This window comes from Curvibacter microcysteis (genome assembly GCF_028649455.1).
In the GTDB taxonomy this organism is placed as follows: Bacteria; Pseudomonadota; Gammaproteobacteria; order Burkholderiales; family Burkholderiaceae_C; genus Curvibacter; species Curvibacter microcysteis.
This window is the reverse complement of record NZ_JAQSIO010000003.1, coordinates 453638-568980: the sequence shown is the minus strand read 5'-3', so window position 1 is coordinate 568980 and position 115343 is coordinate 453638. Positions and strand designations below refer to the sequence as shown.

Here is a 115343-nt window from a genome sequence, read left to right as displayed (position 1 = left end):
GCTCTGCGCTATGAGACCCTGCAGTGGCTGATGTTCCAAATGGGGGGCGTGGGCCCGATGTTTGGGCAACTCGGCTTCTTTCACAAATTTGCTGGCAAAGACTACGAAGACAAGCGCCCGCGCGACCGCTATGTGGCCGAGTCGCGCCGTCTGCTGGGCGTGCTGGAGCAGCGCGTGAGCGGGCGGGACTGGATCATGGGCGACACCTACACCGTGGCCGACATCGCCATCTGGCCCTGGGTGCGCAATCTGTTTGGCTTCTACGAAGCGGGCGATCTGGTCGGCCAGGCCGACTTCCCCCAGGTGGAACGCGTTTTGGCCGCCTTCGTGGCCCGACCGGCGGTGCAGCGCGGGCTCAACATCCCGGCCCGGGACTGAACGCCCCTTCTCAGCGCTTTTTCTCAGCGCTTTCTCTCAGCGCTTTCTCTCAGCGCCTGGCGGGCGCGCCCGCCACGAGGCGGCCCAGAGGCGCCCGGCCATGAGCGCGGGGCACTTTGGCCCCACCGCCCTCAGTCCCGGGCGAGTCGCAGCGCGTGGCTGTCGAGCTTGAATAAGGCCACCGCGCGCACCAGGTCATCGGCCTGCCCCCGCAGGCTGCCAGCCGCGGCGGCCATCTCTTCGACCAAGGCGGCGTTTTGTTGGGTGGCGTGGTCCATCTGGCTCACGGCCTCACCGACCTGAGCCACACCAGCGCTTTGTTCGCCGCTGGCCAGGCTGATCTCACCCACCACCGCGCTCACACGTTGAATGGCCTGCACCACCTCTTGCATGGTGCGCCCCGCCTGATCAACCAGCACACCGCCTTTTTCCACCCGGGTCACGCTGTCGTCGATCAAGGTCTTGATTTCCTTGGCCGCCTCGGCACTGCGTCGGGCCAGCAATCGCACCTCGCTGGCCACCACCGCAAAACCTCGACCCTGCTCACCCGCGCGGGCAGCCTCCACCGCGGCATTGAGGGCCAGGATGTTGGTCTGGAAGGCTATGCCGTCGATCACCCCGATGATGTCGGCGATGCGGCGTGAGCTGTCATTGATGCCTCGCATGGTGTCCACCACCTCGCCCACCACCACCCCGCCCTGGGCGGCCACCGAGCTGGCCTGCACCGCCAACTGATTGGCCGTGCGGGCATGTTCGGCGTTTTGCTTCACGGTGCTGCCCAGCTGCTCCATGGAGGCCGCGGTCTGCTCCAGCGCGCTGGCCTGGGCCTCGGTGCGCCCGCTCAAGTCCTGGTTGCCCTGCGCGATCTCGGCGCTGGCCGTGGCCACGTTTTGCGAGTTGTCGCGCACCGAGCGCACCACGCCCGCCAGCCCCTGGCCGATGCGGTTCATCGAGGCCTGCAGCAGACCCACCTCATCACGCCGATCCACGGGCAGCTGCACAGTCAAATCGCCTTGCGCAATCTGCTCCGCGGCCAGCCCCACCTCAGCCAACGGCAGCACCACCAGACGACGGAACAGGTACCACCACAAGAGCGAAATCACCAGCACGATCAGCAAGCCCAGCCCAGCGTAGAGGTTGCGCAGGTGGGTGACCTGGGCGGAATATTCGTCCGCATAAGTGCCCCCGGCAATCACCCAGTTCCATTCCTTGAAATAAGCGAAGGAAATGACCTTCTCCCGCGCCCGGGTCTCACCCAGCTCCGCATTGATCCAGGGATAGCGCAGCACGCCGTTTTGGCGCTCCAGCATCTCGCGGGCAAAGTAGTTGCCGTTGGCATCCTTGGTGTCCAGCATGTCCTGGCCCTCTTTGACCGGGTGGATCACCAACTTGCCGAGGTGGGGGCCCGGCTGGGCGTCCAGCACATAGAAATAGCCGCTCTCCCCAATCTTCAGACTCCGAACGGTCTTTTTGAGGATCGCCAGGTACTCCGTGAACTCCTGGGCCACCAAGGTCAGGCCCACCACCTTGCCGTCGACGCTCTTGAGCGGGTCGTAGCGGGTCATGTATTGGCGGCCAAACAGGTTCACCAGCCCCACAAACGGCTGGCCCTGCAAGGCCATGGGGTAAGCCGGGTGTTTGCGGTCCAGCGTGGTGCCGGTGGCGCGCTGGCCCTGTTCGTTCTTCAACGAGGTGGTGATGCGGACAAAGTCCTCGCCCGAGCGAACAAAGACGGTCGTCGAGCTTTTGGTGAGTTGCGAAAACTCATCCACCACGCTGCCATCCAGGTTGACGGGCTTGCCATGCCAAAGCATCACCGGCACCGGCTTGCCCGCCATCTCCATCGTTTCCCCATTGAGGCTGACCTGGCCATCCAAACGGCGGTTGAAGGCTTGCGCCAATGAGGTGGTGCGCAGGCGCAGGTCATCGTCGGTGGCCTTGATCAACTGCACCAGCAGCTGGGTCTTGTCACTCACCTCGGCCGTGGCACGCTCTTCGGTGCTTTGCGAGACCGACCAAGAAATGGCGCCGATCAGCAGCGTCAACACGCAAAAGACCAGCAGGAAGTTACTCAACGAGAGCTTGGTGCCCAAGCTCATGTCACGCCAGTTGGCGCGGATATCGCTCATGGTGAAAAGTCCCTGAAGGCAAATGGGGGCGATCGGTTTCGATGCCAAGCCATGCCCCCGCAGCGGAGCACAGCGCTTGTAGCCCGAACAGTATCCCGGCAGTTGGGGCCCGGTCAGCCCAGCCCCCTGCCAGCATCTGCAGAGCACTTGATCCAAGTCAAGCGATTGGCCGGCTCGCAACGCAACAGGCCCACCAGAACGAGTCTGGCGGGCCTGTCAGGGGCTCCGTGATCAAGCCCTCAGCCGCATCAGGCTCCGGGCTTCAGTGGCCTCAGGCCACCCACTTGCGGGCATTGCGCCACAGGCGCATCCAGGGGCTGAATTCGCCCTTGTCACCCGAAGTCCAGCTCATCTGCACATTGCGGAACACGCGTTCCGGGTGCGGCATCATGGCCGTGAAGCGGCCGTCGGCCGTGGTCACCGCCGTCAGGCCCCCCGGGCTGCCGTTGGGGTTGAAGGGATAGGCCTCGGTGGCAGCACCGAAGTGGTCCACAAAGCGCATGGCCGCGATCGCCTCGGCGGGCTTGCCCCGGTACTTGAAGTTGGCGTAACCCTCGCCGTGCGCCACCGCGATGGGCAGGCGGCTGCCGGCCATGCCTTGCAGGAACAGGCTGGGCGACTCCAGCACCTCGACCATGGACAGGCGGGCCTCAAAACGCTCGCTCTGGTTGGTGGTGAAGCGCGGCCAGGCCTCGGCACCCGGGATGATGTCGGCCAGTTCGGCAAACATCTGGCAGCCGTTGCAAACGCCCAGGCCAAAGGTGTCCGTGCGGCCAAAGAAGCCCTTGAACTGCTCGGCCAGCACCGGGTTGAAGGTGATCGAGCGGGCCCAGCCAATGCCGGCCCCCAGGGTGTCGCCGTAGCTGAAGCCACCGCAGGCCACCACGCCCTTGAAGTCTTCCAGACGGGCCCGACCGCTTTGCAAGTCGGTCATGTGCACGTCGTAGGCTTCAAAGCCCGCTTCGGTGAAGGCGTAGGCCATCTCGACGTGCGAGTTCACCCCCTGCTCGCGCAGGATGGCAACCTTGGGGCGGCTCAGGTTCAGGTACGGCGCGGCCACGTTGTCGCTCGGGTCAAAGCTCAGGCTGACGTGGGCACCCGGGTCACTGGGCACGCCGGCAGCGGCGTGCTCGGCATCAGCGCAGGCCGGGTTGTCGCGTCGCTGGCAGATCTTCCAGCTGACCGCGTCCCAGACCTGGTGCAGGTCCGACAGGCTGGCACTGAACACGTTCTTGGTGTCGCGCCAGACTTGGATCTCGCCCTTGCCACCATCCAGGGCCGCCGCCGCCGGGCGGGTTTTGCCGATGAAATGGCTGTGCTTGCTCAGGCCGTGCTCGCGCAGGGTCTGCATGACCTCGTTGCGCTCGCTGGTGCGCACCTGCAGCACCACGCCCAGCTCTTCGCTGAACAAGGCCTTCAGGGTGAGTTCTTCGCGGCGGGCGCTGACCTGTTGCGCCCAGTTCTTGCTGTCGCCGTACTCGGCGCGGCTGTCGCTGATGCCGTCGCCTTCGGTGACCAGCATGTCCACGTTCAGGGCCACGCCCACATGGCCGGCAAAAGCCATTTCGCAAACGCTGGCGAACAGGCCGCCGTCGCTGCGGTCGTGGTAGGCCAGGATCTTGCCCTGGGCGCGCAAGGTGTTGACCACATTGACCAGGTTCTTCAGGTCTTGGGCGTCGTCCACGTCGGGCACGCTGTCGCCCACTTGGTCCAGCACCTGGGCCAGCACCGAGCCGCCCATGCGGTTTTGGCCCTTGCCCAGGTCGATCAACACCAGGGTGCTGTCAGCTTCGCTGGCATCGAGCTGCGGGGTCAGGGTGCCACGCACGTCGCCAAGGCTGGCAAAGGCGCTGACGATCAGGCTGACCGGCGAGGTGACCTTCTTGGCGGCACCGGATTCGTCCTTCCACTGGGTGCGCATGGACAGGCTGTCCTTGCCCACCGGGATGGAAATGCCCAGCGCCGGGCACAGGTCCAGGCCCACGGCTTTGACGGTTTCGTACAGCGCGGCGTCTTCACCGGCTTCGCCGCAAGCGGCCATCCAGTTGGCGGACAGTTTGACGCGTGGCAGCTCGATGGGCGCGGCCAGCAGGTTGGTGATGGCTTCCGCCACGGCCATGCGGCCCGACGCCGGGGCGTCGATGGCGGCCAGCGGCGTGCGCTCGCCCATGCTCATGGCCTCGCCGGCAAAGCCCTTGTAGTCGGCCAGGGTGACGGCGCAGTCCGCCACCGGCACCTGCCAGGGGCCGACCATCTGGTCGCGGTGGCTCATGCCGCCCACGGTGCGGTCACCGATGGTGATCAGGAAGCGCTTGCTGGCCACGGTGGGGTGGGCCAGCACTTCGATGGCGGCCTGCTGCAGGCTGACCCCGGTCAGGTCCACCGGCTTGAACTGGCGCGCCACGGTCTTGACGTCGCGGTGCATCTTGGGCGGCTTGCCCAACAGCACGTCCATCGGCATGTCGACGGGGGTGGGTTGGCCTTCATCGGACAGCACCAGTTGGCGCTCTTCGGTGGCCACGCCGACCACGGCGAACGGGCAGCGCTCGCGCTCGCAGAAGGCAGTGAACTGGGCCAGCGACTCGGGCGCGATGGCCATCACATAGCGTTCCTGGCTCTCGTTGCTCCAGATTTCCTTGGGCGCCAGGCCAGACTCTTCGAGCGGCACCTTGCGCAGGTCAAAGCGGGCGCCACGGCCGGCGTCGTTGGTCAGCTCAGGGAAGGCATTGGACAAACCACCCGCGCCCACGTCGTGGATGGCCAGGATGGGGTTGGCTGCGCCCTGGGCCCAGCAGTGGTTGATCACCTCCTGCGCACGGCGCTCGATTTCAGGGTTGCCGCGCTGCACCGAGTCAAAGTCCAACTCGGCAGCGTTGGCGCCTGTGGCCATGGAGCTGGCAGCGCCGCCGCCCATGCCGATGCGCATGCCCGGGCCGCCCAGCTGGATCAGCAGGGTACCGGCGGGGAACTCGATCTTGTGCGTCAGGCCGGCGTCGATCACGCCCAGGCCACCGGCGATCATGATGGGCTTGTGGTAGCCACGGCGCACGCTGTCCACGTCCGAGGGGATGGTCTGCTCGTACTCGCGGAAGTAGCCCACCAGGTTGGGTCGGCCGAATTCGTTGTTGAAGGCGGCGCCACCCAGCGGGCCTTCGACCATGATCTGCAGCGGGCTGGCGATGTGCTCAGGCTTGCCGAAGTCGGTGGTCTGGCTGTCGTCGAACACCAGGCGCGACACGGTGAAACCGGTCATGCCCGCTTTGGGCTTGGAGCCACGGCCGGTGGCGCCTTCGTCGCGGATTTCACCACCTGCGCCGGTCGAGGCGCCCGGGAAGGGCGAAATGGCCGTCGGGTGGTTGTGCGTTTCCACCTTCATCAGCACATGGTTTGTGGCGTCTGTCTTGGCATAGGCCACCGATTGGCCCTCGGCCGAAGCGGCCATGAAGCGCTCCACCGCATGGCCCTCCATCACCGAGGCGTTGTCCGAGTAGGCCACCACCGTGTGCTGGGGAGCCAGCTGGTGCGTGTTGCGGATCATGCCGAACATGCTCTTGTCCTGCGCCACACCGTCGATGGTGAACTGCGCGTTGAAGATCTTGTGACGGCAGTGCTCGCTGTTGGCCTGGGCGAACATCATCAACTCCACGTCGGTGGGGTTGCGTTGCAGGCCCGTGAAGGCCTTCACCAGGTAATCGATTTCGTCGTCGGCCAGGGCCAGGCCGAACTGGGTGTTGGCGGTTTCCAGCGCCGCGCGGCCACCGCCCAGCACATCCACGTAGGCCATGGCCTGGGCTTGCAATTCGGTGAACAGGCCGGCGGCCTGGGTGCGATCGAACATCACCGATTCGGTCATGCGGTCGTGCAGCAAGGCCGCCACGGCCAAGCGTTGTTCGTCACTCAGCGTGGCCTTGCCCAGCAGGGGCTGCTTGAAGCTGATGCGGTATTCGGTCACGCGCTCCACACGCTTCAAGGCCAGGCCGCAGTTGCGGGCGATGTCGGTGGCCTTGGAGGCCCAGGGCGACACCGTGCCAAAACGCGGGCTGACCAACAGAACGTCGCCTTCGCTCGGGCCGGTGTAGGGGTCGCCATAGGTCAGCAAGGCGGCCAGGCGCTCGCGCGTGGCGGCATCGGGCTGGGCTTCGGAGACCACCAGGTGCACAAAGCGGGCCGAAATGCCGCTGATGCGTTCGTGGATCGCCTGCAGGCGGGGCAGCAATTGCTGCACCCGGAACGCGCTGAGGGCGTTGCCGCCTTCAAAAGTGCTGATGTGTTGGGCGTGCGAAGGGTGCATCTGGGGCGATGTGGGCAAGGTCACTTTGGCGGCCTGTTGGGGGTAAGACGGCTGGGGCCCGGGACCAGAATCACCGTTCGCTGAATGGGAACGGCGCGCACTGGCCAAGGCAACACATGGAAAAGCCAGCTATTTTAGCCGCCCCGCGCGACCTTGCGCCCAGCGGCTTGGCGCAAGGCCGCCGAGGCGCTGCGCCAAGCCGGCCCCAAGCCACGCCACAGGCGCTCAGCAAGCCCCCGGCACAGATGGGATAATCGCGGGATGAGCATCACCTACAAAACCGCCGAAGAGATCGAAGGCATGCGCGTCGCCTGCCGACTGGCTTCGGAAGTGCTGGATTACTTGACCCCCTTCGTGAAGCCCGGCGTGACGACCCTGGAAATCGACCGCCTGGCCCATGAGTACATGGTCAATGTCCAAGGCACCAAGTCGGCCACCATTGGCTACCAGCCCCCGGGCTACCCGCCCTACCCGGCTTCGCTGTGCACCTCGTTGAACCATGTCGTCTGCCACGGCATTCCCAACGACAAGCCCCTCAAAAAGACCGACATCATGAACATCGATGTCACCGTGATCACGCCGGATGGCTGGTTTGGTGACAACAGCCGCATGTACGTGATGCCGGACGCCTCGATCGCGGCCAAGCGCCTGAGCGCCCTGACCTTTGACGCCATGTGGCTGGGCATCCAGCAGGTCAAGCCCGGCGCCCGCCTGGGCGACATCGGCCACGCGATCCAGAAATTTGCCGAAGGCCATGGCTTCTCGGTGGTGCGTGAGTTTTGCGGCCATGGCATCGGCCAGCGCTTCCACGAAGAGCCGCAAGTCCTGCACTACGGCCGCCCCGGCACGCTGGAAGAGCTCAAGCCCGGCATGACCTTCACCATCGAGCCCATGATCAACGCGGGCAAGCGCGAGGTCAAAGAGTTTGGCAACGACGGCTGGACCATCGTCACCAAGGACCGCAGCCTGTCGGCCCAGTGGGAACACACCATCCTGGTCACCGAGACTGGCTACGACGTTCTGACCCTGTCGGCTGGCAGCCCACCGCTGCCCGCCTTCATCAGCGCGACCAAGACCTGAGCCCTCGCTCAATCTCTGCCCTTTCCCAGCACTGCCGCGCGTTCGGCCTCAGCTTGCCACCGTTCTTATGACCGAAACCCAGGCCCTGCGCGAGCAGTACCGCGAACAAAAAGCGGCGCTGCTGCAGCAACTGCAAACCACCAGCGCCTCCACGCGTGGCATCCACGGCGTGCTGGTCAAGTTCGCCCAGCAAGTGGACCAGGTGCTGGCCGAGCTTTGGGCGCGCGCCGGCTTTCCGGCGCACTTTGCCCTGTTGGCCGTGGGCGGCTATGGGCGTGGCGAGCTGTTTCCGCACTCGGATGTGGACGTGCTGGTGCTGCTGCCCGACGGCGTGGTGCCCGACCAGAACAGCGAACTCAAACAGCAACTCGAGTCCTTCATTGGCGACTGCTGGGACGTGGGCCTGGAAATCGGCTCCAGCGTGCGCACCATCAGCGAATGCGTGGCTGAATCGGCCAAGGACGTGACCGTGCAGACCTCGCTGCTGGAGGCGCGCCTGCTGGTGGGTTCGGCCGAGCTGTTTGCCGACTTCGGTAAGCGCTACCGCCAGCACCTGGACCCGGCGGCGTTTTTCGTGGCCAAGTCGCTGGAGCTGCGCCAACGCCACAACAAGTTTGAGAACACGCCCTATTCGCTGGAACCCAACTGCAAGGAATCGCCCGGTGGCCTGCGCGACCTGCAGACCCTGCTGTGGGTGGCCAAGGCGGCGGGCTACGGCCAGTCCTGGGACGAATTGGCGGCCAATGGCCTGGCCACCGAGTTCGAGGTGCGCCAAATCAAAACCAATGAGGCCTTGCTGAGCCTGATTCGTGCCCGCTTGCACCTGGTGGCCAAGCGACGCGAAGACCGCCTGGTGTTTGACCTGCAGACCGCCGTGGCCGAGACCTTTGGCTACCGCACCCACGCGCCTGACGGCACCCGCCTGGCCGTGCGCGCCAGCGAGGCCTTGATGCGGCGCTACTACTGGGCGGCCAAGGCCGTGACCCAGTTGCATCAGATTCTGATGCTCAACATCGAAGAGCGCCTGCACCCCGCAGGTCAGCCGCTGAGCCGGGTCAATGAGCGCTTCTTCGACAAGGGGGGCCTGATCGAGGTCGCCAGCGACGACCTGTACCAGCGCGAACCCCACGCCATCCTGGAAACCTTTTTGCTTTACCAGACCACGGTGGGGCTCAAAGGGCTGTCGGCGCGCACCTTGCGCGCGCTGTACAACGCCCGCCATGTGATGGACGGCGCCTTCCGCCGCGACCCGGTCAACCGCGAGACCTTCCGCCAGATCCTGCAGCAGCCCGAGGGCATCACCCACGCCATGCGGCTGATGAACCAGACCTCGGTGCTGGGCCGCTACCTGTGGGTGTTCCGCCGCATCGTGGGCCAGATGCAGCACGACCTGTTCCACGTCTACACGGTGGACCAGCACATCCTGATGGTGCTGCGCAATGTGCGCCGCTTCTTCATGGCCGAGCACGCGCACGAGTACCCGTTTTGCTCGCAATTGGCCGCTGGCTGGGACAAGCCCTGGATTCTGTACACCGCCGCCCTGTTCCACGACATCGCCAAAGGCCGAGGCGGCGACCACTCTGAACTGGGCATGGCCGAGGTGCAGCGCTTTTGCCGTGACCACGAGATCGCGCAGGAAGACGCCGACCTGATCGCCTTCCTGGTCGGTGAACACCTGACCATGAGCCGCATCGCGCAAAAGGAAGACCTGAGCGACCCTGAAGTCATCGGCCATTTTGCGAAGCGTGTGGGCAATGAACGCCAGCTCACCGCGCTCTACCTGCTGACCGTGGCCGACATCCGGGGCACCAGCCCCAAAGTCTGGAACGCCTGGAAGGGCAAGCTGCTGGAAGACCTGTACCGCTACACCCTGCGCGTGCTGGGTGGCCGCGCGCCCGACCCCAGCGCCGAAATCGAGGCCCGCAAGCGCGAGGCCCTGGTGCAGTTGGCCTTGTACGCCCTGCCCTACGAGGCGCAAAAAGGCCTGTGGGACACCTTGGACGTCAGCTACTTCATGCGCCACGACGCCAGCGACATCGCCTGGCACACCCGGCAGCTGTCGCGCCATGTGGGCTCGGCCGAGACCCTGGTGCGCGCGCGCCAGTCGCCCGTGGGCGAAGGCATGCAGGTGCTGGTCTACACGCCCGACCAGCCTGATCTGTTTGCCCGCATCTGCGGCTACTTTGACCAGGCCGGCTTCAGCATTTTGGATGCCAAGATCCACACCGCCTCGAACGGCTACGCGCTGGACACCTTCCAAGTCGTCACGCAAATGCTGCCCGAGCACTACCGCGAGCTGACCAGCCTGGTTCAGTGCGACCTGACCCGCACCATCGTCGAGGCCGGTCCCCTGCCCCCGCCCAGCCGAGGCCGGGTGTCGCGCCGGGTGAAGAGCTTCCCAATCACGCCCCGGGTCGACCTGCGCCCGGACGAAAAAGCCCAGCGCTGGCTGCTCAGCATTTCGGCCAGCGACCGCCTGGGCCTCTTGTACCTCGTGGCCCGCGTGCTGGCCCGCCACCAAATCAGCCTGCAACTGGCCAAGGTCAGCACCTTGGGCGAGCGGGTGGAAGACACCTTCCTGATCCAAGGCCCCGAGCTGCAGCAAAACCGCAAGCAGATCGAGATCGAAACCGAGCTGCTGCAGGCGCTGGGAACGGTGTGATGCCCCTGGCGTCTCCTTGCATCGTCGAGCAGCATCCTGTTCACCATGGATAAATCGTGGCTGCAGCAGCAGGTGCTGGAACGCCTGGCCGAGGACCTGCTGCAAGCCGAAGAAGCCGTGCAGGCCGCCCATGAAACGGCGACCCACGAAGAGAACATCGCCGAAAACAAATACGACACCCTGGGGCTGGAAGCCGCCTACCTGGCCACCGGCCAGGCGCGGCGCGCCGAAGCCATCCGGCAGGCTTTGGCCACTTGGCGCCAATTCCGCCCCCGCCCCTACGACGCCGACAAAGGCATCCAACTGGGCGCACTGGTATGCCTGGTCGATGCGCAAGACCGGCCACAACGGCTCTTTCTGGGCCCAGGTGGGGGCAGCATGAAGCTGCTCAGCGGTGCCCAACTGGTGCAGGTGATCAGCACCGAAGCGCCTTTGGCCCGGGCCCTGATTGGGAAATGCGAGGGCGATGAGGTGTCAATGCAGCTGGGCCCAAGCCCGCAGCAGTTTGAGGTGGTGCAGGTTCAATGAACCGAGAGGCAGCCCCTGCTTGGAGCGGGGCGCCTGACGGTGGCCAGGGCCCCTGCTAAGGCTGGTCTTCGCCGAGGTAGCCCCGCGCCACCTGCTGCTGTGGGTGCTCAAAAATGGCCATGGCCGTCTTCATCCGCATGAAGCCGAACTTTTTGTAGAAGGGCTCTTTGCCAGGCACCGCATACAAGATGATTTTCTTGTGGCCGGATGACAGGTCCACCAGCGCTTGGACCAGCTGCTGGCCCAGGCCTGTGCCTTGATGACTGGGCAGCACCGCGATGTCGCAAAGGTAGGCGCAGTCCGCACCATCTGCCAGCGCGCGCCCCGCCGCGACCAGCTTCGAGTGCTCGTAGACGAAACACTTGAACAGGCTGTTGGAGAAGACTGTTTGCAGGTGCTGAGGCGACTTGTCGCCCAATGGGGCCGCCCGGTACAGGGCAGACAGTTCTTCCCAATCGACCCCATCGGTCGAGTGTTTCCATTCGAATGGCATGGCCAACGCGCCCTCAATCATCCTGCTTCGGGTCCAAGCCCGGAAACAGCACCTCGGTGAAGCCAAAGCGGCTGAAGTCCCGCACCCGCATCGGGTAGAGCTTGCCGATCAGGTGATCGCATTCGTGCTGCACGACGCGGGCGTGAAAGCCCTCCACCGTGCGCTCGATCGGATCGCCGTAGGGGTCGAAGCCCCGGTAATGCAGGCGTTTGTAGCGCGGCACCACGCCGCGCAGGCCGGGGACGGACAGACAACCCTCCCAGTCTTCCTCTTCTTCATCGCCCAGGGGCGTGAGCACGGGGTTGCACAGCACCGTTTGCGGCACCAGGGGCGCGTCGGGGTAGCGCGGGTTGGGGGCGTTGGTGCCAAAGATCACCAGCTGCAGGTCCACCCCAATTTGCGGCGCGGCCAAGCCTGCGCCGTTGACGGCGGCCATGGTCTCGAACAGGTCACGCACCAGCAGGTGCAAGGCGTCGCTGTCAAAGTCGGTCACGGGCTGGGCCACCCGCAGGAGGCGCGGGTCACCCATTTTGAGAATCTCGCGGATGGCCATGGTCAGTCGTCTCCAGTCGGGGGGAACAGCGCGCTTTGGAAGGGCGCCTCTGAGGTGGTGGTTGGTGTCGAGGGGGCGGCAACGGAGGGACTTTCAGTCGGCGCAGCGCTTGGGCTGGGCGCGGTGTCGCCGCCCGCCTCCAGCGCGGCCAACAGCGCCAACATGCCCGCTTCGTCCAAGACGGTCACGCCCAGGCTCAAGGCCTTGTCGAGCTTGCTGCCCGCCTCGGCCCCGGCCACGACATAGTCCGTCTTCTTGCTGACCGACCCCGTGACCTTGGCGCCGGCGGCCTCCAGCAGGTCTTTGGCCTGGTCGCGGCCCAGCGTGGGCAAGGTACCGGTCAGCACCACGGTCTTGCCAGCCAGCGATGACCGGGGGCCGCTGGGCGCCGCCGGCAAAGCCGCCAGCAGCTCGGCGCGGATTTGGTCCAGCGCGCGCAGCACGTCCGCCTGGCCGGGCTCGGCCACAAAGGCTTGCAGCGACTTCAGCACCTCGGCAGGCAAGTCGGCGCTGCGCTGCCACGGGGCTTGCACGTCCAGCAGGTCGGCCAGGGCCCCCAGGTGCGGCGCCAACTGTTCGGCGCGCAGCGGCGTCAGCTTGGGCACTTTCAGGGCCCCCAGCAGGCTGGGCAGGCTCAGCTTGTCGGCCAGCGCGGCCTGGGGCCGGCCGGTGTCGGGGGGCACCACGCCTTCGGCCACCAGGGTGTCGATGACCTTGCGGTTGTGGTCTTCCTGCAAGAACTCGTAGATCGAAGTGGCCACCACATCGCCCACGTCGGGCAACACCCGCAGCAGGGGCAGCGGCGCGCGGCGCACCCAGTCCAGGCGGCCCAGCCAGTCGGCCAGGGTCTTGCCGGTGGACTCGCCCACATGGCGCATGCCCAACGCAAACAGGAAGCGCCCCAGCGGGCGCTGCTTGCTGGCGGCAATGCCGTCCAGGATGTTCTGCGCCCACTTGGTGGGGATCTCCTCGCGGCCTTGCAGCTCGGCGGCCACGCCGTCTCGCTCGTCCACGCGGCGCTTCACGTCCAAGAACTGCTGCAGGGTCAGCTGGTACAGGTCGGCCACGCTGTGCAGCTGGTCGTACTCGACCAGGTTGTCGATGTGGCGCTCGCCCAGGCCCTCGATGTCCATCGCGCGCCGGCTGGCAAAGTGGCGGATCGACTCCTTGCGCTGGGCCTTGCAGAACAGGCCCCCGGTGCAGCGCGCCACCACCTCGCCCTCGTCGCGCATCACATGCGACCCACACACAGGGCAATGGGTCGGCATGACAAAGCGGAGGTAGGGCGCTGGCAAGGCCTCGGCCGCCAGGTCCAGCTCGGCCGGACGGCGCTCCGGCACCACGGCCACCACCTGCGGAATCACGTCACCGGCTCGACGCACGATCACCGTGTCGCCCACCAGCAGGCCCAGGCGGGCGATTTCGTCCTGGTTGTGCAGCGTCACGTTGGACACCACCACGCCCCCCACAAACACCGGCTCCAGGCGCGCCACCGGGGTCACAGCCCCGGTGCGGCCCACCTGCACGTCAATGCCCAGCACCGTGGTCAGCTGCTCTTGCGCCGGGTACTTGTGCGCCACGGCCCAGCGCGGCTCGCGGGTGACAAAGCCCAGCCGGCGTTGCAGGGCCAGGCTGTTGACCTTGTAGACCACGCCATCGATGTCGTAGGCCAGTTGGTCGCGCAGGGCCCCAATTTTCTGGTGAAAGGCCACCAATTCCGCGGCGCCCAGCGCGGTCTGGTCCAGCGATTCGACCGGGAAACCCCAGCCCTTCAAGGCCTGCAGCACCTCGAAATGCGTCTGCCAGGCCGGCCCGCCTTGTTCAGGCGGCGTGACCTCGCCCAGGCCGTAGGCGAAAAAGCTCAAGGGGCGCTGGGCTGCAATGTTGGAGTCGAGTTGCCGCACCGCACCGGCGGCGGCGTTGCGCGGGTTGACAAACAGTTTGTCGCCACGCGCACGCTGGGCTTCGTTGAGGCGCTCAAAGTCGGGGCGGCGCATGTAGACCTCGCCGCGCACCTCGAGCACGGGCGGCGCACCGTCGGGCAGGCGCAGCGGGATCTGGCCAATGGTGCGGATGTTGTGCGTGACGTCTTCGCCTAGCTCGCCATCGCCGCGCGTGGCGGCCTGCACCAGCACCCGGTCTTCGTAGCGCAGGTTCATGGCCAGGCCGTCGAACTTGAGTTCGGCCACGTACTCGACGGGTGCGGCCCCCTCGCCCAGGCCCAGCTCGCGCCGGATGCGGGCGTCAAAGGCCTCGGCGCCGCTGGCTTCGGTGTCGGTCTCGGTGCGGATGCTGAGCATGGGCACGGCATGGCGCACGCTGTTGAACTGGTCCAACACCCGCCCGCCCACGCGCTGCGTGGGCGAGTCGGGCATCAGCAGCTCGGGGTGCGCTGCCTCCAGGGCTTGCAAGGCCTGGAACAGGCGGTCGTACTCGGCGTCCGGGATCTGGGGTTGGTCCAGCACGTAGTACTGGTGGGCGTGGTGGCGCAGTTGCGCGCCCAACTCACGGGCGCGGGCCTGGTCTTGCGGGCTGGCCGGGGAGGAAAAAGGGGCCGCAGCGGCGGCCCCTTGCAGGTCGGGTGACGTCATGTCGAACTCAGCTGAAAAGGCGGCGCGCCTGGGGCGAGCCGGCGGCCAGGTCGCGGCTGTCGAGCGCGTCGTACAGCTGCTCCAGGTCGGTACCGATGGTGTCCATGGCTTGCTCGGGGATCAGGTTGCCGTTTTGGTCGGTGACAGCACCGTCCATGGATTCGGCCAGGGCCTGGGCCACCTCACGCAGGCGGGTGAAGGGGTGTTCGGCGCGCAGCACCTGGGGCACGTCCAGGTGCAGGGCGATCTCGCGCAGGGCGGACTGCTCGGGGTCCTCGGCCATGGCGGCCTGGGCGTCGTAGCTCAGGCCCAGCAGCGGCGGCAGGCCAGCGGCCGAGGCCGGCAGCACCATGCGCCCCGGGATGGCCCCAGGCACAAAACCTTGGCGGGCCGCGTTTTGCTGCACATAGCCCGGGCTCCAGGCCGCATGGCGGGCACGCAGGCTGAAGGACAGCTGGGCGTCGTGGTCACTGGCAAACTGGTCCAGCTCGCGGCCACGCGCCACCTCGTGCAGCATGTCCGGGAACTCAGGCGCCGCGTTCACCGCGTCGGCAAACGCCTGGGTCTTCATGACGAACTCAGAAAACTCGATCTCGTTGAGCGCCCCGGTGCGGTTGGCCAGCTGCACGCCGGCCTGGAAGGCGGTGTAACGCTGGCCTGGCACGGGCGTTTCCCAATGTTGGCTGGCCTCGTTCAGCCCTTCGATGGCAAAGGGCTTGCTGCCAGCTCGGCGGGTGTGGGGCAAGGCAGCCAGGGCCGCGTCGCCCGAAACCAGGCCTTCCAGGGTCAGGGGGGCGATCACGTCGATCAGCGAATCCAGGCCTGGCTTGCGCTCCAGTGCAGGCAGGCCCAGGCTGGCGGCGCCGTGGCCGGGTTGGGTGTCGGCAAAGCCGTCTTCCAGGCCGGGCTCGACACGGCCAGTGCTGCTCGTGTCAGGGGCGGCTTCCGAGGCCTCGGGTTCGGGCTCGGGCTTGCGCGGCTCGTTCTTGCGCGAGGTCCAGGTGTTGTAGGCCACCACGGCAGCCAAAACGGCGCCGCCGGCAATGGCCAGGCTGATTTGCAAGGTACTCATGGGGCGTTCTTTGTTCCAGAGGCTTGGGTCTTGTGGGTTCAGGCTTGGGCCATGGACAGGGCAGATTCCATGTCGACCGCCACGATGCGCGACACGCCCTGCTCCTGCATGGTGACGCCGATCAGTTGCTCGGCCATTTCCATGGCGATCTTGTTGTGGCTGATGAACAGGAACTGCGTCCCTTGGCTCATGCTCGACACCAGCTTGGCGTAGCGCTCGGTGTTGGCGTCGTCCAGCGGCGCGTCCACCTCGTCCAGCAAGCAAAACGGCGCCGGGTTGAGCTGGAAGATGGCAAACACCAGCGCGATTGCGGTGAGTGCCTTCTCGCCGCCCGACAGCAGGTGGATGGTTTGGTTCTTCTTGCCAGGCGGCTGGGCCAGCACCTGCACGCCGGAATCAAGGATTTCGTCGCCGGTGATGATGAGCTTGGCGGTACCACCGCCAAACAGCTCGGGGAACATGCGCCCGAAGTGCTCGTTGACGGCATTGAAGGTGCCCGACAGCAGTTCGCGGGTTTCGCCGTCGATCTTGCGGATCGCGTCCTCCAGCGTGGTCATGGCCTCGACCAGGTCGGCCGACTGGGCGTCCAGGAAGGTCTTGCGTTCGCGCGCGGCGGTCAGTTCGTCCAGCGCGGCCAGGTTGACCGCGCCCAGGGCGGCAATCTCCCGGTTCAAGCGGTCGATTTCCGACTGCAGCCCGGTCAGGCGCACCTGGCCTTGCTCGATCGACGCCGCCACCGCCTCCAGGTCGGCCCCAGCGTCGGCGAGCAAGCTGGCGTACTGCTCAAAGCCCAGGCGTGCGGCCTGCTCCTTGAGCTGGAATTCGGTGATGCGTTGGCGCAGCGGCTCGAGTTCGCGCTCCACCTGCAAGCGACGCTCGTCGGTGGCGCGCAACTGGGCGGTCAGGCCGTCGTATTCGCTGCGGCGGGCGGCGAGGTTTTTCTCGCGCTCCATCTTGCGCTCCAGCGCGTCTTGCAAGCCCCCTTGGGCGGCAGCATCGGACAGGCGCCCCAGCTCGGCTTGGGCGCGCTGCTCTTCGTCGACCAAGGCCTCGCCTTGTTGGCGCGCCGTGTCGATGGTGCGCGACAACTCGCCGCGCCGGGCTTCGAGGGAGCGCCGCGCAAAGGTGGCTTCCTGGGCCTGGCGCTCCAGGCTGCGCTGCTGCTCGCGGCTCTCGGCCAGCTTGCGCTCGGCCTCGATCACGCGTTCATCCAGCTGGGCGTGGCGTTCCTGCGTGTCGGCCAGCTGCATGTCCAGCTCTTCGAAGCGGGCCTCGGCGGTGATGCGGCGCTCTTGGATGTCTTCCAGCCCCAGGTCCACTTCGGCCAGGTCGGACAGGATTTGTTCGCTACGGCTGCGGGTTTGCTCGGCCAACTGGGACAGGCGCAGGGTCTCGACCTCGAGCTCATGGCGGCGGCCCTGGGCTTCGGTGGCCTCACGGCGGGCGGCGACCAGGCGCTGCGAGGCCTCGGCATACGCCGCTTCGGCGCGCACCAGGGCGCTGCGCGAGTCTTCGGCGATCAAGGCCTGGGCACGCAGTTGTTTGTCCAGGTTTTCAATTTCCTGGGCGCGGGCCAGCAAGCCAGATTGCTCGGAGTCCGGCGCGTAAAAGGTCACGCCATGGGCCGACACCGCGTGGCCACCGGCCACGTAAATCACCTGGCCGGGTTCCAGGCTGGCACGCTGAGCCAGGGCTTCTTCCAGGCTGCCGGCGGTCAGGCAGCCATGCAGCCAGTCGGCCAGCAAGGCGCGCAAGCTGGCGTCGTGCACGCGCAGCAGGTCCACCAGTCGCGGCAGGCCGCCAGAAGCCTCAGGCCGGGGCGCCGAGGGGGGGCTGAAGAAGGCCAGCCGGGCCGGCGGCGCGTCGGCCGCGCTGTGACCCAGAAAGCCCCGCACCATCTCCAGGCGCGACACCTCCAGGGCCCCAAGGCGCTCGCGCAGCGCGGCCTCCAGGGCGTTTTCCCAACCGGCTTCGATGTGCAGGCGGCTCCACAAGCCGGCCAGCCCCTCCAGCCCATGGCGGGCCAGCCAGGGCTGCAGCTTGCCGTCCGTCTTGACCTTCTCTTGCAAGGCTTTGAGGGCATCCAGGCGGGCCGACAGTTCGGCCTGGCGCGCGCCTTCAGCGTTCACGGCCTGTTGGCGCTGGCGGCGGTCGTCGTCCAGCTGGGGCACGCTGTCTTGCAGCTCATGCAGGCGGGCATCGGCCACCTCGGCCACTTCCTGGGCCTCTTCGAGCTGGCTGCGCAGGCTGTTCAGGCGGGCTTCATCGGGCGCGGCCAGGGCGCTGCGGTCGGTGCTGAGCTTGTCGCGGCGCTGGTTCAGGCCGCGCGACTGCTCATCCAGGCTGCGCTGCTCGGCGGCCAGCACCTGGATTTGTTGCTGCACCTGGGCGACGCTGGCGCGCTGCTCGTTGGCGCGCTGCTGGCTCAGGCGCAGCGCGTCTTCGAGCTCGGGCAAGCGCATGGCCTGCTCTTCGACCTGGGCGGCCAGCAGTTCGGCGCGCTCTTCGGCATCCACGTCGGCCTCGGCCAGGGTTTCGAGCTGGGCTTCTGCGTCTTCGCGGCGCAAGCCCCACTGGGCCATTTGTTCTTTGAGCGTGACCAGGCGCTGCTGCACGCGCTGGCGACCTTCGATCACAAAGCGGATCTCGGCTTCCAGCTTGCCCACCTCGGTGCTGGCTTCATACAGCTGGCCCTGGGCCTGGTTGACCTGATCGCCGGCGGCGTAATGGGCCTGGCGGATGGTTTCCAGGTCGGCCTCGATGTGGCGCAGGTCGGCCACGCGGGACTCGAGGTCGTTCAGGGCCTTGTCGGCGTCGGCCTTGACCTTGGCCTGGTCGCCCTCGCTTTCGCGGCGCTTCAGGAACCACAGCTGGTGCTGCTTGAGCGTGACCTCGCCTTGCAAGGCGTTGTACTTGCGCGCCACCTCGGCCTGCTTTTCGAGCTTGTCGAGGTTGGCGTTGAGTTCACGCAGGATGTCTTCAACCCGGGTCAGGTTCTCGCGGGTGTCGGACAGGCGGTTCTCGGTCTCCCGGCGGCGCTCCTTGTACTTGGACACCCCTGCCGCCTCTTCCAGGAAGAGACGCAACTCTTCAGGCTTGGATTCGATGATGCGGCTGATCGTGCCCTGACCAATGATGGCGTAGGCGCGTGGCCCCAGGCCGGTGCCCAGGAACACGTCTTGCACGTCCTTGCGGCGCACCGGCTGGTTGTTGATGAAGTAGCTGCTGGTGCCGTCACGGGTCAGCACGCGCTTGACGGCAATTTCTTCGTACTGGTTCCACTGCCCGCCGGCGCGGTGGTCGGCATTGTCAAACACCAGCTCCACACTGGAGCGGCTGGCGGGTTTGCGCGTGGTCGTGCCGTTGAAGATCACGTCCTGCATGGATTCACCGCGCAGCTCGCTGGCCTTGCTTTCGCCCAGCACCCAGCGCACCGCATCCATGATGTTGGATTTGCCGCAACCATTGGGGCCCACCACCCCCACCAGCTGCCCCGGCAGCAGGAAGTTGGTCGGCTCGGCGAACGATTTGAACCCTGATAACTTGATTGAATTGAGACGCACGTCAAACCCTGTTCGGGCTGCAGCGGGACAAAGAGCCCCTGTCAGCTTGGAGGCACCAGGCCCTCAGGCACCGGTGCTGCGGTCCGGACGATCCGCGGGGCACGATGTTACCTGAGCACGGCGCGCTCCAACGCGCCCCCGCCCCCTGAGGGCGCACGGATCAGCGGGTGACGGGCCCCAGCCTGGTGCATGGGGCTGGGCCCAGGGGGGGACAAGCCAGCGCCGCTTGGCCCGCCGCAGCTTCCTGGCTCATGGCAGGGCGATGGAGTTTTCCATTCTTCTGACGGTGTTCCCGGCCCGGAAGCCCGGGTTGTTGGGGAAGTCGAAATCCTGCGTGCTGCCATCGGGAAAGCGCACGCTCACGACCCAGACCACCGCCCGGTTGGCACGCTCTTCCAAGGCGCGGCCGGCGTACACACCGCCGGCCGCGCCCGCTGCCGTGGCCAGGCTTTTGCCAAAGCCGCCGCCGACTTGGTGCCCGAGCGCCGCGCCCAGCACGCCGCCGGCAATGGTGCCCAGCGCGCCGGCATGGCCCTCGCGCTCGACTTCGTGGACGGCAATGACCCGGCCGCAGTCACCGCAAACCGGGGCGGCGGCCACGGGCGTCACCGCTGGCGGGCTGGCGGCCAGCCCCAAAGCCTTGTTGTATTCAGCCTGGGCATCGCGCTTGCAGCGCATGCGGCCGTCCGCGGTGGGTTCGCCATCGCAAATCTGCAGGTCCTGCTGGTACCGGATCTGTGCGGGCGTGGCGTTGCCGCTTTGGGCGTGGGCACCGGTGGCCAGGGCAAGCGCGGTCAGGGAAAGGACTTGGGCAAGGAGATGGAGGCGCATGGTGTGTCCAAAAAATGAGATGGGTGTTTATCTGCGCTCACCGGAGCCCTCTCGCGACGCCTTGTAAGTGTGCGTAGCCCCAAGGCATGCAGTCCCTGGGCGCCCCGGAGCGCCTTGTCGCGCATGTTTCATTTCGTTTCCTTGGGATGGCGTCCCTGAGCTTTCACCGCCTCTTTGTGGACCCCTGGCAACAGGGAGCAAGGCCCCGCCTGGGTCAACCCTTTCCTCATAAGCATATAAATAATGAATGATTGACCTTGCTTAATGCGCAATGTAAATTATTCAACATGGAAACCCGCCACCTCGAAGCCTTCTCTGCCGTCATGTCCAGCGGCAGCATCACGGGCGCGGCGCGTTTGCTGGACCGATCCCAGCCAGCGGTCACCCGCCTCATCCAGGAGCTGGAGGCCGAAATTGGTCACCCCCTGTTCCAGCGGCACGGCCCGCGCGTGACCCCGACCGAGCACGGCTTTGGTCTGCGCGACGACGTGGAACGCGCCCTGGCCAGCCTGCGCCAGGTGGGCGAGCGGGCGCGTCAGATCTCGCAACCCAGCGTGCCCAGCCTCGAGCTGGTGGCCACCTCGGCCCTGGCCCTGGGCTTGTTGCCCCCCGCCCTCGCCGCCCTGGAGTCAACCCTGGGCCATGGCCCGCTGCAATTGCGCAGCAGCTCCCCGGAACAGGTGGTGCAAGCCGTGCTGAGCGGTGCCGCCGACCTGGGCCTGAGCAGCCTGCCCCTGGAACACCGGGGCCTGCAGGTGCACTGGATCGGCCAACTGCCCTGCGTGGCCGTGCTGCGGGCCGATGACCCCTTGGCCAGCCTGTCCGTCCTGCCCGTGAGCGCCCTGGCCGAGCGCCGGTTGATCACCATGAGCAACCCCTACCGACTGCGCCACCGCCTGGAAAGCGCCCTGCCCCCAGGCCGACCCGAATCGCTCATCCAGACCAACTCCTCGGTCAATGCCCAGGCCCTGGTGCGTGCCGGCCTGGGCCTGGCCGTGCTGGAGCCGCTGACCCCGCTGGGCCTGCAGTCCCAAGACCTGGTGACCCGCCCGCTGGACACCGACGTGCCCTTCTTTTTTGGCGTCATCACCCTGCAGGCACGCCCGCGCAACCCTGCCCTGGAGCAGCGGGTGCAGACCCTGGCCCAGGCCCTGCTGGCGCATGCGCGCAGCCTGCCGGGCTTTGAAGAGCACCCGCCTTCGGCCCACACCCATTTGCTCGACGCCGCGCACGGCCTGGCCAGCGAGCCACCCCCGACTTCTCTTTGACAAAGGTTCAGACCATGAGCACCGCCTCCACCCCCATCGGCCTGCCCGCCCTGGAAGCCCGCTTGAAGCAGGACTTGCAATGGCTTTGCCTGCCGGCCAAAGCCTGGGTCCCCCAACACGCCGACCCCGAGGTGCTTGACGTCGCCATCATCGGCGGCGGCATGGCCGGCCTGGCCCTGTCGGCCTCGCTGCGCCACCTGGGCGTGCGCAACCGCATCTATGACCAGGCCCCCGCCGGCTATGAGGGCCCCTGGGCCACCACCGCGCGCATGGAAACCCTGCGCTCACCCAAAGAACTGACCGGCCCCGCCCTGGGCCTGGCCACCCTGACCTTCCGGGCCTGGTTCGAGGCCCAGTTCGGCCTGGACGCCTGGAACGCGCTGGACAAGATCCCCCGCCTGCAGTGGGCCGACTACTTGCGCTGGTACCGCCAGGCCCTGGACCTGGACGTGCTCAACCAGCACCGGGTCCAAGCGGTGCTGCCCCAGGCCGACGGCACGGTGCGACTGGAGCTGCTCAACGAGGCCGGCGCCTCAGCCCAGCCCCTCAGCGTGCGTGCCCGCCATGTGGTGCTGGCCACCGGCCGGGACGGCCTGGGCGGCGCCTGGGTGCCCGACTGGGCGCACCAGCTCCCGCGTGAGCGTTGGCACCATTCCTCGGACGTCTGGGACGGCGACAGCCTGCGTGGCCTGCGCGTGGCCGTGGTCGGTGGCGGTTCGTCGGCCATGGATGCGGCCGCCACCGCGCTGGAGCATGGCGCTCAGCGCGTGGACTTGCTGATCCGCCGCGCCGACCTGCCGCGCATCAACAAGGGCAAGGGTGCAGGCCACCCCGGCATGATCCACGGCTACCCCAGCCTGCCCGATGAGTGGAAGTGGCGCTTCCGTCACTACATCAATGTGCAACAGGTGCCACCGCCGCACGGCAGCACGCTGCGCGTGTCGCGCCACGCCAACGCCCACTTTCACCTGGGCACACCCGTGCATGGCGCGGAAGTCCGGGCCGATGGCGCACTGCGCCTGAACACGGGAAAAGGCCCGTTGGCGGCGGACATCGTCCTGTTCAGCACGGGCTTCCGGACCAACTGGGCACAGCGCCCCGAATTCGCCGCCCTGGCCCCCCACGTGCGCCAATGGAGCGACCGCTACCAGCCGCCCGCCGGGCTGGAGGACGCCGAGCTCGACCAGTCGCCCGACCTGGGCCCGCTGTTTGAGTTCCAACCCAAGACGCCTGGCAGCCTGCCTGGCCTGGAACGGGTGCATTGCTTCTGTTACGCCGCGGCCCTGTCGCAAGGCGCCGGCGCGGGCGACATCCCGCAAATCAGTGACGGCGCCCAGCGCCTGGCACGCGGTTTGGCCGCCCAATTGCTGAGCGAAGACGCCGCGCATCACTTTGAGGCCATGAAACGCTTTGCCGACCCCGAGCTGGACGGCCAGGAATGGACCCCGGCCACCTTCCCCGCTTACCAAGAGCCCGGCGCCCCGGCACTGGCACCCGTCTCGGCACAGGTCGCGGCATGACGCTCTGGTTCTTGCGCCGCGTGGCCCAGGCCGCAGGCGTGGTGCTGCTGATGACGGTGATCGTCTTCGTCGGCCTGCACGCCATTGGCAACCCCATCGACATCCTGATTGGTGACGACCTCAACCAGCAGGAGCGCCTGGAGGCCATCGCCCGCCTGGGCCTGGACCAACCGCTGTGGCGCCAGTACCTGGCCTTCCTGGATGGGGCGGTGCACGGCCAACTGGGACGCAGCTTTGTGTACCAGGAGGAGGCCATCCACCTGATCCTGCAGCGCCTGCCCGCCACGGTCGAACTGGCCGTCGTGGCCCTGCTCATGGCCGTGCTGCTGGGCGTGCCCCTGGGCCTGGTGGCAGGCATGTGGCCTGAACACCCGTTGTCGAAGGCGCTGATGGCCGGGTCGATCCTGGGCTTTTCGCTGCCGGCCTTTTGGGTCGCACTGATGCTGATCATGCTGTTCAGCGTGCAACTGGGCTGGTTGCCCGCCAGCGGGCGCGGCGCCACCGTCAGCGTGGGCGGCGTGGCCTGGTCCTGGTTGACCCTGGACGGCTGGCAACACCTGTTGCTGCCCGCCTTCAACCTGGCGCTGTTCAAGATCTCGCTGGTGCTGCGCCTGACGCGGGCCGGCGTGCGCGAGGTGATACCCCAGGACTTCGTGAAGTTCGCCCGCGCCAAGGGCTTGTCGCCAGCGCGTGTGCTGTTCGTGCATGTGCTGCGCAACACCCTGATCCCCCTGGTCACCGTGCTGGGCCTGGAGCTGGGCGCCACCATCGCCTACGCGGTGGTGACCGAAAGCATTTTTGCCTGGCCCGGCGCCGGCAAGCTGATCCTGGACAGCATCAACGCCTTGGACCGCCCCGTGGTGGTGGCCTACCTGATGGTGGTGGTGCTGATTTTTGTGACCCTGAACCTGGTGGTGGATGTGCTCTACAAATGGCTGGACCCGCGCGTGCGGCTGGAGGGCGCCGCATGAGTGCCGCCAACCCATCCCCGACACCGAACAAGCCGTCAGCCCCTGCGCGCGCGCTGGAGGACCGCCCCCTGTGGTGGCGTCTGGGCGCTGAGTTTGTGCGCTCACGCGTGGCCCTGGGCGGCCTGCTGGTGTTGCTGGCTGTGCTGCTGCTGGCCCTGGCCGCGCCCTGGATCACGCCGCAAAACCCCTATGACCTGATGCAGCTCGACGTGCTGGACGCCCGCCTGCCGCCTGGCAGCGCCCAGGGCAGCGGCCAGTACACCTACTGGCTGGGCACCGACGGCCAAGGGCGAGACCTGTACTCCGCCATCGTCTACGGCCTGCGCATCAGCTTGCTGGTGGGCGTGGGCTCGGCCGCCGTGGCCGCCGTGGTGGGCACCCTGCTGGGGTTGCTGGCCGCCTATGCCGGGGGCCGCATCGATGCGCTGCTGATGCGCCTGGTCGACCTGTTGCTGTCCTTCCCCAGCATCCTGATGGCGCTGATGATCCTGGCCTACCTGGGCAAGGGCGTGGGCAATGTGATGCTGACCCTGGTGCTGCTGGAGTGGGCCTACTACGCCCGCACGGCGCGCGGTCAGGCCCTGGTCGAAACCCGGCGCGAATACGTCGAGGCCGCGCGCGGCCTGGGCTTGTCGAAGGCACGCATCGTGCTGGGCCACATCCTGCCCAACTGCCTGCCGCCGTTGCTGGTGATCGGGGCCTTGCAGGTGGCACGCGCCATCACGCTGGAGGCCACGCTGTCCTTCCTGGGCCTGGGCGTGCCCATCACCGAGCCCTCGCTGGGCCTGCTGATCGCCAATGGCTACCAGTACCTGCTGTCCAACGAGTACTGGATCAGCGTCTTCCCAGGCCTGGCCCTGCTGGCCACCATCGTCGCCATCAACCTGGTGGGCGACCAACTGCGCGATGTGCTGAACCCGAGGCTGACCCGATGAGCGCCACCGACATCACCCTGGAGGTGCGCGACCTGCACACCCGCTTCCACACCCGCGAGGGCGTGCTGCCGGTGGTGGACGGCCTGAGCTTCACCCTGCGCCGAGGCCAGGTGTTGGGCCTGGTCGGCGAATCGGGCTCGGGCAAGTCGGTGACCGGCTTCTCCATCATGGGCCTGGTTGACCCACCGGGCCGGGTGGAAAGCGGCGAGCTGCTGTTCCAAGGCCGCGACCTGCGCCAGTTGAGCCCGCGCGAGCGACGCGCCCTGCAAGGCAATCGCCTGGCCATGATCTTCCAAGACCCCATGGCCACGCTGAACCCGGTGTTGCGCATCGACGCGCAGATGATCGAGGCCGTCCAAGCCCACCGCCCCGCCAGCACCGAGGAAGCCCGCCAATTGGCCCGCGACACCCTGGCCAGCATGGGCATCCCCAGCCCGGACGAGCGCCTGCGCGCCTACCCGCACCAACTGTCCGGCGGCATGCGCCAGCGCGTGGCCATTGCCATTGCGCTGCTGCATGGGCCCGACCTGATCATTGCCGACGAGCCCACCACCGCGCTGGACGTGACCTTGCAGGCCCAAATCCTGTCTGAGGTGCAGGCCCTGGTGCGCGAGCGCGGCACCTCGCTGATCTGGATCAGCCACGACCTGTCGGTGGTGGCGGGCCTGGCCGACCAGATCGCCGTGATGTATGCCGGCCGCATCGTCGAGCACGGCACGGTGGACGAGGTGCTGGACCACCCCCAGCACCCCTACACCCAGGGCCTGATTGGCAGCCTGCCCAGCGCCAACCAGCGCGGCACACGCCTGCGCCAGATTGGCGGCATGGCCCCCAGCCTGCTGAACATGCCCAGCGGCTGCGCTTTTGCACCGCGCTGCGAACGCGCCAGCGCCGCCTGCGCGGCCCGCCCGGACATCAGCCACCCGCGGCCCGACGCCCCTGAGCACCAGGTGCGTTGCCACCACCCGGGCCCTGTCCCCACTGGAGCCCCCACATGAGCGCCGTCCTGCAACCCACAGCGCCGCTGAACGCCTCGGCCCCCCTGGTCGAACTGCGCGGCGTGCAACAACACTATGGCCTGACCGCCCCGCGCGGCTGGCTGGGCCGCCAGATCCAGCGCCTAGGACAGGCCGCCCCGGCCCCGATCACCCGCGCGGTGGACGGCGTGGACCTGAGCGTGCAAGCCGGCGAGGTGGTGGGCGTGGTCGGAGAATCCGGCTGTGGCAAGTCCACCCTGGGCCGCATCGCGGCGGGCCTGTTGACCCCCACCGGCGGCAGCGTGCAGGTGCTGGGCCAGCCACTGGAGGCCCTGCCCCCCGCCGAGCGCCTGGCCGCCCGCCTGCGCGTTCAGATGGTGTTCCAAGACCCCAATGCCAGCCTGAATCCACGCCTGCGCGTGGCCCGCATCGTGGGCGAAGCGCCTCTGCTGCACGGCTTGACCGACGCCGCGGGCCAGGACGACTACGTCTGCGCCCAGTTGCAACGCGCCGGCCTGGACCCGGCCCTGCGCCAGCGCTACCCGCACCAGTTCAGCGGCGGGCAGCGCCAGCGCATCGGCATTGCGCGGGCGCTGGCGGTGCAGCCGTCCATGCTGGTGTGTGACGAGGCCGTGGCGGCGCTGGATGTGTCCATCCAGGCGCAAATCCTCAACCTGTTCATGGACTTGCGCGACCAGTTGGGCCTGGCCTACCTGTTCATCAGCCACGACCTGGGCGTGATCCACCACCTGTGCGACCGCGTGGTGGTGATGTACCTGGGCCGCGTGGTGGAGAGCGCGCCGGCCGAGGCGCTGTTCGCCCACCCTGCCCACCCCTACACCCAGGCGCTGCTGGCCGAGATCCCGCGCATCGGCCAGCGCCGCACGCGCTTTTCGGCCCTGCAAGGCGAAATCCCCAGCCCGCTGGCGCCGCCCTCGGGCTGCCACTTCCACCCGCGCTGCCCGCAGGCCCAGGCCCGCTGCCGCGAGGAAGCGCCCACGCTGCGCGGTATCGCCGTGCGCCAAGCTGTGGCCTGCCACCTGCACCCCGGCACCTGAGGCACCCGCCCGGCTGCCATGATCACCACCCTGCCCACCCGAGAGGCTTTCATGAACTTCACCACCCACCGTCTGGCCCTGGCCGCCAGCCTGCTGGCAGCCTTTGGCGGCCTGGCCCAGGCCGAAAACCTGTCCATCGCCTTCGCCGACCCGCTGAGCTCGCTGGACCCGCAGCTCAACAACCACGCCGGTGACCGCTCGCTGGCCCTGCATTTCTGGGACTCCATCGTCAACTCGCGCGACGGCGGCAAGCTCGAACCAGCGCTGGCCAGCAGTTGGAAGGCGCTGGACGACCGCACTTGGGAGTTCAAGCTGCGCAGCGACATCAAGTGGCAAGACGGCACGCCTTTCACCGCGGACGACATCGTGTTTTCCTTCCAGCGCGCCCGCAACGTGCCGGGCAGCGTGGCCTCTTACACCGGGGCCTTGCGCACGGTGGAGTCGGTCACCGCGCGCGACGCTCACACGGTGGTGATCAAGACCAACACGCCCAACCCCATGCTGCCGCTGGAGATCGCATCGGTCTACATCGTGAGCAAGCATGTGGGCGAAAAGTCCAAGACCGAGGACTACAACGCCGGCCGCGCCATGGTGGGCACGGGCCCTTACAAATGGGTGTCCTACACCCCGGGCGACCGCACGGTGATGGAGCGCAACCCCCAGTACTGGGGTCCCAAGCCCACCTGGGACAAGGTCAGCTACCGATTCATCAACAACGGCGCGGCCCGCACCGCCGCTTTGCTGGCCGGGGACGTGGACGTGATCGACAAGGTCGCCGTCACCGACGTCGACAAGCTGCGCAAGAACCCCAATGTGGCCGTCTACACCTACCCTGGCCTGCGCGTGCTGCTGGTGCAGCCCAGCTTCCGCGCCGGGCCCAATGAATTCATCACCGACAACGCGGGCAAACCGCTGGCACAGAACCCGCTGCTCGATGTGCGCGTGCGCCAAGCCCTGTCGCTGGCCATCAACCGCAAAGCCATTGCCGACCGCATCCTGCAAGGCACGGTGACGGTGGCCAACCAGTGGATGCCCAAGGGCAGCTTTGGCTTCAACCCGGATGTCCCGGAGATCCCGAACGACCCCGAACAGGCCAAGAAGCTGCTCGCCGCAGCAGGCTTCCCGGACGGCTTCAAGATCAGCATCCACGTGCCGGGCGACCGCTACCCGCAAGCGCCGGAGAGCGCCCAGGCCGTGGCCCAGTTCTGGAGCCGCATCGGCGTCAAGACCCAGGTCGAGGTGGTGCCCTGGACGGTCTACGCCGGCAAGGCCAACAAGAATGAGTACGCGGTCAGCGTGCTGGCCTGGGGCAACGGCACGGGTGAGGCCGCCTACGGCCTGCTCAACGCCTTTGCCAGCGCCGACCCCAAACGCGGCCGGGGCGCGTCCAACTGGGGCCGTTACAGCAACGAGTCGGTGGACAAAGCCTTGGACGCCGCCACAGTGGAGTTCGACGCCAAGCGCCGTGAAGCCATGCTGCGCCACTCGGTCAAGCTGGTCACCGACGATGTGGGGGCCATCCCGCTGTTCCACTACCAAAACATCTGGGCCGCCAAGAAGGGCTTGAAGGTCGTGCCGCTGCTGAGCGACCGGACCACGGCGCTGCAAATCAGCCGCCTGGCCAAGTAAGGCCCCAGCGCCATGAGCCCCACCGCCATGCTTCAGGTCGACCCCGCCGATGCGCTGATCGACGTGCCGCGCCAGATCCACGCCAGCGGCCTGCGCCCCGGCGAGACCGTGCGCCTGCAAAGCCGCACCCTGCGTGGCCCGGGCGTGTGGTGGCAGGCCGAAGCGCACTTCCAGGCGGATGCCCACGGGGGCGTGGACCTGAGTCGTGACGCGCCGCTGGCCCAGCCCACGCCGGCCTACACCGAGGTGTCGGCCCAGGGCCTGATCTGGGCCCAGGCGCCAGTTCAGCCCGGTGCCTCGCGCGAGGTCTTCCCGGTACAGCCCGGCGCGCCCCTGAGCACGGAACTGAGCCTGTACCGAGGCGATCAGCTGCTGGCCCAAGCCTCGCTGGTGCAGCGCCTGGCGGGCCCCGGGGTGCAACGCCGAGAAGTGCGCGAGCACGGCCTGGTGGGCAGCCTGTGGACGCCGGCCGGCCCCGGGCCGCACCCCGCGGTGCTGGTGCTCAATGGCTCGGGCGGCGGCATCAACGAGGCGCGCGGCGCGCTCTACGCTTCGCACGGCTACACCGCGCTGGCACTGGGCTATTTCAAGGCGCCGGGGCTGTCGGACTACATCTCCAACACCCCGCTGGAGTACTTTGAGACCGCCCTGCACTGGATGCGGCGCGAGTTGCAACCCTGGCGGGGTTTTGTCGCGCTCAGCGGCCAGTCACGCGGCGGTGAGCTGGTGCTGCTGCTGGGCTCGCTGTTCCCCGAATGGGTGTCGGCCGTGATCGGCTATGTCCCTTCGGCCGTGGTCAACTGCGCGCAAAACGCCTGCGACCCGGCCCTGGGCCGCGAAGGCTGGGCCTGGCTGCACCACGGCCAGCCGATTCCCCACATCTGGACCGACAACCGCACGGCCACCTGGGCGCCTTGGGACCACGGACCCGAACCACGCCGGCACGCCGCGGCCCTGCTGACCTCCTTGCAAGACCCCGAAGCCGTGGAGCGCGCCCGCATCCCGGTGGAACGCATCCAGGGCCCGGTGCTGCTGCTGAGCGCCGGGGATGACGGTTCCTGGCCCTCCAGCCTGTACAGCCGCATGGTGGTGGACCACCTGACCCAGGGGCAACACCCCTGGCCGGTGCAGCAGGTGGACGCGCCCGAGGCCGGCCACAGCATCGTCTTCCCCACCGTGCCCACCACCCAGCTGACCTATGCCCACCCGGTGTCAGGCCGGCTCAGCACCACCGGCGGTCACCCGGCGGCCAATGCCGAGGCCGATCAAGCCTCTTGGACGGCGGTGCTGAACTTCCTGCAACAGGCCGTGGCCGCCCACCCGGCGACCGCGACCGCTCTCCCTTCTTCTGACTGAAAGACTTCCATGAGCACAGACCTGATCGACACCCTGGTGCCCCTGGCCCCCGCCGACGCCCTCTACGCCACCCGCCGCCAGCGCGACAAGGTGGTGGCCGCCACCCAGGGCAGCCACGCCGCCTTGTTCGACCCAGCCCTGGCCGGCCTGAGCCTGGGCGAACGCCTGCACGTGGCCCTGTCCATGGCTCAGACCGTGGGGGTGAACGCCCTGAGCGCCCACTACGCCCAGGCGTTGCGCGAGCATGGGCCCGTGCAGGACTCGGGCCGCCTGGCCGCCGCGCGGGCCTTTGCCCACACCCTGACCGTGGACCCGGTGGCCGGCGACCGTGCCGCCCTGCTGCGCCTGCCTGAAGCGGGCTTCAGCACCGAAGCCAGCGTGGCCCTGGCGCAGTTGATTGCGTATGTGAGCTACCAGGTTCGGGTGTTGGCGGGTTTGCAGGCCATCCAGGCCCTGGGGGCCACTGCCGTGGCCCCTGCCGGCGATGAGGCCGCGCCCTTTGTGCACCCGGCCAACTTGCCGGCCCCGGGCGAGCCACTGAACATCAAAGGCTTCACCAGCGCCACCCTGGGCTGGAAGGCCTGGCTGCCGGTGCTGGACCTGGCCCAGGCCACGCCAGAGCAGTTGGCGGTGCTGGACACCAGCCACCCCAAGGCGCGCAGCTCGGACTACTACCTGCTGCTGACCCAGCAGCCGCGCATCCTGCAGGAGCGCTCCACCGTGTTCAACGCCATCATGTACGCGCCCGGCGGCCTGTCGCGCGCCGAGCGCGAGTTGGCCAGCGCGGTGGTGTCGCGCGTCAACGGCTGTGTGTACTGCGCCTCGGTGCATGCGCAGCGCTTTGAGCAGCTGACCAAGCGCAATGACGTGATCGCTCAGGTGTTTGAAGCACCTGAAGGGGCGGGTACCAATGCCCGCGAGCGCGCCATCGTGCAGCTGTCCATCGCACTGACCCGGGACCCGGCCGCCTTTGGCCCCGCCGAGCTGCAGGCCGTGCGCAGCGCTGGCTTGAACGACCTGGAAGTGCTGGACCTGATCCATGCCGTGGCCATTTTTGCCTGGGCCAACCGCTTGATGCTGAACCTGGGCGAGCCGGTGTACGGCGCCTGAGCCCACCGCCGGGCGTGGGGTGTCCGGCCCCCGACCTGGCTGGCCTGTGCCTCCCAGCCGAGGCGGCGCCGGGTCAGAGGCCCTGGCTCAGTCGCTGCCGCGCCCTGACAGTGGCGCGCTGGGCGCGCGGCTGAACTCGTTGTTGCCATCGACCAGGACGCGCAGCATGGCCATGAAATCCGCCCGTTGAGCCTCGGGCAAGGGCTCCAACATGCGCGCTTGGGCCCGCAGCATGCCAGGCTGCACGGCATTCAACAAAGCCTCGCCTTCCGCGGTCAAGGTGAGCAGGCGCACCCGGCGATCACTGGCCGAGGCGTTGCGCAACATCCAGCCCCGTGCCTCCAGACGGTCAATCACGCTGCCAATGGTGGAGGTATCAAAGCCAATCGTGCGCGCCAGCGTGCGCTGGTCAATGCCGGGCTGGCGCTGCACCGCGGCCAGGGCCGCGTACTGCACGGGCGTCACACCATGGGCCTGGGTCTCTTCCAGAAACACCGCCACCGCGATCTGCTGCAAGCGCCGAATGTGAAAACCAGGCAAGTCTTCCAGCGTCGGGGCCGTGCTCGGATCAGGGGAGGACATAGGCAGACAAGGGTCGAAGAGGGGGCCACGGAGGGCCCAAGGGTTTGTACGAGGGTGCGGTTTTTGATTCTAAACTAGACTATCGTCAGCATACTGTTGATCAGCACACGGCCGATGTAACTGAGCCCCCCGACCTGAAAGGACCCTGCCCATGAGCCCCCCTCCAAGTTCTTCCCTCCCCGTGATCGTGGCCGGTGGCGGCATTGGCGGCCTGGCTGTGGCCTTGTCGTTGGTGCGCCAGGGCTTTGCCGTCAAAGTGCTGGAGCAAGCCGCCGAGCTGGGCGAAATCGGCGCCGGCATCCAGCTGGGCCCCAATGCCTTTCACGCCTTTGATGCCCTGGGCGTGGGCGACAAAGCGCGCAGCCGGGCCGTCTTCACCGACTACATGGTCATGCACGACGCGCTGGACGAATACCAGGTCGGCAAAATCCCCACCGGCGAAGCCTTCCGCCAGCGATTTGGCAACCCCTACGCGGTGATCCACCGGGTCGACGTTCACAACGCCTTGCTGGAGGGGGTGAAAGAGACCGGCCAGGTGGAGTTCCTCACCTCCACCCGCGTCACCCGCATTGAACAAGACGCGCACGGCGTCACCGTGCACGACCAGCAGGGCCAGGCCCACCGGGGCGTGGCCTTGATTGGGGCCGATGGCGTCAAGTCGGTGGTGCGGGCGCAATACATCAACGACCCCGCCCGCGTCACCGGCCATGTGGTCTACCGCGCGGTGGTCGACAAGGCTGATTTCCCGGCCGATTTGCAGTGGAACGCAGCCAGCATCTGGGTGGGCCCCAACTGCCACCTGGTGCACTACCCGCTGCGCGGCGGCGAGCAGTACAACGTGGTGGTCACCTTCCACAGCCGCCAAACCGAAGAATGGGGCGTCACCGACGGCAGCAAGGAGGAAGTGCAGAGCTACTTCCAGGGCATCTGCCCCAAAGCCCGCCAGCTGATCGACCTGCCCAAGACCTGGCGCCGCTGGGCCACGGCCGACCGCGAACCGGTGGCCCAGTGGAGCTTCGGCCGCGCCACCTTGCTGGGCGACGCCGCCCACCCCACCACCCAGTACATGGCCCAGGGCGCCTGCATGGCGCTGGAAGACGCCGTCACGCTGGGCGAGGCGCTGCGGACCCATGGCAACGACTTCACCCAGGCCTTTGCCCAGTACGAGCGCTCGCGCATCCCGCGCACGGCGCGCATCGTGCTGTCCGGCCGGGAGATGGGCCGCCTCTACCACGCCAAGGGCGTGGAGCGCCTGGTCCGCAACGACTTGTGGAAGGGCCGCAGCCCAGAGCGTTTTTACGACGCCATGGAATGGCTGTACGGCTGGAATGTCAGCAACTGCTTGAGCGCATAAGGACAGCAACATGAACGAACTTGGCCGCCTGGAAGACCTGCCCCAGGACTACCGCGATGCGCTGAAAGCGCAAAACCTCGTGCCCCTGTGGCCCAGCCTGCGCGCGGTGCTGCCCCCGGGCAAGCCGCGGCCCAACACCCGGGCCACCGCCTGGTCCTACCAGGCGCTGCGCCCCTTGCTCATGCAAGCCGGCACCCTGACCCCGATCGAGAAGGCCGAGCGCCGCGTGCTGGTGCTGGCCAACCCAGGCCATGGCCTTGAAAAAATGCAGGCCAGCGCCGCCATCTACCTGGGCATGCAGCTGCTGCTGCCCGGTGAATGGGCGCCCTCGCACCGGCACACGCCCAACGCGGTGCGCATGATCGTCGAGGGCGAAGGTGCCTACACCACGGTGGACGGCGAGAAATGCCCCATGAGCCGGGGCGACCTGATCCTGACCCCCACCGGCCTGTGGCACGAGCATGGCCATGACGGCAGCGAACCCGTGGTCTGGCTCGATGTGCTGGACCTGCCCCTGGTGCACTACATGGAGGCCTCCTACCATGTGGACGGGCCGCGTCAAACCGTGCAGCCCGGCAGCGGCGACCGGACCCACGCCCGCGGTGGCCTGCTGCCCACCCCGGTGTTTGAGCGCGCCCGCAAGGCCTACCCCATGCTGCGCTACCCCTGGGTGGAAGCCCGTGCCGCCCTGCTGGCCCTGGCCGAAGACCCAGCCGCGCTGGAGTGCGTGCAACTGACCTACACCAACCCCGCCACCGGCGGCGACGCCGAGAACATCCTGGGCTTTTACGCGCTGATGCTGCGCCCCGGCCAGACCCTGAACCTGCCGGCGCGCTCGCCCGCCAGCGTTTTCCATGTGATCGAGGGCGGCGCCCAGGTCCGTGTCGAAGACCAGCGTTTTGACCTGGCCGAAGCCGACACCTGCTGCGCCCCGGGCTACACGCCCATCACCCTGGTCAATGCCTCGGCCACGGCCCCCGCCTTTGTCTTCATTGCCGACGAATCCCCGCTGCACCGCAAGCTGGGCGTTTACGAAACACGCTGAACGCCTTTCACAGCGCCTTACTGAGCCAACCCACCCCTGATTGACCCCATGAGCAACCCACCTGCCTACCTCTGGAACCCACCTGCTGTTCAGTCCCTGCCCGTGCAAGGCCTGAGCCAGCGCCTGCCCATCAACCGCCTGTTCTTCGTGGGTCGCAACTACCACGCCCACGCCGTCGAAATGGGCAAGCCGGTCGACAAATCGGTGGAGCGCCCCTTCTACTTCACCAAGGCCCCCCAAACCCTGGTGGAAAGCGGCGCCACCGTGGCCTACCCGCCCGGCACCGCCAACTTCCACTTTGAAATGGAGCTGGTGCTGGCCATCGGCCAGCCCGGCTTCCGGGTCCGCGCCAAGGACGCGCACGAGCTAATCTACGGCTACGCGCCGGGCCTGGACATGACCCGCCGCGACCTGCAACTGGTGGCCCGCGACAAAGGCCGGCCGTGGGACTTGGGCAAGGACGTGGAACAGTCCTCGGTCTGCGGCACCATCGTGCCGCTGCCTGGCCAGGTGCTGGACCAGGGCGAGATCGCCCTCAGCGTCAACGGCGAGACCAAGCAAAAGTCGGATGTCGACAAGCTGATCTGGGACATCCGCGAAATCATTGCCGACCTGTCCCAGTTCTACCACCTGCAGCCGGGCGACCTGATCTACACCGGCACCCCCGAAGGTGTGGGCGCCGTGCTGCCGGGCGACCACATCGAAGGCCATGTCGCGGGCGTGGGCGCCATCAGCCTGCGCATCGGCGCGGCGGCGTGAGGCACTGGCGATGAAGCTCTACAACTTCTTTCGCAGCGGCACCTCGCACCGGCTGCGCATAGCGCTGAACCTCAAAGGCTTGAAGCCCGAGTACCTGGCGGTCGACCTGCGCCGCGAAGAGCACCTGTGCGCCGCCTTCAAGGCCGTCAACCCGCAAGGCCTGGTGCCGGCCCTGGTGCTGGACGATGGCGAGGTGCTGATCCAGACGCCCGCCATCCTCGAATGGCTGGAAGAAACCCACCCGACCCCGCCCCTGCTGCCCGCCGACGCGGCTGGCCGGGCCCGGGTGCGCGCCCTGGCCGCGCTGGTGGCCTGCGACATCCACCCGGTGAACAACCGCCGCATCCTGGAGACCCTGCGCCACCAGTTTGGCGCGGACGAGGCCGCCATCAACGCCTGGTGCGGCCGCTGGATCAGCGAGGGTTTTGACGCGCTGGAGGCCTTGCTGGCCAGCGACCCGACCCGCGGTCGCTTCTGCCATGGCGACAGGCCCACGCTGGCCGACGTCACCCTGGTGCCGCAAATCGAGAGCGCCCGCCGCTTTCAGGTGGACCTGAGCCGCTGGCCCCGCATCAGCGCCATCGACGCGGCCTGCGCCGCCCTGCCTGCTTTTGCCGACGCAGCGCCTGGGCGCCAGCCCGACGCCGGCTGAACCGCCCCACCCCCAAAGAAAAGAGACAAACATGCGCTTTCTCCCCACCCCACGCCGCCGGCTGCTGCTGGCCGCGCTTTCGCTGGCCTGGGCCAGCCTGGCCTGGCCCGCCGGAGCCCAAGGCAGCGACTTCCCCAGCAAGCCTGTCACCGTCTACACCGCGTTTGCGGTGGGCAGTGGGCCCGACGCCGTGCTGCGCCTGGTCGCCAACCGCCTGGCCCTGCAATGGAAGCAAAGCGTGACGGTCGACAACCGCCCGGGCGGCGGGGGCTTCATCGCCATCGAAGCCGCACGCCGGGCCGCCCCGGATGGCCACAGCCTGGTGCAGCTCGACAGCGAACACCTGGCGGCCCTGCCCTCGCTGTACAAATCGCGCAACTTCGACACGCTCAAGGCCTTCGACCCGGTCGCGCCCCTGTTCCGCACGCCTTTCATGGTGGCGGTGTCGGCGCAATCGCCCTGGAAGAACGTCAGCGACCTGCTGGCCGCCGCCAAAGCCAAGCCGGGTTCGGTGAGCTATGGCTCCTGGGGCGTGGGCAGCCCGGGCCACCTGGGTGCCGAGTGGCTGGAGATGCTGACCGGCGTGGAGATGGTGCACGCCCCGTACAAGGAAGTGAGCCAGCTCTACACCTCGGTCGCCAACGGCGACGTGGCCTGGAGCTTTGCCAGCATCCCGTCCAGCCAAGGCGTGTACAAGGCCGGCAAGCTGCGCTACCTGGCGGTGGCCGCGCCCAAGCGCATCCCTCAGCTGCCTGAAGTGCCCACCGTGGCCGAGGCCGGCGGCCCCGCAGCGCTGGACGTGAACTCTTTTGTGTCCCTGCTCGCCCCCAAGGGGGTGCCTGCGCCCGTGCGCGCCAAGATCCATGCCGACGTGCTCAAGGTGCTGGCCGAGCCCGAGGTGCGCGAGCGTTTCAACACTTTCGCTTTTGAGCCCCTGAACTGGTCGGTGGACGAGATCCTGAAAAACGCCGACACCAAGGCCCAGCAGTACCAGGCCTTGATCAAGAAGGCCAACATCAGCCTCGACTGAGGCGGGCTCGCCCGACCGCCCCTGGGAGGCCAAGGCCTTCAGTCCGGGTTCAACCAGGGCTGCAGGCCTTGCACGGTGTCGCGCACAAAGGCCCAAGTCAGCTGCATGCGCGCCTGGTGTTTGGCCTCGGCGGGCATGGACATCCAGAACGTGCGGGTGAAGCGCGCCTGCCCGGGCAGCACGGGCTGGAGATCGGGGTCACGGGCCGCGACAAAAGCCGGCAGCACCGCCAGACCGGCGCCCGCCTTCACGGCTTGGTACTGGCTCAGGATGCTGGTGCTGCGCAGGGCAAAGCGCTCGGGGCGGTGCAGCTCGTCCAGCAACTGCAGCTCTTTGGTGAACAACAAGTCGTCCACATAGCTGATGAAGGCGTGGCCGCGCAGGTCCTCGCGACTGTGGATCGAGGCATGGGAGGCCAAGTAGTCACGCGAGCCGTACAGTTGCAACACATAGTCGGTCAGTTGGCTGACCAGCACCGGCCCGCGCGAGGGGCGCTCCAGCGAGATCACGATGTCCGCCTCGCGCCGCGACAGGTGCAGCAGGCGTGGCAAGGCCAGCAAGTCGATGGCCAGACCCGGGTGCTGTTGGCTCAGGCGGGCCAGTTGTGGCGCCAGCACCACCGTGCCAAAGCCTTCAGTGGTGCCAATGCGCACCAAGCCACTGGGGCCTTGCGCCCCCACCAGAACGCTGCGCTCGACTTGACGCACCGCCGCCTCCATGGCCTCGACCTGGGGCAAGAGCTGGCGCCCCGCCTCGGTCAGGCGGTGGCCACCGGCTTCGCGCGCGAACAAGGCGGTGCCGATCTGCTTTTCCAAGGCCTGCAGCCGGCGCGACACGGTGGTGTGGTCCACCGCCAACTGGCGCGCCGCCGCCACCAACGTGCCAGCGCGCGCCAGGGCCAAAAAGTAACGAAGGTGCTCCCAATCCATGCGGTTCCTCCAACGCTGAGCCCACCGCCGGGCGGGCCGTGCCCAAGCCTGGGCGGGCATGTGCGTTTATGCAAATCAAGACTGCAATTATGTCTATTGTTATTGCAATTCTGCACAGATACCATCGCTTCCATGGCGGGTGAACTTGACCCGCGAGCAGCCCGCCACCGACACACAACAGGAGACCTCCATGACCGCCAACATCCCCACCGTCAAACTGCTGATCAATGGCCAGTTTGTCGAGTCCAAGACCACCCAGTGGCGCAACGTTGTCAACCCAGCCACGCAAGAAGTGCTGGCCCGCGTGCCATTTGCCACACCCGACGAAATCAACGCCGCCGTGGCCAGCGGCAAGGAAGCCTTCAAGACCTGGCGCAAGACGGCCATCGGCGCACGGGCCCGCATCTTCCTGAAGTACCAGCAACTGATCCGCGAAAACATGGCTGAACTGGCCGCCATCCTGACCGCCGAGCAAGGCAAGACCCTGCCCGACGCCGAAGGCGATGTGTTCCGCGGCCTCGAAGTGGTCGAGCACGCCGCCGGCATCGGCAACCTGCAGCTCGGCGAGCTGGCCAACAACGTGGCCGGTGGCGTCGACACCTACACCCTGCTGCAACCGCTGGGCGTGTGCGCCGGCATCACGCCCTTCAACTTCCCGGCCATGATCCCGCTGTGGATGTTCCCCATGGCCATCGCCACGGGCAACACCTTCGTGCTCAAGCCCTCCGAGCAAGACCCCATGGTCACCATGCGCCTGTGTGAACTGGCGCTGCAAGCCGGCATCCCGCCCGGCGTGCTCAACGTGGTGCACGGCGGCGAAGACGCGGTCAACGCCATCTGCGACCACCCGGACATCAAGGCCATCTCCTTCGTGGGCTCGACCAAGGTCGGCACCCACGTCTACAACCGCGCCAGCCTCAATGGCAAGCGCGTGCAATGCATGATGGGCGCGAAGAACCACGCCATCGTCATGCCCGACGCCAACAAGGAGCAAACCCTCAACGCCATCGCCGGCGCCTCGTTCGGTGCGGCCGGCCAGCGTTGCATGGCCTTGTCCGTGGTGGTGCTGGTGGGTGAAGCCCGCCAATGGGTGGGTGACCTGGCTGAAAAGGCCAAGACGCTCAAGGTCAATGCCGGCACCGAAAAGGGCACGGACGTGGGCCCGCTGGTGTCCTGCGCGGCGCGTGAACGGGTCGAAAGCCTGATCGAGCGCGGCGTGGCCGATGGCGCCACCCTGGTGCTGGACGGCCGCCAACCCCAGGTGCCTGGCTATGAACAAGGCAATTTCGTGGGCCCGACCATCTTTGACGGCGTCAAGCCGGGCATGAGCATTTACGACCAGGAAATCTTCGGCCCCGTGCTGTGCCTGGCGGGTGCGGCCACCATGGACGAAGCCATCGAGCTGATCAACAGCAACCCGAACGGCAACGGCACGGCCATCTTCACGCAAAGCGGTGCCGCAGCACGCAAGTTCCAAGAGGACATCGACGTGGGCCAGATCGGTATCAACGTGCCGATTCCCGTGCCGGTGCCGATCTTCTCTTTCACGGGTTCGCGCGCCTCCAAGCTCGGCGACCTGGGCCCTTACGGCAAGCAAGTGGTCATGTTCTACACCCAGACCAAGACCATCACGGCGCGCTGGTTCGACGACAGCACCGTGAGCCAAGGCGTCAACACCACCATCAGCCTGAAGTAAAACAGGGGCCTGGCCTTTGTTTTAGGAAAGCACACGATGGACTTTGAGTTGTCCGAAGAGCAGCGCGCCTTCGCCCAGAGCGCGCGCGACTTTGCCCAGGCGGAATTCGCCCCCCATGCCGCTCGCTGGGACGAAGAAGCCATCTTCCCGCGCGAAGCCATCGCCCTGGCCGGGGCCTTGGGTTTTTGCGGCCTGTACGCGCCCGAGGCAGCTGGCGGCCTGGCGCTGCCCCGCCTGGATGCCACCCTGGTGTTTGAAGAACTGGCAGCGGTGGACCCGTCCACCACGGCCTTCATCAGCATCCACAACATGGCGACCTGGATGCTGGGCACCTGGGCCACGCCCGCGGTGCGCGAGCACTGGGGCCCCTTGTTGTGCAGCGGCGAGAAGCTGGCGTCCTACTGCCTGACCGAGCCCGGTGCGGGCTCGGACGCGGCCTCGCTCAAGACCCGGGCCGAGCTGGTGGGCCACGAGTACGTCATCAACGGCGGCAAGGCCTTCATCTCGGGTGCGGGCAGCACCGACGTGCTGATCCTCATGGCGCGCAGCGGCGGCCCCGGCGCAGGTGGCGTGTCGGCTTTTGTGGTGCCCGCCGATTTGCCTGGCATCAGCTACGGCAAAAAGGAACACAAGATGGGCTGGAACAGCCAGCCCACCCGCACCATCAGCTTCGACAATGTCCGCATCCCCGCCGACCACCTGCTGGGCGCCGAGGGCGAGGGCTTCAAGATCGCCATGAAGGGCCTGGACGGCGGGCGCATCAACATCGCCACCTGCTCGGTCGGCGCGGCCCAGGGCGCACTGGCCCAGGCGCAGCGCTACATGCAGGAGCGCCAGCAGTTTGGCAAGCCCATTGCCAGCTTCCAGGCGCTGCAGTTCAAGCTCGCCGACATGGCAACCGAACTGGTGGCCGCCCGTCAAATGGTGCGCCTGGCTGCAGCCAAGCTCGATGCGGGCGCGCCGGACGCCACCACCTACTGCGCCATGGCCAAACGCTTTGCCACCGATGTGGGCTTCAACGTCTGCAACGAGGCACTGCAATTGCATGGCGGCTACGGCTACATCCGCGAGTACCCGCTGGAGCGCTTGCTGCGCGACTCGCGGGTGCACCAAATCCTGGAAGGCACCAACGAGATCATGCGGGTGATCATCTCGCGCCGCATGCTCGACGGCGACGCACCCGACGCGATTCGCTGACCGCCCCTACTACACGCAACGGAGACAAACCACATGAACATCGCCTTCATCGGTCTGGGCAACATGGGCGGCCCCATGGCCCTGAACCTGCAAAAAGCCGGCCACAAAGTCCAGGCCTTCGACCTGTCCCAAGCGGCTTGCGCCAAATGGGCCGAACAAGGCCTGGCCATTGCCGCCAGCGCTGCTGACGCCGTGCTTGGCGCCGAGGCCGTGATCAGCATGCTGCCCGCCAGCCAGCACGTCGAGTCGCTGTACCTGGGCGACACAGGCTTGCTGGCCCAGTTGGCCAGCGGCACGCTGGTGATCGACTGCTCGACCATCGCTGCAGCCAGCGCCCAGAAAGTGGCCCGGGCGGCCACGGCGCGCGGCCTGCCCTGCCTCGACGCCCCGGTGTCCGGCGGCACGGGCGGCGCCATCGCAGGCACCCTGACCTTCATGGTCGGCGGCGAGGACGCGGCCCTGGCCCTGGCCCGCCCCCTGCTCGAGAAAATGGGCGCCAACATCTTCCACGCGGGGGCTGCCGGCGCGGGCCAAACGGCCAAAATTTGCAACAACATGCTGCTCGGCATCCTGATGATCGGCACCAGCGAGGCCCTGGCCCTGGGCGTGGCCAACGGCCTGGACCCGAAAGTGCTGTCGGAAATCATGCGCCGCAGCTCGGGCGGCAACTGGGCGCTAGAGAAATACAACCCCATGCCGGGCGTGATGGACACCGCGCCGGCGGCCAAAGGCTATGCGGGCGGCTTCGGCACCGACCTGATGCTCAAGGACCTGGGCCTGGCGCAAGAGAATGCCGCTGCCGTCAAGGCCAGCACCCCGCTGGGTGGCCTGGCGCGCAGTTTGTACGCCGCCCACAGCCTGGGCGGCCAGGGTGCGCTGGACTTCTCCAGCGTGATCCAGATCCTGCAAAAACGCTGAGGGCCCGCTGGGCCCCTTGAATGCGCAAATCGGGGTGTTCTGAGTAAAAAGTGTCCGATCGGTCCACTTAAGCAATCAGAAGCGAACAATCTCAAAGCAGCAAGTTTTCTGAGCTGACTAGAGTGGGGAGTCCACCCAAAAACTCCCCCAATGCGCCTATTTCCAGTCCAGCATTCGGCCCAATACGAAGCGACCCGCGCCGACGTCACCCACATCATCCTGGTGTGTTTGATCGTCGGCTTTTTATCTTTCGTCGTCATTGGCTGGGTCATCAGCGTCCACTTTCAGTGGGCTGTCTTGCTCTCACGTTCGGTGGTGATTCTGATCACCTTGAGCGCGCTGGCCATGGTGTCACTCGGTTCGGTGCGCGGCAGTGCCAGGCTGCTGATTTGGGGCTTGTGGTGCGCCAACATGGAGATCGCCAGCCAAAACGGGGGCCTTCACGCCCCCCAGATCCTGGCCTTTCCGGTGCAGATCGGGCTGGCGGGCTGGTTGCTGGGCCGCAAGGAAACCTGTGTCCTGGCCTCACTGACAGGCGTGGGCTTGCTGGGCCTGCTCTACTTGGAGCAGATCGGCCAAATTCCACCACCGCGTTCGCCACAGCCCTTCATGCTAGTGCTGCTGATCATTGGCAACCTGACCATCGCCACCTCCGCCGCCCTGCTGAGCCGCGCCAGCTACCAGCGCCAGATGACACGCTTGCACAACGCCATGAACGACGTGCTGACCCGCGATGCCGAGCTGCGCAAGCTGCTTCAATTGCTGGACCAATGCCCTGTCAGCGTCTCCATCACCGACGACAAGCACCGCATCGAGTACCTGAACCAAGCCATTGAGCGCAGCCGCGGCTTGCAGCGCGCCCAGTGGATTGGCCGGCCTTCCCAAGACCTCAACGGCCGGGGCCTGACCCCCGCCCAACAGGCCTCGCTGGCCCAGGCCCAGGCCCAAGGCAAGCGCTGGCACGGCGAGCAAACCCTGCCAGGCCCCCACGGCCAACACCGCATCGAAGAACTGGACGTGGTGCCTCTGCGCGACGCCCAGGGGCACATCACACACTGGTTTGAGTTGTCGCAAGACATCACCGACCGCCGCTGGGCTGCCGAGCAGATCGAGCGCCTGGCTTACTTTGACCCCCAAACCCAATTGCCCAACCGGGCGGCCTTGCTGGACCACCTGCACCTGCTGCGCAACCTGCAAGACGGTGTACAGGCCCTGGTTTTGTTCCGGCTGTGCGGCTTGCGCGCCTTGCACGACGCCATGGGCCCGGAAGCCAGTGACCGCCTGCTCAATGACATGGCCGACGCCCTGCGTGAGATCCTGCCCGACACCGCCCAGGCCTACCGACTGGGGGGCGGCACTTTCGCCGTCCGGCTGGGCCGCCTGCCCATCATGCTGGATGAGGCCCTGCCCGCAGCCCAGGTGCAGACCGAACAATGGTTGCACTGGCTGCGCCGCCCCATTCGGCCCCTGCAAACGCCGGGCGGTGGCGGCTCCGTCACGCTGCGCCTGGGCGCGTCCCTTTACCCCATGGGGCTTGACGACCAGGCTGGGCGCGGCCTGCAGCGAGCCAGCCTGGCGTTGAGCCGGGCACGGCGCGAACAATCACAACAGGTCTGCTGGTACACGCCGCACCAGGTCACGGTCGCTGAGCAGCGGCTGCGCAGCCATGTCGAGTGGACCCGAGCCGCCGACAACGGCCAGTTGCGCTTGTTCATGCAAGGCCAGTACAACGGGCAGGCCGAGTTGGTGGGAATTTGTGCCGAGCTGCGCTGGGATCACCCGGTCATGGGTCTGCTGCCCCCGGAGCGCTTCATGGGTTTGGCGCCCCAAGAATCGGAAGATGCCGGTCACACCCACCTCGATGAATGGGTGATCGAACACGCTGGCGAGTGGCTGGCACGCAACCCCATGCCGCCCAAGGGCATCAAACTCACCTTGCCCCTGCACAGCCCCTGGATCGACCAGGGCGAAACCGCCGACTGGCTGCTGCAGCGCTTGCAGGTTCATGGCTTGGCGCCCCAACACATTCGCCTGGCCCTCTCCACCCGGCACCTGAGCGCCAGCCAGGTCACCGATCCGGCCTTGCTGCCCCACCTGAGCGCCTTGCGGGCCGCCGGTCTGGAGCTCTGCCTGCAGGACGTGGGCTTGGGCGTTCCCTCCCCCTGGCAGCTGCGGGACTGGCCGGTGCAAGGCATCCACCTGGCACCCAGGCTGGTGCAGTCGGTGCCCGACGACAGCCACAGCACCGCCTTGTTGGCAGGCTTGCTGGCTCTGTGCCGCAGCCATGGCTTGCGGGTGGTCGCCGAGGGCGTCAGCACCAGCAGCCAACAACAAACCCTGCACTGGCTGGATGCGGAGGTGGTGCTCCAAGGCAAGTTGCTGGGCAACCCCATGCCGGCCAACGAATGGCCCATGGACCTGCTGGCAGACCGCCCGGCGGTCCCGGCCCTGGGGGCTTCATCCCGCTTTGGCGGCAGCTGATTTAACCCTTGTGGTCCCAAAGCGCTCCGGCCTCCCGGATAATGCGGGCCCATGAATCCCCTGCTTTCCAAACTGCAGCCCTACCCCTTCGAGCGGCTGAGACAGCTTTTCGCTGGCGTCACCCCCAACGCGCACTACAGCCCCATCAGCCTGGGCATTGGTGAGCCCAAGCACGCCACCCCCGAGTTCATCAAGACCGCACTGGTCAACAGCTTGGGGGGTTTGGCAGGCTACCCGGCGACCGCCGGCGAGCCCCGCCTGCGCGAAGCCATGGCGCAATGGATTCAACGCCGCTACGACCTCACCGTCGACCCCGCCACCCAAATCTTGCCGGTCAATGGCTCCCGCGAGGCGCTGTTCGCCTTCGCCCAGACCGTCATCGACCCGCGCTGGCCTACCCCGGCCGTGGTCTGCCCGAACCCGTTCTACCAAATTTACGAAGGCGCAGCCCTGCTGGCCGGCGCGGAGCCCTACTTCGCGCCCAGCGACCCGGCGCGCAACTTTGCGGTGGACTGGGACAGCGTCCCCACCGACATTTGGGCCCGCACCCAGCTGATCTTTGTCTGCTCGCCTGGCAACCCCACGGGCGCGGTCATGCCCTTGGACGAATGGAAGAAGCTGTTCGAGTTGAGCGACCGCTACGGCTTCATCATCGCCTCCGACGAGTGCTACAGCGAAATCTACTTCCGTGACGAACCACCGCTCGGTGGCCTTGAAGCGGCCAAGAAGCTGGGCCGTGACGACTTCAAAAACCTGGTGGCCTTCACCAGCCTGTCCAAGCGCAGCAATGTGCCCGGCCTGCGCAGCGGCTTTGTGGCCGGCGACGCCGCCATCATCAAGCAGTTCCTGCTCTACCGCACCTACCACGGCAGTGCCATGAGCCCCATCGTGCAGACCGCCAGCATCGCGGCCTGGAACGACGAAGCCCATGTGGTGGAAAACCGCGTGCTCTACCGCAAGAAGTTCGCCCAGGTCACCCCCATCCTGGCCGGCGTGCTGGAAGTGGCCTTGCCTGACGCCAGTTTCTACCTCTGGGCCCGGGTGCCCGACGCCCTGGGCCTGAGCGACACGGCTTTCGCCAAGGAGCTGCTGGCTCAATACAATGTCACCGTGCTGCCTGGCAGTTACCTGGCCCGCGATGTGGCCGGGGCCAACCCAGGCGCCCAACGCATCCGCATGGCCCTCGTGGCTGACGCCGCCGAGTGCGTCGAAGCGGCCCTGCGCATCGTGAATTTCGTCCAATCCAAAAGCAAGTAATCCATGACTCAACAGCTGCAAACCCTGATCGACTCCGCTTGGGAGAACCGTGCCAACCTGTCGCCTGCCAGCGCTCCGAAAGAAGTGAGCGAAGCCGTCGACCACGTGATCGCCGAGCTCGATTCGGGCCGCCTGCGCGTGGCCACCCGTGAAGGCGTGGGCCAGTGGACCGTGCACCAATGGGTCAAGAAGGCCGTGTTGCTGTCCTTCCGCCTGAAGGACAACCAATACATCGGTGGCGGCGACCTGGGCTTTTACGACAAAGTGCCGACCAAGTTCGCTGGCCTCAGCGAAGAGCAACTCAAGGCCACCGGCGTGCGCGTGGTGCCCCCGGCTGTGGCCCGCCAAGGCAGCTTCATTGCCAAGGGCGCGATCCTGATGCCCTCGTACGTGAACATCGGTGCCTACGTGGACGAAGGCACCATGGTTGACACCTGGGCCACCGTGGGCAGCTGCGCCCAAGTGGGCAAGAACGTTCACCTGTCCGGCGGTGTCGGCCTGGGCGGCGTGCTGGAACCGCTGCAAGCCAACCCCACCATCATTGAAGACAACTGCTTCATCGGCGCTCGCTCGGAAATCGTCGAAGGCGTGATCGTCGAAGAAAACTCGGTCATCTCGATGGGCGTGTACATCGGCCAAAGCACCCCGATCTACGACCGTGCCACCGGCGAAATCAGCTACGGCCGCGTGCCCTCGGGCTCGGTGGTCATCAGCGGCAGCCTGCCCAAGGACGGCGGCCGTTACAGCCTCTATGCGGCCATCATCGTCAAGCGCGTGGACGCCCAGACCCGCGCCAAGACCAGCCTGAACGACCTGCTGCGCGACTGAGATCGCCCCGCCCCCGCGCCTGGCGTGGGGGCCTGTTGAGCCGCCCCTGCCCCTGGACCCTCACCCGGAAAGTCCCCCTCCATGAGCGCCAACATGAGCATGATGGACCGCATCCTGCGGCTGATGAGCGAAAAGGGCGCCTCTGACGTTTACCTGTCGGCGAACGCCCCGGCGCTGATCCGCATCAACGGCGTCTGTGTGCCGGTCAACAACCAACTGCTGCCTTTTGATGCGCCGCGCAGCCTGCTCGGTGAAATTTTGCTGCCCGCGCAAATGGAAGAGTTGGCCGAGACTGGCGAGCTCAACGTGGGCTACGCCCTCAAGGGCATTGGTCGCTTCCGCATCAGCGCGATGCGCCAGCGCGGCAGCGTGGCCGCGGTGATCCGTTTCATCAGCCACGAAATCCCCAGACTCGCCGACCTGAACCTGCCGCCCATCCTGACCGACTTGATCATGGAGAAGCGCGGCCTCTTGTTGGTGGTTGGCGCCACCGGCTCGGGCAAGAGCACCAGCCTGGCCTCGATGCTGGACAACCGCAACGAGAACAGCACCGGCCACATCCTGACCATCGAAGAGCCGATCGAGTTCTTGTTCAAGAACAAGAAGTCCATCATCAACCAGCGTGAAGTCGGCACGGACACGCAGTCCACCCAGATCGCGCTGAAGAACGCCTTGCGTCAGGCCCCTGACGTGATTTTGATTGGGGAAATCCGCGACCGCGAGACCATGTCGGCGGCGCTGGCCTACGCCCAATCGGGCCACCTGGTGCTGGCCACCATGCACGCCAACAACAGCTACCAGGCCCTCAACCGCATTCTGAGCTTCTACCCTGTGGAAGTGCGCCAGACCCTGCTGGTGGACCTGAGCTCGGCCCTCAAGGCCGTGATCTCGCAGCGCCTGCTGCGCCGCCAGATTGGCGGGCGCATCCCGGCTTGCGAGGTGCTGCGCAACACCAAGCTGATCGCCGACCTGATTGAAAAAGGCGACTTCAACGGCATCCAGGAAGCCATGGAAAAGTCCATGGCCGAAGGCTCGCAAACCTTCGAAGAAGACCTGGCCCGCTTGATCCTGAGCGGCGAAGTCGACCGCAAAGAAGGCATGTCCCACGCGGACTCGCCCACCAACCTCATGTGGCGCCTGCAGAACGACTTCCAGCAGTCCCACAAGGCCGCCAGCGACGCGGCCAAGGCCCGTGTCGAAACCGACGACGAGCCCTCTTTCACCGAAATTGTCCTGGACGTTAAGCACTGATGTCGCGCACCCTGCTCCTGAGCGAACAACTGATTTCCCGCCCCTCCGTGACCCCCGATGACGCGGGCTGCCAAGCCCTGCTGCGCCAGCGCCTGGAGGCCATCGGCTTTGTTTGCGAACAAATTGACAGCGGTCCAGCGGACTTCCGCGTCAGCAACCTGTGGGCCAAGCGCGCCAGCGCCGTGGCCAACGCCCCCACCCTGGTCTTCGCCGGTCACACCGACGTGGTGCCCACGGGCCCGCTGGCGCAGTGGACCAGCGACCCCTTCACCCCCACCCACCGCGATGGCCACCTGTTTGGCCGCGGTGCGGCCGACATGAAGACCTCGATCGCCGCCTTTGTGGTGGCCTGCGAGGAGTTTGTCGCAGCCCAACCTGAGCCGGCGCTGTCGCTGGCCTTGCTGATCACCAGCGACGAAGAAGGCCCCTCCATCGACGGCACCCAAGTGGTGTGCCGCGCGCTGCAAGCCCGGGGCGAGCGCCTGGACTTCTGCATCGTGGGCGAGCCCACCTCGGTCGAGCGCCTGGGCGACATGATCAAGAACGGCCGCCGCGGCAGCCTGAGCGGCAAACTCAGTGTGCAAGGCATCCAGGGCCACATCGCTTACCCGCAACTCGCTCGCAACCCCATCCACCAGGCCCTGCCCGCGCTGGCCGAGCTGGCCACCATTGAATGGGACCGGGGCAATGAGTTCTTCCCCCCCACCAGCTGGCAAGTCAGCAACATCCATGGTGGCACCGGCGCCACCAACGTGATCCCCGGCCAGGTGGTGATCGACTTCAACTTCCGCTTCTCCACCGAATGCACGGCCGAGGGCCTGAAGGAGCGGGTCCACGCGCTGCTGGACCGCCACGGCCTGACCTACACCCTCCAATGGACGCTGGGCGGCCAGCCCTTTTTGACCACCCCCGGCACCCTGGTGGGCGCGGTTCAGCAAGCCATCCGCGACGAAGTGGGCCTGGAGACCGAACTCTCCACCACGGGCGGCACCAGCGACGGCCGCTTCATTGCCCCAATCTGCCCTCAGGTGCTCGAATTCGGCCCCATCAACGCCAGCATCCACAAGATCGACGAGAACGTGAAGGTCGCTGACCTCGACCCGCTCAAGAACATCTACCGCCGCACCCTGGCCCACCTCGACGCGGGCCTGCGTGCCCAGGAGGCCGCATGAGCCAAGCCCTCACCGTGCTGCCCCTGATCGAGCAAGCTGCCACGCAACTGGAACAAGCCGGTGTGGCCTTCGGCCACGGCACCACCAATGCTTTTGACGAAGCCGCCTGGCTGGTGCTTTGGCGCCTGGGCCTGCCGCTGGACAGTGCCCTGGACGGCGCGCCCGATGGCGAAGAAGACGTGGCGCTGCGCCCTGTCAGCGCCGAGCAGGCCGCGCTTGTTCAGGCCCTCATTGCCGAACGCATCAGCACCCGCAAGCCCGCCGCCTACCTGACCCAGGAAGCCTGGCTGCAAGGCGTGCCCTTTTACGTGGACGAGCGCGCCATCGTGCCGCGCAGCTTCATCGCCGAGTTGATCGCCGACGGCAGCATCGACCCCTGGCTCAGCGACCAAACCCACCAAGTGCTGGACCTCTGCACCGGCAACGGCAGCCTGGCCGTGCTGGCCGCCATGGCCTGGCCCGAGGTGGTGGTGACGGGCGCTGACCTGTCGCCCGAAGCCCTGGCCGTGGCCCGCATCAATGTGGACCGCCACGCGCTGCAAGACCGCATCAGTTTGGGTCTGAGTGACGGCCTGAGCGCCCTGCCCGGCCCCTACGACCTCATCTTGTGCAACCCGCCCTACGTCAATGCCCAGAGCATGAGCGAGTTGCCTGCGGAGTACCGTGCCGAGCCCGAACTGGCGCTGGCCGGTGGCACCGATGGCATGGACTTCGTGCGCCAACTGCTGGACCAGGCCGCCAGCCGACTCAGCCAGCACGGGGTGCTGGTGCTCGAGATCGGCAATGAGCGCCCCTACTTTGAAGCCGCTTTCCCCGGCCTGCCCGTGTTCTGGCTGGACACCAGTGCGGGTGAAGACCAGGTGCTGCTGGTCACGCGCGAAGCGCTGATGCGCTTTCATCTGGCCGAGGTCTGAAGCCAGTGCCGGGCGACCCGATCGCCCTGTTCAAGCCGATGCCAAGCCCTTGCTGACGGGTCTCGCATGGGCCTGAAGCGGCTGGCGGGCGGGGCTGAAACCGGCGCGCGCCCACGGTGTCACGCAAGCGTGCGAAAATAGAAGGCTTTGCTTCCTTTTCTCCGGATTGTTCCGGCCACGCCATGATCACCCTCAAAAACATCGTCTTGCGACGCGGCTCCCGTGTGCTGCTGAACCAGGTCTCAGTCAACCTGAACCCAGGCGAAAAAGTGGGTCTGGTGGGCCGCAACGGCGCGGGCAAATCCACGCTGTTTGCCCTGCTCAACGGCAGCCTGCACGAGGACGGCGGAGACTTCGTCATCCCGCGCCAATGGCGCATGGCCCAGGTGGCGCAGAACATGCCTGAGACCGAGGAGTCGGCCACCGAGTTCGTGCTCGGCGGCGACACCCGCCTGGCCGAGCTGCGCGAGCAACTCAAGACCCTGGAGCAGTCCGACGCCTCCTACGACGACCCCGAACATGGCATGGCCATCGCCCAGGTCTACACCGACCTGGCCGACGCTGGCGACCACGACGCCGGCCCCCGCGCCCAGGCGCTGATCCTGGGCCTGGGCTTCCAGTCGCATGAACTGGAACTGCCGGTGAACAGTTTCTCCGGCGGCTGGCGCATGCGCTTGCAGTTGGCGCGTGCCCTGATGTGCCCGTCTGACCTGCTGCTGCTGGACGAGCCCACCAACCACTTGGACTTGGACGCCCTGGTCTGGCTGGAGGCCTGGCTCAAGCGCTATGCGGGCACCATGATCGTGATCAGCCACGACCGCGAATTCCTGGATGCGGTGACCAACGTCACCCTGCACATCGACAACGCCCAGTTGGTGCGCTACGGCGGCAACTACAGCGCTTTTGAAACCCTGCAAGCCCAGCAAATGGAGCTGCAACAGGCGGCGTTTTCGAAGCAGCAGGACAAGATCGCTCACCTGCAAAAGTTCATTGATCGCTTCAAGGCCAAGGCCAGCAAGGCCAAGCAGGCGCAAAGCCGGGTCAAGGCCCTGGAGCGCATGGAAAAGATCGCGCCCATCCTGGCCAACGCAGAATTCACCTTCGAGTTCAAAGAGCCGACCAACCTGCCCAACCCCATGTTGGCCATCAGCGATGCGGCCTTCGGCTACGAGACCGACGAAGGCCAGAAGATCATCCTGCGCGGCGTCAACCGCTCGGTGTTGGCGGGTCAGCGCATCGGCATCCTGGGCGCCAACGGCCAGGGCAAGTCGACCCTGGTCAAGACCATTGCGCGCGACATGAAGGCCTTGGCCGGCAGCGTGACCGAGGGCAAGGGCCTGAGCATTGGTTACTTTGCCCAGCAAGAGCTGGACGTGCTGCGCACCGGTGAGAACCCGCTGGAGCACATGATCCGCCTGGCCCGCGACATGGGCGCCAACTCGCGCGAACCCTCACGCGAGCAAGACCTGCGCAGCTACCTGGGCTCCTTCAACTTCAGTGGCGACATGGTCAAGCAGGCCGTGGGCACCATGAGCGGTGGCGAAAAAGCCCGCCTGGTGCTGGCCATGATCGTGTGGCAACGCCCCAACCTGTTGCTGCTGGACGAGCCCACCAACCACTTGGACTTGGCCACCCGCGAGGCCCTGGCCATGGCGCTCAACGAATTCGAAGGCACCGTCATGCTGGTCAGCCACGACCGGGCCCTGCTGCGCTCGGTCTGTGACGAGTTCTGGCTGGTGGGCCGCGGCATCGTCGGCCCCTTCGACGGCGACCTGGACGACTACCAGCGCTACCTGCTCGACGAATCCAAGCGCCTGCGCGAACTGGCCCGCGACACCCAGCGCAGCCTGGAGGCCGAAGCCGCTGCCGCACCGACGCCAGTTGCGGCCCCGGTGGTGGTGGCCCCGGTGGCCGCCGTGGCGGCACCCAGCCCGGCCCCCGCCCCAGAGGCCGCCAAGCCGGCCGTGGCCCAACGCGATCAGCGCAAGCTCGACGCCCAGGCACGCCAGCAACTCGCGGAGAAGACCCGCCCACTCAAGCGCGAACTCGAGCAAATCGACCAACGCATGGGCAGCCTGAGCCAGCAAAAGGCCGACCTGGAGGCCCGCCTCAGCACCCCGCTGCCGCCGGCTGAAATCGCTGAATGCGGGCGGCAACTGAAAGCAGCCACGGATGGCATCGAGCAACTCGAAGAACGCTGGCTGGAACTGACGGAACAGATCGAGGCCATGACCGCGGCGGCCTGAGGCCCGGTACCGGGGCTGCCAGCATGTGCGTCTGGGCTCGGCGACAATCACGCTCCATGCCGTCCGCCAAGTCCAACCCTTTCTTGAACCGGCTCGCCTGGCCGGGTCTCCCCACCACGCTGCTGGGCCTGTTGACCACGGCCCTGCTGGGTTGCAGCACGCCGGCCACCGGCCCTGCCCAGAGCGCGCCGCCGCGCTACCGCGCCGTCATCGACGCTGGCAGCAGCGGTTCACGCCTGCACCTCTACCAAAGCCAGCCTGACGGGCGCTTTGTCACGGTGCGCGAGCTGTTCAGCAACGCCCAGGCGCCCCACCCCTTGTCTTGGTACGACGGCCGCCACGGCCCGGGCAGCGAGCCCAGCCAGGCGGGCCCAGAGGGCGTGCAAAGCCTGCTGAAGCGACTGCAAAACCACTTGCAAGCCCAAGGCATGGCGCCCGAACAAGTGCCCGTCGAGTTGCTGGCCACGGCTGGCATGCGCCTGGTGCCCCCCGCCACGGCCGACTCCATTTACGCGAGCGTGCGCCAAGCCATCCAGACTCAGGGCTTCACGCTGGGTGAGGTGCGAACCCTGAGCGGCCAAGACGAAGGTCTGTACGCCTGGGTCGATGTGAACTACCTGCAAGGCCGCTTCCACCGCCGTGAAGCCACCGAAGGGGTGGTCGAAATCGGCGGCGCCTCGGCCCAAGTGGCGTTTGCACTGCCCCAAGCGCCGACCGAACCGAGCCCCCAGGTCCGCGTGCTGGACATCAACGGTGCGCGCTATCCGGTGCTGGCGGTCTCTTACCTGGGCCTGGGCCAGAACCAGGCTCGCCTGGCCATGCTGCAGCACCCGGCCTCGGGCGGCACCGAAGCCAATGTTTGCTACCCCCGCAACCCCGAGTCGACCCCCGCGCGCTATTCGGCCGACCTGCCCGGTTGGAGCGTGCTGGCGGCCGGTGGCCGCTACAGCGCAGCGTGCCGCTCGGTGTATGAAGAGGTGGTGCAACAGACCAGCGCAGATGCGCCCAACGCCTACCCTGTGCAGCAGCTGCTGGCCCAGCCGGGCTTTGCCCAGACCCGCTTTGTGGGCCTGTCTTCGGTGTACTACGCCTTCAAGGACTGGGGGGCCCTGACGGCAGCACAGCCCGCCACGACCCTGCAGACCGCGCTGGACCAGCGCTGCGGCGGCCCTGCCGGCTGGCCCCAGGTGCTGGCCCAGTACCACCACCACCTCAACAGCTTCAGCCAAAACGCTTGTGCGAATGGCAGCTTCGTCTGGAGCCTGCTGTACAGCCCCCGCGCCTTGGGCTTGCGGGAGGACCAGCTGAAAGCCCAAGGGCGCGTGCAAGGCCAGGAGCCCAGTTGGACGCGGGGCTGGATGGTCATGCAGGCTGGCCGCTGAGGCCCGCGCCACATCCCCCGGCCCAAAGGGCCAGCCGCATTCCCTCAGTCCAGCGCCGCGTGCACCAGGGTGCGGGTGTAGTCGCTTTGGGGTGAGGCCAGCACTTGCGCCACCGGGCCGGACTCCACCACCACACCATCCTTCATCACCAAGACCTCGTGGGCCATGGCGCGAATCACGGCGATGTCGTGGGTGATCAGCAGGTAACTCAGGCCACGCTCGCGTTGCAGAGTCTGCAAGAGCTGCAGCACCTGCTTTTGGATGCTGACGTCCAGCGCACTGGTGGGCTCGTCCAGCACCAGCCAACGCGGGCGCACGATGAGGGCGCGGGCGATCGCCAAGCGCTGCCGCTGCCCACCTGAAAATTCATGCGGGTAACGCGCCAACAGGCCTGGAAACTGAGCCTCCGACAGGCCCACCTCGGCCAGCACGGCCTGCACCCGCTCCCGCCGGCCTGCAGGACTCAGGCTGGGTTCATGCACCAGCAAGCCCTCACCCACGATCTCCTCCACCGTGAGGCGGGGCGAGAGCGAAGAAAATGGGTCTTGGAACACCACCTGCACCTGTTGGCGCAGCGCGCGGTGGGCCGGGGTGTTGCGCGTGCCCAGGCCTTGCCAGGTCTGACCGCCCAGGTCCAGTTGGCCCGTGAAGGGCAACAAACCCAGCACCGCCTGGGCCAAGGTGGATTTGCCCGAGCCGGACTCGCCCACCACGCCCAAGGTCCGTCCCTCACCCAGATGGAAGCTGGCGCCCCGCACCGCCACGAACTCCCCCCGGCTGAACCAACCGCGCCAACCCGGGCGCGGCACGGCGTAGCTGATGCGCAGGTCTTGCGCGCGCAACACGTCGGCGGGCTGAGGCGCTGAGGCGTCGACCTCGGTGACCTGGCGCGCCGGCACGCTGTCCAGCAGCTGGCGGGTGTAGGCGTGCTGGGGTCGGGCAAAGACCTCGGCCACGGGGCCCTGCTCAACCAAGTGGCCGTTCTCCATCACCGCCACGCGGTCGGCAAAGCGGCGCACCATTTGCAGGTCGTGGGTGATCAGCAGCACGGCCATGCCGGTGCGGGCCTGCAGGTCGCTGAGCAAGTCCAGAATCTGCGCGCGCAGGGTCACGTCCAGCGCGGTGGTGGGTTCGTCAGCCAGCAGCAGGCGCGGCTCGGTGGCCAGGGCCATCGCGATCATGGCGCGTTGGCGCTGCCCCCCCGAGAGCTGGTGCGGGTAGGAGCGGGCACGCCGCTCGGGTTCGGGCAGGCCCGTGTCGGCCAGGGCCTGCACCGCCAAGAGCCAGGCCTCGCGGCGGTTCAAGCCTTTTTTGAGCTGCAGCACCTCGACGATTTGCTCACCGATCGTGAACAAGGGGTTCAGGGCCGTCATCGGCTCCTGGAAGATCATGGCGATGTCGTCGCCACGCACGCGCAACAAGTCCCGCGCAGGCAGGGCCAGCAGGTCCTGGGGAGGCGCTCCGGTTTCGCGTGCGCTCAGCCAGATTCGGCCCTGGCAGCGGGCCTGGGCGGCCAGGCGCAGCAGGCTCAGCGCGGTGACCGACTTGCCGGAGCCCGACTCGCCCACCAGCGCCACTTTTTCACCAGCGGCCACACGCAGGTCGATGCCGTGCACCACCTCCTTGGCGCCAAAGGCGATGCGCAGCTGTTCAATGTGCAACAGGTCCTGGCTCATAACTGGGCCTCCGCCTTGCGGGGGTCCAGCGCGTCACGCAGCGCGTCGCCCATGAAGGTCAGCAACAGCAAGGTCACGACCAGCACGCCAAAAGTGGACAGCGAGATCCACCAGGCGTCGATGTTGGCTTTGCCCTGGCTCAGCAGCTCGCCCAGCGAGGGCGTGCCCGGTGGCACCCCCAGGCCCAGAAAATCCAGCGAGGTCAGCGCCAGGATGGCCGCGCTCATGCGAAAGGGCAAGAAGGTGACCACGGGCGTGAGGCTGTTGGGCAGGATGTGGCGCCAGATGATCTGCGCGTTGGACACGCCCAGGGCACGGGCCGCCTTCACATAGTCCAGCTGGCGGTTGCGCAGGAACTCGGCGCGAACATAGTCGGACAAACCCATCCAGCCAAACAGACTGAGCAGCAACAGCAGCAAGGCCACGCTGGGCGCGAACACCGCGCTGAAGATGATCAGCAGGTACAGCTCGGGCATGGAGCCCCAGATCTCGATGAAGCGCTGAAACGCCAGATCGGTGCGCCCGCCAAAGTAGCCCTGGATGGCGCCCGTCAGCACGCCCAGCACGACCCCGGAGACCGTCAGCGCCAAGGCAAACAGCACGCTGACCCGAAAGCCATAGATCAGCTGAGCCAAGAGGTCGCGGCCGCGGTCATCGGTGCCCAGCCAGTTGTCCCGCGAAGGCGCCGACGGGTTGGGTTCGCGGGCAAAGTAATTGAGGGTCTTGGGCCCGTAGGGGTTGGGCGCGAACACCGCCCAGTTGCCGGGCTGGGCCAGCTGGGCTCGGATGAAGGGATCCAGGAAGTCGGTGGGCGTGTCAAAGTCGCCGCCAAACACCTTCTCGGGGTAGTCATGCCACAGCGGCGTGTACAGCTGCCCCTGGTAGCGCACCAGCCAGGGCCGGTCGTTGGACACCAACTCCGCCGCCAGGCTGAACAGCACCAGTCCGACGAACAGCCAAAGGCTCACAAACCCGAGGCGGTTGCGTTTGAAACGCAGCCAGGCCCGGCGCGAAGGGCTCAGGCTGGCCGGGATGGCGGAGCGCTCGGCAGCGCCTGCGCGCGGGGCCTCAATCGAATTTGACACGGGGGTCCACCCAGACATAAGACAGGTCAGAAATCAGCTTGGTCAGCAAACCAATCAGCGTGAACAGGTACAGGGTGCCCAGCACCACGGGGTAGTCGCGCCGGATCACGCTTTCATAGCTCAAAAGGCCCAGGCCATCGAGCGAGAACAGGGTCTCGATCAGCAAGGACCCCGTGAAAAACGCCCCCACAAAGGCGGCCGGAAAGCCCGTGATGATGGGGATCAGCGCATTGCGGAACACATGCTTCCACAGCACCTGGCGCTCGCTCAGACCCTTGGCTCGGGCGGTGATCACGTACTGCTTGCGGATCTCCTCCAGGAAGGCATTCTTGGTCAGCATGGCGGTGACGGCGAAGCTGCCCAGCACCATGGCGATGATGGGCAAGGTGATGTGCCACAGGTAGTCCACCACGCGCGCCCCCCAGCTGAGTTCGTCCCAGTTGGCCGAGGTGAGGCCGCGCAACGGGAACCACTGCAGCTGGCCACCAAAGATCACCAGCAAGGCCACGCCCAGCACAAAGCCCGGCACGGCATAGCCAAACAAGACCAGCAAGGTGGTCAGCAGGTCAAAGCGCGAGCCCGCCCGCACCGCCTTGGCCACCCCCAGGGGCACGGCCACGCCGTAGCTGATGAAGAAGGTCCACAGGCCCAGGCTGGCCGAAACGGGCAATTTCTCCAGGATCAACTGCCAGACATCTTTGTTCTGAAAAAAGCTGCGGCCCAGGTCAAAACGGGCGAACTGGCCCAGCATCTGCCAAAAGCGCTCAGGCGCCGGTTTGTCAAAGCCATACAAGGCCTTGATCTGCTCGATGCGCTTGGGGTCCACGCCCTGTCCGCCCCGGTAGCTGAAGCCGCCCCCCTCCGCGCTGCCACTGCCAGCGGTGGCGGTGCGCGCCTCCACCAGGTACTGCTCCACCGGTCCGCCAGGCACGAACTGGATGACCACGAAGGTCAGCAACAGCACGCCGAACAAGGTGGGCACCATCAGCAAGAAACGTTTGATCAGGTAGGCCAGCATGGGTCTTTGCAATCGGTTGGGGAGGTCACGCGCTGCGCAATGGCGCGCTCAAGGCCGCGCCGGGGCGGCACCGGTGCCAGCGGGCGATCGCGCCCACCAGGTGTCAATGGCCCAGGTCTCGCCACCCGAGTACGGCGGCATGCCCGCAGGGCCTTGCAAGCGCCAGTGGTTGTAGGCCAGGCGGTGCGTGGGCGCGGTCCACTGTGGAATCAACACATGGCTGTGCACCACCACGCGCTCCAGGGCGCGGCAGGCGGGTTGCAGCTCGGCCAAGCTCTTGGCCCCCGTCATGCGGGTGATCAGCGCGTCGACCGCAGGGCTCTTCAGGCCCACGAAGTTGCCTGAATCCTCGGTGTCGGCCGCCTGGCTGCCAAACATGTCGGCGTACTCCTGACCCGGGTTGTGCGTGCCCCCAAAGGCCATGGTGGTGACGTCGAAGTCAAATTTCTGCAGGCGCTGCTGGTAGAGCGCAAAGTCCACCGGGCGGTAGTTGAGCCGGATGCCCAGCTTCTCCAGATTGCGCGCCCAGGGCGTGACGACGCGCGAGCCGCTCTCGTTGCTGTCCAGGTACTCCAGCACAAAGGCCTGCCCTTGGGCATTGCGCAACACGCCGTCTTGCACCTTCCAGCCGGCTTGGGCCAGCAGGGCCTGGGCGCGGCGCAGGTTGCCGCGCAAAGACTGCTCACCATCGGTGCGCGGCGGCACGGCCATGGGGCCGAACGTGGCCTCAGGCACCTGGCCACGCCTGGGCTCCAGCAAGGCCAACTCTTCGGCGGAGGGCCTGCCGGAGGCCGCACATGCGGTGTTGCCAAACAGGCCCGTGACGCGCTGGTAGGCGTTGTAGAACATCTGGCGGTTCATCCACTCGTAGTCCAGCGCCAGGCCCAGGGCCTCACGCACCCGCACGTCTTTGAGCAGATCGCGCCGGGTGTTGAGGACATAACTCTGAAAGCCCGCCGGCAAGCTGTGTTTGAACTCGCCTTTGACCAGTTCGCCGCTGTCAAAGCGCTTGCCCGTGACACGGCGCGCCCAGTCGCCCGCCGAGAAAAAACGCATCAGATCGAATTCGCCGGCCTTCAGGGCTTCCAGCTTGGCCGTGTTGTCCTTGTAAATCTTGACCGTGATGCGGTCAAAGTTGCCCGTGCCCCGCTTGACGTTGAGGTCGCGCGCCCAGTACTGCGGATCACGCACATAGGTGATGTCCTTGCCAAAGCGCACCGGTCCGATGCGGTAGGGCCCTGAGCCAATCGGGATGTCGGTCACCACCTGGTCAAAGGGCTTGGGCTTGCCGTCGACCTCGCCCCAGCGGTGGCTGAACACCGGCAGCCCGCCCACGGTCAAAGGCAGTTCGCGGTTGGGCTTCTTGAAACGGTAGCGCACGGTGCGCGCGTCGATCACATCCAGGCCCGCCACATCGGCCAGTTGGGTCTTGTAGCTGGGGGAGGTGAAGGGCCCCATCAAGGTGTCGTAGCTGAACTTCACATCGGTGGCCAGCACCGGGTCACCATTGTGAAAACGGGCCTCGGGGCGCAGGGTGAAGGTGGCGCTCAGGCCGTCCGCACTGACCTGCACATCGCTGGCCAGCAAGCCGTAGCCAGCGCCGGTTTCATCCAGCGATCCCGCCAGCAAGGAGTCAAACATCAGGCCACCGAGGTAAGCCGGTGCCGAGCCCTTCAACGTGAAGGGGTTGTACTTGTCAAAGGTGGAGGTGCGCAGGTTGCTGACCAGGCGCAGCTCACCCCCTTTGGGGGCTTGGGGGTTGACGTAGGCGAAGTGATCAAACCCCACCGGGTACTTGAGGCTGCCCCACAGCGCATAGCCGTGCGCAGCCCAAGCCCCCCCGCAGGCGAGCGAAAGACACAGGCCCAGGCTGCTGGCCCAGAGAGACGAAGAACGCATGAGACAATTCTGCCCTACTCCCGCCGCACTGCCGGGCAGACGCATGAAGCGCCCTGCCCTGGCGCCGGGCCTTGTTGGCCCCTGCTGGCGTGGCTGTCCTGCAACTTTCACCCGACGACAGGTCGTCGGGCCTCGAACTGGAGAACAAGAATGGGTTTCCTCACTGGCAAGAAGCTGCTGATCACCGGCGTGCTGTCCAACCGATCCATCGCCTACGGCATTGCCAAGGCCTGCCACGAACAAGGCGCCGAGCTGGCCTTCAGCTACGTGGGTGAGCGCTTCAAAGACCGCATCACCGAATTCGCTGCCGACTTTGGCTCCAATCTGATTTTTGATTGCGACGTGGGCGACGACGCGCAAATCGAGAAGCTGTTCACCGACCTCTCGGCCCACTGGCCCACTTTTGACGGCTTTGTGCACAGCATTGGCTATGCGCCGCGCGAAGCCATCGCGGGCGACTTCCTCGACGGCCTGAGCCGCGACGGCTTCAAGGTGGCCCATGACATCAGCGCCTACAGCTTCCCCGCCATGGCCAAGGCAGCCCTGCCTTACCTGAACGACAAGTCGGCCTTACTGACCCTGACCTACCTGGGCGCCATCCGCACCGTGCCCAACTACAACACCATGGGCCTGGCCAAGGCCAGCCTGGAAGCCTCGGTGCGCTACCTGGCTGAATCCCTGGGCGCCAAGAACCGCGGCCTGCGCGCCAACGGCATTTCGGCAGGCCCGATCAAGACCCTGGCGGCCAGTGGCATCAAGGGCTTTGGCAAGATCTTGTCGGTGGTGGCTGAGAACTCGCCCATCCGCCGCAACGTGACCATCGAAGACGTGGGCAATGTCGCCGCGTTTTTGATGAGCGACCTGGCCGCTGGCGTGAGCGCTGAGATCACCTACGTCGACGGTGGCTTCAGCCAGGTGGTCGGCGGCATTGCCGAGCCGACTGAGAAGGCCTGAGCGCCACAATCGGACGACGCTGTGGCCCGGATGTCCCGGGCCTGGCGGTCGCTCCGGCCTATACCCCCGCCGCATCCCGGGGGCCCGGGCTTTTGAACTCCTGAGAGGAGTACAGCATGTCCGAATCACGGCAGCGCTTGCTGCCGACGTCCCCCTGGCCTGCGCCGCCGAGTCGGCGCAGCGCTCTGCTGGCCCTGGCCAGCGTGACCAGCCTGGTGCAAGCCCGGCCGTCCCCCCATCAAACGCCCCTGATGCAAGCCACGCGCTACGAGCCGGGCCAGCCTGTGGACGGCTTTTGGGTCAGTGAAAAACTCGATGGGGTACGAGCACGCTGGGACGGACAGCGCCTGTGGACGCGCAGCGGCCGCGCCATCCACGCCCCACCCCACTTCACCCAGTCCTGGCCCAGCCTGATGTTGGATGGCGAGCTGTGGTCCGGCCCTGGGCAATTTGCGCAATCCGTGGCAGCGGTGCGTGACGGCCCCAGCAGCAGCGCCTGGCAAGGCCTGCGGATGATGGCATTCGATGCGCCCGAGTTACCCGATCCATTTGGCACCCCAGGCGGCCGTCTGCATCAACTCCAGGCGGCCATCGAGCAGTCCAAAGCGACCGACGCCCAGGTGGCTGGGCATTTGCAAGCCGTGGCGCAGCAGCCTGTCACCTCGGTGGCCCAGGTCAAGGCCTGGCTGGACGAGGTGCTGGCCCAAGGCGGTGAAGGTTTGATCCTGCACCGGGCCAGCGGGCTGTACCGATCAGGCCGGTCACCCGATGTGCTCAAGTACAAAGCTTTTGAGGATGCCGAAGCCCAGGTGGTGCAGGTGCTGCCAGGCAAAGGCGCATGGCGTGGCCAGGCGGGGGCCTTGCTCGTCCAGACCCAGGAAGGGCATCGCCTGCGCCTGGGCAGCGGCCTGCCCGAGGCGCTGCGCCTGGACCCCCCTGCGGTGGGCAGCTGGGTGAGCTTTCGTTACCAAGGCCTGCACCCCGGCGGCGTGCCCAGGTTCGCCACCTTTTTAAGGGTAGTGCCCGACATCAGCCTTTGAGGCGCGCCCCACTGAGCAGGGCGCTCACGGCGGGCGCGCGACCCAGGGTCAGCGCGAGCCCGCCCAACACCGCTTCAAGCGCTTTGCTTGATGCAATCCGCGAAGTAGTGTTTCTTGCCTTCGGCGTCCACCTCTTCGACCAGGCCGTGGATGTCGGTTTCGAAGCCCGGGCATTGGGCATTGAATTCGCGCGAGAACTTGAGGTAATCGACGATCTTCTTGTTGAACACTTCACCCGGGATCAGCAGCGGGATGCCCGGCGGGTAAGGCGTCACCAGGCTGGTGGTGATGCGGCCTTCCAGGTGGTCGATCTCCACGCGCTCGGTCTTGCGTTGGGCGATGTGGGCAAAAGCGTCCGACGGCTTCATGGCCGGTGTGTGGTCGCTCAGGTACATCTCGGTGGTCAAACGGGCGATGTCGTACTTGGCGTACAGCTCGTGAACGTGCTGGCACAGGTCACGCAGGCCCATGCGCTCGTAGCGCCGGTTCTTCTGGCAGAACTCCGGCAGGATGCGCCACATGGGCTGGTTCTTCTCGTAGTCGTCCTTGAACTGCTGCAGCGCGGTCAGCAGCGAGTTCCAGCGGCCCTTGGTGATGCCGATGGTGAACATGATGAAGAAGCTGTACAGGCCCGTCTTCTCGACGATCACGCCGTGCTCGGCCAGGAACTTGGTCACGATGCTGGCCGGAATGCCCGTCTTCGCGAACTTGCCGTTCAGATCGAGGCCAGGCGTCACGATGGTCGACTTGATCGGGTCGAGCATGTTGAAGCCGTCGGCGATCTTGCCAAAGCCGTGCCACTTGGCCGACTTGCTGTCGGCCTTGATGATCCAGTCGGTGGCGCGGCCAATGCCGTCGTCCACCAGCTTCTCCGGACCCCAGACCTTGAACCACCAGTCCTTGCCGTACTCGTCGTCCACCTTGCGCATGGCGCGGCGGAAGTCCAGCGCTTCGGCAATGCTCTCTTCGACCAGGGCAGTGCCGCCGGGCGGCTCCATCATGGCGGCGGCCACGTCGCAGCTGGCGATGATGCTGTACTGCGGGCTGGTGCTGGTGTGCATCAGGTAGGCCTCGTTGAAGAGGTGGCGGTCCAGCTTGGTGTTTTGCGAGTCCTGCACCAGCACATGGCTGGCCTGGCTGATACCGGCCAGCAGCTTGTGGATGGACTGGGTGGCGTAGACCACGCTTTCCTTCGGACGCGCGCGCTTCTTGCCCATCGCGTGGTAGGGGCCGTAGAAGGGGTGGAAGGCCGCGTGCGGCAGCCAGGCCTCGTCAAAGTGCAGGTTCTCGACGTAGCCGTCGAGCATGCCCTTGATGGTCTCGGTGTTGTAGAGCACGCCGTCGTAGGTGGACTGCGTGATGGTCAGGATGCGCGGCTTGACCTTCTTGGGGTCCACGCCCTTGAGCAGTGGGTTGGCCTTGATCTTGGCCTGGATCGACTCCTGGGTGAACTCGCTTTGCGGGATCGGGCCAATGATGCCGAAGTGGTTGCGTGTCGGCTTCAGGAACACGGGGATGGCCCCGGTCATGATGATCGAGTGCAGGATGGACTTGTGGCAGTTGCGGTCCACCACCACCACGTCACCCGGGGCCACCGTGTGGTGCCAGACCATCTTGTTGCTGGTGCTGGTGCCGTTGGTGACAAAGAAGCAGTGGTCGGCGTTGAAGATGCGGGCGGCGTTGCGCTCGCTCTCGCCAATGGCGCCGTTGTGGTCCAGCAGTTGGCCCAGTTCTTCCACCGCGTTGCACACGTCGGCACGCAGCATGTTTTCGCCGTAGAACTGGTGGTACATCTGGCCCACCGGGCTCTTCAGGAAGGCCACGCCGCCCGAGTGCCCCGGGCAATGCCAGGAGTAAGACCCGTCTTCGGCGTAATCCAGCAGCGCTTTGAAGAAGGGCGGTTGCACGCCTTCGAGGTAGCTCTTGGCTTCACGGATGATGTGGCGCGCCACGAACTCGGGCGTGTCCTCGAACATGTGGATGAAGCCGTGCAGCTCACGCAGGATGTCGTTGGGCAGGTGGCGCGAGGTCTTGGTTTCGCCGTAGATGTAGATCGGCACATCCAGGTTCTTGCGGCGCACCTCGTCAATGAAGCTGCGCAGGTTGAGCACGGCCGGGTCCAGGTCAGGACCGGGGGTGAACTCTTCGTCGTCGATCGAGAGAATGAAAGCGCTGGCCCGGCTTTGTTGCTGGGCGAACTGACTCAGGTCACCGTAGCTGGTCACGCCCAGCACCTCGAAGCCCTCGGTCTCAATGGCTTGCGCCAGAGCACGAATACCCAGGCCCGAGGTGTTTTCGGAACGGAAGTCCTCATCGATGATGACAATGGGGAAGCGAAATTTCATGCGGACCTCCGGGGGCGGAACAGGGCTTTAAATTAGAAACAGGCGCGAAGTGTAAGGAATATTGATTGGGCTCTTTTGACAAGCCCGTTTTTTCCCTCAATTTGTGGTGTCAGCAAGACAAGAAGCGCACAGCGCACCGTGCGGGAGGGCGCCATCCGCCGCCCCGTGCCCGGCCCGCCGCTGTGGGCTGGCGGCGTGGGAAGAAGGACCAAGTTCTCCCCGTTGGCTCTGGACAAAGCTGTGGACAAACCGTGCCCTCATCCAGAGAAGGTGGTCTAAGTCCTTGATTTCAAAAGACTTGCCTTGCACTGCTTAGTTTTAAGGCAGTTTCATGACGCAAGCGCCTGAAGGCCCTCAAGTGCCTGCCGAGAGCAAAAGCCGCGAACCAGGCGAGTCACTGGCCTGCGGCCCCACCTGAAACACCGACACCAATTGGCTCAGGTGCTCCGCCTGGCGGTTCAGGGCTTCGGTCGCGGCGGCCGCCTGTTCGACCAGGGCCGCGTTTTGCTGCGTCACCGAATCCATCTGGGCAATGGCTTGGTTGATCTGTTCAATGCCCAAGGTCTGCTCCTGACTGGCTGCGGCAATGTGGGTCACGATGTCTGCGACTTGGCGCACGCCCTGCTCCACCTCGGCCATCGTGCTGCCCGCCCCCGTGACCAGTTGCTGGCCCTGGTCCACACTGCTCACCGAAGCGGTGATCAAGCCCTTGATCTCCTTGGCGGCCTGGGCGCTGCGCTGGGCCAGCACGCGAACCTCACCCGCCACCACCGCAAAACCTCGGCCTTGCTCCCCTGCCCGGGCCGCTTCAACAGCAGCGTTCAACGCCAGGATGTTGGTTTGAAACGCGATCCCGTCGATCACGCCAATGATGTCCACAATGCGCCCCGAGGACGCATGGATCTGCCCCATGGTCTGCACCACCTGGCCCACCGCTTGCCCACCGGCCGTCGCCCGCTCCGAAGTAGCCTGCACCAATTGTTTGGCTTGCCGGGCGTTGTCTGCGTTTTGCCGCACGGTGCTGGTGATTTCTTCCATGGAGGCCGCTGTCTGCTCCAGGGCGCTGGCCTGGGATTCCGTGCGGCTGGACAGGTCCAGGTTGCCTTGGGCAATCTCGCCAGACGCGTGCAGCATGGCGTGGGTGCCCTGGCGCACTTGGTTGACGATGTCACGCAGACGCTCACTCATGGCCCCCAGGGCGTTGAGCAACTGCCCGGCCTCATCTTCCCGCTGACTTTGCGGGTGGACCTGCAAATCCCCGGCCGCCACCTGGTGAGCCACCTGCACCGCTTCGGCCAAAGGCTGGGTGATGCTTCGGGTGATCAACCAGGCCATGCTGACCGCCACCAGCAGCGCCAGAGTCCCCAGGGCCAGCATCTGATTTTGGCCACTGCTGTGCTCCCGTTCGATGTCCCGCGCCGTCTCGTCAATGGCCTTGCGTTGTTGCTCCAGCAAGGCCTGCAAACTGGCCAGGTAATTCACACCAGCGGGTTGAAAATCTTGCCGGAACAGTCGCTCAACCTCGTCCGCGGTCGCTGTGGCTTTGCTCGCCGTGATGGCATCCCGTGCTTTGACGTAGGCCACTCGGTGCCCCAGCAACTGCTTGAAAACGGCCTGTTCTTCAGGGGTTTCCAACAAGGCCTCCAGCTCTTTTTGCTGCTGCGATGACATCTTGGAGGCCGCAGCGTTCTCTTCAGCAAAAAAAGTGGCCAAGGTGGGGTCGGCGCTTTTGACCACGGCGGTGGTGCGCCGCACGCTGGTGTGGATGGTGCGGTACCAGTCCGAGACCAAGCGCTCCTTGGTCAAGGGTCGCTCCATCATCTGCTGGGTGTGCGCTGCAATGCCCTGCAATCGCCAAACCCCGACCGCCAGCATGGCGGTCATGAGCAAGATCAACACGGCAAAAGCCAGCGCAAGCCGACTGCCGATGCGAAGTCCAGCAAAAATGCCCATTTGGATCTCCAAGAGGCCTCCGTCTGGGCCCTGTTCGCACACCACCCTGGCGTTCAACTGTTCAGTATAGATATTGCTGCTTTTGGGGTGCGTTCGTGCACCGACAAGCCCGTGATTTGTTGGGGAAACATCCAAGCCTGTGGTGTTGCGGCGACAGCCCAAGCAGGCGAAGGAACCGCCAGTCGACAAGAACCCCGCGGCACCGCCATCAACCCCGCCCCCAGTCGGGCTTCGCCCATCATCCGCACGACCCGGCGTGCCAAGCCCCCCCCAGTTGGCGCCGCCCACCGACCTGACGAAAAGGAGCCCCTGCATGCCCCCTTCTTTTGGACTGAAGTGCCCCGCCATTGCCGTGGGTCTGCTTGCCTTTCTCCTTGGCAGCGTGGCCCAAGCCAATGCGCCAGGCCTACACTGGCGCTACACCGGCCCCCATGGGGCCGCCCATTGGGCCCAACTGGAGCCCAGTTTTGAGACCTGCAGCCAAGGGCAGCGCCAAAGCCCGATCAACATCCAACCGACCGTCAAAGAATCGCTGCCCGCGCTGGATTTTGCGTACAGCCCGATCGCGCTGAACCTGACCAACAACCGGCACACAGTGCAGGTCCAGGCGCCCTTGGGCAGCCAACTGAGTGTGGGCGGCAAGAGCTACTCGCTGGTCCAGCTCCACTTCCACACCCCGAGTGAAAACACGATCCAGGGACGCCGCTACCCCATGGAGGTTCATTGGGTGCACGAAAGTGCTGCGGGCGAATTGGCGATTGTGGCCTTGATGGTTCAAACAGGACGGCACCACGCGGCCTTCGATCCCATCTTTGCCCACCTGCCGCGTCCCGACGAAAAAATCACCGTTGAATCGCAGTCATTGGACCTCGCGGCCCTGCTGCCGTCACGACGGGGCTACTACGCCTTCGATGGCTCCCTCACCACCCCGCCCTGCACGGAGGGTGTTCGTTGGATGGTCCTCCAACAGCCGGTGCAACTGAGCACCAAGCAGATCCAGGCTTTCAGGCGCCTGTTCCCCCTCAACGCCCGCCCTGTGCAAGCCCGACATGAACGCACAATTCGAGCCAGCCTGTGAGCCCCAGGCTTCCAGTCACCGTGGGAAGGGGCGAACCGAAGTCATCGGCGGCACGCCTCGAGGCCTTCGGCAAAAATTAAAGCCAAGATTCCGATTTGGGCAAAAGCGCCTGCAATTCCTGCTATAGTTGAGGGCTTCCGGAGAGGTGGATGAGCGGTTTAAGTCGCACGCCTGGAAAGCGTGTGTGGGCTAATCCCCACCGCGGGTTCGAATCCCGCCCTCTCCGCCAGGTTTACGTTTCAGCGCTTTCAAAAAAGCCCTGAAATTCCCCTAAAAGCCCCGCCAGTCGGGGCTTTTTTGTTTTCCGCTGACCACAGCGGATTGACCCAGCCCCATCGGGCCCTGCTCCTTAATTTGGAGCCTTCCTCGCAGCGCTTGGCGCACTCACCGAAGCCGAGCCCAGGTACCCGATCAGCAGGCGCCGGTCCTCTGCTGAATCAACCCGGTAGTTCATGCTTTGACCCGGAATCAGCGCCTCGGGGTCACGCAGCCACAGGTCCAGGTTTTTGGCATCCCAGATCAGCCCACTGGCCCGAAGGGCTGGCGAGTAGTCATAGCCAGGCACACGCCCAGCCGTTCGCCCCAAAAGCTGTCGGTGCATCGGCCCCACGCGGTTGGCATCGATGGCGTGGCAGCCGCCGCAGCGGGCCTCGTACATCGCAGCCGCCTGCCGAAGCTCATCCGCGGAAGCAGGCCCAGCCAGGGCACGTGCCCAGGCCGACAGCCCATGTAACGTCAGCAGCCAAGTCAAAGCGCTGACTTGGACGACTCGCGGGCCGCGAAACGAATTCAAAGCGCCAAACCACTTCACCATGTCATCTCCTTCTGAGGGCCATCTGGCGCGGACCCAGGGCCACGCCACAGAAGGGATACGCATGAAAAGCGCCACTGGATGCAGGCCGCCAAACCGCCCCACCAGCCAGGCCTGGGCTCAGACGGTCTTGCGCACCCAAGGGCCCTTGAACAACACCGGCCCCTTCGGACCGCCGGCCTCAGGCACGCCTCCTTGGACCTCCAGGCTGATCGCCAAGACGGTCACACCGTCCACCCGGTCGGCCGCCACGGCCACCCGCTGCGGCCCCGAAGTACCGTCCAACACCGCCAAGGAGCGCACGCCGCCCTGCGCAGGAATCGCCCAAACTTGCAAAGAGTGACCCGGGGGAACGGCTTGCCCCTGCAGGTCTTGCAGCTGAAGCTGCTGGCGGCGCCCGTCCCAGCTGGCCAGCCAGGCGGGTTGATTTTGTGCATCCAGCAGCAAGGCCAGCGACTCTGATGTGGGCGCCTCTGCCGCCGAGCGGGCCTGCGTGCTTGAATCACTGCCGGCATGCCATGGCACCACCCACGCCAACAGCGCGAGGGCCAGCCCCGCGGCACTGAAGCCCTGCCACACCCAGAGCCGCTGCCACCATGGCGAGGATGGCGCCTGTTGTTGTCGTGCAAGACCCGTCGGTTTGCGGGCTTGCGCCAGGCGCTGCTCTTCGCGCTCCAGGCTCAGGGCCAACTCGATGCGCCGCCACACCACCTCAGGCGGGCGGACCACGGGTTGCAGCTCGGTCAGCCCCGCCAAACGCTCCCGCCATTCGCGTATGGCTTGACGCACTGGCGCCTGCGACCGGGCCAGTGCCTCAAAACGCCGGCGCGCCCCGCCCTGCAGGGTTCCCAGCCCATAGCTGGCCGCCAGCCGTTGCAACAGAATCTTGTTTTGGACGATGTTCACACCCGGCCTCCATCCATCAACAACGTGCGCATCATTGCCAAGCCCCCATGCACATCCGCAGCTGCTCCAACCCACGGCGAATCCAGCTTTTGATGGTCCCCAGCGGGAGCTTGAGCTGTTCAGCCAATTCACTGTGGCTGAGTTCACGGAGGTAGGCCAGGCTCAAGACCTCGCGCTGCGGCCCTTTGAGCTGATTCAAACACTGCTGCAAAGCGCGGGCTTGCTGGCTGGCATCGGCGCTGTGCAAAGGGTCGGGAGAATCCCCTTCCAGGGTGTCTTCGATCACCTCGTCCAATGGGTCAGTCAAGGGCGTGCGCTCGGCGTTGCGGCGGCGCAGCAGGTCCAGTGCCCGGCTGCGCACGATCAAACCCATCCACGCCAAAGGCGGGCTGAGGCTGGCCCGAAAGTCAGCCGCAGAGCGCCAAATGCTCAGGTAACTTTCCTGCAGCACATCTTCGGCCAGCTCGCCCACGCGCACGATGCGCAAGGCCAGCCCGTAGAAACGCGCCGAGGTGAGGTCATACAGCTGCTTGAGCGCCAGCTCATCACCCTGCGCCACACGGGCCAGCAGCGCTGTGAGCAGGGACTGCGAACTGTCATTGGGGGATGTCATGGCAAAGGTGGGGAGCAACGGTTGAATTCATCTTACAGAAGGGACGCCAGGTAGACGATCAGGTCCTGTCGCTCTTGGGGATCGAGCACCTGCTCATCCATGCCTTGGCCCGGCACCAGGGCCTCGGGGTCTCGCAACCACGCGTCCAATGTTTGCCGCGTCCACACCAAGCGGCTGGCACGCAGCGCTGGCGAATAGTCAAATCCGGGCACCGTCCCGGCGCGCCGCCCCAGCACACCGCGGTGCAATGGGCCGATGTCATTCGCGTCGACGGCATGGCAGCCGGAACAACGCGCCTGGTACAAGGTCTGCCCACGCAGCACGGGCACAGACTGGGCGGCGGCCGCACTCTGGGCTGCAGGGCCTGACGCCCCGCCAGCGCAGAGGCCTTGAGTCAAGACCAGCCCGCAGACCAGCACAGCCAGCCCTCGCCCCAAGCGTGCCTTGAAGGGCCAAAGCGGCCCCCTCCATGGACGCATGTCTTCAAGCGCCGAAGCTCAGTGCCTGGGTCGGCAGCGCCTTGCCCAGCGCGGACACCAAGACGGTGTAGTGCATCGTTTCATCCGCAGCCAGACGGGCCGCCACCTTGGCCAGATCGCGGTTGCCCAGGGATGGCAGCACACCCAGGTAGGCATTGGTGGCACCAAGCTCCAGGCGGGCGGCCAATTCCAAGACGTCGGATTGACTCTTCAAGGTGTTGGCCTTGAGCGCCATGGCGTAGTCGTCCAGTTTCTTCTCGCCGACAGCCTGCCCACCCAGCTTTTGGATGGTGGCCACCAGCGCATCCCGATGCGCCTTGTGGTGGCTTTGGAACAGCACGGCAACGTCCAACACCGGCTTTTGCAGCAAGCCACTGCCTGCGCCCAACTGATAGGCGTTGATGGCCTCGTGCTCCAAGGCCAGGGCCACATTGAGGATTTGCACATCTTTGGCCACATCGCCCATGGCGCCCTGGGCCAAGGCTTCGCGTCCGCCGAGCATGGCCACAGCCACAGCCGACAAGGTGGCACCGGCGCCCAGGAATTGGCGACGGGCAGAGGTTTGATGGAGTGCGTTCATGGGGTTTCCTGCTGATTGGGTTGGCGAGGCAACAAACAACGTTGACCTCTCCAACCAATACGCAGACACCCACCCCGCTGGATGCAAAACCTGACGGCGCAGTCGGGTATGGGGCGCGGCACTCAGGCGCGCAAGCGTGCCACCGAGGTGGTGCGGGCCCCTGCGCTGCCACCGCCAGAAGCCACCATCTTCAAAGACGCGCCCGACAACTCCGGCAGGGTGTCCAGTTTGAAATAGGACACCGCATGGCTCAAGGCCTGGGCCTGTTGGTTGAGACTTTGGGCGGCCGATGCCGTCTCTTCGACCAAGGAGGCGTTGTGCTGGGTATTCGTGTCCAAGCGCCCGATGGCCTCGTTGATTTGGCGGATGCCCTCGGTTTGCTCCATGCTGGACGAGCTGATCTCGCTCACCAGGGTTGAGAAGTGGCGCACCTGAACCACCACCGAATCAATGGTTTGCCCCACCTGGGCGGCCAGGGTGCTGCCACCATCGATCTCCTCCACACTGCGCAGGATCAAGGCTTTGATTTCCCGCGCGGCCTCCGCGCTGCGGCCCGCCAAGCCCCGCACCTCGGACGCCACCACCGCAAAGCCGCGCCCTTGCTCACCGGCGCGCGCCGCCTCGACCGCTGCATTCAAAGCCAGGATGTTGGTTTGGAAGGCAATGCCGTCGATGACCCCAATGATGTCGGCAATCCGGCGGCTCGACTCCTGAATGCGCGCCATGGAATGCACCATGTTTTGCACCGCCTCGCCGCCCTCGGTCGCCACAGTTGAGACGTCCCGGGCCAGCTGATCCGCCTTGCGCGCGTTCTCGGAACTGCCTTGAACCGCAGCGGTCAGCTGCTCGATGGAGGCCGCGGTCTCCTCCAGGCCCGAGGCCTGTTCTTCCGTGCGGGATGCCAGGTTGGCATTGCCCTGGGCGATCTGCTCAGAGGCACCAGCCACCGAATCCGTGGCCCCACGCACTTCCGCCAATGAAGCCTCGAGCTTGGCTTGCAAGCGGGTCACCGCCACCAACACACTGCGCTGCGACACGCCTTCAGGGACGTTGATGGCTCGCAAGTCCCCATCGGCGAGTTGCTCCATCAAATCATTGATTTCCTGGGGCTCGGCGCCCAAGGGTCGAACCACGGAACGGGTCAGCACCCAAGCCAAGGCAATGCTGAAGAGCAGCGACAACAGCATGAAGCCCAGCATGATGGCCTTGGCATGGGCAAAGTAGTCTTGCGAAGCTTCGGCCGTTCGGGTGGCCCCCTCCCGGTTGAGCGCAATGTCTTTCTCCAGCACCGAAATCAACTCGTTGAAGGCCTTGAAGCCCTCGCCAAAGGCCAGCGCCTTGGCCTGCGTAACCCCGTCGGGCCCCTGGCTGGACAGCGCCAAGACTTGAGGCGTCTTGTCAACATAGGTCTGCCAGGCCTTGGTGATCTTGTCAAAGAGCTGCTTTTCTTCCTCGGAATTGACCAAGGACGCGTACTGGGAAAGCTTTTTTTCAAACTTCACCCGCTCGCCCTGGATGGCTCTTTGCATCGCCGCTTTTTGTTCAGGGCTGTCCTCCAGCAGGTGGCGGAACTCAGCCCGGCGCACCAGGTTGGCCCCCTCTTTCAAGTCCCCCAGGAGATTCACACTGGGCAACCAGTTGTCTGCCAAGTCCACCGTGCTGGCGTTGATGCGTGACGCTTGGTGAAGGCTGATGCCGCCGGATACGACCATCAAGGTCAGGATCACAGCGAACGCGAAAGCCAGTTTGGCGCGGGTCCGAAGACGGTAAAGAAAGCCCATGACACTCCCCTCCTGAAAGCAAAAACACAGGAGCCGCCGTGCTTTGTCCCGAGCGACGGCGGACCGAAAGTACTTGCTTGATGTCCCTCAAGCTACTTTGTACGAAATAGTACTTTCGTGAGAAAAATTTGTCATACCAATCCCAGCGTGGTTGACTAAAAACAACATTTTTAGACTAACAAACCACAAAAAATCATATAAGCACCTAAGCCATTCTTCTGTCTCAGGCGGGTATGACCTTCTAGAACACGCCGCCAGGGCCACCTCAAATCACGGGCACCGCGCGCCCAATGAACTGAATGGGCCCGGTCGGCTTGTTGGTAGGTGAACCCGTCGCGGGCTCCAAGGTCAACTCAAACAGCTGATTGCTTTGCAACTGCGGCAAACGGTTGAGATCAATTTGGGTCTTTTTGCCAGGCTGGATCAAGCCCAGCGACACAGGCCCTTGCCAGCCGTCTGCCTTGGTCCAGAACTGCAAGGCCTTGTCGGGTGGCACCTCAAAACTGCCCAAGGGGATCAAATTGACGCGGCGGTCGTCACTGACTTGGACCACCCATCCCGGCGCCTTGTCCTGCGGCGCCACCAAAACCACCATGAACCGAGCTTCTGGCGCGGGACTTTGGGTGATCAACACCACGGCCATCGCCACTGTCGCCGTCACCGCGGCGAGCGACAGCCCGCGCCACCAAGCCACATTGCCCCACAGGCGTAACCACCAGGGCAATTGGGCTTGGACCAAATTCAAACTGCGCTCGATGCGCACCCACAAACGAGGGGCTGGTGCCAAGGGCTCAACCAGGTCGGTCAGAGGCAATAAGGCCTCTTCCCACTCGGTCACGGCCGCATCCAGCAACGGGTCGGACTGCCGCTGCCGCGTCAGCTGATCGCGCTGGGCGGCTGACAGCGTCCCCAACACATATTCACCGGCCAACACGTCGCGGCTGGGCTCGCTTTCAGGCACTTCGGTCGTCACTGCAAGCACTCCTTCAAAGCCGTGAGGCTGCGTTTGATCCAAGCTTTCACAGTGCCCAGCGGGGCGTCGACGCGTTGGGCGATCTCGGCATGGGACAAGCCGTCCAAGTAGGCGTGCAAGACACAGTTGCGGCGCACAGGCTCCAGGCGCTCAAGGCACAAGCCCATGCGCCCAGCGGTGTCCTGCCATTCAAATTGATCCTCCACATGGCGCCAAGCGGCCATGGAGGTCTCGGCATCCAGCGCCGCCCACGCTTCATCGGGGACATCGACTTCTCTCGCCCCATCACGCACGGCGTTCAAGGCCAGGTTGCGCGCCACGGTGTAAATCCACCCACGGGCGCTGCCCTTGCCCGGCTGGTAACTGCCGGCCCGGTTCCAAATATTGACGAAGGCGTCGTGCACGATGTCTTCCGCCTGAGGGAGATTGCGCACGATGCGCTGCACCACGCCCAGCAAGCGCGGGCTCTCCTGGGTGTACAAACGTTGCAGAGCCGCTCCCTGGCCGCGTGCACAGGCCGCCAGGGTGGCTTCGTAGTCAAATGCTTCTTCGGGTGGCATGCGTTCAGGTTAGCGCATGAAGCCGGATCACGGCGTGGCCGGCTTCAAGTTCATTGCACTTGCCAAAAGATGTAGTCGGCTTGGTAGCCCACGATTTGTTTCTGGCTGGCTTGCGCCTGCGTGCAAGGCGCCGTCGGTGCAACGCCACCTTGGGTGGCCACCCGTTGGATGTAGGCCACGCCCTGCATGGCGCCCATGCCCATGGCCGGGTTGGCCTTGACCAGTTGCAGCGGCAGGTTGCCAGCACCACCATGCGCCACCGCCAGTTGGGTCGCCGTGACCTTGGAGCCATCCATGGCCTCCCAAGTGGCCGGCGGGCCGTAGTACTTGCCAATTGGCTGACCCTGGCGGGTCATCAGTTTGGCGTCCGGGCCCACAAAGACCCATTCGAACTGATCGGCCATGTCCTTCTTGGCACGGCATTCGTAGGTGATCTCGCCCTTGCCCACAGTCTCCAGCACGACCTTGTGGCCCGTGGGCACCTTAACGGATTCAGGCAGGCTGGCCTGATCAAAAGCAGAGGCAGTCAGGGGAGAAAGCACCAGGCCTGTGGCGACAGCGGCGCAGAGGTGCTTGAAAGCAAAGCGGAAGTGGGTCGTCATGTCGGTTCTCGCAATCCATCAGAAGGTTGAGGGGGTTGTCATTCAGCGGCCAAAGCCCCTGACATGAAGTACTACCCGGCAGCCATCGATTTGGATGCAGCGCGACCGAAAAAAAGACACTAGTGGCGCACGGGGAGAACGACGCATAGAAACTGCGCTGCCCTTGATTCAGGAAATGATCAACTTGGAACACCTCACCAAGATGACCACCCCCAGCAGGATCAGCGCCATGCCGATCAAGGCTGGCCCAGCCAGCACTTGGCCGTCCATCCAACAAGCAAGCCAAGAAACAAGAACTCAACCCAACCCGGACCAGAGCGCATAGGCCACGCCAACAGGCGTGGTTTGCAGTGCGCATGAAAAAATAGAACGCGCAGCCATAGCCCAGCACTGTGAGCAGGCTGGGCGCCACGCGAGTGAAGGACTGTGAACTTTTCAGGGCGGTAGTGGCCAAGGTTTCAGCCACCATGACAATCCCCAAATAGAGTTAGCCGAGCTTCATGGTTTAAGTGGTGCCAGAGCCCAAAGGGCGAGCACTTGAGGCCCAAGCCGGCGTGACACCTATGCCGTTAAGCCAGGGAAGGAAACAACACCGTGCTGCGAGCAGGGTCCACAAAGACGAAATTGTGCACCCCCAGGGTGTCCACACCTGTGGCCTCAATCCTGGTGACCTCTTCACGCGAAACCCGGCGGGACTGAGGCTCTGCGGTCAGGGCTTCATAGCCACACTGCCAAAACTGCTCGAAGGTTGCCAGCAGATGGGGATTGACGTCGACACCCTCTGGCTGGTGCTCAGCCACCGAAATTTCAACGAACCAAATTGGTTTGACCTGGGCCTTGAGAAGCAGACTGGCGCCTTGCAGCATGCCGAACTCTGCGCCTTCGATGTCGACGATGACCAGGGGGCCCTCGTTTTCAAAGCGCGCACCCAGCACGGAATCCAGCGTGGACATGGGGACCAGGGTAGAAAAATGTTGTCCCGCCCAGCCCTTGACCAAAGAGGCACCCGTGCCCCCTCCAAAGATCTCAATGACGCCTTTGCTTGAGGACAGCGCCATGGGAAAGCACTCGAACTGGTCACCCCAGCCGTTGGAAACCACGTTGCGCAGCAAGTAGCGTTGGTTCGTCGGCATCGGCTCGAAGGCCACAACTGGCTTGCCTTGCTGCAAGGCCAAGCAGCAGTAGTAACCGATGTTCGCACCAATGTTGATGACAGCGGGCACATGCGCCATCAAACGTCCGATCAGGGCTGTTTCCACCGGCTCAAATTGACCACTCTCCATCAATGGGTTGCCCACAAACTGAAAACCCAGTTGATGACTGCTGGGTTGACGGTGCAGCTCACGTTCGTCACGCCAATGGCGGTAGAGACTGGCGAGAAAGGGCGATTTCTCGATCAATGGTTTGATGGTTCTCAAAAATCCCGACATGCCCTGCCACCCCTGGTCTTTACTCATTCAAAGCCACATCTGACAGGCGTTGGCCCTGCCTCGTCACGCCAATCTTGGGCGTGAGGCCCTGCGGGCGACGATGCGACATCGGCACCTGCCCGCCCCTTTGCGCTGCACTCACTCCCACTCAATCGTCGCCGGTGGCTTGGAGCTCACGTCATACGTCACGCGGTTGATGCCGCGCACTTCGTTGATGATGCGGCCAGACACCTTTTTCAGCAGCGCATAAGGCAGCTCGGCCCAGTCGGCGGTCATGAAGTCACTCGTTTGCACGGCACGCAGGGCCACCACGTAGTCGTAGGTGCGGCCGTCGCCCATCACGCCCACGCTCTTCACCGGCAGGAAGACGGTGAAGGCTTGGCTGGTCAGGTCGTACCAGGTCTTGCCCGTGGCGTCATCGCGGAAGTTGCGCAGCTCTTCGATGAAGATCGCATCGGCGCGGCGCAGCAAGTCGGCGTATTCCTTCTTGACTTCACCCAAGATGCGCACGCCCAAACCCGGGCCCGGGAAGGGATGGCGGTAAACCATTTCGGGCGGCAGGCCCAAGGCCACGCCCAATTCGCGCACTTCGTCCTTGAACAATTCGCGCAGCGGCTCCAGCAGCTTGAGGCCCAATTGCTCAGGCAGGCCGCCCACGTTGTGGTGGCTCTTGATGGTGACGGCCTTCTTGCTCTTGGCGCCGCCCGATTCGATCACATCAGGGTAAATCGTGCCCTGGGCCAGGAAGGTCGCGCCCTTGCTGGAGGCATTGCCCGCCTTGAGCTTGGCCGCCTCCGCCTTGAAGACGTCGACAAACAGGCCGCCAATGATCTTGCGCTTGGCTTCGGGCTCGCTGACACCCGCCAGTTTGCTAAGGAACAGCTCGCTGGCGTCCACACGAATCACCTTCGCGTGCAGCTTGCCTTCGAACATGTCCATCACCATGTCGCCCTCATTGAGGCGCAACAAGCCGTGGTCAACGAACACGCAGGTCAGTTGGTCGCCGATGGCGCGGTGGATCAGGGCCGCCGCGACGCTGGAGTCCACGCCGCCCGACAGGCCCAGGATGACTTCTTCGTCACCCACCTGCTCACGGATCTTGGCCACCGCTTCACTGATGTAGTCGCCCATGATCCAGTCAGGGCGGGTTTCGCAGATGCCCAGCACAAAGCGCTCCAACAAGGCCGCGCCTTGCTTGGTGTGGGTCACTTCCGGGTGGAACTGCACCGCGTAGAAACCGCGCGATTCGTCGGCCATGCCAGCGATGGGGCAGCTCTCGGTGCTGGCCATGAGCTTGAAGCCCGGGGGCAGCTCGGTGACCTTGTCACCGTGGCTCATCCACACGTCCAACATGCCATGCCCTTCGGGCGTGGCGAAGTCCTGGATGCCTTCGAGCAGCTTGGTGTGACCCCGCGCACGCACGGCGGCAAAGCCGAATTCGCGCTTGTGGCCACCTTCGACCTTGCCACCCAGCTGGTGTGCCATGGCCTGCATGCCGTAGCAGATGCCCAACACCGGAATCCCCAGATCGAAAACAGCCTGCGGCGCCTTGTCAGTGGTCTCTTCGTAGACGCTGGCATGGCTGCCCGACAGGATGATGCCCTTGAGTTGGCCGTCAGCGGCGTACTCGCGGACCCATTCATCGGTCACGTCGCAGGGATGAACCTCGCAGAACACATGCGCCTCACGCACACGGCGTGCGATGAGCTGGGTGACCTGAGAGCCGAAATCGAGGATGAGAATTTTTTGGTGTTGCATCGCGGGGCGGCTGACTTACTCGGCGCGGTAGTTGGGGGCTTCTTTGGTGATCTGAACGTCGTGCACGTGGCTTTCGCGGATGCCGGCCGAGGTGATCTCGACAAACTCAGCGCGTTCGTTCATTTCTTGGATGGTGCCGCAACCGCAGTAGCCCATGCTGGCACGGATGCCACCAGCCATTTGGTACACGATCGAGACCATCGAGCCCTTGTAGGGCACGCGACCTTCAATGCCTTCAGGCACCAGCTTGTCCGCATTGGGGTTGCCAGTGCTGGACTCCTGGAAGTAGCGGTCAGCGCTGCCTTGCTGCATGGCGCCAATGCTGCCCATGCCACGGTAGCTCTTGTAGCTGCGGCCTTGGAACAGAATGACTTCGCCCGGCGCCTCTTCGGTGCCTGCGAACATGCCGCCCATCATCACGGTGGACGCGCCAGCGGCCAAGGCCTTGGCGATGTCACCGCTGTAACGGATACCGCCGTCGCCAATCAAAGGCACGCCCGTGCCCTTGAGCGCGGTGGCCACGTTGTCGATGGCCATGATCTGGGGCACGCCCACACCCGCCACGATGCGGGTGGTGCAGATCGAGCCCGGGCCGATACCGACCTTGACCGCGTCGGCACCCGCCTCCACCAGAGCCAGCGCCGCGGCGCCGGTGGCGATGTTGCCGCCGACCACTTCAATGTGCGGGTAGTTTTGCTTGACCCAGCGCACGCGGTCGATCACGCCCTTGCTGTGGCCGTGCGCGGTGTCCACCACGATGGCGTCCACACCGGCCTTGACCAGGGCTTCCACGCGCTCTTCGGTGCCCTCACCCACGCCCACGGCAGCGCCCACACGCAGGCGGCCCGACGGGTCGCGTGCAGCATTGGGGAAGCTGGTTTGCTTGGTGATGTCCTTGACCGTGATCAGGCCCTTGAGCTCAAAAGCCTCGTTGACCACCATCAGGCGTTCGAGCTTGTGCTTGTTGAGCAGCGCCTTGGCTTCGGCCGGCGTCGCGCCTTCCTTGACCGTGATGAGCTTCTCGCGCGGGGTCATGATCTGCGAGACCTTGACGTCGTAGCGGGTCTCAAAGCGCAGGTCGCGGCCAGTCACGATGCCGATGACCTTGCCACCGTCGAGCACAGGAAAGCCAGAGATGCCCAATTGCTCGGACAGCTGCATGACCTGCAGCACGGTGTGCTCGGGGGTGATGACCACGGGATCGCGCAACACGCCGGACTCGTAGCGCTTGACCTTGGCCACATGGGCAGCCTGTTCTTGCGCGGTGAGGTTCTTGTGAACGATCCCGATACCACCTTCCTGGGCGATCGCAATCGCCAGGCGGGCTTCCGTCACCGTGTCCATGGCGGCAGACACCAGGGGCAGGTTCAGGGTGATGTTACGGGTGAATTTCGTGGCGAGGGAAGTGTCCTTTGGCAGGACTTGGGAGTACGCTGGCACCAACAACACATCGTCGAAGGTGAGCGCTTTTCCGAGAAGGCGCATGTCAAAGCTCCAAAAGAAGGATTGTAGCCGCCCTCGCGGTCTCTTGCCGTGGACGCGGTCCTGAGGCGTCCGTGCAAAGCCAAACCAGCGCGATAAACTCAGGCCATGAGAACCCTCCCGCTCCTCCTCAGTGCTGCCTTGTTGCTGGTGACCACGACTGCGTCTGCCCAATGGATGTGGGTGGACAAAGACGGACGCAAGGTGTTCAGCGACCGGGCGCCGCCCAGCGACATCCCAGCCAAAAATGTGTTGCGCCAACCTGGCATGGCGCCGCGCACCCAGGTCGAAGACAGCCCGGCAGCCAAGCCCAGCCAGGCCGGTGTGAGCAGCAGTGGCGACGCCACGTCCAACCGAGAAGGCGGCAAGGGTGCCCTGGACAAGGTGGTCGAAGAGCGCAAGCGCCAAGCTGAGGCCGCCGCCCAACAAAAGCAACAGGCCGAAGAAGCCAAGGCCGCCAGTGCCAAATCAGAAAACTGTGCGCGCGCGCGTCAAAACCTGACCACGCTGCAGTCCGGCATCCGCATCGCCCAAGTCAATGAAGGCGGCGAGCGCAGCTACCTCGACGATCAGGCCCGCTCCGCCGAACTGGCTCGCGCCCAAAGCACCATCAGCAGCGACTGCCAGTGAGGTGCCCCCCGGATCCGCGAGCCCAGGTCAGGCGCCGTAACCCGATTTAGCGCCAGCGCGGCGCTGCGCAAACAAGCCCGTGCCGCGCGCACCTTGTTTGGCAAAACGCTCTCTGCGCGCCACCTTGGGGTCCACCACCAAGGGGCGGCACAACTCGATGCGGTCGCCCTCGCGCAGGGCTTGATTCATCGGCGTTTTGCGCCCCCAAACACTGACCGTCAAACAGGTCAGGTCGAGCTCAGGGCAATCGGCCAGCAGGCCACTGCTGCGCAGCGCCTGCATCACCGAGGCCGAGGCGTCGATGCGCAACCCGCGCACCAGCACTTCGCGCGGGCGTGGCGAGTAGGCAACCTCAATGTTGATCTTGTCGCCGCGCTCAGCCATACACCTGCTCGGCGCGTTTGACGAAGGCGTCCACCAGGCTGCCGGCGATCTTGTCGAACACCGGCCCGACCAGGGCGGCCAGCGCCCGATTGTCAAAGCCATAGCGCAGGCTCAGTTCGACCTTGCAGGCGCGCTGCGAGCCATCGCCCACAGGCAGGAAGTGCCAACTGCCCTCCAGGCTGGAAAAAGGCCCTTTGACCAATTTCATGTCCACCTGGCGATCGGACTGGTGGCTGTTGGCGGTCACAAAGGTTTGGCGCACGCCGCTGAAGGAGATACCCACCTCGGCCGTCATGCCCCCCTCGTGCGTGTCCAGCACGCTGGCATGGTCGCACCAGGGCAAAAATTGGGGGTAGCTGGCCACATCGGTGACCAACTTGAACATTTCCTGGGGGCTGTACCAGATCAGAACGGACTTGTTGACTGTTTTCATGAATTTGCGGCCCCGAACCCCCACAGGCCTCCGGTCGACACCAAGGCACCTAAAATTACGGGTTCAGGCGCAATGGATTGTATTGAGGCCTTTGATTCATTTGTTGTAGCCTCATCTGGACACCATGGCGAAAAAACCCGAAACCTCCTCCCGCATTGCAGACAACAAGAAAGCGGCCTTCAACTATTTCTTTGAAGAACGCTTCGAAGCCGGCATGGTGCTGCAAGGCTGGGAAGTCAAAGCCGCCCGCGAAGGCAAAGTGCAGCTCACCGACGGCTATGTGGTCATCCGCGACGGCGAGCTGTACGTGCTGGGCTGCATGATCAACCCGCTCAAGTCGGCCTCCACCCACGTCAACCCTGACGCCATCCGCACCAAAAAGCTGCTGATGAAAAAGGACGAAATCAAGCGCTTGATCGGCAAAGTCGAACAAAAAGGCTACACCCTGGTGCCCATCAACCTGCACTGGAAAAACGGCAAGATCAAGTGCGAGATCGCCCTGGCCAAGGGCAAGGCAGAACACGACAAGCGCGACACCATCAAGGACCGCGAAGGCAAGCGCGAGGTCGAACGCGCCATGAAGAGCCGCAACCGCTGAAAGAAATATTTTTCAGCCGCTGGAATAAACAGCGCGGCGCCGGCGTTTACCCCTTTGCAGACTTCCTGCAAGCTTTGGAGAACCCACGATGACGACCGCTCGCTTCAACTTCAGCCCCGTCTGGCGCCCCGCTCTGGCCGCCACCCTCCTGGCCAGCGCCCTGCTGGGCGGCTGCGCTTCGATGTCCGGTGCGCCGAGCGCCCCCACCAAGCTCGCCGATGGCGTGCTGACCGGTCCCAACGGTATGACGCTCTACACCTTTGACCGCGATGTGGCGGGCAGCGGCAAATCGGTCTGCAACGGCCCCTGCGCCACCAACTGGCCGCCGCTGATGGCCACCGACAGCGACAAAGCCACGGGCGATTACACCGTGGTGACCCGAGACGATGGCAAGAAACAATGGGCGCTCAAGGGCAAGCCGCTGTACTACTGGGTCAAGGACACCAAGCCCGGTGACAAAACAGGCGACGGCTTCAACAAGGTCTGGCAAGTCGCCAAGCCCTGAGCCCCCTGCCCCGACCTGATGCGTTGACCCCAACACGCCATGGATCCTCAGGCCCTCAGCGAACACATTCCCCGGTTGAGGCGCTACGCACGCACCTTGACCGGTGACCGCTGGGCTGCCGACGACCTGGTGCAAGACACGCTGGAGCGGGCTTGCACCAAATGGCGCTTGTGGGCGGTGGGCAGCGACCTGCGCGCCTGGTTGTTCACTTTGATGCACAACCTGCGCGTGAGCCAGCTGCGCCGAAACGGACTCGAGCTGGTCAGCGCCAGCACGGGCGCCCAAGAAGCACAACAGGCCTTTCTGGAGGCCACAGGCCCCGAGCCTGGCGGGGATTGCGCCCTTGACTTGCAGCGCTGCCTGCTGCGGCTGCCCGCCGAACAACGCGAGGTTTTGCTGCTGGTCAGCCTGGAAGACCTGAGCTACGAACAAGTGGCGCGGATCACCCAGGTCCCCGTCGGCACGGTGATGTCGCGCCTGTCCCGCGCCCGCGCGCGCCTGCGCGAGTTGCTTGATGCCCCCGCCACCCGGCCAAACGACAGCGCAGCCGGTCCCCAGGCCCACGATGCCCCTGCACGGGCCAAGCCCCCCGTCGCCCTGCTGCGGCAGGTTCAATGAGCCTCACGTTCACGCCATGGATCCCTCGCACGCCCCGCCCCACCAGCAGCCAGCCTCCAGCCCGCTGGAAGACCGCCTGCATGCCTGGCTGGATGGGCAATTGCCGACGGCAGAACAGCCCGCCCTTGAGGCCGAGCTGGCTCAGCACCCGCAGGCCCAGGCCACACTGCAAGCCTGGCAAGCCCAGCGCCAAGCCCTGCGCCAATTGCATGCCGAGGTTCTGGACGAACCCATTCCCCCCGCCCTGAGCGCCACCCTGTTGCGGGCCAGCCAGCAGCGCACCCAAGCACTCAGCCAGTGGCGCTGGGCTGGTTTGGCCGCTGGCTTTGTGTTGACGTTTTCAGCGGGATGGCTGGCACGCAGCCACACCCCCAACGAAGCTTCGATAGCGCAATGGGGCCGTGCCCCAGGCGCTCTGTCCCAAGCCGGTTTGCAACGGTTTTCACAACAAGCGGGTGTGGCCCATGCGGTGTATTCCCCAGAGGTCAAACACCCGGTCGAGGTCGACGCCAGTCAACAGCAGCACTTGGTCCAATGGCTGTCCAAGCGGCTGGGCCGCGCGCTGACCTTGCCCGACCTGTCGAGCCAGGGTTACAGCCTGGTGGGCGGGCGCCTGCTGCCTGGCGAAAACGGGGCCAGGGCCCAATTCATGTACCAAAACCCCCAAGGACTGCGGCTCACCTTGTACCTTGGCGCGGTGGACACAGGCGCCACCCCGACCAAGGACAAGCCGGTCCAGCGCGCGACAACGCCCAACGACCAGGAGACCGCCTTCCGCTTTTCCGAGCAGGGCCCGGTGCCCTCGTTCTATTGGGTCGACCAGGGTTTTGGCTATGCCTTGTCCGGTCCCTTGTCACGCCAAGCCCTGCTGAGCTTGGCCACGCTGGTCTACCAGCAGCGCTGAGCGCGCCGTTGCACCGGCCACCACGCCCCGCACGGCGCAGGGGCTTGAGGTCACGGCGTCCGGTGAGGCACCAAGCGGCCGAGGCCGCGGGTCTTAAACCAACTCGCGCAGCGGGTGCTGTGCGGCGGGCCAGGGGCTGGTGAAGAACTCAGCCACCAAGCTGGCGGGCACGTCTTCGACACGGGCCGGGTTCCAGCGCGGGCTGTGGTCCTTGTCGACGGCCAGGGCGCGGATGCCCTCCACCGTTTCGCTCTGACCCGGACGCAGGTGGAAGCAGCGGTGCACCAGATCACGCTCCATCTTCAGGTCTTCGGCCAAAGTTTGGCTGCGGGCGCGGCGCACTTGCTCCAACACCACTTCCAGCATCAAGGGCGAGCGCTTGCGCAAGGTGGCGCCCGTGGCACGGGCCCAGTCTTGGCGATCTGCCTCGAGGCTCTGCACGATCGCCTTGGCATCGGCCAGGGCAAAGAACTGGTCGATCTGCGCCCGCACGTCAGCGGTGGTGGCCGCCGCGGGGGCCGCCTCGAACTGCTGGCCCAGCCAGGCCTTGAAGCCTGCGCCATCGGCCCACTGCTGGGCGCCTAGAGCATCCCACAGGCCGGCCTGGCGCTCGGCACTCAGGAAGTGGTCGGCCAAGCTGAAAGCGATGGCGTCGCCCGCCCCGATGGTGTCGCCCGTCAGCGCCAACCACTCACCCACATGACCGGGGCAGCGGCTCAGGAAGTAGCCGCCGCCCACATCGGGGAACAGGCCAATGATGGTTTCAGGCATGGCCATCTTGGTGCGCTCGGTGACGATGCGCACGCTGCCGCCCTGGCTGATGCCCATGCCGCCGCCCATGACGATGCCATCCATGAACGCGATGTAAGGCTTGGGGTAGCTGTGGATCAGGTGGTTGAGGGCGTATTCCTCGGTGAAAAAAGCCTCCAAATCGGCATCGCCCGTGGTGGCAGCCTGGTGCAAAAAGCGGATGTCGCCGCCGGCACAAAAAGCACCAAAAACACCGTCTTTGTTGCTGCCCCGGATGGCCACGCCCAGCACCGCCGGGTCGGCCGCCCAGGCCTTGAGCGCCACGGTCAGATCACGCACCATGCCCAAAGACAGGGCATTGAGCGCCCGCGGGCGGTTGAGGGTGATGAAGCCGACCTGCCCACGCAGTTCGGTCACGATGTCGCCATTGAAAATGCTCATGTTGTCTGCTCCTTCCAACCTAATAATTCGTTGCACACCAGGGCCGCGATGACCAGCGACCCGCCGGCCAGCACCTCAGGCGCGGGCCGCTCTCCGGCCCCGGCCCAAGCGAGCAGGATGCCAAAAATGACTTCCAGCAAGGCCAGCAGCGCCACCTCGGGCGCCTTCAGCACGCGCGCACAGCGCACCGCCAGAACGCAGGGAATGGCCAGCTGCAAAACGCCCAGCAAGGCCAGCAGGCCCAGGTCCGATGCCGAGGCCTGAAACGGAAACGCCAGCGGCAAGGTCGTCAGCGCGGAAATCAGCGCCCCCACCAACACGGCAGGCACCAAATCAACGTCATGGCCCTGTGCATGGGAGCGCTGAACCACGGACCAATTGACCGAGGCGGCCAGGGGCACGCACAAGGCCACCAGGGTGCCTTGCCATTGACCACCAGCCATTTGACTGCCGTACATCCAGGCAATGCCCACGCCAGCGGCCGCGATGGCCAGCCAGGTGCGCGGCAGGATGCGGTGACGTAGAAACACACGGGCAATCAAGGCGGTGCACAGAGGCCCCAGGGACATGGTGACCAGCACATTGGCCACCGAGGTCAGCGTCATGGCCACCATGAAGGCCGTGAACATCACGCTCCAGCAAAAGCCCGACACCCACAAAGCGCGCCCGCCTTGGCGCATGTTGGCAAACACCGCCCGGCCCTGCACCAGCGGCAGGATGGCCAACAAAGCCAGGGCGTTGAACAGGCTGCGCCAGAAAGTCACCTCAAAGCTCTGGGCGTGCTCCAGGTGGCGGGTCACGACACCAGCAATGGACCACATCAGGGTCACGGCCACCATTAACAGGACCGCTCGGGAATGCGTAAGTCTCATGAATCAACAAGAAAACGGGCCGACATGCGGCCCGTTGGGTACTGGCCCGGAACAGCCCGGGTCGAGTCAGATTGTGCCCGATCAAAACACCCGTTTCGCGCACCCTGCAGAGCGGGGCCCGCCCGGGTGTTTGTGGGCCCAGTTCAGCCGCGGCCCTCCAGGGCGCGGTTCACGCTCAAGGCCGCCAAGGTACCCAAGGCGCCGGACAACAAATACACGCTGACATAGGCCAGGCCGAAGTGCGCCGACAAGCCCAAAGCCACCAGCGGGGCAAAGGCCGCACCGACCAACCAGGCCAGATCCGCCGTCAAAGCCGCACCGGTGTAGCGGTAGCGGGCCGAGAAGTTGGCCGTCACCGCCCCAGAAGCCTGGCCATAAGACAGGCCCAGCAGGCTGAAGCCCAGCAAGATGAACACGTTCTGGCCCCAGACGCCACCATCCATGAGCGACGGTGCGAAGCCGCTGAACACGGCAATCAAGGCCGCCAAGGTCCCCAGCGTGGTGCGGCGACCAAAGCGGTCAGCCACCAGGCCCGACACCACGATGCCCACCGCCGCCAGGCAAGCGCCCCACATCTGCACCCCCAGGAAGTCGCTGATCGAGCGCTCCGAGTAGAGCGTGATCCAGGACAAGGGGAACACCGTCACCAGGTGGAACAAGGCATAGCTGGCCAGCGCGGCCAAAGCGCCAATCAGCACGTTGCGGCCTTGCGAGCGGGTCATCTCGACCACGCTGGTGGGCTCGAGCTCACGCTCTTCCAACAGGTGCGAATACTCGTCGGTGGACACCAGGCGCAGCCGCGCGAACAAGGCCACGACGTTGATGGCGAAGGCCACGTAGAAGGGATAACGCCAGCCCCATTCCAGGAAGTCATCCGACGCCAGGTTGCCCAACAAGAAGGCAAACAGGCCAGCAGCCACCACAAAACCCAGCGGGGCACCCAACTGGCCCAGCATGGCGTACCAACCGCGGCGGTCTTCAGGCGCCTTCAGTGCCAGCAGCGAGGGCAGCCCGTCCCAGGACCCGCCGAGCGCCACGCCCTGCGCCACGCGAAACAGCGACAGCAGGACGATGGAGGTGAAGCCCAGGTGGGCATAGGTGGGTAAGAAAGCCATGCCGGCGGTGCTGGCGCCCAGCAGCACCAGGGCGATGGTCAGCTTTGTTTCTCGGCCAAAGCGGCGCTGGATGGCCATGAACAGCACCGTACCAAAGGGCCGGGCGATGAAGGCGAAGGCAAAAATGACAAAGGAATACAGCGTGCCGTCCAGGCGCTCTTCCGTGGGGAAGAACACAAATGGGAACACCAGGACCGAGGCGATGGCGTAGACGAAGAAGTCGAAATACTCCGACGCCCGCCCCACCACCACGCCGGTGGCAATTTCACCCGGGGTGATGTGGGTGCTGTGCCCCCCAGGGGCGGTGCTGCTGTTGGCATAAGCCGGGGACGCTACCTGAGCGGCAACGCTAGGAACTGTGCTGGACATCATTTTTGCCTCTCATTTCTTGCGATGGGCGCCCGAAGGCGCGCTGTCTCCGCCACAGCAGTCTGGAGAGAGGTCGATTGACATAGGACAAAACGTCCAATCGCCAAAACCGCTTGGCGAATCTACATTACCTCACTTTCCCCCCATAGCACATCCTGCTTTACCCCGGCATGACCTCTCACAAGACTCTTCGCGGACTGCTGTTGCTGTCTGCCGCTTCCTTGACCGGCTGCGGCACCGTGGTGATGAACCCGTCCGGCGACATCGCTGCACAACAAGGCCACCTCATCGTGGTTTCGACGCTGCTGATGCTTTTGATCATCGTTCCGGTGATCGCGCTGACCTTGTTCTTCGCCTGGCGCTACCGCCAATCCAACACCCAAGCGGCCTACGAGCCGGACTGGGACCACTCCACCCAACTGGAGCTGGTGATCTGGGGCGCGCCCCTGCTGATCATCATCGCGCTGGGCTTGCTGACCTGGATCAGCACCCACACGCTGGACCCGTACCGCCCGCTGTCGCGCCTGGACGCCAACCGCCCCATCCCGGCGGACGTCAAGCCGCTGACCGTGGAAGTGGTGGCCTTGGACTGGAAGTGGCTGTTCATCTACCCCGAGCAAGGTGTGGCCACGGTGAACGAGCTGGTCGCCCCCGTGGATGTGCCGATCCAATTCAAGATCACGGCGTCGACGGTGATGAACTCGTTCTACATCCCCGCGCTGGCCGGTCAGATCTACGCCATGCCGGGCATGCAAACCCAACTGCACGCCGTGATCAACAAGGCGGGTGAGTACGAAGGCTTCTCCGCCAACTACAGCGGCGCCGGCTTCTCGCACATGCGCTTCCGCTTCCATGGTGTGGACCAAGCCGGTTTTGACAGCTGGGTCAACAAGACCAAGACCAGCGAACTGAGCCTGGACCGCGCCTCCTACCTGGCCCTGGAGCAACCCAGCGAACGCGACCCCGTGCGCCACTACGCCAAGGTGGACGCCGAGCTGTACCACGCCATCCTGAACCGCTGTGTGGACAGCAGCAAGATGTGCATGAACGAAATGATGGCCATCGACCAGGCCGGCGGCATGGGCCCGAACACCTTCAAGGTGGCCAGCCAAGCCTCCTCGGCCACCGAAAACCGCCTGCCTGCGCGCCGCTACGTCGAAGCGCTGGCCTGCACCACCGCCGACCCCCAGGGCACCGGTCTCTCGCTGAACAAACCGACCGGACTATGACCCTCGCCGCCCTTGCAACCCCTGGCAACGCCTTTGGCGCTGCCCACGTCCAGGCCCAGTGCCTGGGCGCTCACCCCTGCCAGCGAGACTGACCATGCACGACCAACTCGACCTGACGAAGCTCATCTTCGGCCGTCTCTCCTGGGACGCCATCCCCTTCCACGAGCCCATCCTCCTGGCCACCTTCTGCATGGTGGCCCTGGGTGGTGCGGCTGTTCTGGCGCTGCTGACCCGCTTCCGCCTGTGGGGCCCGCTGTGGCGCGACTGGATCACCAGCATCGACCACAAGCGCATCGGCATCATGTACATCGTGTTTGGCCTGATCATGCTGCTGCGCGGCTTTGCCGACGCCATCATGATGCGCGCCCAGCAAGCCATCGCCTTCGGCGACCAAGCGGGCTTCCTGCCTCCGCACCACTATGACCAAGTGTTCACCGCCCACGGCGTGATCATGATTTTCTTCGTGGCCATGCCCCTGGTGACCGGCCTGATGAACTACGTGGTGCCGCTGCAAATCGGCGCCCGTGACGTCGCCTTCCCCTTCCTGAACAACTTCAGCTTCTGGATGACCGCCTTCGGTGGTGGTCTGGTCATGGCTTCGCTGTTCGTGGGTGAATTCGCTCGCACCGGCTGGCTGGCCTACCCGCCGCTGTCTGGCATTTTGGCCAGCCCGGATGTGGGGGTGGACTACTACATCTGGTCACTGCAGATTGCGGGGGTCGGGACTTTGTTGTCGGGGGTCAACCTGATCGCCACCATCGTCAAGATGCGCGCCCCTGGCATGAACCTGATGAAGATGCCCGTCTTCACCTGGACCGCCCTGTGCACCAACGTGCTGATCGTGGCCGCCTTCCCGGTGCTGACCGCCGTGCTGGCCCTGCTGTCGCTGGACCGCTACGCCGGCACCAACTTCTTCAGCAACGACCTCGGCGGCAACGCCATGATGTACGTGAACCTGATCTGGATCTGGGGTCACCCGGAGGTCTACATCCTGGTGCTGCCGGCCTTCGGTATCTTCTCTGAGGTGGTGGCCACCTTCTGCAGCAAGCGCCTGTTCGGCTACGCCTCCATGGTGTACGCCACGGTCGTGATCACGATCCTGTCCTACCTGGTGTGGCTGCACCACTTCTTCACCATGGGCTCGGGTGCGAGTGTGAACTCGTTCTTCGGCATCACCACCATGATCATCTCCATCCCGACTGGGGCGAAGATCTTCAACTGGCTGTTCACCATGTACAAGGGCCGCATCCGCTTTGAGCTGCCCATGCTGTGGACCATTGGCTTCATGGTCACCTTCGTGATCGGCGGCATGACCGGCGTGCTGCTGGCAGTGCCCCCGGCTGACTTCGTGCTGCACAACAGCCTGTTCCTGATTGCTCACTTCCACAACGTGATCATTGGCGGCGTGCTGTTCGGCATGATCGCGGGCATCACGTACTGGTTCCCGAAGGCCTTCGGCTACAAGCTCGACCCGTTCTGGGGCAAGTGCTCGTTCTGGTTCTGGTTCATCGGCTTCTACCTGGCCTTCATGCCCCTGTACGTCTTGGGCCTGATGGGCGTGACCCGCCGCATGAGCCACTTCGAAGACCCGTCGCTGCAAATCTGGTTCCAAGTGGCTGCACTGGGCGCCGCCCTGATCGCACTGGGCATCGCTTGCTTCGGCATCCAACTGGTGGTCAGCTACCTGCGCCGCGACAGCCTGCGCGACACCACGGGCGACCCGTGGGATGGCCGCACGCTGGAATGGTCGACCTCGTCGCCCCCGCCGGACTACAACTTTGCCTTCACCCCCAAGGTGTATGACAACGACGCTTGGACCGACATGAAGAAGCAAGGCTTCGTGCGCCCGGTGCAAGGTTTTGTGGACATCCACATGCCCAAGAACACCGCCGCTGGCTTTGTCATCGCGGGTCTGAGCGCCGTCGTGGGCTTTGCCATCATCTGGCAGATGTGGTTGCTGGCGGGTCTGGGCTTTGTTGCCCTGATGGCCGCGATCATCATCCACACCTTCAACTACCACCGCGACTACTACATTCCCGCCGCCCAGGTGGTGAAGGTGGAAGCCGAACGCACCCGTTTGCTCGCAGGTCAAGTCTAAGATGTCCACTATCACTGCTTCTGGCGCCCACGGCGCCCCCTTGAGCAAGGACCCCAGCTCGCGCTTCTACGTGTTGGAGCACCACCCAGAAAACGGCACCTTGCTGGGTTTCTGGCTCTACCTGATGAGCGACTGCCTCATCTTTGCGTGCCTGTTCGCGGTGTACGCCGTGCTGGGCCGCAGCTATGCCGCAGGCCCCTCGGGTGCCGATCTGTTCGACCTGCCCCTGGTGGCGTTGAACACCTCGCTGCTGCTGCTGTCGTCCATCACCTATGGCTTTGCCATGCTGGAAATGCAGAAGAAGAAGCTCAAGCCCACCCTGGTGTGGCTGGGTATCACCGGCTTGCTGGGCGCGGGCTTCATCAGCCTGGAACTGTATGAGTTCGCCCACCTGATCCACGAAGGTGCGGGCCCGGGCCGCAGCGCCTTCTTGTCGGCCTTCTTCACGCTCGTGGGCACCCACGGCCTGCACGTCAGCTTCGGTCTGATCTGGCTGGTGGTGTTGATGGTCCAGCTGAACAAGCACGGCCTGACCGGCCCCAACAAGCGTCGCCTGATGTGCCTGTCCATGTTCTGGCACTTCTTGGACGTGGTTTGGATCGGCGTTTTCACCTTTGTCTACCTGATGGGAGTTCTGCCATGAGCGCACATGACCACCACCACGGCCACGATGACCATGGCCACGACGACCACGCTGACCACGGCAGCCTCAAAAGCTACGCCATCGGCTTCGTCCTGTCGGTCATCCTGACCGCCATCCCCTTTGCGCTGGTGATGGGCAAGACCTTTGCCAGCTCCAGCACCACCGCCATGGTGATCCTGGCCTTCGCGGCCGTACAGATCGTGGTGCACATGGTGTACTTCCTGCACATGAACAGCCGTGCTGAAGGCGGCTGGTCGATGCTGGCCTTGATCTTCACCGTCATGCTGGTGGTGATCACGCTGGCCGGTTCGCTGTGGGTCATGTACCACCTGAACCACAACATGATGCCCATGCCGGCGCACGAGATGCGCCAGATGCCTTGAGCGCCCAAAGCGCCCAGGCACCCGCCCCCATGGCCCGCCCCCGCTCCAGTGTGCTGCGCGCACTGTTCTTGCTGGGCGCGGGCCTTGTCTTTTTGGGGCTGCTGGCCTTGGGCACCTGGCAGGTGCAGCGCCTGGGCTGGAAGCTGGCCTTGATTGAGCGCGTCGAGCAACGCGCCCACGCCGCGCCCGAGGCGCCCCCCAGCCAAGACCGCTGGCCCAGCATCACCGCGGCCAGTGACGAGTACCGCCACCTGCGGCTGCAAGGCCAGTGGCTGCACCAGCAGCAAAGCCTGGTCCAGGCCGTGACCAAACTGGGCCCTGGCTTTTGGGTGATGACTCCGCTGCGCCTGAGCGGCGGCGAACTGGACGGCACGCTGGTGCTGGTCAACCGCGGCTTTGTCACCCAAGCCCCGCCCGCCAAACCCAACGACAGCCAGGTGAGCACCGTCACCGGCCTGCTGCGCCTGAGCGAGCCCAACGGCGGCTTTTTGCGCCGCAACGCCCCGGCCGCGCAACGCTGGTTCTCACGCGACGTGGCCGCCATCGCCGCAGCCCATCACTTGAGTCCCATGGCCCCCTATTTTGTGGACGCCGATGCAGCCCCTGCCCCGCTTGCGGGACAATCGAGCCCCCTGGCGCACGACGCCTCCTTGACCGAGCCCGTGGGTGGCCTGACCGTGCTGCACTTCCAGAACAGCCACCTGGTTTACGCGCTGACTTGGTACGCGCTGGCCTTGATGGTGCTGGCCGCCGTGTGGTGGGTGTGGCGCCAAGACCGGCGCGGCCCGCCTGCGTGACGCGCCCCGATTGACCCCTCTGCACTAGGCTTTGCGATGCCCCTGTCCCCGTTGAACGAAGCCCCTGCCCTCAGCGCCCCGCAAGGCGTGCCCACGCCCCAAGTCAAGCCGCCTCCGGCGGCCCAACTGGACAGCGTGGCCGGGCACAAGAACATGCTGCAGCTGATCCACCTGCGCTGGTTGGCCGTAGGGGGGCAAATCGCCACCATCGCGGTCGCAAGCCTGGTGCTGGACTTGCCGCTGCCCATGCCACAGATGCTGGAGGTGCTGGCCTGCCTGATCGCCTTCAACATCGCCAGCCATCTGCGCTGGCATGAGCAGCGCGAGGTCTCCAACACCGAGCTGTTTGTGGCCCTGCTGGTGGACGTGGCCAGCCTGACGGCCCAGCTCTACCTGAGCGGCGGCACCACCAACCCCTTCGTGTTTTTGTACCTGCTGCAGGTGATTTTGAGCGCCGTGCTGCTCGAGGCCTGGTCCACCTGGACCATCGTCGGCATCACCACCGCCTGCCTGGCCGGTCTGACCCTGCTGTCGCGCCCCCTGGCCCTGCCCCTGGACCACAACCAAGGCCTAGCCAGCCTGTACGTGCAAGGCCTGCTGATCTGCTTTGTGCTCAACGCGATTTTGCTGGTCACCTTCATGACCCGCATCCACCGCAATTTGCAGGTGCGCGATGCGCGCCTGGCCGACATGCGCCAACAGGCGGCCGAGCATGAACACATCGTGCGCATGGGGCTGCTGGCATCCGGTGCCGCGCACGAACTGGGCACACCGCTGTCCACCCTGGCCGTGATCTTGGGCGACTGGCGCCGCATGCCCGAGTTCAAAGGCAACCCCGACCTGCTGGAAGAAATCAACGACATGGAAATCCAGCTGCAGCGCTGCAAATCCATCGTCAGCGGCATCTTGCTGACCGCCGGGGAGACCCGGGGCGAAGAGTCTGAAGAGACCACCCTGAGCGCCTTCCTGGAAACCCTGGTGCAAGACTGGCGCCTGACCCGCCCGCACGCCCCCCTGGCCTACCAAGCGACCTTCCCCAACGACCTGCCCATGGTGGCCGACTCGGCTGTGCGTCAGATGATCGACAACGTACTGGACAACGCCATGGAGGCCTCCCCCCAAGGACTGACCTTGCAGGCCCGCCACGATGGCGAAGAGCTGACCCTGGAGGTGCTGGACCAAGGCCCCGGCTTTGCGCCCGGCATGCTGCAACAAATTGGCAAGCCCTACCAGTCCAGCAAGGGCCGCCTGGGCGGTGGCCTGGGCCTGTTCTTGGTGGTGAACGTGGCACGCAGCCTGGGCGGCACCGTCAGCGCCCGCAATCGCCCTGAAGGTGGCGCGGTCGTCACCCTCAAACTGCCCTTGGGTGCACTCACTCTGGACGACAATACAAGCCTATGAGTGAAGACCGATTGCTGCTGCTGGTAGAGGACGACGCGACCTTCGCGCGGACCTTGATCCGATCGCTGGAGCGGCGCGGTTACACCACGCTGCACGCCAGCAGCCTGCACGACGTCAGCACCCTGCTGGAGCAACATTCCCCCGACTACGCTGTGGTGGACCTGAAGCTCAACGGCGACGCCAGCGGCCTGGCCTGCGTGCAGCGCCTGCACCAGCATGACGCCGCCATGCGCATCGTGGTGCTGACCGGCTTTGCCAGCATTGCCACCGCGGTGGAAGCCATCAAACTGGGCGCCTGCCACTACCTGGCCAAGCCCTCCAACACCGACGACATCGAAGCCGCCTTCGGCCATGTGGCGGGCAGCACCGACATCGAGCTGACCAACCGCTCCACCTCCATCAAGACCCTGGAGTGGGAGCGCATCCACGAGACCCTGGCCGAGACCGGTTTCAACATCTCCGAGGCCGCCCGCCGCCTGGGTCTGCATCGGCGCACCTTGGCCCGCAAGCTGGAGAAGCAGCGGGTGAAGTGAGCAGCGCGCGCACTCCAGCCACCCTGCTTTGGACACGCCACCCCCATCCAGTGGTGATGAATTGAGGATGCCCATCCCAGGCCAGCAATGCCGCAAAATGTGCCGCATATGCTGAAAATCCTGGGTAAATCCACTTCAATCAACGTCCGTAAAGTCCTTTGGACTTGTATCGAGTTGAATCTTCCCTGCGAACTCGAAGCATGGGGCTCTGGCTTTCAAGACACTTCGGCTCCCGACTTCCTCGCGCTCAACCCCAACGCGATGGTGCCAGTAATGTTGGATGGCGAGTTCTCACTCTGGGAGTCGAATACGATTTGCCGCTACCTTGCGGCCCAAGCGGGCCACACGACTTTGCTGCCTGCGCAGCCGCGCGAACGGGCTGGGGTCGAGCAATGGATGGACTGGCAAATCGCGGAGCTCAATCCATCCTGGCGTTACGCCTTCTTATCGCTGGTGCGTGGGAGCCCGGCTCACCAAGACTCAGCGCTGCTGAAAGCGGGAGTGGCCGGCTGGCATCGGCATATGGCCATCTTGGAAACCCAATTGCAGTCAACTGGGGCCTTCGTCACCGGCAGTACCTTCACTTTGGCGGATGTGGTTCTGGGACTGTCGACACACCGCTGGTTCATGTGCCCGATGGAGCGCCCAAGCCTGCCAGGCGTGGAAGCCTATTACTTGCGGCTCAGTGAGCGTCCGGGCTTTCAACAACATGGACGCAATGGCATCCCCTGAAATAGCAACGCTCAAATGGGCCTGGAAAGCGGTACTGGGGACATGCCCAGAGGCTTAAGGCCCTCATAGCACCTCCGATTTGCAGCGCCCATGAAAAAAGGAGGCCCAAGGCCTCCTTTTCTCTCCCCTGCCCCACCTGCATCCCATGAACGCAGGCTGGCTGGGTCATTCAACTCAAGAGCGGCTGGCGCGCTTGCGGTCGTGTTCCTTCAGGTGGCGCTTGCGCAGACGCACCGACTTCGGCGTGATTTCGACCAGCTCATCGTCCTCGATGAATTCAACGCCGTATTCCAGCGTCAGTTCGATCGGGGGCGTGATCTTCACAGCGTCTTCCTTGCCGCTCACACGGAAGTTGGTCAGCTGCTTGGTGCGGGTGGCGTTGACCACCAGGTCGTTGTCGCGGCTGTGGATGCCGACGATCATGCCTTCGTACACTGGATCGTTGGCCTTCACAAACATGCGGCCACGGTCGTCCAGCTTGCCCAGGGCGTAGGTGAAGATTTCACCGTCGTCCATGGAGATCAGCACGCCGTTCTTGCGGCCGCCGATGTCACCCTTGTGGGGTTCGTAGCTGTCGAAGATGTTGCTGATCAGGCCAGAACCACGGGTCAGGTTCAGGAATTCGTTGGTGAAACCGATCAGGCCACGGGCCGGGATGCGGTATTCCAGACGGACGCGACCGCGGCCATCGGGTTCCATGTTCACCAGCTCGCCCTTGCGCTCGCCCAGGGCTTGCATCACGCCGCCTTGGTGGCCTTCTTCGATGTCGGCCGTCACCAGCTCGATCGGCTCGTGGCGCTCGCCGTCGATGTCACGGAACACCACGCGCGGCTTGGACACAGCCATTTCGTAGCCTTCACGGCGCATGTTTTCCAGCAGGATGGTCAAGTGCAGTTCGCCGCGACCCATGACTTCGAAGATACCTTCTTCGTCCGTTTCCTTCACGCGCAGGGCCACGTTGTGTTGCAGTTCCTTTTGCAGGCGGTCCCAGATTTGACGGCTGGTCACGAACTTGCCTTCACGGCCGGCCAGCGGCGAGGTGTTGACGCAGAAGTTCATGGTCAGGGTCGGCTCGTCGACCTTCAGCATGGGCAGCGGGGCCGGGTTGGCCACGTCGGTCACAGTGACGCCGATACCGATGTCGGTGATGCCGTTGATCAGCACGATTTCACCCGGGCCGGCTTCGGTGGACTGGACGCGGTCCAGGCCTTGGAAGGTCAGCACTTGGTTGACACGGCCCTTGATGGCCTTGCCGTCCGGACCTTCCATGACCAGCACGTCACTCATGGGCTTGAGCGTGCCTTGGCTGATGCGGCCCACGCCGATGCGGCCCACGAAAGACGAGAAGTCCAGTGCCGAGATTTGCAGTTGCAGCGGCGCGTTCGGATCACCCTTTTGCGACGGAACGTGCTTCAGGATGGTGTTGAACAGGGCCGACATGTCGGGGCCCCACTGTTCGCCGGGAGCGCCTTCAACCAGCGAGGTCCAGCCGTTGATGCCCGAGGCGTAAACGACGGGGAAGTCCAGTTGTTCGTCGGTCGCGCCGAGCTTGTCGAACAGGTCGAAAGCAGCGTTGACGACCTTGTCCGGGTTGGCACCGGGCTTGTCAACCTTGTTGACCACCAGGATCGGGCGCAGGCCCAGGGCCAGGGCCTTCTTGGTCACGAAACGGGTTTGCGGCATCGGGCCTTCTTGGGCGTCGATCAGCAGCACCACACCGTCCACCATAGACAGAGCGCGTTCAACTTCACCGCCGAAGTCCGCGTGGCCCGGGGTGTCAACGATGTTGATGTGGGTGCCTTCCCAGCTCACGGCGCAGTTCTTGGCCAGAATCGTGATGCCACGTTCTTTTTCGATGGCGTTGTTGTCCATCACGGTGTCCACGATCTTTTCGTGTTCCGCGAAGGTGCCCGACTGACGCAGCAGTTGGTCAACCATGGTGGTTTTGCCATGGTCAACGTGGGCGATGATGGCGATGTTTCGAATTTGTTTGCTCATTTCGTTTCCTGAATACCGGCCGTTGCGGGCTCGTTTGTACTTTCAATACTTTCCAAAATCTGTTGGATCTCGATCGGACTCAAGAGCCGCTCCGGGATCAGTTCTCCGGCCATCACATGGCCCACCCCCAACAGCGCCGGCGGTTGCTCGCCGAACACCGCTACCGGGTTCATGTCGGGCCAGTTGCCTCGGCGGCGCACGCCGCTGAGAAACCGTCCGGCATTCTCGCTGTCCAAGGTGACGCGCGTGTGATGCGGCAACAAGGCCTGCACGGGCAGCAAGCTGCCCAAACGCTCGGCCTCAGACCAAGCTTCCAACTGCGCCAAGGTGACGCACTGTTGCTGGTCAAATTCACCAGTCACCGTGCGCCGCAGCGAAATCAAAGAAGCGCCACAACCCAGCGCTTCACCAATGTCTTCACCCAAGGTGCGGATGTAGGTGCCTTTGCTGCAGCGGGCCTCGATGCGCAGCGTGGGGGCTCCCCCATGCTGGTCCGACACGTCGCTCAGTTGCAGCTCAAAAATCACCACATCGCGCGCAGGGCGCTCGACTGTCACGCCCTCGCGGGCGTACTCATAAAGGGCCTTGCCGTCCTTCTTCAAGGCACTGTGCATGGGCGGCACCTGGCGGATCGGCCCCAGGAACTGCTGCCGCACGGCCTCCAAGCGCTCCGTGCTCAGCGCGTCGGGTGCCACCGGGCGGGTCTCAATGACCTCGCCCTCGGCGTCACCCGTCGACGTCTTCTGGCCCAAGCGAGCCAAGGCCACGTAGGTCTTGTCAGCATCCAAGTGGAGCTGGCTGAACTTGGTGGCGGCCCCAAAACACAGCGGCAACACGCCGGTGGCCAAGGGGTCCAAGGTGCCGGTGTGCCCGGCTTTTTCAGCGCGCAGCAGCCACTTCGCCTTTTGCAAGGCGTTGTTGCTCGACAGGCCGAGCGGTTTGTCCAGCAACAACACCCCATGCACAGGGCGCCGTTGCACCCGTGTGCGTGGCGCGTTCATGCTTCAGTCGTCTTTGGCGCGCGAAGACACGGCCTTGGCGATCAAGGCGTTCATGTCGGCCGCACGCTCGGTGGTCCGATCGAAATGGAAATGCAGCGTCGGCACAGTGTGAATGTGCAGGCGCTTGAACAGCCCGTTGCGCAAAAAGCCGGCGGCCTGGTTCAGTGCTTCTTCGGTTTCCTGGGGGTTACCGATCAGCAAGCTGAAAAAGACCTTGGCGTGTGCGTAGTCGGGCGTCACCTCAACCGACTGCAGGGTGACCATGCCAATGCGCGGATCTTTGAGTTCGCGCAAGAGCTCGGTCAGATCGCGTTGGATCTGATCGGCCACCTTGAAGCTGCGGTTGGGGGTGCTGGATGCCTTACGTACCATCTTGTCTTTCGCGGAGTTCGTTCCGAGCGCTTACAGCGTACGGGCGATTTCCTTGATTTCGAAGAACTCCAGTTGGTCGCCCACGGAGATGTCGTTGTAGTTCTTGAGCTTGATACCGCACTCGAAGCCTTCCTTGACTTCGCGCACATCGTCCTTGACGCGCTTGAGGGACTCGAGCTCGCCGGTGTAGATGACCACGTTGTCGCGCAGCAGGCGGAAGCGTGCAGCCCGGTTGACCAGGCCCGAGGTGACCATACAGCCAGCCACAGTACCGATCTTGGAGGCGACGAACACGGTGCGGATTTCGGCCGTACCGATGACTTCTTCCTTCTTGTCCGGGGTCAACATGCCCGACATCGCTGCCTTCAACTCATCGACGGCGTCGTAAATGATGTTGTAGTAATGGATGTCGACCGAGTTGCCTTCAGCGGTCTTGCGAGCACCCGCATCAGCACGCACGTTGAAGCCGATCACGATGGCCTTCGAAGCGATGGCCAGGTTGATGTCGGATTCGCTGATCGCGCCCACAGCGGCGTAAACCAGTTGCACCTTGACTTCGTCGGTGGACAGCTTGAGCAGGGAAGAAGCCAGGGCTTCTTGCGAACCTTGCACGTCGGCCTTGATGATGATGGGCAGGGTCTTGACCTCGCCCGCCGTCATGTCGGAGAACATGTTTTCCAGCTTGGCGGCTTGTTGCTTGGCCAGCTTGGTGTTGCGGAACTTGCCAGCGCGGTAGGTGGCGATTTCACGGGCACGACGCTCGTCGGTCAGCACCATGAACTCATCACCGGCTTGCGGCACTTCGGTCAGACCCTGGATTTCCACCGGGATCGACGGGCCAGCGGTCTTGATGCTGCGGGCGCTCTCGTCGAGCATGGCGCGCACACGACCGTAGGTCTGGCCAGCCAGCACCACGTCACCAGTCTTCAGGGTACCGGACTGAACCAGCACCGTGGCCACCGGGCCGCGGCCCTTGTCCAGCTTGGCTTCGATCACCAGGCCCTTGGCGTTGGAGTCGACCGAGGCCTTGAGTTCCAGCACTTCGGCTTGCAGCAGCACTTGTTCGAGCAGGTCGTCCACGCCTTGGCCGGTCTTGGCCGACACGGACACGAAGGGCGAATCGCCACCGAACTCTTCCGGCACCACTTCTTCAGCCACCAGCTCGCTCTTCACGCGCTCCAGATTGGCATCAGGCTTGTCAATCTTGTTGATCGCGACCACGATGGGCACACCAGCCGCTTTCGCGTGCTTGATGGCCTCCTTGGTCTGCGGCATCACGCCGTCGTCCGCCGCCACCACCAGGATGACGATGTCGGTGGCTTGAGCGCCACGGGCACGCATGGCCGTGAAGGCCTCGTGACCCGGGGTGTCCAGGAAGGAGATCATGCCGCGCGGGGTTTCCACGTGATAGGCACCAATGTGCTGCGTGATCCCGCCGGCTTCGCCCGACGCCACCTTGGTGCGACGGATGTAGTCCAGCAGCGAGGTCTTGCCGTGGTCGACGTGACCCATGACGGTCACCACCGGTGCGCGCGGCAGTTGCTCGGCATCCTGTGCGCCGACGTCGTCGTCGGTGAAGGCTTCCGGATCGTCCAGCGCGGCCACGATGGCCTTGTGGCCCATTTCTTCCACGACGATCATCGCGGTGTCTTGGTCCAGCGGCTGGTTGATGGTGACCATCTGACCCAGCTTCATCAGGTGCTTGATGACCTCAGAGGCCTTGACAGCCATCTTGTGGGCCAGTTCCGCCACGGTGATGGTTTCCGGCACGTGCACTTCAATGACACGTGCTTCCACCGGCGCTTGTTGCTGGTGATCGTCACGTTGGTCACGGTCGTTGCCACGGCGGCCGCGCGGGCCACTGCGCCAGCTGTTGCGGCCAACGCCACCACTGCTGTCGCCACGGGTCTTGATTTCTTTCTTCTTGGCCGGGTCGCCTGCCCAGCTGGAGGACAGCTTGGCCGACTTGACTTCCTTGTTGCCGCCCGGAGCAGCCGGTGCAGCAGCACCTGCCGTGCGCGGAGCGCCACCAGCACCAGGGGTGCCAGCAGGCTTGTGCAGCGTGCCCTTGACGCCAGCCTTGGCGTCCGCCGGCTTGACAACGGGCTTCGGCTCTTCAGGCTTCTTGGCGACCAGCACCTTCTTGGGCGTGGCCATCATGGAGCGGATGGCCGCTGCTTCGGCTTCGGCCTTGCGGCGACGCTCGCTCAAGTCGGCGGCACGGGTGGCCTCTTCCTGGGCACGAGCGCGGGATTCGGCTTCAGCCTTTTCACGGGCTTCGGCAGCAGCGGCACGCACGGCAGCAGCGGCTTCGGCTTGCTCCTTGGTGGCGACTTCCTTTTCGGCCATGGCTTGGGCGCGGCGGGCTTCTTCCTGGGCTGCATAAGCAGCAGCGCGGGACTCAGCTTCACGTTCGCGGCGTTCGATCTCTTCGCGCTGACGGCGCTTTTCAGCCAGCTCGTCTTCTTGATGGCGAATTTGCTCAGCCTGACGACGCGCTTCTTCTTCGCGGCGGCTCAGGTCAGCGTTGTGAGCGGTTTCTTCCACCGTTTGGGGCAGCTCTTGCTCCACCACTTGGGCAGCCGCTTCAGGACGAACCTCGTCCTCGCGCTGAATGAAGGTGCGCTTCTTGCGCACTTCCACTTGAATGGTGCGGGCCTTGCCCGTGGAGTCAGCCTGTTTGATTTCGCTGGTCGATTTCTTGACCAGGGTGATCTTCTTGCGGTCGGCAGAAGCCGTACCGTGGCTGGCTTGCAGGTAGCTCAAAAGCATCTGCTTGTCGGCATCGGTCAGGGTATCGGAGGAGGCGCGCTTGGGCACGCCGGCCGACTTCAACTGGTCAAGCAGGGTTTCAGGGGACTTCTTGAGTTCGTTAGCGAACTCGGCGACAGTGGTACTGGACATATTCGATTCGTGCCTCCATGACCATTACTCTTGACCCGCGAACCAATGTTCGCGAGCCTTCATGATCAAAGCCGTGGCTTCTTCAGGGGTCTGGCCGGTGATGTCGGTGAGTTCATCCACCGCCAGATCCGCCAGTTCGTCGCGGGTATGGACCCCGCCTGCTGCCAACTTGGCGATCAACTCGGGGCTGAGGCCCTCGAGATCACGCAAGTTTTGGGACACATCGTCCACGCTCTCTTCGCGGGCGATTTCCATGGTCAGCAATGCATCTTTGGCACGGGAACGGAGTTCGTTCACCGTGTCTTCGTCAAAGCTCTCGATTTCCAGCATTTCCTGGATGGGCACGTAGGCCACTTCTTCGAGGCTGGTGAAGCCTTCGGAAATCAGGATCTCGGCGATTTCTTCGTCGACATCGAGCTTTTCCATGAACAGCTGGCGCGTGGCCTGCGTTTCATTGGCTTGTTTCTGGGCCGACTCGGCCGCGTCCATGATGTTGATCTTCCAGCCCGTCAGGTCGGAAGCGAGGCGCACGTTTTGACCACCGCGACCGATGGCAATGGCGAGGTTTTCCTCGTCCACCACCACGTCCATCGCGTGCTTTTCTTCGTCCACCACAATGGATTGCACGTTGGCCGGAGCCAGCGCACCGATCACAAACTGAGCCGGGTCCTCGCTCCACAGCACGATGTCCACGCGCTCGCCAGCGAGCTCGTTGGTCACGGCGTTGACGCGGGTACCGCGCACACCGACGCAGGTGCCGATCGGGTCGACACGCTTGTCGTGCGACAGCACAGCGATCTTGGCGCGCGAACCGGAGTCACGGGCGCAGGACTTGATCTCCAGCAGGCCTTGCTCGATCTCGGGCACTTCCTGGCGGAACAGCTCGATCATGAACTCGGGGGCCGAACGCGACAGGATGATGGGGGCACCACGCAGGGTGAGGTCCACTTCCATGATCATGGCGCGCACACGGTCGCCATTGCGCAGGTTTTCCTTGGGGATCATCTCGCTGCGGCGCAGGCGACCTTCGACACGGCCGGACTCGACAATGATGTCGCCCTTGTCCATGCGCTTGACGGTGCCCACGAAGATCTTGTCGCCACGCGACATGAAGTCGTTGAGCAGCATTTCGCGCTCAGCGTCGCGGATCTTTTGCAGGATGACTTGCTTAGCGGCCATGGCGCCAATGCGGCCAATGGGCACCGAAGCCACCGATTCTTCGATGTATTCATCGACTTCGATGTCGGCGATCTGTTCCTTGGCTTCGAACAGCAGGATTTCTTGCTCGGGCAGTTGCAGACCGGCTTCGTCCGGCACCACGTGCCAGCGGCGGAAGGTTTCGTAAACGCCCGTGTCACGGTCAATCGCGACACGAATGTCCACCTCGCCCTCATAGAGCTTCTTGGTGGCTTGGGCCAGCGCGGATTCCACGGCGCCAAACACCACGTCACGCTCCACATTCTTTTCGCGCGAGATGGCTTCGACCAACATCAACAATTCGCGATTCATGTCACGACTCTCCTATCCAAAACGATGCAAATGAGGCTGCTGCAGCCACGAGGCTGAGGCAGCGCCCGTTCAAGCCGAGGGAGCTTCCTGAGAAGAAGCTCGCCCCTTGAAGTCAACAATGGGTGCCAGACGGGCATCACGCAGCTCGTCCAAGGTGAAACCCAGCACCTGCAAGGGCGCGGGGACGCGCTTCTTGCTGATTTTCTGACCAGGTTTCACGGCGGGCTCGTCCCGCCACACGATTTGCCAGCCGGCCGCGGCCTCAGCGGCTTCGACACGCTCGAGCGTGCCGCGAAATTTTTTGCGATTGCCACTCACGATGCCACCGGCTGCGGCGCCCAGGGGGGCCTTCAGGGTGATGTCGATGATCTCTCCGGCAAAGCGGATGAAGTCTTGCTCATGGCGCAGCGGACGGTCCAGTCCGGGCGAGGAGACTTCGAGGCGTCGGTAATCGACGTCTTCGACTTCGAGGGCGAATTGGAGTTGTCGCGTGACTTTTTCACAGTCTTCGACATTCACATAGACGGGGGGCTGACCAGCAGCCTCGGGGGACCAGGGCAGATCGATGGTGATGCGCAGCAAGCCCGAAGCGGAGCGCTCGATCTCCACGAGGTCATAACCCAGTCCAGTTACGGTTTGTTCTACGGTTTGCTGTAGCGCCACGTTGATCCGGATGCAACCTGTTGTTAAGTGATGAAAACCGCCGGCTGTAGCCTGGGTGATTCCCACCGAAAAACGCTTATTCAAAAGCGATGAACCAAAAAAAACGGGCGGTAATTACCCGCCCGTTTGGTCGTGAAGCTCTTATTGTAACGTCTAAAGTGTTGATTTGCAAAGGTTTAGGCCTGAGTTTTCGACAGCTCGGCCCCCGAGCGTCGGCTGCGCGGCCCCAAAACCCCCTGAACGGCGCCCCACAAGGCTTGCGTCTCAAGTGTCGCCACCGACCGACGCCCGACATCAGCCCGAAAACCAGTCAACATCCGAGCCAGGACCTCGGGCTGCGGGGTCAGGGGACCGAAGTGGTGCACCGACTGCGCATGGGCCACCAGCAAGGTGGGAAAGGTTTCGATATCGACATCGCCAATCGCATCCGAATCATCTTCAATGTCCACCCAATGAAAGGCGACATCAGGGTGGCGAGCGGCCAGAGCATCAAAAGCCGGCAGGTACTCCTTGCAGACCCCACACCAGCCCGCACACAGGCACACCACAAACCACTCAGACATGAATCACCCTCCAGACAGGGCCGCATCCTATCGCAAACACCGCCCTGCCGCCGCTGCCGATCACCATGTCAAGCGGAACCGACCTGCAGCCCGGGTGGGCACACCAGCCAGCCCTCAGCGGAACTCAGCGTGATTCAGCGCCCCGGTCCCGCACCAAGTCCAGCGTGGAGACCGGTCCAGCCTGGTGCCCCCAGGCCGACCGCAGGTAGGACACCACGGCCGCCACTTCGTCATCCGCCAATTGGTGGCGGAACGGTGGCATGCCATGCGGGCGAGCATTCCCTTCCGTGGCGGGGGCGTAGCCGCCTTGCAAGACCATGCGAATGAGATTGGCAGGCTGCCCCATCGTCACCGCCCGGTTGCCCGCCAAAGCAGGATAGGCACCCGGCACCCCCTCGCCCTGCTCGCCGTGGCAGGCGGCGCAGTGCTGGCCATAGAGCTGAGCACCTCGTTTGATTTGAACCGGGACAGAGGGCAAGGCCGCCACCGGCTCCGCCGGCTGCACCGGCAAAGCCTGCAGGTAGGCGACCATGGCGCTTAAATCCTGGTCACTCAGGTGCTGGGTGCTGCGAAACACCACCTCTGCCATCGGGCCGGTCACCACGGCATGCTGATTGACACCGGTGCGAAGCAAGCGCACCGCTTCCTCGGCTGACCAGCCCATCACCCCCGCCTCTGCCGGATCAGTCAGCGATGGGGCATACCAGCGTTGCACTGGCAACATCTGCCCCTGCAAAGGCCGAGCGGCGTCCAAACCACCCAAAGCGTCCCGCGGCGTATGGCAGGCCGCGCAATGTCCCAAACCCTGAACCAGATAAGCGCCGCGATTCCAGGCCGCGCTCTGCGCCGGCTGCGCCTCCCAGTCCAGCGGCTTGAAATACAGCGCACGCCACACCGCCAGGGCGGCCTGGCTGCGGTAGGGCCACCCCAAATCATGCGCACGGTTAGGTTGAGCCACCGGCGGCAGGCTGCGCAAATAGGCATAGAGCGCATCCGAGTCCGCGCGCGACACGCGGGTGTACTCGGTGTAAGGAAAAGCCGGGTACAGCAGCCGCCCATCGCGCGATCGGCCGTGGTGCATGGCGCGCCAGAAATGACTGGGCGACCAAAGCCCCAGGCCGGTGGCCTCGTCCGGCGTGAGGTTGGAGCTGTAGACCACACCAAACGGGGTCTCAATCCCTCGGCCGCCCGCATAAGGCGGCCCACCCTGCACCGTGTGGCAGGCCATGCAATTGCCCGCCTTGGCCAAATAAGCCCCCTGGGCGACCAGCTGGGCGCTGGCCGTCGGTGGCATGACCTCATCCACCGGCAGCTCTGCGCGCACATTGAGCCAGGCGACCCAAGCCACCAAACCCAGGGTGACACTCACCAACACCAGCAAGCCATGCAAAGCGCGCTTCATGGTTTGACCTCCAGGCTCACCCCGCCACAGCGAGCGGGCAGCGGCTTGGGCAATCCAGCCGCCGCATGGGAGGGCTTGGGCAGCGGCTGCGACGCCAACCAGGCGGTCACCGCACTGACCTCTTCGGGGCTGAGCAAACGTGCCACAGCCGCCATGCAGTCAGGCGACTGCGCTTGGCGCTGCCCCGTCTGCCAAGCGCCCAGTTGGCTGTTCAGGTAGTCCCTGGGCAGCCCCAGCAGCCCCGGAATGTCCGGCGCCACGCCCGTCATGGCTGCGCCATGGCACTGAACGCAGGCCGGCAGCCGACGCTGGGCATCGCCCTGCTCGACCAAGCGACGCCCCAAGGTCAGCGTCGCTGTATCGACCACAGGTGGTCGCGGCGCCGGGTACGGCAAGTCCAAGCGAGCAAAGTATCCCGCCATTTCACGCAGGTAGGCATCGCTGAGGTGCTCCAGCAAGCCCGCCATCTGGGGATAGCGGCGGCGCCCATCGCGAATGTTGAGCAACTGGTGGTAGAGGTAGCCCTCTGGCTTGCCCGCCAGACGCGGAAAGTAGCCATCCGGCGTGGCCCGACCATCAGGGCCATGGCAGGCGGTGCAGGCCAACACCCGGGCCGCCATGGAGTCCGGGGCCGGCATGACAGCTTGAGCGCCGACTTGGGAAACAGACACCAAAGCCAAACCAAGCAATGCCAACGATCGCCACAGCCAGCCGCCCGCGCCCATCACTCGAACCCGCATCAGATCGCGCACTTGAACCCCCGCCTCATGGACGTCAAAACCCCACTGTAGCCGCCTTGAACCTGCCGAAACAGGCGCAGAAGCCCGAAAAAAAAGCGGATCAGCTCGTCGCGATCCGCCTTCAGAGGGCCCATAGCGCCCGAAGCGCCGGCCCAGATCACCAGAACCCGACTCAGCGACGGGCCGCCAACAAGCCAATCAAGCGCGTGCTCCCGCGCTCTTCCACCAGCGCATAGAACGCGTGACCACAAATCAGACTGCTCATGAGCGCCAAGACCATGCCCATGACATTCAGCCAAGGCTGGGCGGGGAAGAAATGCGCCCACACCGCATTGAAAGCCAGGCAAACCGGAAAGTGGATCAGGAACACCGAATAGGAGATTCGCCCCAACCAGGACAGCAGCGCGTGGTTCAACCAGGCCCAAGCGCCACGCAGCAACACGCAACCCAGGACCACAGACGTGAGCAAGGCCACCGCAATGCGCTCGCGGAACTCCAACATCAGGGCCAGACAGGCCACTGCCCAGAGCGCGGCCAGCCAAGCCCAGGGGTGACGCCGACCCGAGGCCCAACGGGTCATCAAACCCAGCGCATAAGCGCCGAAGAAATAGACCCCTGTGACGTCAAATCCCGCGTCGCGGTTGAAGAAGAACAAGGAAGCCAACATCAGCACCGTGGTCAAGCTGACCACCCAAGCCGTCAAACGAGCGCGCCCAGCCAAGTCCGTTGGCTCATGGGGCCCTGCCAGCTTTTGCCCGACAAAAAACACGAGCACCGCCAAAGCATAGAGCTGCAGGTCAATGGCCACGTACCAAACCCCCGCCGACAGGGACTCATGCCCCACCCAGCCATGCAGCATGAACACGTGCGAGAGCACCCGCCAAAAATCAGGCTTGCTGGGCAGGGACTCATGGTGCCACCAGGGACGCAGCACAGCCGCCATCACAAGGGCGACCAGCAAGGCCGCCACATAAGGCACCGCCAGCCGCAAATAGCGCTGCCAGAACAAAGACAAAACAGGGATGCGCTGCCCAGAACGGGCAAAGCGAGACAACTGGCCGGCCGTCAAAAAGCCCGCCACCACCAAGAAAACCTGAACCGCAAAACGCCCGTAGTCGTAAAGCCACGAGATCAGGCCAGGCGCCAGAGGCAGGGCCACATCCGACATGGGGCCGTAAAAGGCCAAATGGTGGCTGACAATGAGCACGCAGGCCAGGCCCTTGAGGGCATCCACCAAGGGCATTCGATTCGCAACGCTTGAAGTCATCAAAGTTCCAACGGGAGACAGCGCCGAGACCAGGTAGACACCGGGTCAAGCCGACAAGCGCCAACCGTCCACGAAACCGAGTACCGCGCCAGAATCACGTCCGGGCACAGCACTCACAGCGCCTCACACAAGCGAGGGGGCAGCAGCGCGCAACAACAGGTCACACCCCAAGCCCACCAGGCTGCGCCAAACCTGTCAGCGCCAAGTGCATACCCTCCAGCCTGACTCAGCCAGGCCAACCCATGATTGTAAGTGCTCAGAATGGACGGGCGCGTAAACGAATGCGACATCTGCCCGCCAGGACAAACAAAAAAGCGCTCAAGCCGGAAGCCAGAGCGCTTTTTAAAATTTGGTGGGACGTGCGGGGGTCGAACCCACGACAAACGGATTAAAAGTCCGCTGCTCTACCAACTGAGCTAACGTCCCATCAGCGTCAACAAAAGTAAGTTTACCTCTGCATCAGCAAGCCTCAAATTATAGCGTGGTTTTTGGGGCTTTTTCAGAATTCTTGGCCAATTCGTTCAAGACCCACCCCGCCGCACATTGACCAAAGGTCGCCGTGACGCTGACCACGGAGCCATAACCATGGCAATTCAGGCTGCCATCCCCTTCCAACTGACAGGATGCGTCCGGCGGCGCCACCGCTTCACGGCTGAACACGCAGGACACGCCGATGCGTTTGCCGTCTCGCGGCGCCGCATGTTCGCGCCGCAGTCGGTAACGCAGTTGGGCCAGCAAAGGGTCATGGGTGGTGACCGACAAATCATCGATGTCCACCAGATGCGCCAGGCGCTTGCCCCCAGCCGCCCCCACACTGACAAAGGGCACCTTCTTCCGGCGTGCCCAGGCCGCCAGCGCGGTTTTGGTTTTGACTTGATCACACGCATCGATCACCGCATCGACTCCGCTGGGACACAAAGCCTCCCAGTTCTCGGGCGTCACAAAGTCTTCGATCCGCGTGACCCGGCAGCCGGGGTGGATGTCCGCAATGCGCTCCGCCATGGCGTCGACCTTGGCCTGCCCCACCGTGGCGCCCAAAGCGTGAATCTGGCGATTGATGTTGGACTCCGCCACGTTGTCCAGGTCGATCAGGGTGAGCGCTGCCACACCGCTGCGGGCCAACGCTTCCGCCGTCCAGGACCCCACGCCACCGATGCCCACGACCACCACGTGAGCGGCCCGGATGCGCTGCGCACCCGCCACCCCGTACAGGCGCGCCAGACCACCAAAGCGGCGCTCCAGATCTGCGTCCATCTGAGCCACCGTCAGGCCCTCAGCCACGCCAATCACTTCAGGCGGGCCAGTCGCTCACGCGCGGCAGCAGCAGCTTCGGATTGCGGGTAGACCTTGATCAGGTCCTCCAAGGTCTTCTTGGCGCTCTTGCTGTCCTTCAACTCCGTTTGGCAGTTGGCAATGGACAGCGCCGCCTCAGGCGCGCGTGGGTGCTCAGAGGCCACCGCCAACAGGGACTTGAAGTTGGCCACGGCCTCCTTGTAGTCACGTGTGGCGTACTGGGCATTGCCCAGCCAGAACAGCGCTGTCGGCAAGTAGCCGCTTTGCGGGTAGCGGCGAATGAACTCCGCAAAGCCCGTCTGAGCCTGCGGGAAGGCACCCTGGCGGAATTGCGCCAGCGCGGCTTCAAAGTCCTTCTTCTCCGCCGGATCGGCCTGGAATTCACGCCCATCCACGGACACTTTGACGGGCTCAAACTGGCGCAAGCGGTCATCCACGCCCTGGGCGATGTCTTTTTGACGGCGCTGCAGCTCTGACACATCCCGCGCCAATTGCTCGTTCTGCCCCCGCAGGCTGGCCTGCTCGGACTTCAAGGTCTCGATTTGAGACTGCAGCTCCAGCAGACTGCGCCGCAACTGGGCCAGCTCTTCGGCCGCATGGCGGTTTTCCGAGTCCTGACGCTGGGCGTTGGAATCGACCTTCTGGCGCAGGTCAAGAATGGCCTTGCGTGCCTCATCGTCGCCAAACAGCGCCGCGTGGCTGGGTTGGGCCAGCAAGGCCGCGCATGCCAGCGCGGCAGCAGACAACACGCGCAGGGCGTGATTCGATGGGCTGCGCATGCAAGACCTCAACGGTAGGAGATTTCAACGCGGCGGTTCTGCGCCAGCGAGGCTTCATCGGTACCCATCGCAGCCGGCTTTTCCTTACCAAAGCTCACCGCTTCCAGTTGGCTGTCAGACACGCCCAACAAAGTCAGGGCACGGCGAACCGCTTCAGCACGCTTTTGACCCAGGGCCAGGTTGTATTCACGGCCACCGCGCTCATCGGTGTGACCTTCCAGGGCGACCTTGCGAGCGCTGTTGGCCTTCAGGAAGCGGGCATGGGCGTCCAGCTGCGATTGAAACTGGGGCTTGACGGTGTAGCTGTCGTAATCGAAGTACACGATGCGCTCAACACCGGCCGGGCCGGCATTCTTGTTGGCGTTGGCCGACAGGTCGACGCCTGCAACCGCACTTTGCGAGGTGCCCGCGCCATTGCCGGTGCCACTGCCGCTGGTGCTCACGGCACCGGTGTTGCGCTCCTCAACGGGGGCTTGGTCCAGCTTGACGCCAGAACTGCAACCCGCCACCAAAGCGGCGGCTATCAAAGTGAGAGAAAAACGTTGAATCATGAAAAACTCCTGAAAAAAAGAAGGAGAACAGCCGAAGCTGAGAAGTCAAAGAAAAGAGGCTGGGCCTGATGGCCTGGCGCTCCTCAAGATTTTTGGAACGGGCCCCAATCGGGCTCACGGATGTCACCGCCCTGCCCCGCCAAACGCGCCTTGATCTTGCCGTCCAGGGTGGTGGTCATGAGGGCCTCACGACCACCCTGTTGCGTGGCATAGACCAACAGGCGGCTGTTGGGGGCAAAACTGGGGGACTCGTCTGCCGAAGTGTCGGTGATGGCCGTGACAGAACCACTGCTGAGTTCCATCACATGCAGCTTAAAGGCCCCGGACACCCGGGAGATGTACGCCAGCCAACGCCCGTCTGGGCTCAAGGTGGGCGAAATGTTGTAGCTGCCCGTGAAGGTCACGCGCTCGGCGCTGCCGCCGCCCGCCGCCACCCGGTAGATCTGCGGCGCGCCGCCTCGGTCGCTGACGAAGTAAATGGTCTTGCCGTCCGGCGCGTAGGCCGGCTCGGTGTCAATGCCATTGCTTTGCACCAGGCGGCGCGGCTCGCCACCGTTGACCGCGTCGATGGTGTAGAGCTGGCTGCCGCCGTCGCGGGTCAGGGTGACGGCCAACTGGCGCCCGTCGGGCGACCAGGCGGGGGCGCTGTTCGAGCCCTTGAAATTGGCGATCAAACGGCGCTTGCCGCTGGCCACATCGTGCACATACACCACCGGCTTGCGCGACTCGAAGGACACATAGGCGATCTGCCCGCCCGACGGGGACCAGGCCGGCGAAATGATGGGCTCCGGGCTGGTCAGGGCCGACTGGGCGCCTTCACCATCGGCATCAGCCACCCAGAGGTTGTACTTCTGGCCAGCCTTGGTCACATAGGTCACGCGGGTGGAGAAAACACCTTTTTCACCCGTGAGTTTTTCGTAGACAAAGTCAGCGATGCGGTGCGACACCAGGCGCAAATCGGCTTGAGGCACGGCGTAGCTCTGGCCCCCCAGGTCCTGCCCACGCACCACATCCCACAGGCGAAAGCGCACGTCGTAGCGGCCATCTGCCAAGCGGGTGATGCTGCCGGTGACAAGGGAGTCGGTGCTGCGTTGGCGCCAAAAACTCATCTCAGGCCGGGTGGTTTCATCCAGCGCAGGGCCGGAAGCGTCCACGGGGCGGAACTGGCCGCTGCGCTCCAAATCGGCCTGGATGATCGCGGCCGGACGCTGCGGCATCGCCGTTTCACCCTTGAAGGGCGCCACGGCGATGGGCAATTGGGTCAGGCCCACACCGGACACTTCGACTCGAAACTGAGCCAGCGCCGGGCCAGCCACCGACAGGGCCAGCGCCGCCAAAACGGACCGGCGCGCGGCAAAGGGTGAGGAAGAGGGGGAGAAAGAAACGGGGCTTTGGAGGTTCATTCGCAGTGGTGGTCAGGTGACAACACGGGAATTGGCCGGGGCGGCTGGTGATCGGTCGCCGCGACAAAAGGAGCTATGTTACACACTGCCCAAAAAGCACTGTCACAAAATGTGTACTGTACACCGCAGCGGTTTGACCTTCGCCCTGGCCTCAGGGTAAAGAGTGCGTGAAGTGGCCGGACGATCCTGCGCCCCGCAGGCCTCCAGCCTCGGCGAAGCGGGCCCGTAGAATCCCCCCCTACGATGCCCCATCCCGACGCCCCCCAACCCACCCTGCCCCTGCGCCAAAGACTGGCCCGTCTCAACGCGTATTTCGGCCACCAAGGCCTGGCCTGGAGCATGGCCGTGTTGGCCACCCTGGTGGGTGCCGGCACGGAACCCTTGATTCCCGCGCTGATGCAACCCCTGCTGGACCAAGGCTTCACCAAGGGCACGCTGCCGCTGTGGTTTGTGCCGCTGGCCTTGCTGGGGCTGTTTGCCGTGCGCGGCCTGGCCCAGTTTGTGGCCCAGTACGCACTGGCTCGCATCGCCAATGACGGCATGATGCGACTGCGCAAGGACTTGTTTCAACGCCTGCTGAGTGCTGATTTGCGCCTGTTCCGCGAGCAAAGTGCCAGCGCCCTGTCCAACACGGTGGTGTACGAGGTGCAAACCGGCGCCCAGTTGCTGGTGCAGTCAGCGCTGGGCTTCTCGCGCGATGGTTTCACCCTGCTGGCGCTGTTGGGCTACCTGCTGTACCTGAACTGGCAGCTGACCCTGATCGTGGGGGTGGTCGTGCCGGGCGTGGCCTGGGTCATGAAGACCTTGTCGCGCCGGCTCTACACCCTGACCAAGGCCAGCCAAGCCGCCACCGACGAATTGGCCTATGTGGTGGAAGAAAACGTTCTGGCCCACCGCATGGTGCGCCTGCACGGCGCCCAAGCAGCCCAAGCCGGGCGCTTTGAACGGCTCAGCCAAAGCCTGCGCGGCCTGGCCATCAAGGGCACGATCGCGTCCTCGGCCATGACGCCACTGACCCAGTTGTTGTCGGCAGGCGCTTTGAGCACCGTGATTTGCGTGGCCCTGTGGCAAGGCCGCCAGGCGGGCGCCAACCAGGACCAAGCCGCCATCACCGTGGGCGGCTTTGTGGCCTTCATCACGGCCATGCTGATGCTGATCGCCCCGATCCGACGCCTGGCGGACCTCGCCAACCCGCTCACGCGCGGCCTGGCCGCACTGGAGCGTGGGCTGGCCCTGATCGAGCAGGTGCAACCGGAGACCGAAGGCCATCACACCCAGGCACGCGTCCAAGGCCAGCTGGAGCTGCGCGATGTCACGGTTCAGTACCTGGCCGACGGCCCGCCTGCACTGGACCAGCTGAGCTTGAACATCCGCCCGGGCGAGGTGGTGGCGTTGGTCGGCCCCTCGGGTTCTGGCAAGACCACCCTCGCCAATTTGTTGCCGCGCTTTGTGCGCCCCAAAGCCGGCCAGGTCTTGCTGGATGGCATGCCGCTGGAAGACTGGCAACTGGGCGCCTTGCGGCAACAGTTCGCCCTGGTCAGCCAGGATGTGGTGATGTTCAACGACAGCATTGCCGAGAACGTGGCCATGGGCCAGCCTGTGGACGAAGCCCGCGTGCTGGCTTGTCTTCAAGCTGCCAATCTGGGCGACTACCTGGCGCGCCAGAGCGCCGGCATCCACGCCCCGGTGGGCCACAACGCCAATCAGCTCTCGGGCGGGCAACGCCAACGCCTGGCGATTGCGCGCGCCCTGTACAAGGACGCGCCGATCCTGATCCTGGACGAAGCCACCTCGGCACTGGACACCGAGTCCGAGCGCCTGGTGCAAGAGGCCTTGAACCGACTGATGGCCGGCCGGACCACGGTGGTGATCGCGCACCGCCTGTCCACCATCGAACACGCAGACCGCGTGGTGGTGATGGCCGATGGCCGCATTGCCGAGCAAGGCACCCACGCCGAGTTGCTGGCCCAGCAAGGCCTCTACGCCCGGCTGCAAACCCAAAGCGGGCACAGCGCCGCCGCCGCTGCGGACTGAGTCAAATCAGGACTGAAACCTTCAGGACCGCGCCTGCCAACGCACGGACAAGGTGCCGGTGAAGGTCTGCCCCGGCGCCAGGTGCTGCGGCCGGCTCGCACAGACCGGCTCCACACAGATGAACCGGCGCTCGTCGCCCGGCGGCAAATCGGTCAGGCCAGCCGCCAGCGCCGCGCCTGGGTTCCACACCATCCATTGCGTGAAACCGCTGCCCGACAACTGCAGTTCGTGCGTGGCACACCGAAGGGTCAAGTCAGGCAGGCCATCGAACAGGCATTCCATGCCCTCCTGGCCCCAGCGCCAAGGCGCCGCCTGTGGGGACAAGGCCAGGCCGCTGAGCTGATCCCGCCCTGGGCAGCTTTGCAAGCCATCCAATTCGGTCGCCCACACATCCTCCACCGCCCAATAGGGGTGCAGGCCGCCACTCCAGTCAAAGGCACTTTGGCCCGTGTTGCGCACCTGCAGCGACCAATCCAGGCTGTCGGCCCAGCGCCGGGTGTCCAGCCGCAACTGCGCGGCATGGGGCCAGCCGTCCCATTGGCCGGGCAACACGTCCAGCCCATAACTCAAGCGGTCCGCCTCCGGTTCGTCGGGGCCCACCCATTGCCAGTCCAGCTGACGCGCAAACCCATGTTTGCGGCCCGGACCCCACTGCGCGAACTGGGGGAACAGCACCGGCACACCACCGCGCGCGGGCTGCAAGGGCTGGCAAGCCGACAAGGGGCTGAGGTACAACAAAGGCCGCTCTCCGCCGAGCTGGGCTGTCAACAACTGCGCGCCCAAAGCCTGATGTCGCCAGGTCGCGCATGCCGTGCTGGTTGCCATGTGCCTGCCCCCGCTCACAACAGCACGATGTCGTACTGGTCCTGCCCCATGGCGCTCTCGGCCTGCAGCGAGATGGGCTTGCCGATGAAATCCGACAGGCCTGCCAAGTGCTGGCTCTCCTCGTCCAGGAACAACTCCACCACATTGGGTGAGGCGACGATGCGGAACTCGCGCGGGTTGAACTGGCGCGCCTCGCGCAAGATCTCGCGCAGGATGTCGTAGCTCACGCTGCGCGGCGTCTTGACCTGGCCCGAGCCGTGGCACAAAGCACAGGGCTCGCACAGCATGTGGGCCAGGGACTCGCGGGTGCGCTTGCGGGTCATTTCGACCAGGCCCAGCTGCGAAAAGCCACCGATCATGGTCTTGACGCGGTCGCGGCCCAGTTGCTTGCGGAATTCACCCAGCACCGCTTCCCGGTGGTCCTCGCGCGCCATGTCGATGAAGTCCACGATGATGATGCCGCCCAGGTTGCGCAAACGCAGTTGACGCGCAATCGCCTGCGCGGCTTCCAGGTTGGTCTTGAAAATGGTGTCATCGAAATTGCGCGCGCCCACGTAGCCGCCGGTGTTGACGTCCACCGTGGTCAAGGCCTCGGTCTGGTCCACGATCAGGTAGCCGCCCGACTTCAAGTCCACGCGGCGCCCCAGGGCACGGGCGATTTCTTCTTCGACACCAAACAGGTCAAAGATGGGGCGCTCGCCTTTGTAGTGCTGGAGCTTGGCCACCGCCGAGGGCATGAACTCCTGGCCAAAGGCCCGCAGCTTTTCGGACTGCTCTTTGGAGTCGATGCGGATGGTCTGGGTCTGCTCGCCCACCAGATCGCGCAGCACACGCTGCAGCAGGTTCAAGTCTTCATGCAACAGCGAGGCTGGCGGCAGCCGCAGCGACGCGTCCTTGGTGCGTGCCCAGGCCTTGCGCAAGTAGGCAATGTCCTCCGCCAATTCGGCATCGCTGGCGTCCTCGCCATTGGTGCGCAGGATGAAGCCGCCGCCGCCGCCCGTGGCCTTCTCACCCACCAGGGCTTGCAGCCGTGAACGCAAGGCTTCGCGCTCGCCTGGCAGGATCTTTTGCGACACACCCACATGTTCGTCCTGCGGCAAAAACACCAGCAAGCGCCCAGCGATGCTGATCTGTGTGGACAGGCGGGCGCCCTTGGTGCCAATCGGGTCCTTGATGACCTGCACCATCAGGGCTTGCCCCTCGAACACCTGGCGCTCGATGGGCACCAGGGGCTGGCTTTGGCGCGGGGGCGGGGCTTCGCCTTCGGCATGTTTTTGCCAGACATCGGCCACATGCAAAAAGGCGGCACGGTCCAGGCCAATGTCGATGAAGGCCGACTGCATGCCGGGCAAGACCCGGGTCACCTTGCCCAGGTAGACATTACCGACCAGACCGCGCTCCAGCGGACGTTCGATGTGCATCTCCTGGACGGCCCCGTTTTCGATCACGGCGACCCGGGTTTCCTGGGGCGACCAGTTGATCAGGATGTCTTGTTGCATGGCTTGGTCTCCGAAATAAAAAAGGCGCTCAGCGCGCCTGGGATCAGAGCTTCCAGCCCAGCGTGCGCAGCAGCTGGGCGGTCTCGAACACGGGCAGTCCCATGATGCCCGAATAGCTGCCACTCAACTTCGAGATGAAGGCCGCCGCTTGGCCTTGCACGCCATAGGCACCGGCTTTGCCCAAGGGTTCGCCGCTGGCGACATAGGCTTTGATCTGGGCCGAAGTCATGGGGGCGAAAGTGACCTTGGATTCGCTCACGACGCAGAGCCGTCGGCGCCCTTGCTGCACCGCCACCGCCGTCAGCACACGGTGCGTGCGCCCCGCCAGTTCGGCCAGCATGGCCTGGGCATGGGCCGCGTCATCCGGCTTGCCATAGATCCGACGCCCCAAGGCCACGGTGGTGTCTGAGCACAGCACCGCTGCCGGCGGCAGACCGCGGCGCTTCAGGCGCGCCAGCGCCGCGTCCAGCTTGAGCCCAGTGACGCGTTCGACATAGGATGCCGGCGCTTCACCTGGGCGCACCGCCTCCAGGCCCTCGGCGTCTTCACCCAGGTCGCCGTCCACATTGGGCAGCAGCAGCTGATGCGCCACGCCAATTTGCTCCAGCAGCTGGCGCCGGCGTGGGCTTTGGGAGGCCAGGTAAAGAAAGTCAGACTTCGCCATCAGAGGGACTCCAGCCAGAAAAACAGGGTTGCCATGCCGAGTCCCTGCCGGGGATGGGCAGGCACCCGGGGGAACTCACTCGCGGTGGTAAGGATGACCTGCGTTGACCGACCAGGCCCGGTACAGCTGCTCAATCAGCAACACGCGCACCATGGCGTGCGGCAGGGTCAGATCAGACAGGCGAATGCGCTCATGGGCCGCTTGGCGAAACGCCGGATCCAAGCCGTCGGGCCCGCCAATCACGAGGGCGACGTCATCGCCTTCAAGCTGCCAGTTTTTGAGTTTGCTCGCCAGCGCCAGCGTGGTCAGCGAGGTGCCACGTTCGTCCAGGGCCACAATGCGCGCGCCTCGGGGAATCGCCGCCTCGATGCGCTCGCGTTCCGCGGCGTACAGCGTCTCCAGGGTCTTGGAGCCGCGCGGCTCGGTCTTGACCGCCTTGAGTTCCACCTTCAATTCGAAGGGGAAGCGTTTGGCATAGTCGTCCCAGGCCGTCTGGGCCCAGTCGGGCACGCGCTGCCCGACCGCCACAATCACCAACTTCATGGCGCGCGGGATCAGCCCTTGGCGGGCTTCTTGCGAGCCGGCGCAGCCGTCGTCTTGCGCGCGCCAGCCTTGGGCAGACCGGCCACGGGCGTACCGACCTTGACCACCTTGACCGGTGCCGTCTTCTTGGCAGGCGTCTTAGCGGTGGGCTTGGCAGCGCTGGTCTTGGCGGCCGGCTTGGCAGCCG

General features: G+C 65.0%; 98 protein-coding genes, 2 tRNA genes and 1 pseudogene (2 of these 101 running past the window's edge). 47 read left to right on the top strand and 54 right to left on the bottom strand.

Annotated features, from left to right (window positions below; all coding sequences use genetic code 11):
* Nucleotides 1-378, top strand: the 3' portion of a protein-coding gene (locus tag PSQ39_RS11170; protein ID WP_273926842.1) for a glutathione S-transferase N-terminal domain-containing protein. It extends 327 nt beyond the left edge of the window; the window shows 378 of its 705 coding nt (coding positions 328-705); the start codon falls outside the window, past its left edge; its stop codon occupies nt 376-378.
* Between the two features lie 131 nt (nt 379-509).
* Here PSQ39_RS11170 and PSQ39_RS11165 read toward each other — a convergent pair whose 3' ends face one another.
* Complete coding sequence (locus PSQ39_RS11165; protein WP_273926841.1) at nt 510-2507, bottom strand: methyl-accepting chemotaxis protein; 1998 nt, start codon at nt 2505-2507, stop codon at nt 510-512.
* 271 nt (nt 2508-2778) lie between these two features.
* On the bottom strand, nt 2779-6798 hold the full coding sequence (gene purL, locus PSQ39_RS11160) for a phosphoribosylformylglycinamidine synthase (protein WP_273926840.1): 4020 nt from the start codon (nt 6796-6798) through the stop codon (nt 2779-2781).
* A gap of 261 nt (nt 6799-7059) precedes the next feature.
* Between purL and map the strand changes: the two genes are divergently transcribed.
* From map to PSQ39_RS11145, 3 genes are all read left to right on the top strand, one after another.
* Nucleotides 7060-7878: a type I methionyl aminopeptidase gene (gene map / locus PSQ39_RS11155; RefSeq protein WP_273926839.1), complete on the top strand. Its 819-nt coding sequence runs from the start codon at nt 7060-7062 to the stop codon at nt 7876-7878.
* Nucleotides 7879-7945: 67 nt separating this feature from the next.
* Nucleotides 7946-10540, top strand: coding sequence for a [protein-PII] uridylyltransferase (locus PSQ39_RS11150; protein ID WP_273926838.1), 2595 nt, complete (start codon nt 7946-7948; stop codon nt 10538-10540).
* A 45-nt stretch (nt 10541-10585) separates the two neighbouring features.
* A complete protein-coding gene (locus tag PSQ39_RS11145) occupies nt 10586-11068 on the top strand; it encodes a GreA/GreB family elongation factor (RefSeq protein ID WP_273926837.1) in 483 nt (160 codons plus the stop codon).
* 55 nt (nt 11069-11123) lie between these two features.
* Here the strand turns inward: PSQ39_RS11145 and PSQ39_RS11140 are convergent, their stop codons facing one another.
* The 6 genes from PSQ39_RS11140 to PSQ39_RS11115 all read right to left on the bottom strand — a co-directional run bounded on the left by PSQ39_RS11140 (nt 11124) and on the right by PSQ39_RS11115 (nt 20171).
* Nucleotides 11124-11561 carry a GNAT family N-acetyltransferase gene (locus PSQ39_RS11140; protein WP_273926836.1) on the bottom strand — a complete coding sequence of 146 codons (438 nt, stop codon included), beginning with the start codon at nt 11559-11561 and terminating at the stop codon, nt 11124-11126.
* 13 nt (nt 11562-11574) lie between these two features.
* A complete protein-coding gene (gene def, locus PSQ39_RS11135; RefSeq protein ID WP_273926835.1) occupies nt 11575-12114 on the bottom strand; it encodes a peptide deformylase in 540 nt (179 codons plus the stop codon).
* 2 nt (nt 12115-12116) lie between these two features.
* Nucleotides 12117-14705, bottom strand: a complete 2589-nt coding sequence (ligA, locus tag PSQ39_RS11130; protein ID WP_273926834.1) for an NAD-dependent DNA ligase LigA — start codon at nt 14703-14705, stop codon at nt 12117-12119.
* 7 nt (nt 14706-14712) lie between these two features.
* On the bottom strand, nt 14713-15777 hold the full coding sequence (locus tag PSQ39_RS11125) for a cell division protein ZipA C-terminal FtsZ-binding domain-containing protein (RefSeq protein WP_273926833.1): 1065 nt from the start codon (nt 15775-15777) through the stop codon (nt 14713-14715).
* A 38-nt stretch (nt 15778-15815) separates the two neighbouring features.
* Nucleotides 15816-19340, bottom strand: coding sequence for a chromosome segregation protein SMC (gene smc, locus PSQ39_RS11120; protein WP_273926832.1), 3525 nt, complete (start codon nt 19338-19340; stop codon nt 15816-15818).
* Between the two features lie 249 nt (nt 19341-19589).
* Nucleotides 19590-20171: a glycine zipper 2TM domain-containing protein gene (locus PSQ39_RS11115; protein WP_273926831.1), complete on the bottom strand. Its 582-nt coding sequence runs from the start codon at nt 20169-20171 to the stop codon at nt 19590-19592.
* Nucleotides 20172-20458: 287 nt separating this feature from the next.
* Between PSQ39_RS11115 and PSQ39_RS11110 the strand changes: the two genes are divergently transcribed.
* The 9 genes from PSQ39_RS11110 to PSQ39_RS11070 are packed head-to-tail and all read left to right on the top strand — an operon-like array spanning nt 20459 to nt 30995.
* The gene (locus PSQ39_RS11110; RefSeq protein WP_273926830.1) at nt 20459-21439 is read left to right on the top strand and encodes a LysR family transcriptional regulator; all 981 of its coding nucleotides are present in this window, start codon (nt 20459-20461) and stop codon (nt 21437-21439) included.
* 14 nt (nt 21440-21453) lie between these two features.
* Nucleotides 21454-22959 carry an FAD-dependent oxidoreductase gene (locus PSQ39_RS11105; RefSeq protein ID WP_273926829.1) on the top strand — a complete coding sequence of 502 codons (1506 nt, stop codon included), beginning with the start codon at nt 21454-21456 and terminating at the stop codon, nt 22957-22959.
* Entirely contained in the window at nt 22956-23930 is a 975-nt protein-coding gene (locus PSQ39_RS11100) for an ABC transporter permease (RefSeq protein WP_273926828.1), read from the top strand. The genes PSQ39_RS11105 and PSQ39_RS11100 overlap by 4 nt, the downstream gene beginning before the upstream one ends.
* Nucleotides 23927-24865, top strand: coding sequence for an ABC transporter permease (locus tag PSQ39_RS11095; RefSeq protein ID WP_273926827.1), 939 nt, complete (start codon nt 23927-23929; stop codon nt 24863-24865). Before PSQ39_RS11100 ends, PSQ39_RS11095 begins: the two co-directional genes overlap by 4 nt.
* Nucleotides 24862-25863, top strand: coding sequence for an ABC transporter ATP-binding protein (locus PSQ39_RS11090; protein ID WP_273926826.1), 1002 nt, complete (start codon nt 24862-24864; stop codon nt 25861-25863). Before PSQ39_RS11095 ends, PSQ39_RS11090 begins: the two co-directional genes overlap by 4 nt.
* Nucleotides 25860-26900 carry an ABC transporter ATP-binding protein gene (locus PSQ39_RS11085; RefSeq protein ID WP_273926825.1) on the top strand — a complete coding sequence of 347 codons (1041 nt, stop codon included), beginning with the start codon at nt 25860-25862 and terminating at the stop codon, nt 26898-26900. Before PSQ39_RS11090 ends, PSQ39_RS11085 begins: the two co-directional genes overlap by 4 nt.
* A 51-nt stretch (nt 26901-26951) precedes the next feature.
* Complete coding sequence (locus PSQ39_RS11080) at nt 26952-28529, top strand: ABC transporter substrate-binding protein (RefSeq protein WP_273926824.1); 1578 nt, start codon at nt 26952-26954, stop codon at nt 28527-28529.
* Between the two features lie 12 nt (nt 28530-28541).
* Nucleotides 28542-29885: an acyl-CoA thioesterase/bile acid-CoA:amino acid N-acyltransferase family protein gene (locus PSQ39_RS11075; protein WP_273926823.1), complete on the top strand. Its 1344-nt coding sequence runs from the start codon at nt 28542-28544 to the stop codon at nt 29883-29885.
* A gap of 9 nt (nt 29886-29894) precedes the next feature.
* Nucleotides 29895-30995 carry a CMD domain-containing protein gene (locus PSQ39_RS11070; protein WP_273926822.1) on the top strand — a complete coding sequence of 367 codons (1101 nt, stop codon included), beginning with the start codon at nt 29895-29897 and terminating at the stop codon, nt 30993-30995.
* A gap of 87 nt (nt 30996-31082) precedes the next feature.
* On the opposite strand, the gene PSQ39_RS11065 is transcribed toward PSQ39_RS11070, so the two are convergent.
* Nucleotides 31083-31577 carry a MarR family winged helix-turn-helix transcriptional regulator gene (locus PSQ39_RS11065; protein ID WP_273926821.1) on the bottom strand — a complete coding sequence of 165 codons (495 nt, stop codon included), beginning with the start codon at nt 31575-31577 and terminating at the stop codon, nt 31083-31085.
* Between the two features lie 151 nt (nt 31578-31728).
* Here PSQ39_RS11065 and PSQ39_RS11060 point away from each other — a divergent pair, with 151 nt between their 5' ends.
* From PSQ39_RS11060 to PSQ39_RS11040, 5 genes are read left to right on the top strand one after another with little or no spacing between them, the layout of a single operon-like run.
* Nucleotides 31729-32931: a 3-hydroxybenzoate 6-monooxygenase gene (locus PSQ39_RS11060; protein ID WP_273926820.1), complete on the top strand. Its 1203-nt coding sequence runs from the start codon at nt 31729-31731 to the stop codon at nt 32929-32931.
* Nucleotides 32932-32941: 10 nt separating this feature from the next.
* Nucleotides 32942-33976, top strand: coding sequence for a cupin domain-containing protein (locus PSQ39_RS11055; protein ID WP_273926819.1), 1035 nt, complete (start codon nt 32942-32944; stop codon nt 33974-33976).
* 48 nt (nt 33977-34024) lie between these two features.
* Nucleotides 34025-34735, top strand: a complete 711-nt coding sequence (locus PSQ39_RS11050) for a fumarylacetoacetate hydrolase family protein (protein WP_273926818.1) — start codon at nt 34025-34027, stop codon at nt 34733-34735.
* A 10-nt stretch (nt 34736-34745) separates the two neighbouring features.
* Nucleotides 34746-35387: a maleylacetoacetate isomerase gene (maiA, locus tag PSQ39_RS11045; RefSeq protein WP_273926817.1), complete on the top strand. Its 642-nt coding sequence runs from the start codon at nt 34746-34748 to the stop codon at nt 35385-35387.
* Nucleotides 35388-35418: 31 nt separating this feature from the next.
* Complete coding sequence (locus PSQ39_RS11040) at nt 35419-36417, top strand: Bug family tripartite tricarboxylate transporter substrate binding protein (RefSeq protein WP_273926816.1); 999 nt, start codon at nt 35419-35421, stop codon at nt 36415-36417.
* Nucleotides 36418-36455: 38 nt separating this feature from the next.
* On the opposite strand, the gene PSQ39_RS11035 is transcribed toward PSQ39_RS11040, so the two are convergent.
* Nucleotides 36456-37346 (bottom strand): LysR family transcriptional regulator, encoded by an 891-nt coding sequence (locus tag PSQ39_RS11035; protein WP_273926815.1) that lies wholly within the window; start codon nt 37344-37346, stop codon nt 36456-36458.
* 190 nt (nt 37347-37536) lie between these two features.
* Between PSQ39_RS11035 and PSQ39_RS11030 the strand changes: the two genes are divergently transcribed.
* From PSQ39_RS11030 to PSQ39_RS10980, 11 genes are all read left to right on the top strand, one after another.
* Nucleotides 37537-39042, top strand: coding sequence for a CoA-acylating methylmalonate-semialdehyde dehydrogenase (locus PSQ39_RS11030; RefSeq protein WP_273926814.1), 1506 nt, complete (start codon nt 37537-37539; stop codon nt 39040-39042).
* Between the two features lie 36 nt (nt 39043-39078).
* Complete coding sequence (locus PSQ39_RS11025) at nt 39079-40239, top strand: acyl-CoA dehydrogenase family protein (protein ID WP_273926813.1); 1161 nt, start codon at nt 39079-39081, stop codon at nt 40237-40239.
* A gap of 33 nt (nt 40240-40272) precedes the next feature.
* Nucleotides 40273-41157, top strand: a complete 885-nt coding sequence (gene mmsB, locus PSQ39_RS11020) for a 3-hydroxyisobutyrate dehydrogenase (protein WP_273926812.1) — start codon at nt 40273-40275, stop codon at nt 41155-41157.
* A gap of 150 nt (nt 41158-41307) precedes the next feature.
* The gene (locus PSQ39_RS11015; RefSeq protein WP_273926811.1) at nt 41308-43638 is read left to right on the top strand and encodes an EAL domain-containing protein; all 2331 of its coding nucleotides are present in this window, start codon (nt 41308-41310) and stop codon (nt 43636-43638) included.
* Between the two features lie 51 nt (nt 43639-43689).
* The gene (dapC, locus tag PSQ39_RS11010; RefSeq protein WP_273926810.1) at nt 43690-44895 is read left to right on the top strand and encodes a succinyldiaminopimelate transaminase; all 1206 of its coding nucleotides are present in this window, start codon (nt 43690-43692) and stop codon (nt 44893-44895) included.
* 3 nt (nt 44896-44898) lie between these two features.
* Nucleotides 44899-45723 (top strand): 2,3,4,5-tetrahydropyridine-2,6-dicarboxylate N-succinyltransferase, encoded by an 825-nt coding sequence (gene dapD / locus PSQ39_RS11005; RefSeq protein ID WP_273926809.1) that lies wholly within the window; start codon nt 44899-44901, stop codon nt 45721-45723.
* Between the two features lie 93 nt (nt 45724-45816).
* Complete coding sequence (locus PSQ39_RS11000; protein WP_273926951.1) at nt 45817-46974, top strand: PilT/PilU family type 4a pilus ATPase; 1158 nt, start codon at nt 45817-45819, stop codon at nt 46972-46974.
* On the top strand, nt 46974-48146 hold the full coding sequence (gene dapE / locus PSQ39_RS10995; protein WP_273926808.1) for a succinyl-diaminopimelate desuccinylase: 1173 nt from the start codon (nt 46974-46976) through the stop codon (nt 48144-48146). Before PSQ39_RS11000 ends, dapE begins: the two co-directional genes overlap by 1 nt.
* Nucleotides 48143-49060 (top strand): 50S ribosomal protein L3 N(5)-glutamine methyltransferase, encoded by a 918-nt coding sequence (gene prmB, locus PSQ39_RS10990; RefSeq protein WP_273926807.1) that lies wholly within the window; start codon nt 48143-48145, stop codon nt 49058-49060. Before dapE ends, prmB begins: the two co-directional genes overlap by 4 nt.
* A 182-nt stretch (nt 49061-49242) precedes the next feature.
* The gene (locus PSQ39_RS10985; RefSeq protein WP_273926806.1) at nt 49243-51306 is read left to right on the top strand and encodes an ABC-F family ATP-binding cassette domain-containing protein; all 2064 of its coding nucleotides are present in this window, start codon (nt 49243-49245) and stop codon (nt 51304-51306) included.
* A gap of 56 nt (nt 51307-51362) precedes the next feature.
* A complete protein-coding gene (locus PSQ39_RS10980; RefSeq protein ID WP_273926805.1) occupies nt 51363-52688 on the top strand; it encodes a hypothetical protein in 1326 nt (441 codons plus the stop codon).
* A gap of 44 nt (nt 52689-52732) precedes the next feature.
* Here PSQ39_RS10980 and PSQ39_RS10975 read toward each other — a convergent pair whose 3' ends face one another.
* From PSQ39_RS10975 to PSQ39_RS10960, 4 genes are read right to left on the bottom strand one after another with little or no spacing between them, the layout of a single operon-like run.
* Nucleotides 52733-54364 (bottom strand): ABC transporter ATP-binding protein, encoded by a 1632-nt coding sequence (locus PSQ39_RS10975; protein WP_273926804.1) that lies wholly within the window; start codon nt 54362-54364, stop codon nt 52733-52735.
* Nucleotides 54361-55467: an ABC transporter permease gene (locus PSQ39_RS10970; protein WP_273926803.1), complete on the bottom strand. Its 1107-nt coding sequence runs from the start codon at nt 55465-55467 to the stop codon at nt 54361-54363. Before PSQ39_RS10970 ends, PSQ39_RS10975 begins: the two co-directional genes overlap by 4 nt.
* A complete protein-coding gene (locus PSQ39_RS10965) occupies nt 55433-56467 on the bottom strand; it encodes a microcin C ABC transporter permease YejB (RefSeq protein ID WP_273926802.1) in 1035 nt (344 codons plus the stop codon). Before PSQ39_RS10965 ends, PSQ39_RS10970 begins: the two co-directional genes overlap by 35 nt.
* A 48-nt stretch (nt 56468-56515) precedes the next feature.
* Nucleotides 56516-58366 (bottom strand): extracellular solute-binding protein, encoded by a 1851-nt coding sequence (locus PSQ39_RS10960; protein WP_273926801.1) that lies wholly within the window; start codon nt 58364-58366, stop codon nt 56516-56518.
* A 150-nt stretch (nt 58367-58516) separates the two neighbouring features.
* Between PSQ39_RS10960 and fabI the strand changes: the two genes are divergently transcribed.
* Nucleotides 58517-59320: an enoyl-ACP reductase FabI gene (gene fabI, locus PSQ39_RS10955; RefSeq protein ID WP_273926800.1), complete on the top strand. Its 804-nt coding sequence runs from the start codon at nt 58517-58519 to the stop codon at nt 59318-59320.
* Between the two features lie 116 nt (nt 59321-59436).
* A complete protein-coding gene (locus tag PSQ39_RS10950) occupies nt 59437-60360 on the top strand; it encodes a DNA ligase (RefSeq protein WP_273926799.1) in 924 nt (307 codons plus the stop codon).
* A gap of 74 nt (nt 60361-60434) precedes the next feature.
* Here PSQ39_RS10950 and PSQ39_RS10945 read toward each other — a convergent pair whose 3' ends face one another.
* Both PSQ39_RS10945 and PSQ39_RS10940 read right to left on the bottom strand, forming a co-directional pair.
* Nucleotides 60435-62705 carry an arginine/lysine/ornithine decarboxylase gene (locus PSQ39_RS10945; RefSeq protein ID WP_273926798.1) on the bottom strand — a complete coding sequence of 757 codons (2271 nt, stop codon included), beginning with the start codon at nt 62703-62705 and terminating at the stop codon, nt 60435-60437.
* A gap of 354 nt (nt 62706-63059) precedes the next feature.
* Nucleotides 63060-64658 carry a methyl-accepting chemotaxis protein gene (locus tag PSQ39_RS10940; RefSeq protein WP_273926797.1) on the bottom strand — a complete coding sequence of 533 codons (1599 nt, stop codon included), beginning with the start codon at nt 64656-64658 and terminating at the stop codon, nt 63060-63062.
* A gap of 313 nt (nt 64659-64971) precedes the next feature.
* Between PSQ39_RS10940 and PSQ39_RS10935 the strand changes: the two genes are divergently transcribed.
* Together PSQ39_RS10935 and PSQ39_RS10930 are read left to right on the top strand one after the other, a co-directional pair.
* Nucleotides 64972-65736, top strand: a complete 765-nt coding sequence (locus tag PSQ39_RS10935) for a carbonic anhydrase (protein WP_273926796.1) — start codon at nt 64972-64974, stop codon at nt 65734-65736.
* A 139-nt stretch (nt 65737-65875) separates the two neighbouring features.
* Nucleotides 65876-65965 (top strand) — tRNA-Ser (locus tag PSQ39_RS10930).
* Between the two features lie 120 nt (nt 65966-66085).
* Here PSQ39_RS10930 and PSQ39_RS10925 read toward each other — a convergent pair.
* From PSQ39_RS10925 to guaB, 13 genes and pseudogenes are all read right to left on the bottom strand, one after another.
* Entirely contained in the window at nt 66086-66394 is a 309-nt protein-coding gene (locus PSQ39_RS10925) for a c-type cytochrome (RefSeq protein WP_273926795.1), read from the bottom strand.
* 273 nt (nt 66395-66667) lie between these two features.
* Nucleotides 66668-67453: an anti-sigma factor gene (locus tag PSQ39_RS10920; protein ID WP_273926794.1), complete on the bottom strand. Its 786-nt coding sequence runs from the start codon at nt 67451-67453 to the stop codon at nt 66668-66670.
* Nucleotides 67454-67484: 31 nt separating this feature from the next.
* Nucleotides 67485-68066, bottom strand: a complete 582-nt coding sequence (locus PSQ39_RS10915; protein WP_273926793.1) for an RNA polymerase sigma factor — start codon at nt 68064-68066, stop codon at nt 67485-67487.
* Between the two features lie 32 nt (nt 68067-68098).
* The gene (locus PSQ39_RS10910; protein WP_273926792.1) at nt 68099-68464 is read right to left on the bottom strand and encodes a c-type cytochrome; all 366 of its coding nucleotides are present in this window, start codon (nt 68462-68464) and stop codon (nt 68099-68101) included.
* An 85-nt stretch (nt 68465-68549) separates the two neighbouring features.
* Nucleotides 68550-69125, bottom strand: a complete 576-nt coding sequence (locus PSQ39_RS10905; RefSeq protein ID WP_273926791.1) for a ferritin-like domain-containing protein — start codon at nt 69123-69125, stop codon at nt 68550-68552.
* 122 nt (nt 69126-69247) lie between these two features.
* Nucleotides 69248-70906 (bottom strand): methyl-accepting chemotaxis protein, encoded by a 1659-nt coding sequence (locus tag PSQ39_RS10900; protein ID WP_273926790.1) that lies wholly within the window; start codon nt 70904-70906, stop codon nt 69248-69250.
* A gap of 265 nt (nt 70907-71171) precedes the next feature.
* Nucleotides 71172-71879 (bottom strand): anti-sigma factor, encoded by a 708-nt coding sequence (locus tag PSQ39_RS10895; protein WP_273926789.1) that lies wholly within the window; start codon nt 71877-71879, stop codon nt 71172-71174.
* A complete protein-coding gene (locus PSQ39_RS10890; RefSeq protein WP_273926788.1) occupies nt 71876-72439 on the bottom strand; it encodes a sigma-70 family RNA polymerase sigma factor in 564 nt (187 codons plus the stop codon). Before PSQ39_RS10890 ends, PSQ39_RS10895 begins: the two co-directional genes overlap by 4 nt.
* Nucleotides 72440-72489: 50 nt before the next feature.
* Nucleotides 72490-73041 carry a DUF3455 domain-containing protein gene (locus tag PSQ39_RS10885; RefSeq protein ID WP_273926787.1) on the bottom strand — a complete coding sequence of 184 codons (552 nt, stop codon included), beginning with the start codon at nt 73039-73041 and terminating at the stop codon, nt 72490-72492.
* Nucleotides 73042-73338: 297 nt separating this feature from the next.
* Nucleotides 73339-73522: pseudogene (locus PSQ39_RS21770) on the bottom strand (DMT family transporter).
* An 88-nt stretch (nt 73523-73610) separates the two neighbouring features.
* A complete protein-coding gene (locus PSQ39_RS10875; RefSeq protein WP_273926786.1) occupies nt 73611-74498 on the bottom strand; it encodes an FkbM family methyltransferase in 888 nt (295 codons plus the stop codon).
* A 111-nt stretch (nt 74499-74609) separates the two neighbouring features.
* Nucleotides 74610-76229 (bottom strand): glutamine-hydrolyzing GMP synthase, encoded by a 1620-nt coding sequence (guaA, locus tag PSQ39_RS10870; protein WP_273926785.1) that lies wholly within the window; start codon nt 76227-76229, stop codon nt 74610-74612.
* A 15-nt stretch (nt 76230-76244) separates the two neighbouring features.
* Nucleotides 76245-77714: an IMP dehydrogenase gene (gene guaB / locus PSQ39_RS10865; protein WP_273926784.1), complete on the bottom strand. Its 1470-nt coding sequence runs from the start codon at nt 77712-77714 to the stop codon at nt 76245-76247.
* 105 nt (nt 77715-77819) lie between these two features.
* Between guaB and PSQ39_RS10860 the strand changes: the two genes are divergently transcribed.
* On the top strand, nt 77820-78341 hold the full coding sequence (locus PSQ39_RS10860) for a DUF4124 domain-containing protein (RefSeq protein WP_273926783.1): 522 nt from the start codon (nt 77820-77822) through the stop codon (nt 78339-78341).
* Nucleotides 78342-78368: 27 nt separating this feature from the next.
* Here PSQ39_RS10860 and PSQ39_RS10855 read toward each other — a convergent pair whose 3' ends face one another.
* Nucleotides 78369-78725, bottom strand: coding sequence for an RnfH family protein (locus PSQ39_RS10855; RefSeq protein ID WP_273926782.1), 357 nt, complete (start codon nt 78723-78725; stop codon nt 78369-78371).
* Entirely contained in the window at nt 78718-79158 is a 441-nt protein-coding gene (locus tag PSQ39_RS10850; protein ID WP_273926781.1) for a type II toxin-antitoxin system RatA family toxin, read from the bottom strand. Before PSQ39_RS10850 ends, PSQ39_RS10855 begins: the two co-directional genes overlap by 8 nt.
* Before the next feature lie 124 nt (nt 79159-79282).
* Between PSQ39_RS10850 and smpB the strand changes: the two genes are divergently transcribed.
* From smpB to PSQ39_RS10830, 4 genes are all read left to right on the top strand, one after another.
* Nucleotides 79283-79756, top strand: a complete 474-nt coding sequence (gene smpB / locus PSQ39_RS10845) for an SsrA-binding protein SmpB (RefSeq protein WP_273926780.1) — start codon at nt 79283-79285, stop codon at nt 79754-79756.
* A gap of 88 nt (nt 79757-79844) precedes the next feature.
* The gene (locus PSQ39_RS10840) at nt 79845-80261 is read left to right on the top strand and encodes a COG4315 family predicted lipoprotein (protein ID WP_273926779.1); all 417 of its coding nucleotides are present in this window, start codon (nt 79845-79847) and stop codon (nt 80259-80261) included.
* A gap of 39 nt (nt 80262-80300) precedes the next feature.
* Nucleotides 80301-80879, top strand: a complete 579-nt coding sequence (locus tag PSQ39_RS10835; protein WP_273926778.1) for an RNA polymerase sigma factor — start codon at nt 80301-80303, stop codon at nt 80877-80879.
* A gap of 16 nt (nt 80880-80895) precedes the next feature.
* Nucleotides 80896-81783 carry an anti-sigma factor family protein gene (locus tag PSQ39_RS10830; protein ID WP_273926777.1) on the top strand — a complete coding sequence of 296 codons (888 nt, stop codon included), beginning with the start codon at nt 80896-80898 and terminating at the stop codon, nt 81781-81783.
* A gap of 93 nt (nt 81784-81876) precedes the next feature.
* Here the strand turns inward: PSQ39_RS10830 and PSQ39_RS10825 are convergent, their stop codons facing one another.
* The 3 genes from PSQ39_RS10825 to PSQ39_RS10815 form a co-directional block, all read right to left on the bottom strand.
* Nucleotides 81877-82974: an enoyl-CoA hydratase/isomerase family protein gene (locus PSQ39_RS10825; RefSeq protein WP_273926776.1), complete on the bottom strand. Its 1098-nt coding sequence runs from the start codon at nt 82972-82974 to the stop codon at nt 81877-81879.
* On the bottom strand, nt 82971-83846 hold the full coding sequence (locus PSQ39_RS10820; RefSeq protein ID WP_273926775.1) for a DMT family transporter: 876 nt from the start codon (nt 83844-83846) through the stop codon (nt 82971-82973). The genes PSQ39_RS10825 and PSQ39_RS10820 overlap by 4 nt, the downstream gene beginning before the upstream one ends.
* A gap of 143 nt (nt 83847-83989) precedes the next feature.
* Entirely contained in the window at nt 83990-85333 is a 1344-nt protein-coding gene (locus PSQ39_RS10815) for an MFS transporter (RefSeq protein WP_409242019.1), read from the bottom strand.
* Between the two features lie 167 nt (nt 85334-85500).
* Between PSQ39_RS10815 and cyoA the strand changes: the two genes are divergently transcribed.
* From cyoA to PSQ39_RS10775, 8 genes are all read left to right on the top strand, one after another.
* Nucleotides 85501-86559 carry a ubiquinol oxidase subunit II gene (gene cyoA / locus PSQ39_RS10810; RefSeq protein ID WP_273926774.1) on the top strand — a complete coding sequence of 353 codons (1059 nt, stop codon included), beginning with the start codon at nt 85501-85503 and terminating at the stop codon, nt 86557-86559.
* A gap of 94 nt (nt 86560-86653) precedes the next feature.
* Entirely contained in the window at nt 86654-88657 is a 2004-nt protein-coding gene (gene cyoB / locus PSQ39_RS10805; RefSeq protein ID WP_273926773.1) for a cytochrome o ubiquinol oxidase subunit I, read from the top strand.
* Between the two features lies 1 nt (nt 88658).
* Entirely contained in the window at nt 88659-89300 is a 642-nt protein-coding gene (gene cyoC / locus PSQ39_RS10800) for a cytochrome o ubiquinol oxidase subunit III (RefSeq protein ID WP_273926772.1), read from the top strand.
* Nucleotides 89297-89683 (top strand): cytochrome o ubiquinol oxidase subunit IV, encoded by a 387-nt coding sequence (gene cyoD, locus PSQ39_RS10795; protein ID WP_273926771.1) that lies wholly within the window; start codon nt 89297-89299, stop codon nt 89681-89683. The genes cyoC and cyoD overlap by 4 nt, the downstream gene beginning before the upstream one ends.
* Nucleotides 89684-89712: 29 nt before the next feature.
* Nucleotides 89713-90480, top strand: a complete 768-nt coding sequence (locus PSQ39_RS10790) for an SURF1 family protein (protein WP_273926770.1) — start codon at nt 89713-89715, stop codon at nt 90478-90480.
* A gap of 36 nt (nt 90481-90516) precedes the next feature.
* Nucleotides 90517-91881 (top strand): ATP-binding protein, encoded by a 1365-nt coding sequence (locus PSQ39_RS10785; protein ID WP_409242018.1) that lies wholly within the window; start codon nt 90517-90519, stop codon nt 91879-91881.
* Nucleotides 91878-92414, top strand: coding sequence for a response regulator transcription factor (locus PSQ39_RS10780; protein ID WP_273926769.1), 537 nt, complete (start codon nt 91878-91880; stop codon nt 92412-92414). The genes PSQ39_RS10785 and PSQ39_RS10780 overlap by 4 nt, the downstream gene beginning before the upstream one ends.
* 108 nt (nt 92415-92522) lie before the next feature.
* On the top strand, nt 92523-93146 hold the full coding sequence (locus PSQ39_RS10775; protein WP_273926768.1) for a glutathione S-transferase family protein: 624 nt from the start codon (nt 92523-92525) through the stop codon (nt 93144-93146).
* 174 nt (nt 93147-93320) lie between these two features.
* Here the strand turns inward: PSQ39_RS10775 and typA are convergent, their stop codons facing one another.
* The 15 genes from typA to tolB form a co-directional block, all read right to left on the bottom strand.
* On the bottom strand, nt 93321-95144 hold the full coding sequence (typA, locus tag PSQ39_RS10770) for a translational GTPase TypA (protein ID WP_273926767.1): 1824 nt from the start codon (nt 95142-95144) through the stop codon (nt 93321-93323).
* A complete protein-coding gene (gene truB, locus PSQ39_RS10765; protein ID WP_273926766.1) occupies nt 95141-96145 on the bottom strand; it encodes a tRNA pseudouridine(55) synthase TruB in 1005 nt (334 codons plus the stop codon). The genes typA and truB overlap by 4 nt, the downstream gene beginning before the upstream one ends.
* A gap of 3 nt (nt 96146-96148) precedes the next feature.
* Nucleotides 96149-96517: a 30S ribosome-binding factor RbfA gene (rbfA, locus tag PSQ39_RS10760; protein WP_273926765.1), complete on the bottom strand. Its 369-nt coding sequence runs from the start codon at nt 96515-96517 to the stop codon at nt 96149-96151.
* Nucleotides 96518-96547: 30 nt separating this feature from the next.
* Complete coding sequence (infB, locus tag PSQ39_RS10755; protein ID WP_273926764.1) at nt 96548-99421, bottom strand: translation initiation factor IF-2; 2874 nt, start codon at nt 99419-99421, stop codon at nt 96548-96550.
* A 24-nt stretch (nt 99422-99445) separates the two neighbouring features.
* Entirely contained in the window at nt 99446-100930 is a 1485-nt protein-coding gene (gene nusA / locus PSQ39_RS10750) for a transcription termination factor NusA (protein WP_273926763.1), read from the bottom strand.
* Between the two features lie 69 nt (nt 100931-100999).
* Entirely contained in the window at nt 101000-101593 is a 594-nt protein-coding gene (gene rimP / locus PSQ39_RS10745; protein WP_273926945.1) for a ribosome maturation factor RimP, read from the bottom strand.
* Between the two features lie 176 nt (nt 101594-101769).
* Nucleotides 101770-102156, bottom strand: a complete 387-nt coding sequence (locus PSQ39_RS10740; RefSeq protein WP_273926762.1) for a thioredoxin family protein — start codon at nt 102154-102156, stop codon at nt 101770-101772.
* Between the two features lie 124 nt (nt 102157-102280).
* Nucleotides 102281-103558, bottom strand: a complete 1278-nt coding sequence (locus tag PSQ39_RS10735) for a c-type cytochrome (RefSeq protein ID WP_273926761.1) — start codon at nt 103556-103558, stop codon at nt 102281-102283.
* Entirely contained in the window at nt 103555-104283 is a 729-nt protein-coding gene (locus tag PSQ39_RS10730; protein ID WP_273926943.1) for a c-type cytochrome, read from the bottom strand. The genes PSQ39_RS10735 and PSQ39_RS10730 overlap by 4 nt, the downstream gene beginning before the upstream one ends.
* A 187-nt stretch (nt 104284-104470) precedes the next feature.
* Nucleotides 104471-105565: an acyltransferase family protein gene (locus tag PSQ39_RS10725; RefSeq protein WP_273926760.1), complete on the bottom strand. Its 1095-nt coding sequence runs from the start codon at nt 105563-105565 to the stop codon at nt 104471-104473.
* A 350-nt stretch (nt 105566-105915) separates the two neighbouring features.
* Nucleotides 105916-105991 (bottom strand) — tRNA-Lys (locus tag PSQ39_RS10720).
* A 48-nt stretch (nt 105992-106039) separates the two neighbouring features.
* Entirely contained in the window at nt 106040-106819 is a 780-nt protein-coding gene (locus tag PSQ39_RS10715) for a tRNA threonylcarbamoyladenosine dehydratase (protein ID WP_273926942.1), read from the bottom strand.
* A 32-nt stretch (nt 106820-106851) separates the two neighbouring features.
* Nucleotides 106852-107637 carry a tol-pal system protein YbgF gene (gene ybgF, locus PSQ39_RS10710; protein WP_273926759.1) on the bottom strand — a complete coding sequence of 262 codons (786 nt, stop codon included), beginning with the start codon at nt 107635-107637 and terminating at the stop codon, nt 106852-106854.
* 8 nt (nt 107638-107645) lie between these two features.
* On the bottom strand, nt 107646-108188 hold the full coding sequence (gene pal / locus PSQ39_RS10705) for a peptidoglycan-associated lipoprotein Pal (protein ID WP_273926758.1): 543 nt from the start codon (nt 108186-108188) through the stop codon (nt 107646-107648).
* 83 nt (nt 108189-108271) lie between these two features.
* The gene (gene tolB, locus PSQ39_RS10700) at nt 108272-109591 is read right to left on the bottom strand and encodes a Tol-Pal system beta propeller repeat protein TolB (protein WP_273926757.1); all 1320 of its coding nucleotides are present in this window, start codon (nt 109589-109591) and stop codon (nt 108272-108274) included.
* A gap of 243 nt (nt 109592-109834) precedes the next feature.
* Here tolB and msbA point away from each other — a divergent pair, with 243 nt between their 5' ends.
* The gene (gene msbA, locus PSQ39_RS10695; protein WP_273926756.1) at nt 109835-111625 is read left to right on the top strand and encodes a lipid A export permease/ATP-binding protein MsbA; all 1791 of its coding nucleotides are present in this window, start codon (nt 109835-109837) and stop codon (nt 111623-111625) included.
* Between the two features lie 21 nt (nt 111626-111646).
* Here msbA and PSQ39_RS10690 read toward each other — a convergent pair whose 3' ends face one another.
* The 5 genes from PSQ39_RS10690 to rsfS all read right to left on the bottom strand — a co-directional run.
* Complete coding sequence (locus PSQ39_RS10690) at nt 111647-112450, bottom strand: aldose epimerase family protein (RefSeq protein ID WP_273926755.1); 804 nt, start codon at nt 112448-112450, stop codon at nt 111647-111649.
* Nucleotides 112451-112464: 14 nt separating this feature from the next.
* The gene (gene rng / locus PSQ39_RS10685) at nt 112465-113949 is read right to left on the bottom strand and encodes a ribonuclease G (protein ID WP_273926754.1); all 1485 of its coding nucleotides are present in this window, start codon (nt 113947-113949) and stop codon (nt 112465-112467) included.
* A 43-nt stretch (nt 113950-113992) separates the two neighbouring features.
* Nucleotides 113993-114613 carry a Maf family protein gene (locus tag PSQ39_RS10680; RefSeq protein ID WP_273926753.1) on the bottom strand — a complete coding sequence of 207 codons (621 nt, stop codon included), beginning with the start codon at nt 114611-114613 and terminating at the stop codon, nt 113993-113995.
* A gap of 75 nt (nt 114614-114688) precedes the next feature.
* On the bottom strand, nt 114689-115156 hold the full coding sequence (gene rlmH, locus PSQ39_RS10675) for a 23S rRNA (pseudouridine(1915)-N(3))-methyltransferase RlmH (RefSeq protein WP_273926752.1): 468 nt from the start codon (nt 115154-115156) through the stop codon (nt 114689-114691).
* Between the two features lie 11 nt (nt 115157-115167).
* Nucleotides 115168-115343: the 3' portion of a ribosome silencing factor gene (gene rsfS, locus PSQ39_RS10670; protein WP_273926751.1), read on the bottom strand. 529 nt of this gene lie beyond the right edge of the window; the window shows 176 of its 705 coding nt (coding positions 530-705); its start codon lies off the right edge, out of view; the stop codon is at nt 115168-115170.

Bases quoted from the DNA above. Each gene is read 5' to 3' on its own strand.
- purL (WP_273926840.1), bottom strand. From the start codon at position 6,798: ATGCACCCTTCGCACGCCCAACACATCAGCACTTTTGAAGGCGGCAAC.
- PSQ39_RS10835 (WP_273926778.1), top strand. From the start codon at position 80,301: ATGGATCCTCAGGCCCTCAGCGAACACATTCCCCGGTTGAGGCGCTAC.
- PSQ39_RS11115 (WP_273926831.1), bottom strand. From the start codon at position 20,171: ATGCGCCTCCATCTCCTTGCCCAAGTCCTTTCCCTGACCGCGCTTGCC.
- PSQ39_RS10875 (WP_273926786.1), bottom strand. From the start codon at position 74,498: ATGAGTAAAGACCAGGGGTGGCAGGGCATGTCGGGATTTTTGAGAACC.
- PSQ39_RS10730 (WP_273926943.1), bottom strand. From the start codon at position 104,283: ATGGGCGCGGGCGGCTGGCTGTGGCGATCGTTGGCATTGCTTGGTTTG.
- PSQ39_RS11080 (WP_273926824.1), top strand. From the start codon at position 26,952: ATGAACTTCACCACCCACCGTCTGGCCCTGGCCGCCAGCCTGCTGGCA.
- PSQ39_RS10945 (WP_273926798.1), bottom strand. From the start codon at position 62,705: ATGAAATTTCGCTTCCCCATTGTCATCATCGATGAGGACTTCCGTTCC.
- PSQ39_RS11035 (WP_273926815.1), bottom strand. From the start codon at position 37,346: ATGGATTGGGAGCACCTTCGTTACTTTTTGGCCCTGGCGCGCGCTGGC.
- PSQ39_RS11165 (WP_273926841.1), bottom strand. From the start codon at position 2,507: ATGAGCGATATCCGCGCCAACTGGCGTGACATGAGCTTGGGCACCAAG.
- PSQ39_RS10780 (WP_273926769.1), top strand. From the start codon at position 91,878: ATGAGTGAAGACCGATTGCTGCTGCTGGTAGAGGACGACGCGACCTTC.
- PSQ39_RS11030 (WP_273926814.1), top strand. From the start codon at position 37,537: ATGACCGCCAACATCCCCACCGTCAAACTGCTGATCAATGGCCAGTTT.
- rlmH (WP_273926752.1), bottom strand. From the start codon at position 115,156: ATGAAGTTGGTGATTGTGGCGGTCGGGCAGCGCGTGCCCGACTGGGCC.
- PSQ39_RS11125 (WP_273926833.1), bottom strand. From the start codon at position 15,777: ATGAGTACCTTGCAAATCAGCCTGGCCATTGCCGGCGGCGCCGTTTTG.
- guaA (WP_273926785.1), bottom strand. From the start codon at position 76,229: ATGCAACACCAAAAAATTCTCATCCTCGATTTCGGCTCTCAGGTCACC.
- PSQ39_RS11075 (WP_273926823.1), top strand. From the start codon at position 28,542: ATGAGCCCCACCGCCATGCTTCAGGTCGACCCCGCCGATGCGCTGATC.
- PSQ39_RS11060 (WP_273926820.1), top strand. From the start codon at position 31,729: ATGAGCCCCCCTCCAAGTTCTTCCCTCCCCGTGATCGTGGCCGGTGGC.
- typA (WP_273926767.1), bottom strand. From the start codon at position 95,144: ATGAGCAAACAAATTCGAAACATCGCCATCATCGCCCACGTTGACCAT.
- msbA (WP_273926756.1), top strand. From the start codon at position 109,835: ATGCCCCATCCCGACGCCCCCCAACCCACCCTGCCCCTGCGCCAAAGA.
- dapC (WP_273926810.1), top strand. From the start codon at position 43,690: ATGAATCCCCTGCTTTCCAAACTGCAGCCCTACCCCTTCGAGCGGCTG.
- PSQ39_RS11100 (WP_273926828.1), top strand. From the start codon at position 22,956: ATGACGCTCTGGTTCTTGCGCCGCGTGGCCCAGGCCGCAGGCGTGGTG.
- prmB (WP_273926807.1), top strand. From the start codon at position 48,143: ATGAGCCAAGCCCTCACCGTGCTGCCCCTGATCGAGCAAGCTGCCACG.
- PSQ39_RS10815 (WP_409242019.1), bottom strand. From the start codon at position 85,333: ATGATGTCCAGCACAGTTCCTAGCGTTGCCGCTCAGGTAGCGTCCCCG.
- PSQ39_RS10980 (WP_273926805.1), top strand. From the start codon at position 51,363: ATGCCGTCCGCCAAGTCCAACCCTTTCTTGAACCGGCTCGCCTGGCCG.
- PSQ39_RS10935 (WP_273926796.1), top strand. From the start codon at position 64,972: ATGCCCCCTTCTTTTGGACTGAAGTGCCCCGCCATTGCCGTGGGTCTG.
- def (WP_273926835.1), bottom strand. From the start codon at position 12,114: ATGGCCATCCGCGAGATTCTCAAAATGGGTGACCCGCGCCTCCTGCGG.
- PSQ39_RS10855 (WP_273926782.1), bottom strand. From the start codon at position 78,725: ATGGCTGAGCGCGGCGACAAGATCAACATTGAGGTTGCCTACTCGCCA.
- nusA (WP_273926763.1), bottom strand. From the start codon at position 100,930: ATGAATCGCGAATTGTTGATGTTGGTCGAAGCCATCTCGCGCGAAAAG.
- PSQ39_RS10885 (WP_273926787.1), bottom strand. From the start codon at position 73,041: ATGACGACCCACTTCCGCTTTGCTTTCAAGCACCTCTGCGCCGCTGTC.
- cyoB (WP_273926773.1), top strand. From the start codon at position 86,654: ATGCACGACCAACTCGACCTGACGAAGCTCATCTTCGGCCGTCTCTCC.
- PSQ39_RS10890 (WP_273926788.1), bottom strand. From the start codon at position 72,439: ATGCCACCCGAAGAAGCATTTGACTACGAAGCCACCCTGGCGGCCTGT.
- PSQ39_RS11095 (WP_273926827.1), top strand. From the start codon at position 23,927: ATGAGTGCCGCCAACCCATCCCCGACACCGAACAAGCCGTCAGCCCCT.
- PSQ39_RS10820 (WP_273926775.1), bottom strand. From the start codon at position 83,846: ATGAGACTTACGCATTCCCGAGCGGTCCTGTTAATGGTGGCCGTGACC.
- PSQ39_RS10740 (WP_273926762.1), bottom strand. From the start codon at position 102,156: ATGTCTGAGTGGTTTGTGGTGTGCCTGTGTGCGGGCTGGTGTGGGGTC.
- PSQ39_RS10905 (WP_273926791.1), bottom strand. From the start codon at position 69,125: ATGAACGCACTCCATCAAACCTCTGCCCGTCGCCAATTCCTGGGCGCC.
- fabI (WP_273926800.1), top strand. From the start codon at position 58,517: ATGGGTTTCCTCACTGGCAAGAAGCTGCTGATCACCGGCGTGCTGTCC.
- dapE (WP_273926808.1), top strand. From the start codon at position 46,974: ATGTCGCGCACCCTGCTCCTGAGCGAACAACTGATTTCCCGCCCCTCC.
- PSQ39_RS10915 (WP_273926793.1), bottom strand. From the start codon at position 68,066: ATGACATCCCCCAATGACAGTTCGCAGTCCCTGCTCACAGCGCTGCTG.
- PSQ39_RS10735 (WP_273926761.1), bottom strand. From the start codon at position 103,558: ATGAAGCGCGCTTTGCATGGCTTGCTGGTGTTGGTGAGTGTCACCCTG.
- map (WP_273926839.1), top strand. From the start codon at position 7,060: ATGAGCATCACCTACAAAACCGCCGAAGAGATCGAAGGCATGCGCGTC.
- PSQ39_RS10940 (WP_273926797.1), bottom strand. From the start codon at position 64,658: ATGGGCATTTTTGCTGGACTTCGCATCGGCAGTCGGCTTGCGCTGGCT.
- cyoC (WP_273926772.1), top strand. From the start codon at position 88,659: ATGTCCACTATCACTGCTTCTGGCGCCCACGGCGCCCCCTTGAGCAAG.
- PSQ39_RS11150 (WP_273926838.1), top strand. From the start codon at position 7,946: ATGACCGAAACCCAGGCCCTGCGCGAGCAGTACCGCGAACAAAAAGCG.
- cyoA (WP_273926774.1), top strand. From the start codon at position 85,501: ATGACCTCTCACAAGACTCTTCGCGGACTGCTGTTGCTGTCTGCCGCT.
- PSQ39_RS10715 (WP_273926942.1), bottom strand. From the start codon at position 106,819: ATGGACGCAGATCTGGAGCGCCGCTTTGGTGGTCTGGCGCGCCTGTAC.
- PSQ39_RS11110 (WP_273926830.1), top strand. From the start codon at position 20,459: ATGGAAACCCGCCACCTCGAAGCCTTCTCTGCCGTCATGTCCAGCGGC.
- PSQ39_RS10900 (WP_273926790.1), bottom strand. From the start codon at position 70,906: ATGGGCTTTCTTTACCGTCTTCGGACCCGCGCCAAACTGGCTTTCGCG.
- PSQ39_RS11140 (WP_273926836.1), bottom strand. From the start codon at position 11,561: ATGCCATTCGAATGGAAACACTCGACCGATGGGGTCGATTGGGAAGAA.
- PSQ39_RS11065 (WP_273926821.1), bottom strand. From the start codon at position 31,577: ATGTCCTCCCCTGATCCGAGCACGGCCCCGACGCTGGAAGACTTGCCT.
- PSQ39_RS10785 (WP_409242018.1), top strand. From the start codon at position 90,517: ATGCCCCTGTCCCCGTTGAACGAAGCCCCTGCCCTCAGCGCCCCGCAA.
- PSQ39_RS10960 (WP_273926801.1), bottom strand. From the start codon at position 58,366: ATGCGTTCTTCGTCTCTCTGGGCCAGCAGCCTGGGCCTGTGTCTTTCG.
- PSQ39_RS11000 (WP_273926951.1), top strand. From the start codon at position 45,817: ATGAGCATGATGGACCGCATCCTGCGGCTGATGAGCGAAAAGGGCGCC.
- PSQ39_RS10680 (WP_273926753.1), bottom strand. From the start codon at position 114,613: ATGGCGAAGTCTGACTTTCTTTACCTGGCCTCCCAAAGCCCACGCCGG.
- truB (WP_273926766.1), bottom strand. From the start codon at position 96,145: ATGAACGCGCCACGCACACGGGTGCAACGGCGCCCTGTGCATGGGGTG.
- PSQ39_RS10965 (WP_273926802.1), bottom strand. From the start codon at position 56,467: ATGCTGGCCTACCTGATCAAACGTTTCTTGCTGATGGTGCCCACCTTG.
- PSQ39_RS10860 (WP_273926783.1), top strand. From the start codon at position 77,820: ATGAGAACCCTCCCGCTCCTCCTCAGTGCTGCCTTGTTGCTGGTGACC.
- PSQ39_RS10775 (WP_273926768.1), top strand. From the start codon at position 92,523: ATGCTGAAAATCCTGGGTAAATCCACTTCAATCAACGTCCGTAAAGTC.
- PSQ39_RS10850 (WP_273926781.1), bottom strand. From the start codon at position 79,158: ATGAAAACAGTCAACAAGTCCGTTCTGATCTGGTACAGCCCCCAGGAA.
- smpB (WP_273926780.1), top strand. From the start codon at position 79,283: ATGGCGAAAAAACCCGAAACCTCCTCCCGCATTGCAGACAACAAGAAA.
- dapD (WP_273926809.1), top strand. From the start codon at position 44,899: ATGACTCAACAGCTGCAAACCCTGATCGACTCCGCTTGGGAGAACCGT.
- PSQ39_RS11070 (WP_273926822.1), top strand. From the start codon at position 29,895: ATGAGCACAGACCTGATCGACACCCTGGTGCCCCTGGCCCCCGCCGAC.
- infB (WP_273926764.1), bottom strand. From the start codon at position 99,421: ATGTCCAGTACCACTGTCGCCGAGTTCGCTAACGAACTCAAGAAGTCC.
- PSQ39_RS10950 (WP_273926799.1), top strand. From the start codon at position 59,437: ATGTCCGAATCACGGCAGCGCTTGCTGCCGACGTCCCCCTGGCCTGCG.
- tolB (WP_273926757.1), bottom strand. From the start codon at position 109,591: ATGAACCTCCAAAGCCCCGTTTCTTTCTCCCCCTCTTCCTCACCCTTT.
- PSQ39_RS11015 (WP_273926811.1), top strand. From the start codon at position 41,308: ATGCGCCTATTTCCAGTCCAGCATTCGGCCCAATACGAAGCGACCCGC.
- PSQ39_RS10970 (WP_273926803.1), bottom strand. From the start codon at position 55,467: ATGTCTGGGTGGACCCCCGTGTCAAATTCGATTGAGGCCCCGCGCGCA.
- rng (WP_273926754.1), bottom strand. From the start codon at position 113,949: ATGCAACAAGACATCCTGATCAACTGGTCGCCCCAGGAAACCCGGGTC.
- PSQ39_RS11055 (WP_273926819.1), top strand. From the start codon at position 32,942: ATGAACGAACTTGGCCGCCTGGAAGACCTGCCCCAGGACTACCGCGAT.
- PSQ39_RS10825 (WP_273926776.1), bottom strand. From the start codon at position 82,974: ATGAGCATTTTCAATGGCGACATCGTGACCGAACTGCGTGGGCAGGTC.
- PSQ39_RS10975 (WP_273926804.1), bottom strand. From the start codon at position 54,364: ATGAGCCAGGACCTGTTGCACATTGAACAGCTGCGCATCGCCTTTGGC.
- cyoD (WP_273926771.1), top strand. From the start codon at position 89,297: ATGAGCGCACATGACCACCACCACGGCCACGATGACCATGGCCACGAC.
- PSQ39_RS11040 (WP_273926816.1), top strand. From the start codon at position 35,419: ATGCGCTTTCTCCCCACCCCACGCCGCCGGCTGCTGCTGGCCGCGCTT.
- ligA (WP_273926834.1), bottom strand. From the start codon at position 14,705: ATGACGTCACCCGACCTGCAAGGGGCCGCCGCTGCGGCCCCTTTTTCC.
- guaB (WP_273926784.1), bottom strand. From the start codon at position 77,714: ATGCGCCTTCTCGGAAAAGCGCTCACCTTCGACGATGTGTTGTTGGTG.
- PSQ39_RS11085 (WP_273926825.1), top strand. From the start codon at position 25,860: ATGAGCGCCGTCCTGCAACCCACAGCGCCGCTGAACGCCTCGGCCCCC.
- PSQ39_RS10985 (WP_273926806.1), top strand. From the start codon at position 49,243: ATGATCACCCTCAAAAACATCGTCTTGCGACGCGGCTCCCGTGTGCTG.
- PSQ39_RS10690 (WP_273926755.1), bottom strand. From the start codon at position 112,450: ATGGCAACCAGCACGGCATGCGCGACCTGGCGACATCAGGCTTTGGGC.
- maiA (WP_273926817.1), top strand. From the start codon at position 34,746: ATGAAGCTCTACAACTTCTTTCGCAGCGGCACCTCGCACCGGCTGCGC.
- mmsB (WP_273926812.1), top strand. From the start codon at position 40,273: ATGAACATCGCCTTCATCGGTCTGGGCAACATGGGCGGCCCCATGGCC.
- PSQ39_RS10725 (WP_273926760.1), bottom strand. From the start codon at position 105,565: ATGACTTCAAGCGTTGCGAATCGAATGCCCTTGGTGGATGCCCTCAAG.
- PSQ39_RS11025 (WP_273926813.1), top strand. From the start codon at position 39,079: ATGGACTTTGAGTTGTCCGAAGAGCAGCGCGCCTTCGCCCAGAGCGCG.
- PSQ39_RS10830 (WP_273926777.1), top strand. From the start codon at position 80,896: ATGGATCCCTCGCACGCCCCGCCCCACCAGCAGCCAGCCTCCAGCCCG.
- pal (WP_273926758.1), bottom strand. From the start codon at position 108,188: ATGATTCAACGTTTTTCTCTCACTTTGATAGCCGCCGCTTTGGTGGCG.
- PSQ39_RS10840 (WP_273926779.1), top strand. From the start codon at position 79,845: ATGACGACCGCTCGCTTCAACTTCAGCCCCGTCTGGCGCCCCGCTCTG.
- PSQ39_RS10925 (WP_273926795.1), bottom strand. From the start codon at position 66,394: ATGTACGAGGCCCGCTGCGGCGGCTGCCACGCCATCGATGCCAACCGC.
- PSQ39_RS11050 (WP_273926818.1), top strand. From the start codon at position 34,025: ATGAGCAACCCACCTGCCTACCTCTGGAACCCACCTGCTGTTCAGTCC.
- PSQ39_RS11145 (WP_273926837.1), top strand. From the start codon at position 10,586: ATGGATAAATCGTGGCTGCAGCAGCAGGTGCTGGAACGCCTGGCCGAG.
- rbfA (WP_273926765.1), bottom strand. From the start codon at position 96,517: ATGGTACGTAAGGCATCCAGCACCCCCAACCGCAGCTTCAAGGTGGCC.
- ybgF (WP_273926759.1), bottom strand. From the start codon at position 107,637: ATGCGCAGCCCATCGAATCACGCCCTGCGCGTGTTGTCTGCTGCCGCG.
- PSQ39_RS11090 (WP_273926826.1), top strand. From the start codon at position 24,862: ATGAGCGCCACCGACATCACCCTGGAGGTGCGCGACCTGCACACCCGC.
- PSQ39_RS10790 (WP_273926770.1), top strand. From the start codon at position 89,713: ATGGCCCGCCCCCGCTCCAGTGTGCTGCGCGCACTGTTCTTGCTGGGC.
- PSQ39_RS11105 (WP_273926829.1), top strand. From the start codon at position 21,454: ATGAGCACCGCCTCCACCCCCATCGGCCTGCCCGCCCTGGAAGCCCGC.